This is a genomic window from Nocardia citri, assembly GCF_054065835.1.
The window spans coordinates 1-115,343 of the sequence record NZ_JBSUQM010000018.1; the positions used below are offsets into that span (position 1 = coordinate 1).

Here is a 115,343-nt window from a genome sequence, read left to right on the forward strand (position 1 = left end):
CAACTCTGGGTTCGCACCGGCGGCTCTAGCGCTCAGGAACCGGGAGGTCCTGTGTCGGGGCAGTGCAGGCGGGTGCGGAGGGTGGCTCGGGGACGTGCTCGGGCAAGTTCCAAGAGTTCGGCGGCTTGGGCGTGGCCACGGCGTCTGTGGTGGCGTTGGAGTTCGAGGGTCAGCGCGGTACGCGGGACACCCCGGCACAGGGCAGCGTTCAGGGTCGCCAGGGCATCCGGTCGGCTGACGGTTCGTGCTACGTCGATTGCGGTTCGTGCGGCATTGGTGGTGACGGTACCCCGGATGAGTTCGAGTTCGGCTTTGTCCACATGGTCTCGGTGGACGATGAGGTGGCCGATGCGGGAACCCTGTTGACCAAGGACGTGGGTGGGGTGGTTGGGCTGTACCGCGAAGCCGTGGAGTTCTGCGGCAGTGTTGTACGCGGCGGCGACGCAAGCCACGCCCAACGATAGGCGGGCCGCCTCTACGCGCAGTTGGGCCGAGGGTGCGGTAGTGGCCTCACGGAACACGCCGCGGAAGACCTGGACCCATTCACCTTGGTCGAGCAGGGCTCGCATCTCGGCGCGGGTGTACTCGCATAGCACCTGCCATGAGGTGAATACGCCGAATTGCTTGTCACGCACTTCTTCCAGGCCTGGTCGCATATGCCAACTATCGGCGAACAGCGCCTCGACCTCGCGGCATCGACCAGCGCAAACAGAAAGTCTGTGGATAACCGGTTCCCTGTGGACAACTCGACGTATCGGGACCGCTCAACGACAGCGAGGTCCAGGTCCACACCGCGCGGCAACTCCACATCCGCGGGTGAAGCGCTCACAAAGGGCGCGCGGGCGCTGACAGGAGCGGCCCTACACGGTGGCGACGCGCTTAGCCAGGTCGTCGGCCAGTTGTTGGGCCTGGACCGGGTCGGTGGCCTCGACCATTACTCGGACCAGTTGTTCGGTTCCACTGGGGCGCAACAGGATTCGGCCGGAGTCGCCCAGTGCTCGTTCGGCTTCCTGGACTGCCTCCTGGATTTCGGGGGCGGCGGCGACCGCGGCCTTGTCGGTGACCGGGACGTTCACCAGGACCTGGGGGACGGTCTGGAGTACCGATGCCAGATCGGCCAGTGTGCGGCGGGTTCGGGCCATGCGGGCCATCAGTTTCAATCCGGTGAGGATGCCGTCGCCGGTGGTGCCGTAGTCGGGAAACACCACGTGGCCGGATTGTTCGCCGCCGAGGTTGAAACCGCCACGGCGCAATTCCTCGAGGACGTACCGGTCGCCGACGGCGGTGGTGCGCAAGGTGATTCCGGCTTCGCGCATCGCGATGTGCAGGCCGAGGTTGCTCATGACGGTGGCGACCAACGTGTTCTGGACCAGCGAGCCGGTCTCGTGCATGGCCAGCGCGAGGATGGCCAGGATCGCGTCACCGTCCACGATCGCACCGTTGGCGTCGACGCCCAGGGTGCGGTCGGCGTCGCCGTCGTGGGCGATGCCGAGGTCCGCGCCGTATTCACATACCGCGCGTTGGATCTGGTCGAGATGCGTCGATCCGCAACCGTCGTTGATATTCAGGCCGTCCGGCTCGGCATTGATCGCGACCACGGTGGCCCCGGCCGCGCGGTACGCGGCCGGGCCGACCTCGGCGGCCGCGCCGTGCGCGCAGTCGACCACAACGGTCAGCCCGGACAGATCCTCACCGGTCGCCTCGACCAGATGCTGCACGTAGCGCTCATGCGTTCCGGCCAGGCTGTACTGATCAGGGATGACCAGCCCATGGTCCCTGGCGCCAGATGCGTTCAATACCCGACCGATCCCCGCGCCGACCGGGCGCACTGGCGCGCCCTCGGCAATCAACGCCTCGATCCGGTCCTCGACCGCGTCCTCGAGCTTGTGCCCGCCCGCCGCGAAGATCTTGATCCCATTGTCCGGCATGGGATTGTGCGAGGCCGAGATCATCACGCCGAGGCAGGCGTCGTACAGACCGGTCAGATACGCCACGGCGGGTGTCGGAAGTACCCCCACCGAAAGCACATTCACACCCGCGGCGGTCAGGCCGGCGGTCACCGCGGCTTCCAACATCTCGCCGCTCGCGCGTGGATCGCGACCGACCACGGCGAGCGCGCGCTCCTTGCCGCGACTCAAGATCTGTGCCGCCGCCCCGGAAACCTGTAGTGCCAGTTCCGGACTCAGTGAGCCATTGGCAAGCCCGCGGACTCCGTCGGTGCCGAACAAACGTCCCATACCCTCGCCCATCATCGGTGGATCCGCGGCATGCCCGAAAGCGGCGGCCTGTGCGACCGGTAAGTGCCCCGCGAATGCCTCGAGTTCATACAGCACGAGAGCAGGCGCCCAGCGGTGCTGGGAGCCTGCTCTCGTGCAGGTGCCCCGGCGACCCTACTGTCTCCGACACCTCCAAGGTGGCGGATGAGTCGGTGGCCGACGCAGCCAAAATCAGCGCTTCGAGTACTGAGGCGCCTTGCGGGCCTTCTTGAGGCCGTACTTCTTACGCTCAGTGGCACGCGGGTCACGCGTCAGGAAGCCGGCCCGCTTGAGGGCGGGGCGGTCATCCGGGGTGACCTCGATGAGCGCGCGAGCAATGGCCAGACGCAGCGCACCGGCCTGGCCGGAGGGGCCACCGCCGACGAGACGCGCGTGGATGTCGAAGGACTCGGTCCGCTCGACGGTCACCAGCGGCGACTTCACCAGCTGCTGGTGCACCTTGTTCGGGAAGTAGTCCTCGATGGTGCGCCCGTTCAGCACGAAGTTGCCGGTGCCCGGCAGCAGGCGCACGCGAACGACGGCCTCCTTGCGACGACCGACGGTCTGCACCGGACGGTCGATCACGATCGGGGCGTAGGTGGCGGGCTCGGCCTCATAGCCGTAGTCCTCCTCAACGACCTCGACGTCGGCGTCCTCGGCTGCGTATTCGTCGGACTCGTTGAATTCCTCAGGAGCGGTCACTGGGCCACCTGCTTGATCTCGAACGGAATGGGCTGCTGAGCGGCGTGCGGATGCGTCGGGCCAGCGTAGACCTTCAGCTTGCCCGCGATGGCGTTGCCGAGCTTGTTCTTCGGGATCATGCCCTTGACGGCCTTCTCCACGAGACGATCGGGGCGCGACTCCAACACCTGACCGACAGTGCGCGACTTGAGGCCGCCCGGGTGTCCGCTGTGGTGGTGGATCAGCTTGTCCGACTTCTTGTTGCCGGAGATGGCAACCTTGTCGGCGTTGATGATGATGACGAAGTCGCCACCATCGAAGTTCGGCGCGTAGGTCGGCTTGGTCTTGCCGCGCAGCAGATTCGCTGCCTGGACGGCGAGACGGCCGAGCACTACGTCAGTGGCGTCGATGACGTACCACTTACGGGTCACATCACCCGCCTTGGGGCTGTACGTAGGCACAGTGGTTCCCTGTCTGTAGTCGGTGTTGCCAGCCACGGCGTGCAATCGAGCGTTCCCGGCGGCCGGTGGAGACCCGGGGTTCGACGTACTTCCACACGCCAACGGGCAACGATACCAGCCATGCCCCAGCGGTATGAAACCGGTCAGATCTCGATCGGCGGCCCGTGGTCGATGGCGCCGGGCGGTCCGGGGACCACGTAGCGGGGGACGTCGATGCTCGGCTGAGCGCATTGCACACCCGCGGCGTCGAATCCGGATTCGCCCAGTTCCGAGACCAGGCCAGGGTCGTATCCGCGCGCCGCGACAATGCCCGCACGCTGCTCATTGGTGACGTACGGGGTCAATGGGCAGGAGACCGGTGTCGCGGTGACCGAAGCGACCAGTTCGGCCTGGTCTGCGCCGGACGACAGGCCCATCGCGGCCAAGGCGGCGGCACCGACCACCGCCTGCGCACCGAACAACTTGCCCCAGCGTTTGCCCTTGCGCGGTTTGTCCGCGTCCTCGTCCGATTCGCGCGGCTGCCATTGCGAACCGCTCTGCGGGGGTTGGTCCTGCTGCGGTTGGTGAGGACCGCGCGGATCGAGCGGCGGCACCGGTCCCTGCGGGCTGGGGGGCGTCGGCGGACGACCGATAACGGTGGGCCGCTGCTCTTCCTGATACTGCCCGGGCGGGCGGGTGAACCTGCTACCCAACTCGGCGAGGTTCGGCGGCAAGGACTCCCGGCCGACCCGGGTGGTCGGCTCCTCACCTGTCGGCTCGGTCGACGGCTGCAGGGGCGGATATGCAGGCCCGTACGGCACAACCGGCGGATGCGCCTGCGCGGCGTCGCGACAGCCCGACCCCTGCTCAGGATGGGTCGGACCTTGCTCCGGACGGCCCGGCCCCTGATCAGAACGCGCTGGCGCTTGCCCCGAACGAGGCGACACATCCGACCGCCCCTGCACCGCCTCCGCCTGTCGCTGCGCCGAAAGCGCCTGCTGCTGTGCCGATTCGGCTTGATACTGCGCGGAGTCCACCTGCCGCGCCCGCGGGTCTGGCGCCAGCTCGGCATGTCGGCCCGCTGACTCCGGCTCGCCGTTCTCGTTATCGGTGACCAGCAGGTGCGAGGCCCCGAGCACCAGCGCGTGCATCGGGTGATCGGCCACGTGCAACCGGTGTCCGAGATGGTTCTGGAACGCCAACCGCAGCGCGTCGTTGAAGCAGACATTGCCGGACAGCAGCACCGTCGAGGTGTCCGCGCCGATCGAGCGGGCTGCGGCCATCACCTCGATCACCACATTGTCGGCCGAGCGCGCATCGCGCATAGCCTCCGCGGTGACCGGCACGTCGACCGATTCCGTCGGCTGCTCATCGTCGCCGTGCACTGCGACGACCAGCATGGTCCGCCCGTCGGAGTACACCCCCGTCGCGCCGATGCCGTGCGGATTGCGATCGTCCGGCGCGCGCACCAACCCGAGGGCGCGCACATATCCGGACAGCGCAACACTTTCCGGCAGCGGCTCGACCGTGACGTCCAGCCGTTCGACCAGGTCGACGTACACATCGACCTTCGCATCGGGCCAGCCGTCCGGGAAGGGCAGCGCGACCAGATCCGGTTTACCGCGCAGATATTTGCCGACGGCCGCCAGCGGGTTGTACATGCGGGCACGGAAGACCAGTTCGGCGGGCCAGGTCGCACCGGCCACCACGATCTGCGGATGGCCGAGGATGTCGCGCACATCGGCGATCGCCATCCCCAGATCCGGGCGCTGGCGCTCCATTCCGGCGGTATGCAGCCCGCCCGACGAATCCGCCAGCAGATATGCCGGCGGCGTGTATGTACCTTCTACTTGCACCGGGCGGATCGGTGTTCCGCCGCCGCCCGCGGCAACGGACACCACATCCCACCCGAGATGTACTGCCCCAACTCGCACCGTCACAGGCATAAGTGTGCCTGCTGTGTCAGCGATACGCTCACCGCATCCGGTGATAGCCCGCTGGAACAGGTCCGCCCGACGCCACCTCGCCGGCGCTCGGTTCCTTCGGAAGGCCCGCCGTGCTGTGGCATGGTTCGCTCGCTACGCTCGACTGTGTCGATTGTTCGCTCGCTACGCTCGCTCACGCCGAGTTCGACTTCCGCAACCGCAGCCGACGCCAAGTGATGATCGCCAATACCGTGGTAATCGCGACGAGCAGAGCGATATCGAGATACCAGATGTTCGGCTCGTGTTGCCACAGTGTGTCGGGTTGCGCGTTCGCGAACAGAGTTCGGATATCCACTGTCGACGCCCCGGCCGCATAGCCCCAGCGCGACGGGAACAGCCACGAGATCTGTTCGAGCACTACCCGGTGGGTCACCGGAATCAGACCACCCGCCATGACCAGCTGAACCATGATCATCACCACGAGCATCGGCATGACCTGTTCGTTGGACCTCGCCAGGCTGGACAGCAACAAGCCGAAAACCACACAGCACACCGCGGTCAACGCGATATCGAGATACAGCTCGGCGGGCCCGCTCGGGATAACCGAACCCTTCAGCGGCGGCTTCTTACCGGCCAGTGTGATGCCGACCAGCACCGCCGCCTGCAGGAACGAGGTAATGCTGAACACCGCGATCTTGGCGAGCAGATACGCCGAGGGCAGCAGCCCGACCGCGCGCTCGCGATAGAAGATGGTGCGCTCACCGACCAGATCGCGCACGGTCAGTGTCGACCCCATGAAGCAGGCGCCCAGAATCAATACGACGAGCAGCTGCTGGGTCTCGCCGCCGCCGGACGGGACGAACAGCGTCTCGTTGCCGCTCTGCACCTGCTCCAGCGGACCGCTCTGGAAACCGTTACGGCCCGGCACCACCAGCGACAGCGCACCGAGGATGAAGGGCAGGATCACCAGGAACGCCAGATAACCGCGGTCGGCGAAGATCAACCGCACCTGTCGTCGCGCCAAGGTGGAGAACTGTTTGGCGCGCCCGGATTGCGGCGGACTGCCCGCCGATCCCTGCCGCGGCGGTGCGGGCGGTGGCGGCGGTGGCGCGAAGGCCAGCCGGGACCGATACGCGGCGAATGCCTGATCCGGATTCGCGGCGACCCGTCCGAAAATTTCCGCCCAGTCACTGGTGCCCATGGCCGCGCCGACGCTGGCCGGATGACCGCAGAAGGCGGTCTTGCCACCGGGCGCGAGCAACAGCACCTGATCACACATGTCCAGGCAGGCCACCGAGTGTGTGACCACAATGACGGTGCGCCCGGCATCGGCCAGTTCGCGCAGCATCACCATCACCTGACGGTCGAGCGCCGGATCCAGACCCGAGGTCGGTTCGTCCAGGATCAGCAGCGACGGACCGGTCAGCAGTTCCAACGCCACCGACGCGCGTTTGCGCTGACCACCGGAGAGCCGGTCCACCCTGGTATCGGCGTGTTCAGTGAGCGAAAGTTCTTTCAGCACACCGTCGATCACCTGCCGGCGGTCGGCCTTCGAGTTGTCCGGCGGCAGTCGCAGTTCGGCGGCGTAGCCGAGCGCCTGGCGCACGGTGAGCTGACGGTGCAGCACATCGTCCTGCGGCACCATGCCGATGCGGGAACGCAGTGCCTCGTATTCGGCGTGCAGGTTGCGGCCCTCGAAAGTGACCACACCGCCGGAAGGGTGGGTGGTGCCCGCGATCAATTTCGACAACGTCGATTTGCCCGCGCCGGAGGGGCCGATCAGCGCGGTGAGCGTGCCCCGCCCCGCCTGCATATTCACATCGACGAGCAGCTGCTTATTGCCCTCGACGGTGAAGCCGACGCCGTGCACGTGCAGGCCCTGTTCGGCGACCGGCTTCTGCCGATGCACCAGCGTGCCCTGCTGGACGACGAAGTCGATATTGCCGATGGTGATGATGTCGCGCTCGCGCAGCACCGTGCGCTGCTCACGATGGCCGTTGACGAAGGTGCCGTTGGCCGAGCCGAGATCCTCGATGGTCAGGCCCTCGGCGGATGCGACCAGTCGCGCGTGCTTGCGCGAGGCCAGCGGATCGTTGACGACGATCTGGTTGTCGGAGGTACGACCGATGTTCAGCCCGCCCGGCGGCAATCGGTCGGCCCTGGCGATCGGCGAGGTGGACGGGCGCGAGCGAACCGGCGGCAGCATCGAGGAGTCGGCCTTGAAGGTCGTATTGACGTTCGGCCGCTGCGGCTGGGAGGGCGGTGGCTGCTGGAGCTGCGGCTGCGACGGCGGCTGTTCCGGGCGCTGCTGCGAAGGTGGTTGCTGGAGGTGCTGTTCCGGACGCTGCTGGGATGGCGGCGGTGTCTGTGGTGCCCGCCGCGGATGCTGATAACCCGGCGGCACCGACGACTGCGGTTGCGACACAGGCGGTTGCGCGACCTGCGGCCGCGGCCGGGCCGACGGCGTCACGGGCAGCAGATGCAGTAGCGGACCACTGATCGCATCGCCGAGCCGCACCTGCGTCGGCCGATTGATCGGCACCGGCTGACTCAATCGCCGCGCATCCACGAAAACGCCGTTGGTGCTGCCGTTATCGGTGAGTACCCAGCTGTTCCCCTGCCACGCGAGCGTCGCATGCACTCGCGAGACCAGCGGGCTGTCCACGAACAATGTCACTTCCGGTGCGCGACCCATCGTGACCTGTTGATTCGAATCGAAGACCCGTTCGGTTCCATCATGGCGCACGGTGATGGTCTGCGCCCCCGGTAAAGACATGCAGCGGATACTATTCCATCACCCGGACTTCGGCGGTGCCCCCGATGCGCCTTTTGCCCCGATCCGGAGACCGTTATGAACGTACGACCGGCCGACTAGGGGGAGCCTTGCCGAAACTCCGAGCGACCGCGGTCATTGCCGTAGCAGTATGCGTAATCGCGATGTTGGCGGGCTGCACTCGTGCGGTGCACGGTCGAGCGGTTTCGGTCTACGACGATCCATTCAAGGTCGCCGGACTGCCCACCACGAGCGGTCCGAGCGGACCGCGCCCCAGCGTCCCCGATACCTCACTCACCGCGATCAACGGGGACAGCGGCGAGGTGGATGCCTTGGCACTCAATGCGATCGACGATATCCAGACATATTGGCGTGCCGAATACAGCAAGGATTTCGAGGGCGAGTTCAAGCCGGTCGACAAGCTGATCTCCTGGAGCGCGAAGGCGCCGCGCAGCCAATCGCTCGATTTCTGTAAGGAATCCACCTATCACCTGGTGAACGCCGCGTACTGTCGACTCGACAACTCGATCGGCTGGGACCGCTCGGTGCTGTTGCCGACGATCGAGGACACCTTCGGCAAGATGGCCGTGATCATGGTGCTCGCCCATGAATACGGACACGCCATCCAGACCTTGGCGAAAATCGTGCAGACGAAGGATCCGGTGATCGTCAAGGAGCAGCAGGCCGATTGCTTCTCGGGTGCGTTCATTCGCCATGTGGCCGAAGGCAAATCCAAGCACTTCACCATCAATACCTCCGATGGCCTGAACTCGGTGCTGGCCGCGACCGTCGCCATTCGGGACTCCAATCCGGATGATCCGGAGAGCGTGCACGGTTCGGCATTCGAGCGGGTCACGGCCGTGCAGATCGGTTTCACCGATGGTCCGAAAGGGTGCAAGGCCATTGATATGCACGAGATCGAGCGCCGCCGCGGCAATTTGCCGCAGACCTTCAAGGACGATCCCGGCCACGGCGAGAATCCGATCGACAAGGACACTCTGGTCGAGCTCAGCAAGGCACTCGCCGCGATCCTGCCGCTGAAACAGGCGCCGACCTACGACTACTCCGGCGCGAAGATCGACTGCAAGAACGGCGTCGCCACACCGCCGGTTTCGTATTGTCCGGCCAAGAACACCATCGCGACCGATGTGTCCGCGCTCGCGCAGCGCGGCACTTCCAACGCCGATAACAACGATCCGTTGCCACTCAAGGTGACCGGCGATTACAACGGCTACATCGTCTTCATTTCGCGCTACACCCTGGCCGTCCAGCAGAGCAATGGTCAGCAGTTGGTCGGCGCGAAGACCGGACTGCGCGCGGCCTGTCTGTCGGGCGTGGTCACCGGCAAGCTCGCGCAGCCGGGTCGCAGCCAAGCGCAGGGCGATATCGTCCTGGCCGCAGGCGATCTCGACGAGGCGGTATCCGGACTCCTGGCCGATGGGCTCGCGGCCAGCGATATCGAGGGCAAGACCGTGCCGAGTGGATTCTCCCGGGTCGACGCCTTCCGCGCCGGAGTGCTCAACGGCGAGCACACCTGCATGTCGCGGTATTCCTGATCAGCCGAACGGCGGGGGTGCGGCGGGCTCGAATCGCAGCACCCGGTTGCCGATCATGATCTCGGTGCCGGGTATCAGGACCGTCGGCTGGTTGGGTGGCAGGCGGATCCAGTCGCGATAACCGGGTAGGCGGGTGCGAGTGCCATTGGTAGAACCCCGGTCCACCAGGGACACATCCCAATTCACCAGCACCACCTCGGCGTGTGCACGGGACATGCCGCCCGAGGAGTCCTCGACTTTCAACGGCACCATGCCGCGGCGAGCCTGTTCGGAATGTTCCGGATCACGGCCGAGGACCGCGTCCGCGGCCAGCATGTAGGTCATGCCGTCGTCGAGGACCAGCATGCCGAGCGGCGGGCGGACTACCTCGATCAGCTGCTGCGTCTGATCCACCGGCATTCCGCAGACCGTGCAGAACGCCGAGCGCGGATCGCTGGGATGTGCACGCGCGCACTTGAATCCCATCACCTTGACAGTGAGTGCGGTGGCCTTCGCGGTGGCTTCCAGCCTGCGCTGCAGATCCGGATCGGGGCGCGGAGCCGGATTGGTGCCACCCATTTGGGTCGGCGCGTGGTGCGGGTCGACCGGTTGCTGTTCCTGGACCGAATCGAGCATCGCGGTCGAGGCGCGGGTCTCGGTCAGATGTGGTTCGGTCCCCAGCTCCGGTTCGGGCTCGGGACGCCGGGTCGGGCCCGAGTCGATGCGCGCAGTCGGCGGTGGCGGTCGATGCGCGCCCTCGGGACGCACCGGTTCGGACCGGCCGCGCACCGCATCCGACCAGACGATCGCGCCCCCGGCCTGCGCGATCCCCTCGACCAACCAACCGATCCCGCGCTCGGCGGGCAGATCCGGAATGCGGCCCTTGGGGTCATCAACGAAGAGCGCGACCGCCCGCGCGGGCACCGTCGCGACCCGGTCAACCGTGAAGGCCGCATCGCTACCTCGATAGCGCTCGAGCGTTCCGTCACCGGCGAGCACCGCGGTGACCGCACCGTGCAGGAAGACCGCGATCCCGCCGGTCTCGGCCGCGCACAGAATGCCGAAATCGATCGGCACACCGGGACTGATCTGTTCGGCATGGGTCATCAGCCAGCGGGTCGCCGCCCGCGCGACCAGTGCGCCCGGCCCCACCGAATGCTGTTCGGCGGCCTCGCGCACGAGCTGCGCCAGCGATTCCAACGCGACCACGGCGGGTGCGTCCGGCGTCAGGCGCGCAGGCCCACGATGGGCGACGACCATCACCGCACCCGCGACCCGGGCGACGGCGTGACCTCCGACAACGACCTCAACCTGCCGATCCTTCAACGGTATCGGCCTTCCAGCGGTGCGCATTGCGGGGTCGTCGCCACATCGACAAGGGTATTGCAATCCAAGCCCTAAGGGGTCCCCGTCCCCGGCGTCCGTCCGGTAACTTCAGATGCACATCGGGAGGAACGAGGGGCCTGTCATGGTTGGGACTTCGCGCATCGCGTTCGCGGTGGCTTGTATCGCGGTGACCGGAGTGCTGGCCGGGTGCAGCGGCGTGCAGGGTACGCCGCTGGCGGCCGAACAGGACGTACGCAAACTCGAGGTCGGCACCTATCCGGTCGATCGACACCGATACGACCGGGACGCGGGCTCCAACGGGGCGCTGGTCGAGGGCATGCGGATGTCGGAGGCCGTGGTCGCCAGTTCGAAGATCGACCCGTCGCTAACCTACGGACGCGAAGGCAAGGTGCTCCGCAGCATCGACGATGCCGTCGAACATGTTGCGTCCGCGTCCAAGCCGGTGCTGGTGAACCGCAACTACCTCACCGGGTACGCCAGCAGTGGTTCGGATAAACCGGATCCGCCCGGTCAGACCCGGCCGTCGGCCGACACCACCGCGGTCACCAATGTCGTATTCCGCTTTCCGGACGAGGCCACCGCGAAGCTCGCCGCGCGCGAACTCGAGGACGCCGATATCAATATCTCCCCCGACAACCGCAAGCTGCCGTCGAGTAAATACCCGGACGCCTACATCCATTGGCGACCGGGCATTCCGAATATCGGAACCTTCATGGCGCACAAGGAATTCGTCATCTCGCTATTCGTCGGGCGGCCCCGCGCGGACGGTCCCGACCTGCTGAGTTGGGTCGAGAAAACGCTGGATGCCCAGGTCCGCGCATTGGACAAGTTCCAGGCGACCCCGCAGGACAAATTCAGCAGCCTGAAGATCGATCCAGAGGGCATGCTCGCGCGCGTAGTGGTCGCGGATCGTCGTGGACACACCCCGAATGCCGATAATTTCGCGGTCTACGGCCCGAGCTACTTCGTCCAGTCGGCCGAGGACGAGTCCAAGACCCAGCAGCTGGTGGACGACGTCGGGGTCGACAAGTTCGCCATCGTCGACAACGGTTCGGTCACCCGTGTTCGCGACTATCCGGCCGCGCAGAAGTTCATCGACGGACTGATCGATGAGGTCCGCGATACCTTCGACCCGATCGATGCACCCAAGGATGTTCCGGGCGCGAAGTGCTTGCAGCTCAACAGCAAAGGTGACACAGAGCGTCAGTACAAGTACCGCTGCTATGTTCCATACAAGCGGTACGTCGGTGTGGTCACCAGCGATAAGGAGCCGGATGTGCGGCAGAAGGTGACCGCGCAATACGCACTGCTCGCCAACAGCCTTTGAGCCGACAGACCCAGCGGTAAGACTCGGATCTGCACCGGGCCATCGAACTCGATCGATTCTAGGCAGTAGCACCGGATTTCATCACCGGCTTCGTCAGCTTCGGCTCGGCTGAGGCAACAACCGCAGGTTCGGAAGTGGAACTGCCGGAAAAGCTTGTGCCGGTGCTCAAAGCGCAGGTGAAGTGGTTCGCGCAAGTCACAGCCCTGCCCAAAGCGGCTAGGACGCTGATGACAGGTGTGAAGTAGGATCCCCCCGAGGAGTCCGCAAACGGGGAAAACGCACATCCGGAACGGGGGGAAGTATGAGGTATCGAGGCGGGTTCGTCGCACTACTCGCCGCAGCAACCGCAGCGAGCGTGAGTTGTTCGACGACCGTGACAGGACAACCAGGGCCGGGACTGGCCCGGGTCGATGTGGCGACATTGAAGACCGGGGCCTACGCCCCCGAACCAACTGCCTACGCACCAGACATCACCACCATTCCCGACTTGCGGATGATCGAAGCGCGCCGGATGCTCAACTATCTGGTTCATCCATTCGAGATCGACAGCGAAATCAGCGTGACCGCGAATCAGACATTTATGTCGAATGCCGATTCGATGATCAGCGAGAGGTCCTTCCCCGAACTGTATCGCCCGGTCGCGGCCGACAACAATCTCCTTGCGGGAGTGTATGTTTCCGGCACCAACGGTAATTTGCGCAGTCGCAAGAAACTGATCATCTCGGTACTGCGCTTCCCGACCGACACAGCCGGGCGAGCCGCCGCCGACCAGTTCGATCAGCTCACCAACAGCAATCCGGGCCGTCATCCGGTGGTGATCCCGGGTCATCCGGATGCTCGGGCCTCCTCCACCGACGACAAGACCGTGACTTCGTTCATCGCGCACGGTCCATATGTGATCGTGACGAATGCTGCTCTCCCCGAACCGGATCAGGCCAGGGTCGCGAACAATATCGTTAAGGCCGTCGACCTCCAGATCGCTCGATTGGACCAGCAGAAGCCGGTACCACTGGACGACCTGCTCGACCTGCCGACGGATCCGGACAACATCATGCGCCGCGCGCTGCCCGAGGCCCCGGACTTCAGCGACCCGTTCATCGGCAAGACTGATTTCGGCTATTTCGAACCGTCCGGCGAACTGCACTTCGAACGCAATCCGATCGAGGTGCGGAAGGCATTCGACGACAGCGGAGTCGATCTCGTCGGACGCCGTGGCGCGATCATCTATCGCGCGCGTGACCTGTCCGGCGCCTTCCACCTGCAATCCGTCCTGGCAAAGACTGGTAAGAACGACGAGATCATCGCGTCGCCACCGGGCCTGCCCGATGTCAGCTGCGTCAAGCTCGATACCAGAGACGACACAAGGAATTACGACCAGTTTTGCGTGGTGGTCCATGGGAGGTACGCGGCCGTCGTCATCGGGAGAACATTCACCGGAAATCTTGATCCGGTGCTGTATCAGCGCGCCACCGCTCAGTACGCAATCCTGGCCAAGAGCGAGTGAGGCCGACCATGCGATTCCGACACAGCCTGTACGCCATAGTCGCGGTGGCCCTCGCTGCGGCCGCCGCCTGCGGTGACACCAAGGACACGACCACCCCGGTCATCGACGTAGCCGAACTGGACTCCGGCAACTATCCGACAACGCCGCGCGATATGGAATCCACGCGTACGGCGGACTCGGGAGCCAACCTGGAGTCGGTACGGATCGGAAACTCGATACCGCTACCTTTCGAAATAGACGGGAAGTTCACTTTCCAGCGTCTGGCATCGGTTGATGGGCGGACCACCCTGAAATCCCCGGCAACCATGGCGTCGATCACGGACAACGAGTTCCCCGACCTCGCGCAAGGGCTGGTCGCCGGGTGGGAATCATCCGGCGAGCGCCGCAAAAACCCGTGGGTCGGCGGCTCGGTAATTATTGATACGCTTCGATTCTCGGATGCGGCCAAGGCCGAGACTGCGGCCCGACGCCTTGCCGACCGTCAGGCGGAGGTGGTTCCCGGCGACAGCGTGACGATCCCGGGGCACCCGACCGCCCGTGCGAAATGGTCTCCCAGCAAGCGGACCCTGGATTCCTTCCTCGCACATGACACCATGCTGCTATACGTCTACATCACCGATCCGGTCAGCGAACCTGTCGACACTGCACCGCTTATCGCGTTCACCCAGGCGGCGTTTACCAAAAGTATCGAGGCACTGAAGAACTATTCGCCGACACCGATCGATCAGCTCGGGTCCCTGCCGCTCGATGTGGACGGCCTACTCAGTAGGACCCTGCCGCTCGAAGATCGGCAGATGAGCATATCCGGGATCGATCGGACGAGGCTGATGACCGCACGCAGCGCACTGCCCGCCGAAAACTTCCCGGTACTCACCAAAGCCGCCTTCGATGACGCGGGCGTCGATCTGGTCGCATACTCTGGCGAGAAGGTCTTTCGCACTCGTGATGTCGACAGCACCGTCCGCTTGATCGCCGCGCTGATCGATCAAAAATCCGATGGATACCGTTCGATCGATGCGCCACCCAACATGCCCGGCGTGAAGTGTTTCGACACCAAGGACAAAAAGACCTCCACACTCCGTTATCCGCCGGTGTGCTATCTCGCGTACGACAGATTCGTCGCAAAGGTCGAGGGAACCAACGTACAAGAGGCGTATCAAAAGGCCGCTGCGCAATACAAGTTACTCGCTTACGGGCGTTAGGGGAGGGCATGAAGCTCGCTACGAGGCCGACCGTGGTTCGAATATCGGTGGCGCTGTGCACGGCCGCGGCGTTGGCTACCGTATCTGCGGGATGCGGCTCGCAGGTGACCGGACAGCCGGTCCGCGTCGAGCCGGACGTGTCGAAGCTCGACGTCGGCAACTATCAGACCAAGCCGCGCCAGATGGGTAATGCCAAGAGCGACAAACAAGCTCGGACGCGGGAGGCACAGCGACTGGCCGACTACGTGGCGCTGCCGTACGAAGCCGATTCCTCCTACGTCGAGGATGCCTGGGGCATCGCGACTCATATTGTCCTCAACCGAAAGACCCTCGGCAGCCTCGTCATAAACGACACCTTCGATGATGTCGCAAAGGACTTGGTCGCGGGCTGGGTCAATGCATGGCGAACCGGAGGTGCGCAGGAGGACAAGCGGCGAACGCTGAGCGTCGCGGTGCTCATGTTCCCGGATGCGCAAACCGCGTCGGCAGTCGGACCGACCCTCGAACACGACGACTTCACCTACAACGTCGACAATCAGCCTGTTCGGATCGCGCAGCCGAATACGAACGCACATTGGCGGCCTGGCATCTCCTCGGTCGGCTCGTGGACAGTGCACGACCGGTACGTCGTCTACATCAAAGTGGTGGACGATACCTCGGCGCCCGATCTGCCGGCATTGACATCGCAGGTCGAGAAGATGCTCGGTGTGCAACTCCCGCTACTCGACGAGTTCCAGCCGACTTCGGCGGCCGAACTCTCCCGTATCCCGCTCGACCCGCAGGGTTTGCTCGGCCGCACCATCCCCAGCAGTCCGGAAAGACCGATCCGCGCGGAGCCCGACGGTGTATTCAGCGGCCGCGGGACGGTGTCATTGATGAATGCCGGACAAACCACATTGCCGGAGTTGGAGGAGCACGGCGTCGATCTGGTGTCGTTCGGGGATGCCGTCGTCTTCCGAACCAAATCACTGAAGGATGCCGAGGACCTCTGGGCGAAGTGGCAGCCATTGAAGCCCGATCAGAAGATGATCGGTGCACCGGCCGGGCTCGGCGAACACGTCCAATGTTTCGCGGACGGGGTAACCGAGAAGAATCCGACCGGCTCGATGAATCTGTGTATGTTCCAGGTCGATCGATACGTCGTGCAGGCGTTCGGGAAGCAACCGCAGGATCTGCATCAGAAGGTCTGCGCGCAGTATGTCCTGCTGCAGAGCCGTTGAGGACGTTCGGATGCGAGTCGAAATACCCACCGGCGACTTGCTAGATTTCTGACGGAGGCTCGCGTGTTCGGGCGTTCGACATCATCGAGGAGGACCGAATGGCGTTGCGGCCCGGTGCAATCGTAGGCGGCTACCGGGTACTTCAAGCTCTCGGCAGCGGCGGTATGGGCACGGTGTACCTGGCCCAGAACCCCATCCTCCCCCGTCGTGACGCGTTGAAGGTTCTCAGTGCCGATCTGTCCACCGATGATGAATTCCGCGCCCGCTTCGAGCGCGAAGCGAATCTGGCCGCCGGGCTCGATCATCCGAATATCGTCGCGGTGTACAACCGAGGCGAGGAGAACGGCCAGCTGTGGATTGCTATGCAGTACGTCGACGGCGTCGACGCCTCGGACGAGGCCAAAAAGGGGCCCTCGGTGATGACCCCGCAACGCGCCCTGCGGATCGTGGCCGAGGTGGGCAAAGGGCTCGACTACGCGCACCGACGCGGGCTGCTGCACCGAGATGTGAAACCGGCGAACTTCCTGCTCTCCGCCGCCGAGGAGGGCGATGAGGAACGCGTACTGCTCACCGACTTCGGCGTCGCGAAATCGTCCGAGGACGGCCAAGACCTCACCGCGACAGGCAATTTCATGGCCACCGTCGCCTATGCATCGCCCGAGCAGTTGGTCGGAACCAGCCTGGACTCCCGCGCCGATATCTACAGTCTCGGCTGCTCGTTCTTCAAGCTGCTGACCGGACAGAACCCGTATCCGTCGACCATGCCGGCCGTGGTCATGATGGGCCACCTGCACGAGCCACCGCCGAAATTGAGCGCGATCCGACCAGGTCTACCGCCCGCGTTGGACGCGGTGATCGAGACGGTGATGGCCAAGGAGCCAGCACAGCGCTATGCGACGTGCCGCGAGTTCACCCAGGCCGCCGAGGCTGCCCTCTATGGCACGCAATGCCGTGCACCGGAGGCCGGGTACTCGACCGATAACCGCATACCCACCGGGGGATATTCGACTAACCCGACCATGCCGGTCGCCGGGGATCCCTACGCCGCCGGCACCGGTTACCACACCCGAACCGGCACTCCCACTACCGGATTCGCGCAGCATGAGAATACCGACCATAGCCTTGTCGCGACACAGCGAAATAATCCCGCTCGATCAGGCATCCGCCGATTCCTGATACCTGCGGCGCTCGCCGTGGTCGTCATTGCCGCCGTCGCCACTGGAACCTTTTTCCTCACCAACAGTGGATCCGACTCGGGTGGTGGTGGCGACAAGGTGGCCGAAGCACGGAACGCCAATCCGCAATTCTCAGGAAAGACCGTCACCGCATTCAATTTCGGCAACTCGACGCTCTCGGTAGTACTCAATCCCAGCGATCAATCCAAGTTCCTGCAGAACCTCGGCTTCGTATACAGCACCAAATACAAGGCCGTCGGCGACGAGAAGTCGCCCCGATCGCTGTCGGCCGCAGGTTATTCGGCGGATATCGATTCCGAGGTCGTGATCGTGCTGCGGAACGACAGCCAAGCCGGGAACGGTGGCCTGCGTGGCTTGCCGGGGAGCATTCTGTCCAGCAATGCGAAGATCGTTGTGGTCGATGAGCCGTCGGCCGTGCAGGCCTTCCAGGTGTGGACCGGACAGTCCCCGGATACGCTGGTGGACAAGATGGTTCCGTCGGTTGCCAAGGTCGTCAAGTAGCCCGGCGGACATGATCCACAGTCTCAACGAGCCGGGATCGGTCTTGTAGACGCAACACTGCGCTGTTCGGTAGGGTATTCGCAGCCAGCCCACTCGCCAGTTCAGGTGGCCGCGAAGGGGGAAGGAGGGGATCGGTGTGCTGGTGGCGACCGAAACGACGACATTGCGGTCCAAGGCATCCGGGGGGATATATGCGGCCCTCCGACCGTGACGTAGCCGGTCGACAAAGCTACAGCGCCCGTGCGTTGCGATGGATCTGCCAGATTCTTTCGAACTGGATGGAACCGAGCGAGCCGAGGACGCGTCCAATCATATGAACGAGGTCAACTCGCACTCGGGACGTTGACCAGAACCAGGACCAGGAGCAGAAGCGATGACTTCACCAGGGAATTTCGTTGCGGATACCGAGGGTATCAATGCGAAGGCGAAGGAGTTCATGGAGCAGCACAACAGCCTGAACGCCGCAATCAGTCAGCTGAAGAGCGATGAGGACAACGTCACGAACGGCGCCAACTGGCAAGGCGCGGCCCGCGATGCCTTCAATGCCTTCATGGAGCGGTACTACTACCAGGCCTCCAAGATGAATGACCAGTTGATGCAGACCGCCGACAACCTGCTCAAGATGAGCAACCAGTTCTCGGATCAGACGCACGATTTCGCCTCAAAAATCCAGACGCAGGTTTCCAGCCTCGACCTGCCCGCAGTCTAATTTCCAGAATCACGCAACATAGGAGTCCGAAAAATGAGCATGGACAAGCCGATCTCCGCTAATTTCGACGGCGTTGCGGACGGTGCCCGCCAGATCCTCAACCGCGCCGAGAACATTCGGAACGAGCTCGAGGCGTTCGAAAAGAAGGTCAAGGCATTCTTCGACACGCAGGGCGGTCAGGCCAAGGAGGCCTTCGAGCAGTACCAGACGACCTGGAACCAGCACGTCGTCCAGCTGAACACGACGCTGAGCGGTGCCGCGACGCTGGTCGACAAGGGGAACTCCGAATTGCAGGGAACGGACACTGCCCTGGCCGGCCTCTTCTGAGTTCCGACACGAACTATTCGTGGCCCCCGGCGATTGCCGGGGGCCACGAATAGTTTATGCGCTGAGTGCGGTGAAACCGCGAAACCATACTAGGACAACACCGTCACGGACTGACCTGTATCGAGGCCGCGAACTGTTCGCAGGGTTGTTTGATGGGCTCAAAGCCAGCGAGGTACTGGCAGCCGGTGCTGACCTGAAGTCCGTGTTCTACCAGCACATGCCAGCTCACCGTCGATCCGTCGCCTGGTTGTTCGGTGTAGGCGAGGCCGGATTTGCCACCGAAGACGACGTCGCGCTTCAGATCGCTCTGTTTGCCGTTGGGCTGTTGCTTGATTTGGGTTTCGAGGTCGGCGGCTACTTGCTCGTATCCGGTGCCTGGGGCGACGGGGGTCTGGGTGAGGGTGATGCGGGCGCGGGTTCCGTCCGACGGGACGAGGTCGACTCGCGATTTGCTGGGGTCGATAGCCTGTGTCAGGCGCCAACCTGCTGGGATCTGAAAGCGTACGCGGCCAACGGTTTCCGAGGATGACCTCGGAGTCGTCGATGGTTGCACGCTCGGTGGCTGTGTAGCCGGTGCCGCTGGTGTGCTCGGTGCCGCAACCGCAGGTTTGTCGTCCGAGCCACTGAATGCGAAGACAGCACCCACAGTAACCGCGGCGACCACCAGCACTCCGGCGATACCAGCGATCGCATAGGCCTTGGTATTTCGGCCCGCCGGCTGCATCGCTGCCGCTCGCTGACGCAAGGGCTGCATCCACTCGGTGGCCGGCAGCGGCGCTACTTCGGGCTGATATTCCGGCTCCTGCTGTGGGCCACGCACCAGATCCGCGCCCGCGATCGGACGCACTTCGATCGCCTGAGTGCAGACTTGTTGCACCGCCGAGCGGATCAGGTCCAGCTTCGCCGGATCGGACGTCCCGACGGCCTGACCGATATCGGCGGGCTGACCAGCGAGTACACGATCGATAAGCTCGCATAGATCGTAGAAGGCACTTGATTCCGGCTCGATATCGGCAACCGCGAGATTCGGTTCGTGCTCACATGATTCGATTTGAATGCCCTGATGGCTGCGCACCACGGCGGACGCGGTGGTCGAGAGCGGGCCGAATTCCAAGACGACCGTTCGGCGGCTACGCGCGGCGCCGACATCGGCGACCACCGCGCGAATTGCCATATCCTCGCAGACCACATCCGCGGCGAAGCGGCGGGCGGCCTCGGCGAATACCGCTCGCCGACGACCGCCCCATTCGGTCGGGCAGACGACAGTGATCTGCGTACACGGCACCGGGACGCCGAGGTTGCGCATTACGGTGCCGACCTGCGTAGATATCACCTCGGCCAAGCTCGGCACGCGCGGCAGCAACGCGATCCGGTCCGCCGCGACGTACTGGACGGCGGAGCTGACCTGTGTCGGCGGCGTAAGTGGCTCGCCGACAACGAGATCCCCATTGCTGCCGAGCACCACCGAGGGCGGCACATCCCAATGTGTGGCCGGGCCGCGCGCCCATATGCGGGTGTCGGTGACGACCAGATCGACAGCTGACATCACTCGGCCGGAGGCATCCAGGCCAGCTGAATCAAGCCCTCGGAATTGCGCGTGACGTAGGTTCCTCGCCCAGGCGGTTTGATACCGGGTCGGGTAGTACCGAAGAGCACGCCTTCGTCCTTATTGCAGCTCATTACCAGTGCGGCCGAACCGAGATCCTTCATGCGCGCCACCGTCGCTTCGTACATGGCCCGGCTGGCACCACCGGAGCGGCGCGCGATGATCACATGGAAACCGAGGTCACGGGCATGTGGCAGGTGTTCCAGCAATGCCGACACCGGATTTCCGCTAGAGGAGGCGACCAGGTCGTAGTCGTCGACAATGACGTACAACTCCGGACCGCGCCACCAGGAGCGATCGCGCAACTGCTGCGGCGTGACATCCGGGCCCGGCGTCCGCTGTGCGACATAGGCGGCAAGATCGGCCATGTTCTGGGTGAATTGCGGTGCGGTGGAACCGTATCCGGCGAGGTAGCCGTCGGGCACGAGGCCCAGCATCGACCGTCGGTAGTCGCCGAGGATGAAACGCGCCTGATCCGGTGTATTCGAAGCCGCGATGCTCTCGATGATCGACCGGAGCAATGTCGTCTTACCGCTTTCGGTATCACCGATGACGATGAAGTGCGGGCTCTCGTTGAAGTCGAGGTAGACCGGAGCCAGCTCGGATTCGTTGATGCCGAGCGGAATTCGCATGCACTTGACGTCCGGATCGACCTGCGACGGCCAGTTGCCAGCGAGCTGCAGCAGCTGCTCGCGCGGCAACATTTCGGGCAGCATCCTGGCCGCGGGCGCGTGGCGGCCCGGGGTCAGGCTGGCGATGGTCGCGACCGCGTCGGCGACGGCTTGGCCGAGGTTGTCCTGATCCGCGCTGCCGTCGATGCGTGGTAGACCGGTCAGCATGTGCAGGCATTCCGGCGTCATACCGCGCCCCGGACGGCCCTGCGGCACAAGCGAAGCGAACTTACGGCCGAGGTCGGAGTCCATCGGGTCGCCGAGGCGGAGCTCGATGCGGGTACCGATCTGGTCCTTGAGAGCCGGTCGCGCCTCGGCCCAGCGGTTGAGCGCGATGACGACGTGTACGCCGTAGGAAAGGCCTTGCACCGCAAGGTTCATGATCGGTTGCTCGAGCGGGTCGAAGTCCTGGCGGATCGAGCTGAAGCCGTCGATCACGAGGAAAACATCACCGAACGGATCCTCGTGTGCTCCGGCGGCACCCGGGCTGCTTGCCGGATCCATTGCGCGTAGGCGGCGGAACTCCGTCATCGATTCGATGCCCAGCTGACGGAATCGTGCCTCGCGCTGACGGACGACGGTGGTCATTTCGGCGATGGTGCGGCGGACTTTGTCCTCGTCCAGGCGGCTGGCCACCGAACCCACGTGCGGCAGGCCTTCGAGGCTGGCCAGAGTGCCACCACCGAAGTCGAGGCAGTAGAACTGCACCTGTTCGGCGGTGTGGGTGAGGGAAAGCGCCATGATCATGGTGCGCAGGGCCGTCGACTTACCCGACTGCGGGCCACCGACGACCGCGACATTGCCTCGTGAGCCCGACAGGTCCACGACGAAGGGGTCACGGCGCTGGTCATAGGGGCGGTCGACGATGCCCATGGGGGCGCGCAGGGTGGCGACAGCGGAGTATTCGCCGGTGAGCACGCTGCGCGGGATGAGTTGGTCGAGGGTGGGAGGCTCGTCCAGGGGCGGGAGCCAGATCTCGTGGGCCGGGCGGCCGTGGCCCTGGATGCGGGAGGCCAGCATGTTCAGGTTGGAGATCTGTTCGCCGTCTTCGGACTGTGGCTCCGGATCGTGCGACGCCTCCGATGGCAGCGGGACGCGGTCGATCGCGCGGAAGTCGACGTGGGTCGCGGTGAAAGGGCGTGCCTTGATGTCGATTTCGCCGCCCGCGACACCGGCTTGGGTGACCTCGCGCTGGGAACCGCCACCGACGTAGGGGCCGGAGACGTAGGCAGCCTGGAATCGTTGGATCTCACCGGAGTCGGATTTGAGGTATCCACCGCCGGGGACGCCGGGCAGGTTGTAGGCGTCGGGAACACCGAGGACCTGGCGGGATTCGTTGGCGGAGAACGTCTTCAGACCGATGCGGTAGGAGAGGTGGCTCTCCAGGCCCTTCAGCTTGCCTTCCTCGAGGCGCTGCGAGGCCAGCAACAGATGCACGTGCAGCGAGCGACCGAGGCGCCCGATCATGACGAACAGTTCGGCGAAATCCGGGTGCTGGGTGAGCAATTCGGAGAACTCGTCGAGCACCACGAACAGCGCGGGCAGCGGGTCGAGGTCGGCGCCGGCGGCGCGCGCCTTCTCGTACTCGGAGACGTTCGCGAAGTTGCCCGCCTGACGCAGCACTTCCTGGCGGCGGTTCATTTCACCGGCCAGGGCGTCCCGCATACGGTCGACGAGGTCTGCTTCCTCCTCCAGGTTGGTAATGACGGCCGCGACGTGCGGAACCCCGTCCAAACCGAGGAAGGTCGCACCACCCTTGAAGTCGACGAGCACCAGGTTCAGCTGGTCCGGCGAATGCGTGGCCAGCAGGCTGAGCACCAGGGTGCGCAGGAATTCCGACTTACCGGAACCGGTTGCGCCGATGCACAATCCGTGCGGGCCCATACCGCTTTCGGCGGCTTCCTTGATATCGAGTTCGATCGGCGCGCCGTCGGCGCCGACCCCGAAGGGCACGCGCAGCCGCTCGCGACCGTAGCGCGGACGCCAGGCGTGTTCGGGATTGAAGGTGCCGATATCGCCGAGCTTCATCAGCTGGGTCCAGGTCGAGATCACTTCGGCGTCATCGTGTTCGACATCGCTGCTGCGCTGAGTCGCCGCACGATAGGGCGCGAGCCGACGCGCGACCTGCTGGGCCTGTTGCGCGCTGATCCGATCGATGAGCGCGAAACGCTCCTGGTTGCCGGTGGCACCGCGACCGACGCATTCACCGTTCTCGACGACCATCTTGATACCACGCGAAACCGCCAAACGCGGTGCGTAGCCGCACAAGTCGATAATGGTCACGCCTTCGTAACCGGATTCGCGAAGTTGATCCTCTTCGGCCTCCAGCAGGCCGCCATCGACGACGATCACGATATGCACCAGGTTGGCGTTGGCGGGCTGGTTGCGGGAGTAGCGAACGCGGTTGGCCAGCAACGGATGCAGGCCCGCGGTGGCCTCGCGGATCGAGCCGTAGAACATGCGTTGGGTGCCGATGCCGTCCTGCGCGTCCGGATGCTGGGTATGCGGCAGCCACTTGGTCCACTCCCATTCGCGGGCGGTGTCCGGGCCGCAGACGACGGCGATGAGCACCTGGTCCGGCGCCTGGAACATGCATAGCTGCAACAGCATTGCGCGAGTCATATCCCGGGCCTCGACGCGGTCGCCATCGAGTGCGATGGTCGCGAAGCCCTTGACCGCGATCGCGGTCGGCAGATCCGGAACCGTGGAGTGCGCGCGCACGAAGCGGCGCAGCGAAACCGCCGCGATCGGTTCCAATTCCTCGACCGGACCGGTCTCCGGAGCGACCAGACGAGTAGCCAGGCGCTGTCCACCGACGCCGATGCGGGCGTGGCAGAAATCCTTGTCCCCGGCGCGGCGTTCCCACATGCGGCTGGTGCCCGCCAGCATCCAGATCAGGCCCGGCTCCGGGTGGCTCCATTCGACCGAGGCGCGCTGCTGGGCGGCGGTCTGGTCGACATCCTTGCGGACCTGGTCGAGGTAGCGCAGATAGTCCTTGCGGTCCTCGTTCGCCTCGGCTGCCTTTTGCCCCTTGCCGCTGCCCTGACCGGCGAACATGCCGACCATGGAGACGACCATCATCATCGGGAACATCATGCTCATCGGGTTCGACGAGATGCCGCCGCCCTGGGTGAACATCAGCGCCATCATGCCGACCATGCCGACGACCATCACGACCGGCATCAGCTTCGATACCAGGCTGCCTGGTGTCACCCTCGGGATTTCGGGCGGTGGCTGCAGCGTCACCTCGCCACCCGGCGTGCGCGGCATCTCGCGACGCGCACGCCGCTGGAACCGGACGGTACTCATCGGACGAGATCCCCCTCTTCGCAAGCTGCGCCTTTTCGGCCTCAGTGTAGAGGGCACAGCTGACATGTCGTACAGTTCGACCAGCATTCTGCTGCCCGAACGGTGGGTTCGCAAGCTCGGCCCCCTCGCGCACGGGACGCGGAAATACGAGGTAGAGACCGAGTTGGGGGAAGCTTGACGCACGCGCGACTTGACCACATCGACGAAGAATCCGCGCGCGGCATCGTCCGTGCGCCCGACCTTGCCCGAGTCACGATTCTTGCGAAGCACACCCAGGTGGATATGGCGATCCCGGTCGATGTGCCGGTCGCGCTGGTGATTCCGAGTGTCGTCGATATGGTCGCTCAACACAGCCGAACCAACGACTTCGACAATGAGGGCGAGCGCTTCGAACCCGCCGAATGGGTGCTGGCCCGAATCGGCCATCCGCCCTTCTCCAATTCGCTGAGCCTCGGTGAGCACGGCGTGCGCGACGGCGAGCTGCTGATGTTGGAGAGCGCCTCGCATACCGCGCCGACGCCGCTGTTCGACGACATCATGTACAACGTCGCGATCGCCGACGCCGACCATTACCGCAGCTGGACACCGAAGGTCGCGCGAATCACCGGTTCGGTGCTCGCCGCGCTCACCATGATCGTCGGCTGCCTCGGTCTGCTGCTGTCCAAGGACGCGCTGCCGGGCTGGGTGAGCGGTTCACTCGCATTGGCCGTGGCGATTCTGCTCGTGGTCGCGGGCATGGTGCTCAGCCGGATGTACGGCGATACCTCGACCGCGCTGGTACTCGGCGGCTGTGCGCTGCCCGCCGCATTCACCGCCGGAATGCTTTATGTCCCAGACGATTACGGCTGGGCACATCTGCTGCTCGGCTCGGTATTGGTCGGTGCGACAGCGGTGCTCGCGTGGCGCGTCACCGGCGTCGGACTCGCGCTGTTCATCGGCGCGGCCACGCTCGCGGTGTACGCGGTACCGGCCGCGCTGGTCGGCATGCTGACCGACCAGCCCGAGAAGGCCATCGGCGCCGTCGTCGCCGCGCTCGGACTCGCGGGACTTTCGCTCTCGCCACGGGTTTCGATGCTGCTGGCCAAGCTGCCGCTGCCGCCGGTGCCCTCGCCCGGCACCCCGATCGATCCGACCGAGGACGATCCCGACGATCACCGCGCCCTGCCGACCATGGAAGTGCTGCGGGTGAAATCGGAGCGGGCCCGCATGTATCTCGCCGGACTCGTCGCGGCCACCACGCTGCTCTCGGTGGCGGGTGCGTTGGCATCCACCGATCCCGGGGCCGGCGATCCGTACTGGCCGGGAATCGCGCTCGCGCTCGTCACCGCCGTGGTGCTGATGTTTCGCAGCCGGACCTACGCGGGTGCGGAACAGGCCGTGGTGCTGATCGCGGGCGGCGCGGCGATCGTGCTGATCATGATGGTCGGCGTAGCCATCGGCATGGAGCAGCCGTTGGCCGTTTTCGGGGCGGCGATGGTGGTGCTGATCGCCGCGCTGATTCTCGGCATCATCATTCCGAATCAGTCCGCGACACCGCCGATGCGCCGCGGCGTCGAATTGCTTGAGTACGCGTTCGTGGCGGCCGTGCTGCCGCTGGTGTTCTGGGTGGCCTCGCTCTACTCGCTCGTTCGCGGGCTTTGAGCGAGCGCGGCGAGTGAACAGTTACCACAGCCAGCAGCCTGGTCATGCCGGAGCCCGGCACCAGCGAGGCGCAGGCATGAACAGACAAATGCGCATCGCGGCAGCGGCCGTGGCGTTGGGCCTGAGCGCGTCGTTGGGTCTCGGTGCCGGTACGGCTTGCGCTGATCATCCGCCCGCGGTGAATCCCGGGCTGCTTCCCGCGGGCGATCCGGCCGCGCCGCCCGAAAAGACCGAGCGGCCGGCGAATTCCGATTGTTCGAATACGATGTCGGGCGGTGAGGGCGCGACGATTCCCACCGCACAGCGCTCACTCGATCTGGACAGCGCGTGGCGGTTCTCCAAGGGCGCGGGCCAGACCATCGCGGTCATCGATACCGGTGTCGCGCGACATCCCCGCCTGCCGGGACTGATCGCAGGTGGCGACTTTGTGGCGAATGCGGGTGACGGCACCGAGGACTGCGATGGGCACGGCACCTTTGTCGCGGGTCTGATCGCCGCTTCGAAGATCGACGGTCAGGGGTTCTCCGGTGTCGCGCCGGAAGCGCGGATCATGACCATCCGCCAGACCAGCAAGATGTATCAGAAGGAAGGCCGGTCCAGGGAGCGCAATCCCGAGGACCTGCCCGAGGGCTACGGCAATCTGGCGACCATGGCCTCGGCGATCCGGCGCGCGGCCGATGCGAACGTGAGCGTCATCAATATCTCCGAGGTGTGGTGCGGCTCGTCCAATGACGTCGACGGATCCGTCGGCGCGGCAGTGCGATACGCGACGCTGGAGAAGAACGTCGTTGTGGTCGTGGCGGCTGGAAACCAGGACGGCTCCTGCAAGACCGAACAGCAGATCATTGATCCGCTGCATCCTTCTGCCGATCCGTGGAGCAATGTCAAGGTCAATGTGAGCCCGGCGCGCTGGGATGACTATGTGCTCTCGGTGGGTTCGATCGATTCGAACGGCGCACCGTCGAAGTTCACCGTGCCGGGACCGTGGGTGAGTGTGGCCGCGCCGGGCGAGAATATGACTTCGCTCGACCCCCGTGGGACCGGGACCGCCACGGGCACCGTGAACCAGCAAGGGCAGCAACAGGCGATGAGCGGAACCAGCTTCGCGACACCGCTGGTTTCCGGTGTGGTCGCGCTGGTACGAGCCCGCTTCCCAGATATGAGTGCGTTGGATGTGGTCAAGCGGATACAGGCCACCGCGCACGCGCCGGCCGCAGGATGGAGTCCGTATATCGGCTACGGCGCTGTCGATCCGGTCGCGGCACTGACCGCTGAGGTAGGCAGCGAGCCGCTGCCGCCCAAGGGGCCGAGCACAGCCAAGAGTGCCCAGCTCGCGGTGCCGAAACCGGCTCCCCCGCCGGACAATCGAGCCCGCAATGTGGCGCTGATCGGCACCGGGATCATCGGGAGCCTTTTGGTGCTCGGCTACCTCGCCTCATTTCCGATCCGCCGCCGCTTCGGGGTCAGCTCGGACGATATGTAGCGTCGTCGCGGCAGACGGCGGTACCCAGGGTGTCGCACCCGATCGATACAGGTAGTTCCCATGGTTCAGACGAGCGCACCACCATCGGAAGGCAGCAGACCGACCCGTACACGAAACTGGGAGCGCGCGACCGACGCTCGGCATCGGCTGATCAGCTTCGCCACCGGCACACGACCAGTTGGGTCATGGAGCAACTGAAGGCCGTCGAGGTGACCGCCGACCGCACTGAAGAGACGAGATCACGGTGCTGATCGACGAAATCCGCGCGCTACACAGCGAAGTCGCCGAGTTGCGCGCGGCCTCGAAGCCGAGGACTGACTCAATTCGCTGAGGCGACGGGCGATTTCGACGGTGACGGATCCGCGGCCACGCCATCGTGCGCGACCATGGCATCCGCGCGGGACATGCTCGGACCGGCCGCGAGGAGGCCGACGATCGGCCAGGGTGCGGGTTCGGCCTTGGTGCCCGATTCCGAATCCATGCCGAGCGCCTTTTCCGCATCGGAGTCCTTGATGCCGTAGCGGACACCGGTATCGGCGACGTAGAACTTGCTGTCCTTGCGGCGGCTGTCGGGTTCGATACCGGTGGTCTGGACGAAGGCGCCGGTGCCCGGCGGGATGTAGACCGAATCGGCGTTGGCACCGGAGCCGTCGGCTTGGGCCAGCGGTACGAGTTTGGCGTTATCCGGAATCGGCAGTGCGACACCGGTGATTATCGAGAGTTCGGCCCGGTTGCCGCCATCCTTGTTCTCCGCAGCCGCGGCCAGCGGCTTCCACGACAGGCAGCTGACGGGATCATCCTTGGCCTGGATCAGCGATGGAGCGGACTGCGGATAGTCACCGACCGGCAGCGCCCGCGAGACATCCGCGCGGGTGCGCTCGATCTGTTCGATCCAACTGCTGGTGGCCGCGGTCGGGTTGCTATTGCGGATGATTTCGGCGGTCACCCGAGAGATCGGCTGCAGACCATCCCACAGAACCACATAGTTCAGGTCGGGCTCGCTCGGCACCTGCACCACGTCGCCGATCCGGTGGCCGCTGACCGAGTAGGTCACCGAGCCGCCCGGGTTATCGATATGCGGCGGAATGATCGGCAGCACTTCGGGAATCGTATTGAGCAGGCCCTCGCCGATCGGCCGGGCGGCAGTGCCGGTGATCTTCAGCGCGTCGGTGACGGCGCGATCCTTGAGGTTGACGCGGGCTCGCTTACCGTCGTAAATCAGATACGCCGAGTCCTTGCCCTGGACCAGAAGTGCCCGGTCCTTACCCATCACCGATGCCTTCTCACCGAGCGAGAGACTTCCGGCGAGCACCGAGGTGGTGAGGTCTTTGCTGCCGTCGACCTTCATCTGGTCGCAGACGGTCCAGATCCGGCCCTTGCCGTCCTTGTCGAAATGCAACGAAGAGGGTGCGCCCGGAATACCGATCAGCTGGCCGCGCGCCTTCTTGCCGATCTCGGATTCCTTGACGATGACGGCCTTTTCCGGCGATCCCGCGGCCAACCGGGCCGAAGCGAGATTCAGCGTCGGATGCACAACATCGTTGATCACCACGTATACGGCGCCGGATTCCTTGCCGATCAGGATCTTGTTGCTGCCGATCTTGTCCTGCGGACGCAGCAGCGCGAGCACACCACAACCGGCCAGCACCACGATGGCCATGATCAAACCGGCCGCGTAGGCACGGGACTGGGAGCGCATCGGATCGTGCAGCATGCGCACGTCCCGGCGGACCAGTGCGTGTTCCATCCGGCGGACCAGGAAGCGGTAACCGCTCACCTGCCAGCGTGTAGTGGGTTTTGAAGGCATGTTTCCCTCCCCGAACAATGCTCGCGTTCGCCGAACACAGTACAGTTCCCGAGGACTATTGTTCAGCTCGGCCGCTGCGATACGGCCGATACCGGGTACTTGGGGGACGACGATGGCCGAACAAGCCGGCGCGGGACCACGCCCGCTGCTCGGGCGCATCTCACTACCGAATCTGCTGATCGCGCAGGTGATCGGGCTTGTTGCCGGACTGCTCGCCCTGTTGCTCGGGCTAGGCGTGTGGCCCGCGTTGGGCGTCGCGGTTGTCGTCGGACTGCTGCCACTGATCCCCGTCGCCAAACGCACCATCCTGGACTGGATCGCCACCTGGTGGCGTTATGTCACCCACCGCGATTACCAGCTCGGGGACACCGTCGACTTCCGTGGCTCGGACGGGCGTTCGCTCGGGCTGTACTGGCAAGGCAGCCGGGTCGTCGCGGTCGTCGAGGTACTGGCCCCGAAGGGCGGGCTGACCCGGATTGCCCGCACCACGGTGCACGCCTCCCATCTGCTGCCGCTGCCCGAATTGGCGAAATGCCTGAACCAGCACGACATTCTGCTCAGCGGTATCGACATCATCAGTCACGGCTACCGCAGCCGCTCCGGTACGCCCGCGGGCACGATCTACGAGTCGCTGCTCGGCCCGCTGCCCGCGACCGCGCACCGAAATGTGTGGCTCGCCATCAGCTTCGATGCGATCGCCTGCCCTGAGGCCGCGGCCCGGCGCGGTGGCGGCAGTGAGGGTGCCTCACGCGCGGTAACCATTGCGACGCAACGCATTATGCGCACCCTCGAAGACGCCGACTGCAGCGCACGAATCCTCACCGCGCCCGAGATCCGCAAGGCGGTGCTGCAGGTCACGCAGGGCTTCGATCCGCGCACGCTGACCCATCGCTGGCGCCACGCCGAAATCGGCAACAGTGTGAATATCGGTAGCGCGGTCGACCCGAAGCGGCTCGGTTCGGATCTGCTCTCCCAGCTGTGGGTCGCGCCGTCGCGCGGTACGACCGTCGCGGTGCGGCTGCGTCCCGGTAATTCGGCCGAATCTGTGAGCATCGGCGCGGCCTGGCGGCTGACCACGCGCGAACTGCCGGAGCGCACCAAGCTCAAAGGCCTGATATCGATGAACGGGCGGCAGCGCGATGGCCTGCTCGCGCATCTGCCGCTGGCCATTCCGGATCTGGACGACGCCGTCCCAGTGACCGAATACCCGATCGATGTGATCGGCGCACTGCATCTGCCGTCGTCGGGATGCGGTCAGCTGATCGGGTCGGATGACGAGGCTCAGGGCGTCGCGGTTCGTATCGTCGGTACCGGTATCTCGACGGTGTATGTGGCCGGTGAGCTGTATCTGGCGCAGCAGTTGGTATTCCGCGCGTTGGCGGTCGGCGAACGTATCCTGATCCGTACCGATCGGGCGCATGCCTGGGAGAACCTGGTGACCACCATCGGGAATCCGGAGCGGCTGCAGATCGCGGTGGAGACGCACCAATCCGATGCCGGATTCACCGCGACCGTGGTCGACGGTGTGCTGGCGCCCGCGCCGCACGCGGGTGTCACGACCATCTATGTGACCGGAGATCCGATGGGCTGGCCCGCGACCCGCCCGGACCTGTCGATCCACCAGCCGGGGGCCATCGGGAACCATGTGGTGCTGCGGACCGGGACTACTCAGGTCGATCTCACGCTGGTATCGATTCCGCGCGAGGCGACGTATATCGGGCATCCGCGGGGGCGTAGGGCTATGGCTGAGAGTCAGCAGTAGCGGTCGGGTTTCGTTGCGCGGCAATGGGGTTGATCGGCCGCTCCGAGCGTCCACTGCCCGCACCGCTATCCGGCCGCGCGGATCGCGGCCGGCACAGTCGATTCGCAGATTGTGGTCCGCGAATCCGCCCCACGGTCCCAAGCGTGCGGGGTGGTCAGCCCGGGTAGGGGTCTATGGCACGGGCGGAGCGGAGAGTTCTTGCCCACCAAGCCAATTGGCGGATCATCCGATCGGCGGCGTCAATGGCGGCACCGTCCTGGGTGTTGCCGGATTCGTCGAACCGCCTTTTGGCCTGGTGGAAGCTGACGGTTTCGCGGATGGAGACCATGTGGATTTCCGCGACCACCTGGCGGAGTTGTTCGACGGCGCGCAGACCGCCGGAGAGTCCACCATAGGAGACGAAGCCGATGGGTTTGGCGCGCCATTCGTGTTTGGCGTTGTCGAAGGCGGTTTTCAGGGACGCCGGGTAGCCATGGTTGTACTCGGAGGTGACGGCGACGAAGGCGTCGGCGGCTGCCAGGCGCTGGCGAAATGCCTCGACCTCAGGGGTGACGGTCAGGTCCGTCGGCAGTGGGGTGGTGATGAGATCGATGACGCCGGTATCGAATTCCGGGGTCGCCCGGACCGTGCGCAGGAACCAGTCGGCAACCACCGGAGCGAATCGCTCGGGGCGCGTGCTGGCCACGATGACCTCTAGCCGTAGCGGAGTATCCACTGGGCGAGCGTAACTCCGGGTGGCGACGGTACGGCCGAGGCGGGTGCCTTCATTCGCCGGATGCCTCGACGCTCGGCTCGGTGATTCCCAATGATGGACCGGCTTCGGTGATCGCACGCGCTGCGACGCTGGCGGGAACGGCACGCATTCTCGCCCTTCGTCGCCGAGGGCATTCTCGACGAATCCCCGGTCTACCCCACCGTGCAGGAGGTAACCGGCTGCGAACCGCGCGCCTTCGACCAGTGGGCGCACGCACAGCCGAAGCGCTCGTGCGTGCGAAAGCGCGACCGATCGCCATACCCGCCTCGCCGAACTGAACACGGTCCGCTGACCGTCCAGCGCTCAACACTGCGCTGTCTGGGCAGACGCAGCGTGCCGATGCTGCGGAGTCTGTGCTGACCGTCTTCGGGTCTTACCCGATATGCATTGGCTATCAGCGGTGATCGTGACGTAGATTCGAATTCGGGAGGGGAACGAAGTGATCATCGAGCGCTGGCTATTGATCGAAACGCTCGGCCGTGTCGATAACTGGTCGGTGTTGGCCATTGGTACAACGCCGCGGGAATGGAAGTCGGTTCAGCGGGCCGTGCCCGGTCGGTTGCAGCCGCTCGTCGCCGCGGCGTATACGAGTGGATCGGTCGTGGATCAGGTGCTGCCGACCTCGCGGCAGGCCTGGTCGGGGCAGTATTTGCGGGCGGTGCCACTATTGGGTCCGGATGAACAGGTGTACGCGATCCACTTGTGGGTCGGCCCCGGAGATCCCCCGCCCGCACCGGGAGTCGCGCCGTTTCTCGTCGATGCGCGCACACGCGGCGTGCAGACGCGGCTGCGCGACCTCGGTCCGGATTTCGCGCCCAACCGCACCCACTGGGTCGGTGCCGAAATCTTCGAGATGGTCGAACGATTCGACGGCGCTCTGGATCTCGTCGCGAACCTGATGCGATCCGAACCCGATTCCCGGTGGCTTGGGACGGCAACCGTGCACTCGAAGCCGGGACCGCGTTCCCTGCTGGTGGCCACCCGCAACGCGGATACGCTCGCCGACCGGCACCGCTGGCGCGGCCTGGCCGTGGACGTCACCGAAAGCGTTGCACCGCAACGCAAATCCTTCGAGGCCATTGCACTCGATATGTTGCGCCGCGCCCAACCGAACCTCTACCTCGCGATCGTCGACACCGCCCAGATCCGCTTGATCCGCTGGGTTACCGAACCGGTTCCGACGATGCGCTGGGCCGGCACCGACGAACGCACCGTTCCCCATCCGACAGACCGAGCCCGAATCATCGAGGCCCGCAATGCAATGCGCTCCGGCGCGGCACACCACCAACTGCGCGCCGTCCGCCTGGCCAGCGAAACCAACGGCTGGATCGTCGCCGATCTGGAAATCTCCCCCCTCCCCGGCGGCACCCCCGATTCCCCCTCCCCCGACTTCGTCCTGGTCCAGCTCGGAATAGTGGAAAACCCCGGCCTGCCCTGATCACCTCGACCCCGGCACACGACTGACACCACCTCGCCGCACTACCCCCACCAGATGGAAAGCCGCTTCACATTCGACCCATCGCCCACGCCCTGGCGTCGTCGACGTGCGGCGGGCGTCACCGCTTTCACATCGGCGAGCTTGTCCCGGCCTCCGGTTTCGCCAACTCAGGCTGGGACGCAGGTGTCTTCATATTCGGCCCCGCGCTCTCGACCGTCGGCTTCGGTCGAGGCGCGGCCGGATTCACGTTCGGACTCGGCACATCGGGGTGTTCGGAACGTACGATCGGCGCCGCGGGCCGCGGATCCGAATGGGGGCCGCGAGCGGTCGCAGGCATGGGGGCGGCCCGCACCTGTAGTGGGGCGGACTCTCGTTGGGGTGTGGTGGTCTCGACTGCGGGGGCGGCGAGTTCGGTGAGGCCCTGGGCGGGGGAGATTTGGGCGGTGAAACCCAGTGTGCGCCTGGCTCGTTCGGGGTCGGCGGCGAGGTGGCGGGCGTCGGCGAGCTGGTAGCGGCCGGTGACGACAGGGGCCGGGCCGCCGCATGCTTTGGCCATGATCGAGGCGACTTCCCACATCGTGATCGGGTGGCCGGAGGCGATGTTCAGGGGCAGGAAGCCGGGTGGGCGGCGGTCGACGGCGGCTACGGTGGCGGCCACGATATCGTCGACGTGCACCACATCCCTGACCTGCCCGCCGTCCTCGCCGACCAACGGCGGGCGGCCCTGATCGAGTGCGGTGCGGAAATCACCGATGAAGCCGCCGCGCACACCCGGGCCGTAGCCGTTGTGGTACCGCAAAGCCGTGACGGCCGCGCCGGTGGCCAACCCCCAAGCGAGCGCATAGTTTTCCTGCGCCATTTTGCTGGCTCCGTAGAAGCCGCGCGGACGCAACGGCGCGTCCTCGGTGACCGGCTCCCAGGTGAGCAATTCCCCGGTGCGCGGTGCTACATGGTCGAACATGCCGCGATCCAAATCAGCTCGCCGTCGCAGGCCGGGATAGATGGGCCCGCTGTTCATTCCGCGGTAGCGCCCTTCGCCGTACACCACGATTGACGAGGCGAGCACCAGATGACGTACCTTCGCCCGCCCCATCACGTCGAGCAGTACCGCCGTCCCGAGATCATTGTGCACGGCGAATACCGCCGATTCGGGCGCGGAGGTGACGGCGGCGAGATGACACACCGTATCGATGCCGCGCAGCAACGGTTCGAGCGCATCGCCATCGCGCACGTCCACCAGCGAAACCCCATCCGGCACTGCCACATCCGGTCCGGGTAGATCGACTCCGACCACCTCGTGCCCGGCCGCGGCCAATGCCTGCCGCAACCGTGCTCCGATGAACCCGGCTGCCCCGGTGACCAGCACTCTCATCGCATCCACATCCCGCGTTCCGAACTCACCCAGCGGCCACCGGCCCGAGCTCACGGCAATTCGAACGGCAGCGACACTCCCGCATGGACACGGCAACGGTCGCAGGTATCGGTTCCGGTGACCGCCGAAACCGAGCGCCGGATCAACTCCTTGAACGGTCCGAGGTTCTTCTTGAATTCGGCGAAAACATCGACCGCGTGCACACCGTCGCCCTCCTCCAGACCCGCATCCAAATCGGTCACCAAAGCGACTGCGGCATAGCACATTTCGAGCTCACGAGCGAGCACCGCCTCGGGATGTCCGGTCATATTCACCAGTTCCCAGCCCTGTGCGGCGAACCAGCGGCTCTCGGCGCGGGTGGAGAAGCGCGGGCCCTGCACCACGACCATGGTTCCGAAGGATTTGATCGGTAGCACATCGGTCGCGGATTTCGTTGCCGCGGAGCGCAGTTCGTCGCAGTATGGGTCGGCGAAGGAGACGTGCACGCCACCGCCGTCGAAGTAGGTCTGCGGACGACCCGAGGTCCGGTCGACCAGCTGATCCGGCACGGCCACGGTCCCCGGCCCCCAGTCCGCGCGCAGGCTGCCGACCGCGCACGGCGCGAAAATCCGCCGCACCCCGATCGAGCGCAGCGCCCACATATTGGCCTGGTAGGGCAGCGTATGTGGCGCGAATTCGTGCTGTTTGCCGTGCCGGGGCAGGAAGGCCACCGGGCGACCCTCCACTTCGCCGACCGCGATCGGCGCGCTCGGCTTGCCGTAGGGCGTCTCGACCTCGACGGTGCTCGCCTCGTTATCGAAGAAATCGTAGAAGCCACTACCGCCGATCACGGCGAGCGCGGGCCGAACATCCAAACTCATGCACCGATTCTCCCGCTCGTCTCCGGTACCCGACCAGACGGGTCCACATCCGGCCAACCGGACCGTCGTTCATCATGACCTGAGTTGGCCGGGTTATGGAAGTGTCGGCGAGTTCGTCGCCTACGCGCGCCGGGGTGTGTTGACGGTGGGCAGCGGACTGGTCTTTACCTCGGGTCCGCTGGCGAAATCGGCGCTGGCGGTCGCCGGTCCCCGGGTGCCGTGCTCGCGATCCGGCTCGGCGGTGCGGCCGCGATCATGCTGACAATTGCGGCCCAGCACGCTGTGACCTGACAACCCCCTCGCGAAACTGTACCCTAGGGGGGTATTAATGGCCGGTGTAAAACCGGCTGCCGAGCAGCGAGGAGACAGTCGGTGACATCCACCCCGTCGCACAATGACACCGCGCCCGTGCCGGGCAGTGACTCGGCGGGCACCCACGACCATTCCGGCCACGGTTACATCACCGCCAAGGACGACTACCTCAAGCGTCTGCGTCGGATCGAGGGCCAGGCCCGTGGCCTGCAGCGCATGGTCGAAGAAGAGAAGTACTGCATCGATATCCTCACCCAGGTCTCCGCGATGACGAAAGCACTGCAGGCCGTCGCGATGGGCCTGCTGGAGGACCACATCAGCCACTGTGTGGTGGACGCGGCGCTCGCCGGTGGTCCCGAAGCCGACGCCAAGATCAAAGAGGCCACCGACGCCATCGCTCGCCTGGTGCGCTCCTGACGCTCACCCGTGTCGTCGTCGGTACACCGCAGCCGCACCCGGATGCAACGGGACGGAATCGGTTCCGATGAGCGAACGGGCGTCGAGGAACTGAGTGCCTGCCGCCTCGGTAGGCACCAGCTTATCCGCGCGGGAAACCAGCAGGTCGACGATCGCCCCGGCCGCCGCATCGGACATGGTCGCGGCGGCGAGCAGTAGATTCGCCACGCCCACGGTGCGGACCGAACGCCCGCTGTCATAGGCGTCGGCGGGAATTTCGACCAGATCGTAGAGATGTCCGAAGCGTTCCCGCATCGGCGCGGCCAACTCACCGAGTTCCACCAGCCGCAACCGCTGCGGCACATCGAGCGCGTCGGTCGGTACGCCGCCGGCCCATAGCAGCGCGTCCAGTTCGCCGGATTCCACACCGGCCACCGCATCTCGCAGTGGTCGATGCGAAATATTCACATCCGAAACGGGATTCACGCCCGCCGCCCAGAGCAGCCGCTCACCGGTCACCGCCGCGCCGGATCCAGCGGCGCCCAGATTTACTCGGGTCCCACGCAAATCGGTGACCTGCTGAATCGGCGCATCCGACCGCACGGCCAACTGCAGATAGTTCTCGTAGACCCGCCCGAGCGCTACCAACGCGGCCCGCTCACTCTGTACCGAATCCGCAAGCGTCAGTGCGGCATCCACCTGGCCGTTCGCCAACATCGCCAGATTTTCCTGCGACCCGGTCGTCGTCACCGGAGCGATCCGGACCGTCCCCTCCTCTTCGGCGACCGCAGCGAGCAGTTCCGCGAATGCGTGATAGAAGCCACCGACCTCGCCCGAGGCCAGCCGCACCAGCTCCGGGTCCGAACCACACCCGACGGCACCGGCGGCGATACCGAAGACGGTGAGCGCCAGGAACTTCCGCCGCCGCATCACGACCGCAGCGCCTGCGGCAGCCAGATCTGGATGGCGAGACCGTGCGGCTGCACCGGATGCACGGACAGCGTCCCGCCACGTGCTTGCGCCAGTGCCGCCGCGATCGGAAGGCCGAGCCCCGAACCGCCGGACGACGCGCCGGAGCCGCGAAAGAACCGGGTGGTCAGCTTATCGATCTCCGCGGGCTCCACACCGGCACCATCGTCACCGACGGTGACGGTCACCCAGCCCGGTTCGGCATCGATCACGATGACGGTCTGCGTGCCGGATCCGGCATATCTGCACGAATTGCTCAGCGGCACATCGAGAATCTGGGCGAGCACATCGGCGGAGACCGCGGTCTGGGCCTCGGTCACCTGCGGTGCCGCCCGCAATTGCTGCCCGGCGTTCGCATAGGCGCAGTACCAGGCGTCGACCCTATCGGCAGCCACCTGTACCGCATCGCAATGGTTGTCGTTGTCCGAAGGAGTGCGCGCGGCCTCGAAGGCGGCGGGTGTCTCGGCCACCGCCAAACTGAGCAGGCCATCGAGCAGCGCGGTCAGCCGTTCGACCTCCGCGCCCGCGCCACGGAAGGTGGCCGCAGCAGTGTCCGGCATGGCGAACTCCAGCGAGTCTAGACGAATTGTCAAGGCGGCGAGGGGATTACGCATGGCATGCGCGGTATCGGCGACCAACTGACGTTGCGCATCCGCCGAATCCGCGACGGCCAACGCCATGGCATCGAAGGATTCCGCGACCGCCCGCATCTCCGGCGGCCCGCCGTGGTGGCGGGCGATCGAGACGTGCGCGGCGGCCTCGGCGCGCGGTTTCGGCAGGGTCGCGGTCAATTCGGCAACCGCCTGCGACAGCGCCGCCAGCGGGCGCAGCACCCAGCGCGCCAGACTCAGCGCCAGGATGGTGAATACCACCATGGCCAGCACCGCTCCGACCGCGATCACCGCCCACGCACGGGCGATATCGCAGCGGGCGCGGCCCGTGGATGCCTCGATCACCACCGCACCGTTGACCTGCACCCCGGTACCGACGGGCCGGGCGATCAGCACCGTCGGGCGACTCCACGGGGTCAGCCGATAGACCGGCTGCGGCCGCTGATTGCGGCGAGCCGCGGCAACGGCCGCCTCGACGGGGTCCACGGACGCGTCCATGCCCGCATTCACCGTCCGCGTGCCGCGGGCATCGACCACCAGCACATTTTCTCCGAAGAGATCGTGGTAGCGCCCGGCCTCGTCGGCCAGTGCCCGGCTGTCGCCCTCGGCCACCGCGGCATCGGCGAGGCTGGCGAACCGGTCGGCATCGCCGGAGCGATCGGCCACGAACTCCTGGGTGCGGCTGGTCGCGAAGGTCAGCGAGAGCGGTACCGCGAAGGCGAATACCGCGATCGCCGCGAATACCGTCAGCGCGACGAGTAGTCGTCTGCGCATGCCGGGCTCCGCTCCTGTTAGGTCCGCTGGGCCGCCACGATCATTGGCCCCAGCGGTAACCGTAGCCGCGAATCGTTGTGATCAGCCCAGGTCGGTCCAATTTCGCGCGGAGCCCGGTCATATGCACATCCAGCGAGCGCGATACCGCGACGAACGCGTCACCCCAGATCCGATCCATCAGCTGCTGGCGGCTGACCGCGGCACCGGGCCGTTCCACCAGCGCCTCGACCAATTCGAATTCCTTCTGGGTCAATGCGATCGGCCGCCCGGCGACCTCGACCACCCGGGCCGCGAGATCGACCCGAACATCCCCGGTGACCACCTCGGCCCGCTCCGGCTGCGATCCGGCGGCCGCGCGGCGCACCACATTCTCCAGCCGGGCCATCAATTCCGCGATCCGCGGCGGCTTCACCAGATAATCGTCGGCCCCGCCGCGCAAGCCGCGCACGATCGAGCGTTCGTCGCTGCGTGCGGTCAGGATCAGTACCGGCACCGAACTCACCTCGCGCAGCTGGCGTAGCACGTGCAGACCGTCACCATCGGGCAGTCCGAGATCCAGGATGACCGCATCGTAACCGCGGTGCGCGGTAAGCAGATCGGCGCCGCGGCGCTTGCGCTCGGCCTGATAGCCGCGGGCGTTGAGGGCCTCTACCAGCGCGTCGCCTACACCGTCATCGTCCTCGACCACCGCCAGCCGCACACGCCGATCCTTCCACAGGGTCGCAGCGGCGTATGCGGTCGGGCCGTCAGGGTCGAGCCGCCGCGAGGCCACGGTCCGGCTCGGCGGCCGAGGTATCCGCCGTGGTGAGCGAAATATCGTGCGAGGCAGCGGCGTCGGCGTCGATGGCGGATCCGCTCGAGGTCTCCCGCATGAACCAGTAGGTCAGCAGCGAGATTCCGATGCATCCGGCGACGTACCAGAAGTACAGCGATTCATGGTTCGCCTGCTTCAGCGACAGCGCGATGGTTTCGGCCGTACCGCCGAAGATCGCGACGGTCAGCGCGTACGGCAGGCCGACGCCGAGCGCGCGGATCGTGGTCGGGAACAGCTCGGCCTTCACGATGGCATTGATCGAGGTGTAGCCGGTGATGATGACCAGCGCGCCCATCATCAGCGCCCACGCGGCGATCGGATTCCTGGTATGCGCGAGCACGGTCATGATCGGCACGGTGAGCAGCGTGCCGGCGACGCCGAAGAAGATCAGCAGCTTGCGGCGGCCGACACGGTCGGACAGCGCACCGGCCAGCGGCTGCAGCACCACGAAAACCAGCAGTGCGATGAAGTTGATCCACGACACCGTCGACTTGGAGATCCCCGAGGTATTGATCATGAACTTCTGCATGTACGTCGTGTAGGTGTAAAACGCGACGGTGCCACCGAGCGTCAGCCCGATCACCAGCAGACATTCCCGCGGATACCGCAACAGCATCCGCAGCGAACCGCGGGCGGACCGTTTCGCACCGGCGCCGCGCACCGCCGGAGCATGCTCGGCCTCGACCTCGGCCTCGAAGTGCTCTGATTCGTCCATGCTGCGCCGCAGCCACATCACCAGCAGCGCGGCCGCCGCACCGATCACGAACGGAATGCGCCAGCCCCAGTTGTTCATCTGCGCATTGCTCGAGAACTGCTGCAGCAGGATCTGCACGCCGAGTGCCACCAACTGTCCCGCGACCAACGTGACGTACTGGAAGCTCGAATAGAATCCGCGCTTACCGGTCGAGGCCACCTCGGATAAATACGTTGCGCTGGTCGCGTATTCGCCACCGACCGACAGGCCCTGCAACAACCGCGCCAGCAAAAGCAGTACCGGCGCGGCGATTCCGATCGTCTGGTATCCCGGCGTGGCCGCGATCAGCAGCGAACCTGCCGCCATCACCGTCACCGACAGCGTGAGCGCCGAGCGGCGGCCGAACTTGTCGGCGTAGCGACCGAGCGCCCAGCCACCGAGTGGCCGCATGAGGAAGCCGACCGCGAAAACTGCTGCGGTGGAAAGCAATTGCGCGGTCGAATCACCCTTCGGAAAGAACGACTTCGCGAAATATACGCTGAATGCGGCATAGACATACCAGTCATACCATTCGACGAGATTGCCGATGGAACCACGCAATACATTCGCGACCACCCGGCGTTCGCCGACAGGCTGTGTCGTAGTCACAAGACCTCCTTCTTCGACGCGGCCTTGCGTCGGTCGGAGACCAGTGTGTGCGCAGTCACAGCGCCGATGGAAGCGCCGGGCGCCCTTTCTAACGCTGTCTTAGGGCGATTACCGTCGGTTGTCCGCCGGAACCTCGGCGAACGAATCGGGAGAACCGACGGTCATCCCGTACTGAACCGACGACGCCCGGCGAAGGGCGGCGTCGTCTGCTCAGGTCGAGCTGTTCGGTCCACTTCAAGCGTCCCTCAGGACGAGCGGTCTGGTGTCTCCGGGGCCGCTCGCCGGCGCGGGTCTACTTCACGAGCAGCGGCGCCAGGGTGCGCAGCGTGGCGGCTTCGTCGGCGAGGACTTGGATCACCACGTGATCGGCACCTGCGGCCCGATGGGCCCAGAGGCGATCGACGACGGAATCCGCGTCGCCATGGGCTACCAGGGCATCGATGAGGCGGTCGCTTCCGGGTTTGGCGAGATCGCTGTCGGTGAAGCCGAGGCGGCGCAGGTTGGCGGCGTAGTTCTGCAGGTCGAGGTAGAACTCGACGCGCGGGCGGGCGGTGGCGCGGGCCCGAACCGGGTCGTCGTCGAGGACTACCTTGTGTTCGGTGGCCAGCAGCACACCCGCACCGAGCAGTGCACGGGCGCGCGCGGTGTGTTCGGGGGTGACGTTATAGGGCAGCGCGCCCGCGGACCGCTGCGCCGCCAGTCCCAGCACGCGCGGGCCCAGCGCGGCCAGCGCGCGATGCTCCTTGGGAACGCCCGCGGCATCCAATTCGTCGAAGTATTCGACCAGCGCCTCGTAGGGTTTGCGGTACTCGCCCTGATGTTCGGGATGGCCCGCACCGAGGCCGAGCAGGAACCGGCCCGGGAAGCGCGCATCGATCCGATGGAACGACTCCGCGACCCGCTTCGCGGGTGCCGTCCAGATATTCACGATGCTGGTAGCGACGGTGATCGACTCGGTCGCCTCCAGCAGCGACTCGATCACGGGTAACTCGGCGGGCGGGGACCCGCCGAGCCACAGCGTGCCGTAGCCGAGTCCTTCCAGGTCCTGCGCGTCCTGCGGGGTGAACGCCCCGTAGTAACGCCATACACCGAACTGTCCGAGATCTCCGATAGCCATGTCCCGAATGAACGAGGCCGCTGCCGTCCCTATTCCGTCCGGACCGCACTCCGATCCGAGACGGGCCGCGATATTTCGAGCCACCCATCAGCACTCTATATCGAGAGTGCTAACTTGGATGGTGCACAGCTTCCGGCGCCCGTCGCCGTGGCAGGCGCCGCCCCTAGTGAAACGGAGGTGATTGCTGTGCTCCGATTCGATCCATTCCATGACATCGACACCGTTGCCCGCCAACTACTCGGCGAATCCGTCGGATCGTCTCGCGTGCCACGATTCATGCCGATGGATCTGTTCAAGGCAGGCGATCATTACGTACTCAACGCCGACCTGCCCGGTGTGGACCCCGGCACTGTCGATGTGAGCGTCGACAACGGCACCCTCACCCTGCGCGCACAGCGCAGCCTGCCGAGTGACGAAGGCGTCCAATGGATTGCGTCCGAACGTTTCGCCGGCACCTATATGCGTCAGCTCAGCCTCGGCGACAATGTCGATGCCGACAAGATCAGCGCAACCTACAACAACGGCGTGCTCTCGGTGACGCTGCCGATCGCCGAGAAGGCCAAGCCGCGCCGCATCGAAATCTCCGGCTCCAGCCAGCCACGAACAATCGAGGCGGGTTCGTCCGGCTAATTCGGCGGGGTAATGCTCCCGCACCGTCACGCGCCCGCCGATTCGCGGTGCGGGAGCGACCCCGGTAATCAGTCGCCGCAGCAGCCTTGGGTTGGGACAGTACGCATTTCGCGAGTTTGGGCATTGCGCGCGGCGAGGTCGGCGGCGTCCGGATAGTCGACGGCGATGAGACTCAGACCGTGCGCGGGCGCCACGGTGACCGAGCTCGAGCGCTCGGTTTCGTCGAGCAGCGCGGCGACCCAGTCGGGCCTACGACGTCCCTCCCCCACCGCGAGCACCGCACCGACGAGGCTGCGCACCATGGACCAGCAGAACGCATCCGCGCTGACATAAGCGGTCAGCAGATCACCGTCGCGTTCCCAATCGAAGCACTGGAGCTCGCGAACGGTCGTCGCACCATCGCGGCGGCGGCAGAATGCGGCAAAGTTGTGCAGGCCCAACAGTTTTCGCGATGCCTCGCGCATGGTTTCGAGATCTACATCGTGGCGACAGGCGACAACGCTGCGGGCCTGCAGCGGCTGGGCCCCATAGGGTGCGGTGGTCAGCCGGTACGCATAGTGGCGGCGGATCGCTGAGAAGCGCGCGTCGAATTCTGGCGGGACGACACGAATATCCTTGATCCGCACGTCTTTCGGGAGAAACCGGGCCATGCGGTGGATGAGCTTGGCCGCATCCGGTTCGGAGCCGCTATCGAAATGCGCGACCTGCCCCTCGGCGTGCACACCGGCATCAGTGCGGCCCGCGACGGTCAATTGAATCGGTTCGCGCAGCACCTTGCTCAGCGACTCTTCGAGGACACCCTGTACCGTGCGCAGACCCGGTTGCCGCGCCCAGCCGATGAAATCCGTACCGTCGTAACTGATATCGAGCCGCACCCGGACCGTGTCGGCGTCGGACTCGGGCCCTGCGTCGACGTACGCGCCCCGCACGATCTCAGGAGCCGCCACAACTCCAGGAGTCTGCACGACCACACGGCCCTCCAAGCCCTCAGGTGCCTGCACGACTCCAGAGGCCTGCTCGACTCCGGGTGGCCGCATGACGCCCGGAACCCGCGCGACTCCGCGCGAATCCACCGGTGCGGACTCACCCGACACCGTCGAATCCACCGAATCCTCCTCGGTCACAGGCGATCTCCTAGTCGATACGAACACGGGCGGCGAAGCGACCAGAACCACTCACCACGCGAAATCCGATGTCGGCGTGGCGGTCTTGGATACGCACGAGCCCGCCGACCCTCAATGGGGGCGGCGGGCTCGTGCGAGAACCGAACGTCAGGCGTCCTTCTTGTCCTCAGCGGCCTCATCGGCAGCGGGAGCCTCGACCTCGACGGTCTCGGCGACGGCCTCGTCGGCCTTCTCCTCGACCACGGTCTCGGCAGCGGGCGCCTCGGTCTTCTTGGACGCGGCAACACGACGGGCGCGGTCGGCCTCGTTGGTCACGGTCTTCTCCCGGACCAGCTCGATGACCGCCATCGGCGCGTTGTCACCCTTGCGGGGCAGCGTCTTGGTGATGCGGGTGTAGCCACCCTCGCGGCCCTCGAACGAGGGACCGATCGAGGCGAAGAGCTCGTGGACGACATCCTTGTTGCGGATGACCTTGAGCACCTCGCGACGGTCGGCAAGGGTGCCGGCCTTCGCCTTGGTGACCAGCTTTTCGGCGTAGGGGCGCAGCGCCTTGGCCTTGGCCTCGGTGGTCGTGATCCGACCGTGCTCGAAGAGCGCCGTGGCCAGATTGGCGAAAATCGCCTTCTGGTGCGACGCCGACCCGCCGAAGCGGGCACCCTTCTTGGGCTTGGGCATTGTTTGTTCTCCTTAGAAGAGGCCGGGACCGGGGCGCCTACCCCGGCGGCCTAGAGCTGTTCGGTCTCGGCGTAGTCCTGCTCGCCGCCATCGGTGTCACTGAACGTGCCGCTGTCGCTCCACGTTCCGGTGCTCGCGTCGTAACCCACCACGGACGAAGGATCGAACGAGGCCGGGCTGTCCTTCAGCGAGAGGCCCAGCGCATGCAGCTTGACCTTGACCTCGTCGATGGACTTCTGGCCGAAGTTGCGGATGTCCAGCAGATCCGATTCCGTGCGGGCGACGAGCTCGCCGACCGTGTGCACGCCCTCGCGCTTGAGGCAGTTGTAGGACCGGACGGTGAGGTCCAGATCCTCGATCGGCAGACCGAACGAGGCGATGTGATCCGCCTCGGCCGGCGAGGGGCCGATCTCGATGCCTTCGGCTTCGACATTGAGCTCACGGGCCAGGCCGAAGAGCTCGACCAGGGTCTTGCCCGCGGAGGCGAGCGCGTCCCGGGAGGTGATGGAGTTCTTGGTCTCCACGTCCAGGATCAGACGGTCGAAGTCGGTGCGCTGCTCGACACGGGTGGCCTCCACCTTGTAGGTCACCTTGAGCACCGGCGAGTAGATCGAATCCACCGGAATCCGGCCGATTTCCGCGCCGGACGCCTTGTTCTGCACCGCCGGGACGTAACCGCGACCACGCTCGACGACGAGCTCGATCTCCAGCTTGCCCTTGTCGTTCAGGGTGGCGATGTGCATATCCGGGTTGTGCACGACAACACCGGCAGGCGGCACGATGTCACCCGCGGTGACCGTGCCCGGGCCCTGCTTGCGCACGTACATCGTGACCGGCTCGTCCTCCTCCGAGGACACGACCAGACCCTTGAGGTTCAGGATGATGTCGGTGACATCCTCCTTCACACCGGGAACGGTGGTGAACTCGTGCAGCACACCGTCGATACGGATGCTGGTGACCGCCGCCCCGGGAATCGAGGACAGCAGAGTACGCCGCAGCGAGTTGCCGAGTGTGTATCCGAAGCCCGGCTCGAGCGGTTCGATGGTGAACTTCGAGCGGTTCTCGGCGACGACCTCTTCGGTCAGCGTCGGACGCTGTGAAATCAGCATTAGGATCATCCTCCTGTACGGGCGCCCACTATTTGACGCCCACGTCTTGGGGGTTGTGCGTGATCGGCTGACCCTTTCGAGCGACCTGCAAGCAGTCGCTACGGCCGGTGGAGACGATCACGCACCAGCAGCGAAAGCTGTTACTTCGAGTAGTACTCGACGATCAGCTGTTCCTGCAGCGGCACATCGATCTGGGCGCGCTCGGGCAGCTGGTGCACCAGAATCCGCAGCCGGCCCGGGATCACCTGCAGCCAGCCCGGAACCGGGCGGTCGCCGATGGTCTCGCGCGCGACCTGGAACGGCAGCGTGCCGAGCGACTTCTCCTTGACATCGATGATGTCGTACTGGGTCACCTGGAAGCTGGGGACGTTCACGGCCCGGTTGTTCACCAGGAAATGACCGTGGCTGACCAGCTGGCGAGCCTGCCGACGGGTGCGCGCCAGACCGGCGCGGTACACGACGTTGTCGAGACGGGTCTCGAGCAGACGGAGCAGGTTGTCACCGGTCTTGCCCTTGAGGCGGTTGGCCTCTTCGTAGTACCGGCGGAACTGCTTCTCCATGACGCCGTAGGAGAAGCGCGCCTTCTGCTTCTCCTGCAGCTGGAGCAGATACTCGCTCTCCTTGATCCGCGCGCGGCCGTGCTGGCCGGGCGGGTACGGACGACGCTCGAACGCCTGGTCGCCTCCGACGAGGTCGACCCGCAGACGACGCGACTTGCGGGTGATAGGGCCTGTGTAACGAGCCATTTTTCGTTATTCCTTTCCCGCTAGACGCGACGCCGCTTGGGCGGACGGCAGCCGTTGTGCGGCTGCGGGGTGACATCGGAGATTGTGCCGACTTCCAGGCCTGCGGCCTGCAGCGAACGGATCGCGGTCTCGCGGCCCGAACCCGGGCCCTTGACGAACACGTCGACCTTCTTGACGCCGTTCTCCTGCGCCTTGCGGGCAGCGTTCTCGGCGGCGAGCTGCGCGGCGAACGGGGTCGACTTGCGCGAACCCTTGAAGCCGACGTGGCCCGAGGACGCCCACGAGATGACGTTGCCGGACGGGTCGGTGATCGACACGATCGTGTTGTTGAACGTGCTCTTGATGTGCGCGTGGCCGTGCGGGACGTTCTTCTTTTCCCGGCGACGCGACTTCTGGGTCTTCTTGGGGCCGGAGGCCCGACTCTTCGGAGGCATCCTTTATCCCCTACTTCTTCTTGCCTGCGACGGTGCGCTTGGGACCCTTGCGGGTGCGCGCGTTGGTCTTGGTGCGCTGGCCACGCACGGGCAGGCCACGACGGTGGCGCAGACCCTGGTAGCAGCCGATCTCGATCTTGCGCCGAATGTCGGCCTGCACCTCGCGACGCAGGTCACCCTCGACCTTGAGGGCCGAACCCTCGATGTAGTCACGCAGCTGCGTGACCTGCTCGTCGCTGAGGTCCTTCGACCGCAGGTCCGGGCTGACGCCCGTCGCCTCGAGGATCTCCTTGGCGCGGGTACGGCCGATGCCGTAGATGTAGGTCAGCGCGATCTCCATGCGCTTTTCGCGCGGAAGATCGACGCCCATGAGACGTGCCATGTGGCAGGTTCCTTAATCGTTGCGGAGGTCTGCTCCCTGTCCGTCCCCTCGTCTTGGTGGGGCCCCGGCCTCCGGTCCGGGGGTCTGCGGGCACAGTGTGTGCCCGTTGGCGCTGGGAGGTCTTCTTTCAGTTGGCCAAGCCGATCAGTGATCGGTGCCCGGCTGGTATCGCGAACTCAGCCCTGACGCTGCTTGTGGCGCAGGTTCTCGCAGATCACCATGACCCGACCATGACGGCGGATCACCTTGCACTTCTCGCAGATCTTCTTGACGCTCGGCTGAACCTTCACGTCCGTCCAATCTTGTTCGGTTCACACGGGTGTGAACACAGTTTTTCCCCAGCCGGAAGACTGGGGAAGTCTATTGTGCCGCCCAGCTGGGCGACGGTTCCCGTCCGGGGGCGGAACCCGCCGGACGAGTATGGGGGTTGCACCCCCACAAAAACTCGAGCGAAACGAGCCCGGCCGACGCTCTCCGTGAGCATGGCTCACTTACGAGGGGCGCGGCGGGCGCGGTCACTTGTAGCGGTACACGATGCGGCCGCGCGACAGGTCGTAGGGCGAGAGCTCGACGACCACACGGTCCTCGGGAAGGATGCGAATGTAGTGCTGCCGCATCTTTCCGCTGATGTGCGCGAGAACCTTGTGCCCGTTCTCGAGCTCGATCCGGAACATCGCATTGGGCAGCGGCTCGACAACTCGACCCTCGACCTCGATGGCCCCGTCTTTCTTCGCCATGTCCTCCGCGATCCCGGTTTACACTCAAACCTGGTTTGATTGTCTTGTATCTGATTCCATGTAACCCATCGGTCGACCCCGATCGGCGACATGCAAACAGTCGGCGCGTAGGTGCACCGCCGACCAAGCTTACCGGTTGAATCGCGGGCAGGCCAATTCACCCTGGTACAGGCGGCGCAAGCGGCTCTTGTTCCGCATTCGGCGCGTATGCGGCGGTGCGTGGACGTGCCGGTCTGGCGTAGGCATGGTTGCCGGAGTCCCTCTGCCCCCGCGTTGGGGCGGTGAGCGTCGCGCGGCGGCGGATAAGCACTGTCGGTCACGCCTGGCAGGTGCTGTCGATGACGAGACCAGCGCCGGTCGCAGTCGGATCATCGTCACACGGTTTCGCGCCGCCGTCCGCCGAGACCGCGCGGGAGCACGGCGATGCCTGGTGGATCCGGGCGCCGTCGAGCGCGTTGGCCACCCCGGCGAGGTCGCACAGGGAACGTCGGTGAAGTGTTGCGCTCGCCAGGTATAGAGGCCGCACTCGCCGGGATATAGAGGCCGCCGGAGCTCGGGATCGAGGCGGCGCCGATGGCGAAGCAGACACGCGACAATCGGTCACGCAGAGCAATAGCGACCACACATCACAACACTTCTCAGCGCGCCTATCGAGAGGCGCATGGGCTCAACAGATCCCGACGACAAGGGGTTTGAAAACCAGTCGTCGGGCCTACTCCCCACCCGTGATGAGGCAGAGTCGTCGCGTAAACTGACTTCAGCCCAGGAACAAAGGCCGAGCAGATCAAGGGGGACGTGTGAGCCGTAATAACGACGGCCTCCCCATGCTGCCCCCATGGCTATCCGAGAGCGATGTCACCGGCGGCTACGAAGCGCCCGTACAAAACCTGCCACACGACGACCTCATCGATGAAGCGCCTTCGCGGCGTGGACGTTCCAAGCGCGCACCGGAGACCGAGCGTCCCGAAGCCGCGCGCCGGGAAAAGCGCCGATTCGGCCGCCGCAAGGGTAAGGATGAGCAGTCCGAGGAGCAGGGCCAGCGCCCGGGTTCGGCCGGGCGCGAATTGTCCGGTCCCGGATTCGAATTGCACAGCGGACCGGGTGGTTTCCAGGGCCCGAACGCCATTCGCGGATCCGAATCCCAGCAGGGTCCCGAATCCCAGCAGGGTCCCGAGCCGGGGGATTCACCACAGCACGATGCCAATCCACCTGCGCGGCCGGAAAGCGTCGCGCACGGCTGGCAGAGCGGTAACCTGCTGCCAACCCGCAACCCACGCCAGCCCTCCGCCGGTTTCGACCCGCTCGGCAGCAGGCCGCCGACACCACCAGCGCAACCGCTGGTGCCGCCACGCCCTTCCAGCCCACAGCGGCCCGCTGCCGACCACCAGCAGCCGGGCGCTAGCCAAACGCCTCCGAACGAGCAGCCGGGCCAACCGACCGCGGCCACAGAGCCGCCCGTATCCGTCGAGGAAACGGTGCGCTACCAGTCGTCGCGCCCCGACCTGCCACCCCCGCCGAACCAGGCCGCCACACAACCGCATTCGCCGGTCGACGACTTCGATGCCCCTGCGCGACTCGACGAGACGCGACCCGCCTCGTATATGGAAGGCTCGCAACCCGATGAGTCGAGCCGGGCTGGATCGCACGGTGACGGCAGCCGGGCGGAGCAGGTTCGTCCATTGGGCTCACAAGGTGACGATGGTCCGCCGGCTTGGCTTGCACCGCAGCGGCCGACAGCGGAGCAGGCTGGTGCTGAGCAAGGAGCTGCGCGGACGGGGCAGCGGCCTGAATTGCCGCCGCCACCAGGGGAATCCGATACGCCGTCGGCGACGGATTCCGATGCGGCCTCGAACGTTGATGCCGCGGCGGCGGATGAGTCGGGTGCGGTAAGCCGTACGGATCGGGATGACCCAGCGCGAGCTCTCGCCGAGCAGGCCGCGAACGAAGCCGTGCGTTCCGCCGCGGGCGCCGAAACCGGCGATCGCGCGGAATCCCCCGGTGCGACACCGATATTCGATTCCGCGACCGTCGATCCGACCGGGCGGCCGAGTGGCTCCGCACGGGTTTCCGGCACCCCCTCCCCGGAGTACGGATCCGCACCGCGCGATCGTGCCCGGGATTCTGCTCCCGCTGCGGGCGGATCGCCTTCGGGCACAACATCTTCCGCGAGTGGCGCGGCGCCGCACGACTACAGCCGGTACGGCCAGGCACAACAAATCGCCGAGGACAATCCATCGCCCGGCTCGGGCCCGGTGACGCCACCCCAGATTCCCGGCGGCCAGTTCCAGCGCCCCCCGTCGGTTCCGGACGCATGCGGCGAGTTCGACCCGGCGTCCGCACCGCAAGCAACCGGCGGCGACTTCCAGCGTCCGCGCTTCACACCGCAGGAAGCTGACGTCCAAGGGCATACCGGCACCGGAGAGCCGGATCCCGATCGGGAACAAGGCCGGTCCGCGGCGCCCGGATGGGTCACCGGGCCGAATCCGACGGATCCGAGTTCCGAATTCCAGGGACCGGGGGCGACACCGGGCGAGGAGCGCGGACTTCCCGGTTCGGGCCCGCATGGAAGCGCGACCGAATCCCGGACCGGGACCGCCGGGCAGTTCGGATCCGGGGCGGCGCAACGGGGACGGGGACTGGCCACAGATGGTTGGGCCGCACACCCGGTGCCCGGAACGACGGGCGCATCGCTGCCCGTCGGTGGGCGGCACCGGTTGGCATCGGAGATCGACACGACCGAAGAGTCGAGTGGCTCCGGCGTTGATGCCGCGCGGACGGCCGATACAACTGGCGATCAGCAGGTTCCGTCCGGCGAGCAGTCCGCACCGCATGAGCCCGGCGACCGCGCGAGCACGACCGGAGCAGCGCAATCCGCGATAGCCGACGGACCGAGCGGCGACCGCGATGGGCCCGGGTACGCACAGTCCGCGACGGGACCTCGAGTGCCGAGCACCGACCAACCGAATGGTCAGTGGCACAACGGAGCCGGATATGCGCAACCGTCCACCGTGCGAGCACCGGTCGGCGACCAGGCACCGTGGCAAAGCGGCCACGGCCCCACCGGACAAGCCCCCGGCGGCGATCACGCAGCGCGGCAAGGCGGTTCCGCGCCGATGGGCCAGGCCCCCGGCGATTCGGCACTGTGGCGAGGCGGACCTGCTCCCACGGGACAGGCACCCGGCACCGACCACGCACCGTCCCAGAGTGGACCCATGGGACGAGGACCCGCCGGCGACCGGGCGCCATGGCAGAGTGAAACCGGGTCCACCGGGCATGCGGTCGCCGGCGATCACCTACCGTGGCAGGGCGGCCCCGCGACTGCGGGGCAGGAGGCCGGCGGCATCCCGGCACCGCAGCAGCGCGAGCCCGAACCAATGGGCCATGCCCCCGGCGGCGATCGAGCGCAAGGCGCGCCAGCGCCCGGCCCCCTGGGGCAGGCACCTGGGGAACAGACACGGTGGCAGGGCGGCCAAGGACGCACCGGCCAAGTGCCTGGCGGCGACCAGGCAGCACGGCAAAACGCACCCGGATACGGGCAGCCACATATCGGGCGCGCGCCGGAGGGTGAGCAGTGGCAGAATCCGGCGGCCCGGGGTACGGGGCAGCAGTCATCGGCGGGTGAGCAGCCGGATCAATGGCAGCAGGGACCGATGGCACCGCATGCGCCCGTTGGGAATCCGCAGGCCGGGTACCGCCAACCGCCCGCTGGGCCTGGGTATGGGCAGGAGATGGTGTCCGGGTATCAACCGGGTGCCCAGAATCAGCCTGGGCAGTATCAGCCGCAGCATCCGCATGGACCGCAGCCCTCGCTCGATGACGTGCCGTTGCGGCGCGCGAAGAAGTCGCCGAGCAGCGGGTGGCGCAAGGCTGTGCATCATGTGTCCGGTGGCGCGATCAATCCGGGATTGTCCGCGGAGGAGTTGCGGCTGCAGGAACTGGTCGCGCGGATCCGCCAGCCGGTGCACGGTGACTATCGGATCGCGGTGCTCTCGCTCAAGGGTGGTGTCGGAAAGACGACGACGACAATGGGTCTCGGCTCGATCTTCGCCTCCATCCGCGGTGACCGGGTGATCGCGGTCGATGCCAATCCGGATTTCGGCACGCTGTCGCAGCGGGTGCCGCTGCAGACCCGTTCGACCGTGCGCGATCTCCTGCTGGATCCCGCGATCCAGCGCTATTCGGATGTGCGCAGACACACCTCGCAGGGCACCAGCCGATTGGAAGTGCTTGCCAGCGAACGGGATCCGGCGGCGTCGGAGGCATTCAACGACGAGGAGTACCGTGCGGTCGCCCGCATCCTGCAGCGGTTCTACAACATCATCTTGACCGACTGCGGTACCGGACTGATGCATTCGGCCATGGGCGGCGTGCTCGACCTCGCGCATTCGCTGGTGTTGATCTCCTCGGCCGCGATCGATGGCGCGCGCAGTGCCGCGGCGACGCTCGATTGGTTGTCCCTGCACGGTCACGATCACCTGGTCCGCAATGCGGTCGTGGTGATCAATCTGCCGCGTGAGGGTTCCCCGAATGTCGGCATTCAGCAGCTGCGCGAATACTTCCTGTCGCGTTGCCGCGCCGTGCACATCATCCCGTACGACTCGCACCTGTCCGAGGGCGCCGAGATCGATCTGCACCGCCTGCACAAGAACACCAAACGCGCCTACGTCGAACTCGCCGCGACCGTCGCCGACGAATTCGGAATAGACCACCGCCGCTACAGTGTTTGATTTGCGGCGCGGCGTATTCGCGGCCCGCTGGTGTCTCGCGTCCGGCCCTTCCGAGCGACGTACAAGCAGTCGCTAGCGGGGTCGTCGAAACTCGCGACTTCGGCGCATGCGCTTCGACGACTCGGCTGAGTCGATGGCCGCGCCTTCGCGGGGACGCGAGACGAACCGCGAACTCCTCGCTCGTGATGCTCGCCCCGTTGGAGCGACCGACGCCGTAATCATGCGTGTTACCAATCATGTTTCGCCACAGTGCGTTTGAGGACCAAGGTAACCAAAGGGCCGGGCTCGCGGGCGGCCGGGCTGGCGATGGCCTTCAAGCTCATCGCAGCCGCACAGGCCCGCTGGCGCGCGGTCAACGCTCCACACCTGGTCGCCCTCGTCCGTGCCGGCGCTACATTCATCCGTGGCGAACTCGTCGAACGTCCCGGAGAGGTAGCAGCATGATCGAAGTCCAGATGCTCGACCCCGAGGACTGGCGACTGTGGCGAACACTGCGGCTGGAAGCGCTCGCCGAGTCGGGCCCGGCGTTCGGTGCGACACTCGCGCACTGGAGCGGCCCGGGCGACACCGAGCAACGGTGGCGGGCACGCCTGGTCGATGTCCCACTGAACATCGTGCTCCGGCTCGCCGACACCCCCGCGGGCTTGGTCGGCGCCTACGTTCGCGATGACACGACGGTGGAGCTGATATCAATGTGGGTCGCCCCGTTCGCCCGCGGGCGCGGTGTCGGCGATACGGCTGTACGCGCTGTCATGAACTGGGCAGGTCAGCGGGAGATCGTCCTGTCGGTCAAATCCGACAACGAACACGCGATCGGCTTATACCGGCGCCACGGCTTTATCGACGCTGGCCAATCACCCGACGACACCAACGAACGGTTCATGCGCCGACCCCATCACCAGTGATCATCCACAGATCTTGACAATCTCTCGAATCGAACACGGCGAGGTCACTGCGCTGGACGGATTCGGCATCGCGATCCTGTCCTTCAGCGATCCCGGCGATATCCACCTCGAGCTCACCGCACCGCTGTGAACCAGCCGGCGCACCGTAGTAACCCGACGTTCCGTCGGCATCCGACGCTGGTGCGTTCGAAAACCGACTCGGTACTGCCGAGTACCAGCGAGCTACTGTGCGCACTGAACGGGAAACAGGTCCGCGGACATATCTGCCGATAGTCGCACGATCTGGTCCGATTGCACCGGATGAGGCGGGAAAATCCCGAGGTCAGGGCCGTAATCGACTGTCTCCGAATGGAATTGGTCGCCAATATCGACACCTGGGCCACCGAGCATCTGACGCTGCGCACCGGCCACCGTCGCGACGCCGAACTCGGCGACATCATCGATCGCATCGCGGCCACCGCCGACCGCGCCTTCCACCTGCTGATGACCGATGATCTGACCGGTGAACATATGCATGTGGCATGGACGCGACTGGCCGAATTGTCGATCGGCGCCGGTGCCTCTCACTCAACACCAGACGCCGGTGAGCTGAGCAGGTCCACCGCTTTCCGAATCGGCAAGGGGCCGTGGCTACCGATAAGGTCGCCACGGCCCCTCGTCGACCCGGGCCGTCACCACTCCGGGAGTCGCCGCCGTCCCGCGAGCACATCGCGCACCAAATCATCGTAGGCATCGGCCAATTCGGCGAGATGATGCCACGAAGCGTGCAATTGTTCATCGTGGGCGTCCAAGGTCATCAGCGCGTGGTGCGCGCGAACCGAGGATTCCGCGATCCGGTCGATGACCGAGCCGACGGTTTCGGTGTGCAGGGTGGCGCCGAGCCGATGCTGCGGCACGCTGCGCGCCACCCAGTCGTCGATCGCCATGACCAATTCACCTCTGCGACGCTCGATTTCGAGGATCGTCGCCGGATCGGTCGATACCGATCCGCCACGACCTACGAGGCGTCTCTCATGCAGAATCGCGAGGTCACGGGCGAACCATAGCAGCGGACCACCAACAACTCGGTGACCACGACACGCCCGAACAAGTAGATCCGAGGTGGGAAGCAGTCCGGGAGTCAGGGACTGCACCGTCGAATCGACACACCGCGATGCGCCTGGAAGAGCCATCACTACCGTTGAATCCGAACCTGCCACGTTGCCTCGCCGTCGTCGCCGCACAACACCTGGATCAGGACGTTCATTACAATAAACCTCTGAAGGCACCTGTCAAGCGTTACCGGGCCGTAGGGAGTAACGAAGAGTACACTTCGTTACCTGCACGACTGACCGAGGAGCATGATGGCGGACGGTGCGACGTATCTCCGGATCGCAGACCTCCTCCGCGAGGAGATCCGCGCAGGCAAGTGGAATCCGGGTGATCGGTTGCCCAGCCACACCGAGCTGGCCGATCAAATGCAGGTTTCGATCACTACCGCGCGCAACGCCATTCAGGTATTGGTAACCGAAAATCTCGTCTACACAGCTACTTCCCGTGGCACCATCGTCCGAAACCAAGAAGTCCTGGAATCGGTTGTCACCGACCATATTCGTCCGGATCGTCCGCAATCGGCCCACGATATCTTCGAAGAGATCGCGCGCGCCGCACATCGCGAACCGACCAAGGAGTTCAGCGCGAAAATGGAACCGGCGAATCCGGAAGTGGCCTACTGGCTAGGCGTGCCGGAGAATTCCTGGATCTTGGCCAGGACAGTCGTGCAGTTCCTGGACAACGAACCGTGGTCGTGGGAGGTCAGTTTCTATCCGCGGGACCTGGCGGAAGCGACCGGTATCGATTCGCCGCACGACATTCCCGAGGGCACGACACGCCGACTGGCCGACCGCGGCCACGCCGAGACCGCACACCGCGACACGCTCGTCGCCCGCCCGGCCAGTGCCGAGGAGGCGATCGTGCTCGGGGTCGCGACCGGCACCATCATGCTGGACCATCTACGCATCGGCGCCAACCACGACCGCATCACCAGGGCCACCCGGCACCGGTCGATCGCCACCCGCAATCGGCTGGCCTATGAACTCGGCGACGACGCGGGCACCACCGTCATCCGACACACGCTCGGCATCTCCTACCGGCCGGGTATCGCGTTGCCATGAAAAACGTTCCGCCATGAATACGGTGCAGTCATGATAACCATCCGCCTGGGGGCGCTGAGTGATCTCGGCACCATCTGTCGACTCCGGATCCAGCGCACCGCGTGGCTCACCGCGCGCGGCTCCGATCAGTGGACCGTCGCGGGCCGCGGCCTACCGATCGAGACCTTCGCACAGGCGGTCGGCGAAGCGCTGGACGCGGGCGAAACCTGGATTGCCGAGGTCACAGGAGAACCGGCCGGGACGATCACCGTCAACGACCGCTCGGACCCGGGTCTGTGGTCGCCATGGGAGCTGGCCGACGCGGTCATCGCCCATTACATGATCGTCGACGTCCGCTTCGCCGGTCAGCGCATCGGTCACCGGCTGCTCGCCCACGCCGCATCGCTTGCGCGCCAACGACAACGCCATTGGGTCCGGCTCGATGCCTGGACCACCAATAGCGATCTGCACGACTACTACCGCAGGGAAGGCTTCCACCTGGCCAGGATCGCGGGCCCGGCCGCCTCGGGACCGTCCCGCGCGCTGTTCCAACGCCGCTCCGACAGCTGGACATTCGAACCGATGACGCCGGTGCCGACCCCGGTGCCGCAGTCGGCGCCCGAGGCTCACAGCGGCGGCAGATAGGCGATCTGCACCATCTCCTGACCGCGGTTGCGCGACACCAGGATGCCACGACCGGGCGGCAGCTTCATCGGACGGACGTCACCGATCAGTTTGCCCTCGTCCTTCGGGCCGCTCATGATCAGCGCGTCGACGGAGAGGTTCTTCATACCACCGAGCACATTGTCGTAGAGGGCCCGCGAGACGCCGCCGGTGCGTCGGGTGACGACCACATGCAGTCCGATATCGCGGGCCTGCGGCAGGTATTCCAGCAGCGGCAGCAGTGGATTGATGCCCGCGGTGATCATGTCGTAATCGTCTATCAGCAAATAGATTTCGGGCCCGGTCCACCAGCTGCGCTCGCGCAATTGCTGCGGGGTGATATCGGAGCCCGGAATGCGCTTGGACATATATCGCGCAAGCTCGTTGACCATCGGTCCGCAGGTCTGCGATGAGGTGGAATAACCACCGAGATGGGCCTCGTCGACCACGCCGAGTAGACTGCGGCGGTAGTCGATCAGGATGATCTTGGCCTGCTCCGGTGTCGCGTTCTCGGTAATGCCCATGGCGATATTGCGCAGCAGCGTGGTTTTGCCGCATTCGACATCGGCGAAGGCCATGAAGTGTGGCTCCTGGCCGAAATCCAGTACGAACGGATCCAATTCGTTCTCGCCGAGCCCGACGAGGACCTTGGTCGGGCCGAGTTCGGCGTCGTGTTTGCGCGCGATCGCCACGACCTCGTCGCGACTGATCTGCAGCGGCAGCATGCGCACCTCGGGGGCACGACGGCCCGGGTACAGCTGCTGCATCTGGTCCCTGGCCTGGACAGCCCCCTCGGCCAGGGTCTGCGGATCGGAATCGGAATCCAGCCGGGGCAGCGCGATGAGCATATGCAGTTCATCGGGTGTGAGACCGCGACCGGGGCGGCCCACCGGCACGAGAGCCGCTGTGCGCCTGCCCATTTCGGAATCCGTGGGATCGCCGAGGCGCAGCTCGACTCGGGTACCGATCTGATCCTTCACATTGGGCCGGATCTCGCCCCAGCGCGCGGCGCCGATGATCAGGTGAATGCCATACGAAAGACCCTGTGCCGCAATGGCGGTGATCTGTGGTTCGACGGTGTCGAACTCCTCGCGCATGGCCTGCCAGCCGTCGATGACCAAGAAGACATCGCCGAACTGGTCCGCGGCCAGTGGATCGTTGGGATCGGCCTCGGTCCCGTTGATGAGCCGGGCCTCCATCTGGGAGTACTTGCGGCGCCGGAAATCAACCATGGATTCGATGCCGAGTTCGGCGAAGCGCTCCTCGCGCTGGCGCATCAGTGTGGTCAGCTCGGCGACGGTGCGGCGCACCCGATCACCGTCCAGACGGCCCGCGACCGAACCGACATGCGGTAGACCGGCCAGACCCGCCAGGCTGCCGCCACCGAAATCGAGGCAGTAGAACTGGACCTGTTCGGGGCTGTGCGTCGCCGCGGCGGCCATGACGATGGTGCGGATCGTTGTCGACTTACCGGACTGCGGACCCCCGACGACCGCGACATTGCCTTGGGCACCGGCCAATTGAATGGTCAGCACATCGCGGCGCTGTTCGTAGGGTTTGTCGATGATGCCGATCGGCATCCACAGCTGGCCGTGCCGATTGACCGGGGAGCGCCAGTCGGGATCGGGCAGCAGCATATCCACCGTCGGCGATTCGTCCAGCGGCGGCAGCCATACCTCGTGCGCCGGACGGCCGTGTCCGGTCAGGCGTTTCACGACCACCTCGAGCAGCGTCTCCGGAACGCCGCCGAACGACTCCTCGTCCGGCTCGGCGCCTGGTGGCGGCGGCAGATCGGGCCGTTCCATCCGCACCGGCTCCGGCCGCTCCTCGACCGCTACGGGTCCGGCCGTGAAAACCGTCGGCGACTGACCGCCGACCACCCGGCCGTCCACCTGTCGATTGCCACTCGGCGAGACATACGGTCCGGAGACGTAGGTCGCGTTGAACCGCAACGGATCGTCGGCATCACTCTTGAGGTAACCGGAGCCCGGAATGCCGGGCAGGTGGTAGGCATCGGTGATGCCGAGTACCGCGCGGGATTCGTTGGCGGAGAAGGTGCGCAGACCGATCCGATAGGACAGATGCGAATCCAGTCCGCGCAGCTTGTTCTCCTCGAGTCGCTGCGAGGCGAGCAGCAGATGGACGTGCAGTGACCGGCCGAGGCGGCCGATCATGACGAACAGATCCGCGAAATCCGGTTTCTGCGAAAGCAATTCGGAGAACTCATCGACGATGACGAACAGCGCGGGTAGCGGGTCGAGCGCGACGCCCGCAGCGCGTGCCTTCTCGTAGTCGTTGACATTGGCGAAATTGCCCGCGGCGCGCAGCAATTCCTGGCGGCGGTTCATCTCACCGGCGAGCGCATCCTTCATCCGGTCCACCATCGAGAGCTCTTCCTCGAGGTTGGTGATGACCGCGGCGACATGTGGCAGCGCGTCGAGGCCGAGGAAAGTCGCGCCGCCCTTGAAGTCGACGAGCACCAGGTTCAGCGCATCCGGGGAGTGCGTGGTCACCATGGATAGCACCAGCGTGCGCAGGAATTCGGACTTACCCGAACCCGTTGCGCCGATGCACAATCCGTGTGGTCCCATACCACTCTCGGCGGATTCCTTGATATCGATTTCGACCGGGGTACCATCCGGAGTGACGCCGATCGGTACCCGCAGCCGCTCCCGCGCGGTGCGCGGACGCCAGACCTTCGACGGTTCGATCTGCGCCGCATCCGGAATCTTCAACAGCGCCATCAATCCCGGATCGGTCCTGGTGTCATCACCGAGGCTGACGATCTGTGCGGCAGTGGCGATCCGGAACCGGGCCAGCCGGCGGGCGAAGGAGGCCGATTCGGCCGTACTCACCTCGTCCGCGATGGCGAATTTCTCGGCTCCCGCAGCACTTTTCGCACTCACCGCACCGTCGCCGACCACCAATTGCAGACCGCGCCGCGCGGCCAGGCCGTTCTCCGGTGCGGTCAGATCGAGCACGGTGACCGAATCCAGACCGGCCTCGCTGATCAGCCGCTCGGTACCGCTGACGTAGCCGTCATCGACAATGACCACCAGATGCAAACGGCCCTGTGTCGGTTGCGGATTGCGCATGAAGCGGCCGCGTTCGAGCAGTTCCGAGGCCAGCGCGGTTTCGAGTTCGGCCAGTGAGCCGTACATCATCCTGGCCGAGCCCATGCCATCGCGGACAGTGGGATGTTGCAGGTGGGGCAACCATTTCGCCCATCCCCAGGACGGTCCGTCCGGATCGGCGCAGACAATGGCGATCGCGACGTGATCGGGTCCGTGAAACGCGGTGAGCTCCATCAGCATCGCCCGCGCCAGCATCCTGGCCTCCCCGGTATCGCCGCCGATATTGATGGCTGGGAAGGCCCGCAGCGATACCGCGGTCGGCAGCTGATGCACCACCGAATGGGTTCGTACGAAACGGCGCAGGGCCACCGTGGAGACCGGCTCCAGATCCTCGAGCGGTCCGGTTTCCGGACGCGCCAACTTGGTCGCCAACCGGTGGCTACCCACCCCGACCCGCACATGTCCGAAGTCCGGATCGTTGGGCCTGCGCTCCCACATCCGGCGGGTACCGACCACCGACGGCAAATCGATCGGCTCCGGATGACTCCAGATCAGCGATTCCAGTTGCTTATTGCCGGTGCGGCGGACGTCGTTGCGCATCTGGTCCAGATAGCGGAAGTAGTCCTTGCGTTCCTCGTTGAGTTCCCCCGCCCCCTTGGGGCCGTTGCCCCGCATGCCGAGCATCATGCCGCCCATCGACATGAGCATCATCATCGGGAACATCAACATGAACGGATTGGCGAGCAGGTTGCGACCCATCATCACCATCATCGCGATCATGCCGACGACGGCGACCACCATGATCACCGGCATCAACTTCATGATCAGTGGTCCCGGCAGGACCCGCTGGATCTCCGGCGGCGAATTCAACGCCACCTCACCGCCCGGTGCGCGCGGCGGGGCGATGCGGGGGCGGCGCACGAAACCTTCGGTAGCCATGGGTCCTCTACTGCTCGGTTGCTTCGGACTCGAGGTCGGCCCAACCCCGAGCGCGCCGGAACGGAATCGACAGTGCCGCAACGAGTCCCAAGATGATCAGACAGGCGAGCGAGCCGATGATCGCGATACGGCGCGGCAGCGGATCGGGTCCGGTCGGATGCACCGGGGCCGCCATCGCACGCGGGGTGTCGGAACCGACGCTCACCGGCTTATCCGGTAGTTGCGCGGTGAGCGCGGCCAGCGGATCGATCAGGCCGTGGCCGACCCGATCGTCACGGCCGGGACCCGGTGCATGTGCGGTGCGGGTGATCCGCTCGATCACCTGTCCGGCCGTCAACTCCGGGAACCGGGACCGGACCAGTGCGGCGAGTCCGGCGACGTAGGGTGCGGCGAAACTGGTGCCCTGGATGGTTCCGGTGCCCTCCTGGGTGATCGCGCCGTTGACCAGTCCGGTGCCGCCCGGCTTATTGTCGAGCGAGACGATATTGCGCCCGATGGCGGCGGCACCGACCCACGGCCCGTGCAGCGACAGCGCTGAGGGTGCGCCGTTCGGATCGATGGAGGCAACGGTCAGGACGTAGGGCTGGAACCACGCCGGACTCGCGATGGTCTGCACGCTGTCCCAGCCGCTACGGTCGTTCTGCTTCTCGCAGGCACCGCCGTTTTCCACATTGCCCGCCGCGGCCACTACTACGACGTTGTGGTCGTAGGCGTACTTCACCGCGGCACCGAGTGGGACGTCGGCGGTATCGGTTCCGACTGCGCTGCATGAGACTTCGGAAATATTGATGACGGTGGCACCCAAATCGACCGCGCGCACCACCGCTGCGGCCAGCGCGAGCACACTGCCGTACCCGGAGCGCACCATGGCATCCGGCGGCTGATCGCCGCCCGCGCGATCCTTGCGCTCATAGTGCGTACTCAACTGGCGGATGGTGAGGATCTCGGCATCGGGCGCGACGCCGACGAAGGCATCGTCCGGGCTGGGGCGGGCGGCGATAATGCCGGCGACGAGGGTGCCGTGGCCGTCGCAGTCGACGGTGCCGTCGGAGTCCGAGACATAGTCGCCCCCGGCCTGTAGTGCGGGCAGTCGGGGATGCCGATTCACGCCGGTGTCGATAACCGCAACCTTTTGTCCCGCACCGCGACTGAATTGCCAAGCCGCTGGCAGATTGAGCACCCGCTGCGGCAGCGGCGGCTCAACGGGCGGAGCACCGATGAGCGACAAATCGGCACAGACGATCTTCTGTTCGGTCGGCTCCAAGGGCGCGGGGCGACCGCTGAGCGCCTGCGCCGGCCCGAGCGCACCCGGGTCGACGGTCGGTGGCGGGACGGCACCGACCGGGGCGGACCAAGCGAGCACAGATACGCCGAGAACCGCTGCGGCGCAGATGATTCCGGTACCGCGCCGCCAGCCGGGCTGGCCGGCCCGAGCGGTCATATGTTCCTGGCCATCGAATACACCCCCATGATCCACAGCACCAGCGGGATCACCACGACGATCAGCAGATATTCGGTGATCTCCATGGCCCGGCGCGTCACGGGTGTCACCTCGAGGTGCGGACCGATCACGCCGAACACCACCACCGCCGCCGCGCAGGCCAGCAACAGCGCACCCGCCAGCAGCAGCAGACCCGAATCGCCGAGGGCAAGTCCGGTGATCAACCCCATGACGACGACGCATCCGCCCGCGGTCAGCGCACCCGCCTGCACCAGATCGGCGAACGAACGGCCGCGCAGGCCGATGATCACCGCGGCGATCACGGCGAGCGTAATCCCTTGCCAGCGTGCGGATCCCAGCGGATCGGCGGCACCGAGCGCACCGACCGCCGCGGCAATGGCGCACGCGATGAGCATGCCGGTCTGGTACTGGTTCGCGACCCTGGCCCGCTCACCGAGTCCGGCCGCCGAAGGCAGTGCCGTCGCGCCGATCGCGCCGATGCCCTCGATGGTGGGGCGCGGTTCGTGATCCGCCGGATCGATCGCGCCACCCGCGGTCGGCACCGGTGGAATCGGCAGCCGGGCCAGCGCCGCCGCCAGCCGCGGCACCCCGGAGATCAATGTGATGGCCACCACCAGGATTGCGGCGCAGATCTTGGGCAGGTCGAAATCCCACATCATCCGCACCAGTGCGGCGATTGCGCCGAACAGCGCGACGGTCACCGCGGCCGCGGCCAGCGCGGCGCCGGTCGCGGTGGCGCGATAGATCACCGTCGCGGCCACCACTGTGACCGAACAGCCGAGCAGCAGATGCGGACTGCCGAGAGCACCCGGCACGAATAGCGCTGCGCCACCGCAGAACAACAGCAGCGCGCACAGCGACAGCCAGGTGGCCGTCAATCGATCCGCGTACTTACGCGCCGCGATGGCCGCGGCAACCGCGGCGACGATGGCGGCGCCGGTCGCGAGGAACGGTGCGGCCAGCCCGCCGCCGTGTGCACGTCCGGCGGCGAGCAGCAGCAGCGCCAGTACTACCGCCGACACCGCGGCGACCAGACCGGTCCAGCGCGCCGCGGCAGGCGACCAGCCACGGAAATCGACACTGGTGAGCCGGGCTACCGCATCGATGACATCGTCGAAGAGCGCGGGCGACTCCTTCGCGGTGACCGAACGCAGCACCAGTAGTTCGCCGTCGAACACCTCGGCCTCGATGAGACTGCGGCTCGGTGCGATGGCGTCACGGCCCAGCCGGGCCAGCGTCCAGTGTTCGGTATGCAGTGGGGTGCCGCCGTCGTCGCCCTCCACCACATCGGGATTGCGCGATTCGATCAGGGCGACGAGATCACCGATAAATGTGGCGATCGGCACGGTCGCCGGCAGCCCGACATCGAGCTGGGTATTTCCACCGATGACGGAGACCCGGCACAGTTCGGGTTCGGCGGCGCGGGTGCCGCTGCTCAACGGTTCGGTCAATTGCGCACCGACCCCGGCTCTTTATGGAACGATCCAAACACTTGCGCCCGGTTTCCTACCTGTCGAACCAACTCAGCGACTCGGATCCACTCTCGCACGAACGTATCCCCCGTCGGATGTGGTTGTCGCACACTTTGCAACCCATCGGCAGCAAAACATAATGTATCGGACGAGCCGAGCCGATGCGATCGCTAAGCTGGCCGGAAGATGTACGCGCACAATCGCGCGACAAAAAGATGGCTCCAACCAACACTTCGGAGTTTGACAGCAATGACCGGCAACCGCCAAGCACAACGGGCCTTCGACGCCGGAATCCTGTCGCTGGGCCTGAGCATCGACGGACAGGAATCGGCTCGCGATCTCGAGTACGCGAAACTGGCGTTTCAGCGCGCCACCGAGTGGGACCCGACGATGTGCGATGCCTGGCTCGGCCGGGCCGCGGCGGGCGAGGTCACCACCGAGGTGCTCTACAACCTGTACAAGAACAGCGGGACAACACTTTTCCGCGAGCAACGCCGGTTGGGGCTGGCTCCGCGGGCCTTGGCCGGACGTTTCCTGGCCGGGCTGTACATCGACTATCCGCTGGCGAGCCACGCCGAAATCTGGCTCGCCCAAGCGGCACAGCTGATCAGCGAGAAGGAGTACGACGAGGCCGAACGGGTACTCGACGAACTCGCCACCCATCGCGCCTCGATGCTCTCGGATACCGATCGGGAGATCGACGATCGGATCTGTGCCTATATCCGTGGCGTACTGCATTTCAACACCCAGCGCTGGCCCGACGTGATGGCCGTACTCGCCGGATCCGCCGAATGGGACGACCCGTATCTAGCCGCGGGCGCACATGTGATGGTCGGCTCGGCCTGCGCCCAGCTCGGTCTGTTCGGCGAGGCCATCCGCCGCATGGAACAGACCGAGGCGGGCCCGATTCCGGCGGCCCGGACCACCGCCATGTTCTGCCGTGGCCTGTGCCTGCGCGAGACCGGTAAAGAAGCCGAGGCACAGGCCCTTTTCGAGAAGGTGTATTCGCAGGCACCGGATTTCGCCGCGAATACCGCGGCCATGCGCGACCGCACCTACCGGCTCACGGTGACCACCAAAGAGTCGATCGATGCGCGCACCGACCGCTGGGATCCGGCCTCGGCGCCCTCGGCGGAGGCGATGCAGCATGCCGACGCCGAGGACCGCGCCAAGAGGATCCTGGCCGATGCCCGCGCCGAACTGGATAAGCAGATCGGCCTCGAATCGGTGAAAACGCAGGTCGCGAAGTTGCAGGCGACCGCGCAGCTGGCGAAGATCCGGGCCGAAAAGGGAATGGCCAGCATGGCTCGCGGCAACCACCTGGCCTTCACCGGTCCACCCGGCACCGGTAAGACCACCATCGCCCGGGTGGTGGCCAAAATCTATTGCGGCGTAGGCCTGCTCGAGACCGATAAGGTCGTCGAGGCCAAACGCGTGGACTTCGTGAGCCAGAATCTCGGCGGCACCGCGATCAAGACCGACAAGCTGATCGATACCGCGATGGACGGTGTGCTGTTCATCGACGAGGCATACACGCTGATCCAGACCGGTTTGCAGGGCGGTGACGCCTTCGGCCGCGAGGCAGTGGATACGCTGCTGGCCCGGATGGAGAACGACCGTGACCGGCTGGTGGTCATCATCGCGGGCTACGACGGCGAGATCGACCGACTACTCGCCGCGAACGACGGTCTGGCTTCACGTTTCGCCAAACGCCTGCAGTTCCCGTCCTACACCCCGACCGAGCTCGGCCGGATCGGCAGCCTGATCGCCCGCTCGCGCGATTCCGAGTTATCCGAGGGGGCAATGGAACTGCTGGTCGAGGCGTGCGGGCGGCTCTACGAGGCCGAGCGGGTCGATCAGAGCGGACAGCCGCGGCGGGGCATCGATCTCGCGGGCAACGGTCGATTCGTGCGCAACCTCATCGAATCCGCGGAGGAGGAACGCGAATTCCGCCTGGCCAATGACGAGTCGCTGGATCTGAGCGCGGTGGACGAGACGGTGCTGATGCGCATCGAGGCGCCGGATATGCAGGCCGCGCTCAGCACCGTGCTGGCCGCACTCGGCGTCTGAGCAACCGAAACCGCGGGCCCGCGATCAGTTTCCGACGGGCAGGATGTCGTGTTCGACCAGGGCGTCGTCCTTCGACAGCGTCGGTCCTGGCACCAGTTGACCGATGATCGACCACGGCGCCAGGCGCGGTTCGCTGCCGAGGCCGAGCACCTGTGCGGTAGCGACATCCGGCATGCCGTAGCGGATTCCGTTGTCCGTCACGTAGAACAGGCCACCACGTCGCAAACTGCCCGGCTCCGTTCCGGTGACCTGCACGAACTCCCCCGAAGCCGGTGGGATGTAGGCGGAGTCGACCCGGTCACCGGTGCCGTCGGAGGTGGCCAGGCGCACCGGCTCGGCCGCACCAGGCAGCGGCAGACGATTGCCCGCGAGCAGAGTGATCGCGGCGCGGTCGGTGGGGCTTTCGGTCGCGTCTTTGGCGGGTTCGGGCCCCTTTGCCCAGTTCAGACAGGTGACCGGCGCATCCTCAGCGGAGACGATCTTCGGGCTGGTGGCCGGGAAGTGGTCGAGGGAAAGCTGGTGCAGTACCGCCATATTGGTCAGCACGTCCGGCGGTTCGGCCTTGATCTCACGCATGCCTTGGGAATTCGCGGTGCGGATGACCTGCGCGGCGAAATCGGTCACCGGCTGCACCCCGTCCGCGAGCACCACATACAGCTGGGACTGATCGGTGCGGCCGGTGCCGCCGACCGCGATGACACCGCCGACCGGCACATCGGAGAGCTTTGCCGGACCGGGCTGTCCGGCCTTCGGAATATTGGGTACGGCCAGCGGCGCAACCGCGATGGCAGCATCCAGCATGCCGGTCCCGACGGGCCGCGGCTTGTATGCGGCCAGGTTCAACGCGCGGGCCAACACGGAGTTGCCGGGATCGACCTCCGCGCGCTTGCCGTCGTAGATCAGATAGGTCTTATCGGAGCGCCGCACCAGCAGCGCATCCGATGGGCCAAGGGTCCGAATGCGTTCGTCCAGTTGGGGTTTACCAGCGAAGACGGCAGTTTCCACACCGGTCGCCGCAGCGGCGCTGCCGGTGATCGAGAGCTGCACCGTTTCGCACAGCGACCAGTCCGACCGGCCGCCCTGCCGCGAACCCGGCAGCGCGGCAGGCGCGCCCGGGATACCGAGCATCGGACCGCGCGGCATCGACGAAAGCTTCGCATCCTGCACCGATTTGGGTGTTTCGTTGCTGCCGCTGATCAACCGGGCCGAGGCCAGGTTGAGCACCGGGTGCAGGCGCTTGTCGTCCTTCTTGTCCTCGGATTCGGCGACCACCACATATAGCGCGCCACTGTCCTTGCCGACCACGATATTGGCATCGCCGATCGAGCCCTGCGGCCGCAGGAAGGCCAGGATGGCCGCCCCGGCCACCACGAGCAGGCCGAGAGTGGCGCCGACGAGCATCGAACGCAGCTGAGATCGCATGGGGTCGTGCAACATCCGCACATCGCGTCGGACCAGTGCGTGATCGAGTCGGCGCAACAGAAAACGGTAGCCGTTGACCTGGGCCTTGGTGGTCAGCTGAGCCGGCACATGGTCTCCATCGAACGACGGGAAGGAACAGGATAATTACAGTATCGTTCGGTACCGAGGTGTCAATCCAGCGACGATCGAGCAAACTATTCTGTGGTAGCAACTGATCGCAGGTCGCGCCACAGTGTCGGCTACGAACGCAAATTGACGCGGTACTGTTATCGCAATACTGGTCTGCTTATCGGGGACGGGGCTGTGAACAAACGCGATACCGACTCCGGAACGAACGCGCGTGAATTAACCGGAAACGAAAACTCCGTGAACGCGACGCATACAACGTTACGTGATCCGGAATTCTGGCTGCTGCGACAAATGCCATTGCGACTCACGATTCCGCTCGCGCTGATTGCCGCAATCGCGGCCTGGATCGCGACGGCACTGCATGCGCCGACGGCCGCCGTCATCGCGGTCGCCGCCGTCGTTCTCATTGTCGGCGCCGTGCCGGTGCGTCGACGCGAGCCACGCAATATCGTCGGCATGCTGGCGCGCGCGATCGCGTTTCGCTGGCGGCGGACCCGGCCCGGCCCCGCCGATGCCGGCCAGGCCGCATTCGATGTGCCGCTGCCCGAGGGTGGCAGTTACGGCGTGCGCTGGGACGGCAATCTGCTGCTCACCATGCTGCGCATCGATCCGCCTCCGGATGCGCTGACGCTGCTGCGGCGCGGTTCGCTGTCCACCGACCAGGTGCTTCGGCTCACCGAAATCGGTCGCTGCCTCAGCCAATTCGATATCAACCTGGCCTCGATCGATGTGATCAGCACCGGCGCGCGGACCGCGGGTGGTGGTCCAGTGGCCCAGCTCTACGACCGCATCCTCGGCCCACTGCCCGCCATCGCGCATCGCACGGTCTGGCTGGTGCTGCGACTCGATCCACTCGCCAATGCCGAGGCCGTGGACAACCGCGGCGGTGGCGGCGCGGGTGCGCTGCGGACCGCGATCATCGCGACCCGCCGGGTGGCCAACCGGCTCGCCGCCCGCGACATCTCGGTATCGGTGCTGACGGCGGGCGAGATGAACAGCGCGGTGCGCCAACTCACCCGCGGCATCCCACTGGACGGATTCGTCGAAAGCCCGAAATCCCTGGCACACCAGGGCCTCTACCTCACCAGCTACGAGATCGGCCCGGAACTGATCGGCTCGGGCGGCTTCGCCGATATCTGGGCCACCCCCAGTCTGGCGACCACGCTCACCGTGCGTCTGCGGCCCGGTGCGCAGCGGCCCGGTGATGGACGCGCAACCGGTTCCCCGTCGATCCGGCTGGGCGCGCTGGTCCGCTTCGATACCGCGACCGAACCTGTCGAGCCGCCCGTGCCCGGCTTGCGCACGCTGCCGGGTGAACAGTTCCGGGCGCTGCTGGACTGCCTGCCCGCCCGCGCCGCTCGTGGCGGCGGCGACAGCGCGGGCGATTACCGCGGCCCGCTCGCAGCGCTCGACGGTATCGTGGTGCCGACCGCCGGTTGCGGTCAACTGATCGGCGCCGACAATGCGGGTCAGGGCATCGCGGTGCCGCTGATCGGTGACGGCACCAGACATCTCGAGGTGATCGGTCGATTGGATCTGGCCCAGCAGGTGATCCTGCGGGCCATCGCCCTCGGCGCGCACACCATCGTGCACACCGACCGGCCCGAGGCCTGGCAGTCCATGGTCTTGAATGTCGGTGCGCCGCATTCGCTCTCGCTGGCACCCCGGTTCGCGGGTGCGGCGCAGCACATCGCACCACCACAGCCCGGTGGGCCGATTCCCACCGCGACCGTCGTGGTCTTCGACGGGATCGCACCCGCCGCGCCGACCGGTGGCGCGACCATCGTGCACGTCCGCGCGCCGGAACAGCCCGATGGGCAGTTCGATGCCGATATCGTTCTGGTACAGGATATTTCGGCTCCCAACCTGATCACGGTGCGGACCTCGACGGCCAGCGCGACGGTGAATATGGTCACCACCCCGGACGAGATGTGGTACATCGGCGAATCCCTGGCCGCCGCACGGTAACCGAAAGCACACGGCCGGTCCGGGAGCATCGCCGCTCCAGACCGACCGTGAGTCGGCTGACCTTTTCGAGCGACCCGCAAGCGATCGCTACGGCCGAGCTCAGGCCCCGAAGCCGTCGCCGATCTTGCTGTCGGTGCCGAGCGCGCGGTGCAGCGAGTTCTCCACCGCCGCGGCGACATTGTTGAGCGAGGTGAGCGTGTCGCCGTACTGGCTGTGCCAGGCGTCGTAGACCTGCTTGAAGCTGGCGTGGGCCACGTTACCCTCCCATGCCACCTTGAGCACGCCGCCCGCGTCCTCCATATCGCTGCCGTACTTGACCAGATCGCCGTGCAGGGTGACCAGATCGTTGAACAAAGCCATCATCGGGCCCTTGGCGTATGCCATAGTCATGGTGATTACCTCCGAATCGAAGACTGAATAGTGTTTCGGCCCAGGCGATTACAGGCTGATGTGCTCGAAACCTTCGCGGTTTTCCTGCTCCATCCGGATGTACTGCTGGGTACCGTGACCGACCTGCTCGGTAATGGCGTTGAGCTTCTTGTGCAGCTCCTGGGAGTGCTGGGCCCAGTTGGTCGAGGCCGCGACGAACGCCGCCTTCGCATCGCCTTCCCAGTGGGTCGCCGCGGCGACCTCGTCATCGATCTTCTTCAGCGTGCGCTGCATGTTGTCGACCGCGGCGGCCATGAATTCCTCGGCCTTCTTCGCGGTCGCCTCATCTACGTGTACACCTTCACCACTCATCGTGGACACCCTCTCGTGTAGTGATTCTGCAATGCCCGGAAACGATGTCGGGTGACATCGCCGGAAGGTTTACTGCGGAAGCCACCTTCCCCCGGGCAAAGATTCGATCAATGCCGAAATCGCCTGCGCGATACGGTGATCGGTGCCCGGTGTCACCGTGGACCAGACCTGCTGATCCGCAGCAATCCCGGGCGCGGCCACAATGCGACCGCGTCCGGTGTCATAGACCGCCACCGCACCGGGCGGCCGGGTCGTCGTACCGTCGAGATGGGCGTAGGCCACGATCTCGGCGAAGGCATGGCAGGAGGCGAAGGCCAGCCCGTACGCGGTGGCGTCGCGACCGGCGACGCCGAGGGCGTACACGGCGTCCGCGTAGTCCTCGGAGGTCTGTGCCGCGGCCAGCCGCTCGCCCAATTCGGTGGACAACGCGCTGAAATTGACCACCTCCGCGGGCTTTCCGGATCCGAGCGCCGCGAGCAGCGGGCGCACGAGTGCATCGCCCGATCCGTCCGCCCAGACGGTCCGCACGTCGAAGGTGTCACCGGTGCGCACCGCGAGGGCATGCTGTTCGCCGCGGCGGGCCAGGCAGATTCGGGTCACCGCCGCGGTCGCGCCTGGCGCGGTCGCATAGATCCGCGCGACCAGCTCGCGATCGGGTTGGGCCAGTGTGAACATGGCATCGGCCAGTTCGGATTCGACCTCGCCTTCGGCGTCGAGCACTCCCGTGCCGACCAGCTCGGTCACCGCGCGCTGTTGCGCCTCGACCCAGGCGTCGTACGAATCCTGTTGCGGTCCAACCGAAAGCACGATCGGCAAGGTCTGGACTCCGAGTCGTTGCGCGACCGCGAGCAGGCCGTCGTTCGTCATGGTCGTCATTCGGCACCTCCCAATGCCGTCCGACCGGTGGCTGTGGGCGCTTCGGGCGCGCCGAGTACCGCCGGCGCGGCCGCGATTCCGAGATCGGCGCCGATGGCGTCACCGGTCACTGCCCCCGCGCGCGGGCCATACTCCTCTTCCTCCGCACCGCCTGCCGTCATCGCGCCGGGAACCATAGGCAGCGCACTGGAACTCGCGGTCGAGGTCGGAACAGGCTGCGGCGTCGTCACTTCCACTGGCGTCGGTGCCTCGGTGTAGACCGGTGCCCGATACGGCTGCAGTTTCGTGGCCGTGGGAACCGCGCCGATACCGCCCGGCACGAACATGCCCGGCGCGATCGCGGGCAGTGCGGGCATGGCCGAGGTCGCTGCCGGCACCGGCGCGCTCTCCTCCTCGGCGGCGAGCGCCCCGGCAGACGCGATCACCGGCGGTTCCTGCTGAATCCACGGCGTCGCCAGTGGTTCGGTCGCGGCCTCATAGGTCCGCATCACCCGCGCGGCCGCCGCCTTCGCCATATCGGCGTCGGTATCGGTCGCGGCGGCCACCGCCTCGAGCGGTGCGCCGAGTGCGCCGCCGCCGATCGATTCGAGCATCCGCTGTACCGCCTGGATGGCCTGGATCTCGGCGGTGTGCGGCATGGTCAGCCGGGCCAATTCATAAGCAGCGGACTGGGTTTCAGCGCGTATCGCATTACCGCTCGCGGCCGTCGCGGCGTCGGCGAGCCAGTCGCGCAGCTGCGAAATCCGGTCCAGTACCGGGCCGCTCGTATTGGACTGCCAAGCACCGCGCAGCGACCCGACGATCAGTTCGTATTCGGCGACCGCCGAACCGAATCCGGCGGCCAGCCGGGTCCACGCGGCACCGGCCTCGGCCAACGGCGTTGCGCCGGGACCGGTGGACAGTTCACGCGCCAGCCGATCCGGCTCGCGCGCGTCCCACACCACACCGGTGAAACCGGGCTGCGGTGGTTCGATCATGTCGGCTCCGTGTCGTTTTCGCTGTGATCAGGCGGCGCCGGGGAAGCCGAAATCGGCGACATTGTCGTTCTCTGCGCGACCGAACTGCGCGGCCTGCGCGCGCAGTGTCGCCGCCAGCTTGCGCAATTCCACGATTCCCGCGGCCGCGCTCTGGCCGTAGGAGGCCGCGACATCGTTCATCGTCTGCGCCGCGCGTCCCGAAACCTCGTCGGCACCGGCCGGCCGCACCGTCAACGCGGGCGAGCCCTCGCGCAGTTCCGCTTCCAGCCGGGCCGCGAGTCCGTCGAGCCGGGCGGCCGCGTCCTTGGCCGCCGCCGGATCGAATAGCACTCCATCGAAATTCATACCGCTGCTTGCCATCGCAACCTCCTGAATCAACGAACCCTCAGAGGGTGAGTTCCTTATCGGGTGGTGGCTCCGAAATCTGTTCGGTCGCGCCGACCACCGGCAGCGAGACCCCCTCGATCGGTCCGACGACCTCTTCACCGTGTGCCGCATTGACCAGGAAGCCGGGCAAATCACCGCCCGCATCCCCGGCCCCGCGCGCACCTGTCGCGCCCGTCGCACCGTAGGGCATCATGCCCGGGGTGCCCGGTGCGCCCGCGACGCCGCGCACCGCAGCGGCGGGTTCCACGGCCGCGGAACCGGTTCCGGCGGCATTGAAGCCGGGCATACCGCTGAGTCCGGCGGTGCGTGGGCCGGTCCACGGGCTCAGTGGTGTGGATATCGGGGCCGCGCCGACACCGCCGATACCGCCACCGCCCGCACCGGCACCGTCGTGCTCGGTCTCGTCCTTTTCCTTCGCCTCGCGCTCCTGCTGTTCCTTCGCGATGGCGTCGGCCTGCAGTTTCCGAGACTCGGTCGCGTGCTGCGTCGCCACCTGGGTGAGTGTCTGCGCGCCGGTCTGCGCCATGGTCATCAGCGGGGTCAGCAACTGCATGACCTGCTGCATCGAGTCGACGCCCTTGGGGGCATCGGTGACCTTGACCTTCTTGCCGACCGCGGTCATATGCGCCGAATGCGCGGTCATTTCGACCCGGGTCTTGGTCACCACCGCGATGCCCTCGGTGATCGCCTCAACGGTCGCCGCCGCGATAAACGCTTGTCCGCCACCGGTTGCCAGCCACGGCGTCGCCGCGGCTACCGTGGCCATGTACTTGGCGATGACCGATGCCATCAGCGCGCCGCCGGTCGCCACCGAGGTCGCACCGCCCGCGAGCGAGGCCTTCTCCTGGGCGCTCTGCGTGGCGAGTTCCGCGCCGTTTTCCGAGGCCTGTCCGGCCTTGTTCGCGGCCTGCATCGCGGCCAAGCCCTGCCACAGCGACAGCACCGTCTGCAGTGCTTGGGTTCCGAGTTGGATCGCGGTCTGCGCGGCCTGTGCGGTATCGGAGAGCACCTTGGTCGGATCAGGTCCGCCGCCCGCGGACGCGCCGAGATTTCCGGTACCGAAACCACTCGCCATATCGGTGAGCGGCCTGGCCAAAGCGGCCAGATCGATCACCGGCAGCGGCGGCAGTTCGGGCAGCGGTGGCAGCCCGGAGATTTCGGGTAGGGGCCCGAGGCCCATATCCCGCAGGATGTCGTTGACCGGTCGATCGATCAGCGGCGCAAGGGCACTGCCGCGCAGCAGATCCACGATCGACGGGTCGAGCGGCGCGGTCATTGCTAGACGCCGGCAGCGCCGAATTCGGTGCCGGATGCCGCCTCGGCCGCCTCGTAGGCGGCGGCGCCCTGGTGCGCGGTCAGTGCGGTACCCGCGTGTACACCCGCCAATTCGAACATCGAACTCACGTGATTGGACTGCGCGTAGGCGAACGCCATCAGAAAGTCCTGGCCGATCAAGCCGAATACCGGCGCGGCCGCCGCCACGGTGGCCACCTGATCGAACGCACCGGCCGTCGCGACACCGGTGGCCATGACCACTGCCGCGTCCCCATACGCGCGAATCGCATCAGGTGTTGCCACGAGTTCGCTCATTGTGATCCCCCATCCCGTAACGGAATTGACGACTCTTCATAGAACCTATCGATCGAACTGCAAAGCCTGGAGACAGATTCAGACAAACTTAAGGTTCTTGACAAAAGTTCTACGGGGACAGAGTGAACGTCGGGTGTCTACTCGGCGACTTCCTCGTTGAAGGCGGTGACCAATTCGCTACGCCGCTCGAATGCCCGCCGGGCCGCGGCCGCCGCGGTCGCTACCAGTGCCGACTCGAATTCCGCTGGCGTCATCCGCGAAACCGCTTGGGAGAACCGCAGATCCAGCAACGTACCGTTGCCGTCGACCGTGACGGTGATCGAACCGTTCGGCGCGGACTCACGGCCGCGCACCCCCGCCATATCGTCGGTCAGATCCCGAAGCCGATACAGCCGCCGCGCGACGCCGGCCATCAGCTCGTCCATGGTCTCGTACACGATGAAAACTCCTCTCGGACAACGGCGACTACACCTGACGCAGCCAGCTATCCGGCTCGGTCTCGTACTCCTGCTCCTCGGCTAATTCCTGGCGTGCCACATCTTCGGTGGTCGGCAACCCCGTCAGCGCCAACATCTCGCCGGGCATCCCCGCCGCCGCCAACTCGGCCCTGCGCGCCATCCCGGCCCGATTGGCCGCCTGCCTGCACAGCCGCAGCACTTCCGCTGCCAGCCCCTGCGGATCCCGCTTCAGCTCGGCCGGTTCGATCGAAATACCTAGCGGCAGACCCTGTTCCGTGGTGCGTACCGAGATCGCGCCGCTGCGGGAGGTCGCGGTCCATTCGGGCGGACCCGGTTGTATTTCGCCCATGCACGTCACCTTTCAGACTCGTTCGTCCTTGATCACACGAATCACGGTGGCGATCTCGGTGTTGACCATTGCGACGAATCGCTTGGCATCGGCGCCCGAGGCCACCGGCGGACTGCCGGCATTGATCACATAGCGTCCGTCGGCAACCACATCCCGCCATTTCAGCCGTCGTCGCACCATCCCGCGCGGTCCGTATCGCGAACTGCCCTGGCTGATCTCGAGCATCCCGACAGTGCTCGTCGGCAACGCCAGGAAGTGCTCGGCGCGCCGACCGACGGAGTCTTCGAATGAATCGAGCACTATCGAGCGGCCGAACGAATAGTCCATGCCGTCGTTATCGGCGGGCGCATCGGAATCGAGCACAATTCCCGACATCTTGCCGGCATCGACGTGCGGCAACTGCCGCACGACCGCCTCGGCCAAGTCGAGTGCGTCCACCTCGGTAATAGTGAATCCCGCACTGTGCCATATCGTTTCGCCCGGCGACTGCCGCACTACATATCCACGATCGGCCTTACGCGTCGCGTAGATCCGGATACTTCCCGCCGGATTCGCGGGATCGGCACCATCGGAACCGGATACCGCTATCCGAATATCGGCCCGCGCGATCGCCTCCAGCACCCCGTCGAAGGTGCGCTCACGTGTGCGCAGCAGCCGATCCCCGGCCTCGGCCTTCGCCCGATCGAGCTCGGCCCAGGTACGCAGGTTGGTGGCGAAGGACAATGGCAGGGGCAGAAAATCGTCGTGAATCCGCTCCCAGAGGACCACGAACTCCAGGTCGGTGAACGTCCAGGTCCGATTCATTGCTCCACAACCGGTTTGACCACCACCGGCGCGTCGCCGAGCGCCTCCTCGATGTGCTCGACCGAGTCGAGATAGGCCGCACGCTTGTGCTCCTTGTTCTGGCCGCCGGCACCGTGGCCCGCGGGCCCCATACCGCCCGGCGACCCTGGCTGGCTCGCCGCCAGCCCGGCGCGCGTCGGCGATGCCGCCGCGGCGGCATCGCCGAGCGCAGCGCGAGGGAAGAGCTTCGAGCTCAGGCTATTCGGCGAAAGGCCCGCTGCGGCACCGATACCCGCGCCACCACCGGCACCACCACCCTTGCCCGCACCGGCGCCGGCCTTGAGCGCATCCTTGCCCAACGCCGACAGCGCGGAAGGCAGCCCCGCCAGACCAGCGGACTGCATATCCTTCGCGGCTGCGGCCTGCGCCTGCTGGGCGGCCTGTTCGGCTGCCGATTTCGCACTGTCGAGACCCTGTTTCAAGGCATCCTGCGCCTGCGATGCCGCCTGCTGCGCGGCTTGCTGCGCCTGTTGCTGCGCGGCTTGCTGTGTCTGGTCCGCCTCGCGCTGCGCGGCTTCCCGCTCGACCTGTTGACGCTGTTTCTCGTAGTCCGCCTGCGCCTGTCTGGCCCGTTGGTCGGCCTCCTGCTGCGCCTTGCGCTGGTCGGCCGCCGCCTGCTGTGCCGCCCGGCTGTTTGCGGCGGTCTGGGTGGCGCCGGGGCCGGTAGTGCCGCCGGTCGGGCTGCCACTGGTCGGGCTGCCACTGGTCGGGCTGCCACTGGTCGGGCTGCCACTGGTCGTGGTGCGGGGATCCGGTTTGGTGACCACCGGGCTCTTCGGCGGCGTCAACAGGGGAATCGCGTCCGAGACGGAATTGATGGCGTTCTTGTACGTGGTGTCGATGACGCCGATCGCGGCATTGCGCGATGCGGTGTCATCCATTGTTCCGCTCTCGGTGGTGACCGTGCCGTCAGCGTTCTTGGTGGTCTTGCTGTACGAGCCGCTCAGCGCCATCGAGACAGCCGAGGTAGCCTCGCCGATCTGGGCCTGAATGTAGTTCAGCGTGTTACCGACCCAGTCCATCTCATTCGTCAACTGGGTGGTGGCCGCCGCATACGTCGTACTGGCCGATATCGCAGCCTCTTTGCCGTACCCGGTCCACTCGCCACTGACCGTGGAGAGCTGATTCCCGAATTCACCGAAGGCGGTACTCAGTTGCTGCGCCAGATAGTTCCACATTTGGGACTTGCGAAAGTTATTCGCGTCGTAGTGGTCTGCGAAGGCTTGATACTCCCGTCTCCAGTCGATGCTGACACCGGGTTCGGGGTTCACCGGCTGTTTATCGATCGTCAGGCCATCGAGCTGCTCTTTGGTCGGCGGCTTATCCTCTTTGCGATCCAATGTCTGGCTGGTGTCTTGCCAGTCCGCGCCGATGACGCCCGAACCGTCCGGCTTCGGAATGACGGCGTACTTGTTCTTGGTGATCGATGTGCGGATACCGTCGAAATCCGCGGCGGCCTTGTCGTCGGCCTTGTGATAACTCTTGTCGGCCAGGACGAATGCCTCGCCGAGGTCGGTGAGGATTGTGGCGTGGCTGCCGAGGATATCGTCGAGTTCGCCACCGCGTCGGGTGAACTTCGCCGCCAGCGTGGTGCCCGACAGCAGGCTGCTCAGCGGTTCCACCGTGGTGAGTTTCTCGTCGGCGACCAATTTCCGGGCGTCGTCCACCGCCCGCAGCACCTCGGCGCATACCTTGGCGCAGGCGCTGCCGATACCCTCCGGCAACGTCAGCTTGTCCGTGCCGGTAGTCGCGTAACCCTTCAAGACCTGGCCGATATTCGGCTGATCATCGGTCGGTGCCATCGGTCAACTCCTGTCCGGCTCGGCGCTGCCGCGACGCGCGGTGTGCACCCCCTCGCGTCGCCCCTCATCCACGCACATACGACACCGATCATCCCATGACGTGCGTGAACGATCGGTGTCCTCATCATGAATCATCCTCTCGCGCTGCGGATCAGGCTGTGATCCACAACGCGAACCGGTTAAGGGACCGTAAGAAATTCGAAGCCTGTACCTCGAGCTTCCATGCCCGCGATCTCGGCCAGGTCCGCCGACGGTTTGCTCAACCCGGGCGGTGTCGCCCGGAAGCCCTCACCCATCTCACCGACCTCGGGCTATAGCGTAATCCGATCATCGCATGGACCTCTGCCATCCAAAAGGTGAAATCCCGGCATGCTCTTGCACACCGGCTCCGGCCACCGATTTCCGGCATGGATTCGATTCGGTCGCCGCGCGAACAATCCGGCCGACGACAACTGACGCGTCGCGGCTTCGATATCGGCATCGTGACCGAAGGTGTCCACCAACAGCTCTCGGATGACCTCGCCGTGCTCCGCGGCAGTCAGCAAGCGCGCCACCGCGGTTCGTGATCCGGTGCCCCGATACCCCGACAGTAACCGGGCCACCGTCTCGATCACGGTGTGCGACTGCCAGATTTTCGGCATCGCGACACCGCACTGCTGCACCGAAGGCGACTCCCCGCAGTACCACCGCTGGCCGTCCCACCAGAAGCAGAACGAGAGCAAGCCGACGGCCGCGCGCGGACTCAACACCGCATCGGTCACCCAATCCGGTGCTCCCGCATAGAGATTCGGCAAATCGACACCACCGTTATAGGCCGCGTTCAAGGCCGGAGCGTCCCAAACGCCCCCCGAAAGGACGGCACGACCGCCCGGCATGACGTACAGCGTGGAGCCGCTGCAGCCGTTCCCACCGCTTTCGAACCAGCCGTTCGACGGCACGAAGCGCGGGCCACGGTCCGACGAAACGGCGACGTGTGCCGCCGAAATCGTCGCCCAACGGGCCCACAGCTGCGGAAATGCGGGCAGTTCCGGATCCACCGGGCGCGCGGTCACCGCGTTCGCGCGGTCGACGAGGGTGGCGGCCACGGCCCGGCGCGGGCGGCGACACTGCCGGCCGCGGTGCCTCATGTAAGCCGCCAACCACACCGGCAGTCGCGGCCGCGGATACGCCGCCACATCGGCGCGATACGCCTCCGGGTGGAACAGCTGATCGGCCGGGAACGGCTCGTCGCCGTAGTCATAGTCGACCTCGATGTCACCATATGCGTTGGCCCGCAGCAGCAGTCGCCACCACGGCTCGATGCCCGATGCTGCGGTCTCGGCGCGATACCGTCGCACCAGCGCGACCAGAGACTCCGGCACTTCCAGACGGACCGGCCGCTGCGGACCGGTGAACTCGACGCGCGCCGACTCGACGGTCACGGTCAATGCGAATGCCGCGTTCAGACGCTGCCAACCGAGTGGTCCGAGTTCACCCAACTCGCTCGCGATGCGCGAAACCAGCCGCTCGCCGTACCGGTCGGCTGGGTCGGCGAGGACAGCGCTCGCGCCGCCGATCTGTTCGTCGCGCCTACCAGCCGCCTGGCCGCCGAAATCGCAACGCGATGCTCGAGTCATTGCTCTCGTTCCTGTTCCAACGCAACCGATTCACCGATGACGCACCGCTGTTTCGAGTACTGGGCTGTTTCGAGTACTGGGCGGTTTCGAGCGCTGGTACATGGTCGCCGTCGGTGTCATTGCCGATCGTGGCACGCGGATCGGCGCCCGGATCCCCTTACCGATGGTGACCGACTAAAGGGACTGTTAAGAATTCGAACCCGCCTCCGACCCGGGCATCCGTCGAATTACCCACCGCCGCATTCGGTATGGACTTTCGGCAATCGCGCCGGGTGGTGCGACTGGTATCCCTACGCGGCATTCAGCCGTGTACTTCGCGCACAGTTTCTTCCCCAGGGGCGATTCCACCGCACAGCTACTCGATTCGGCGGCGGTGTGTGCGGTCGGGTCTTCCAGCGACTGCCCGCAGGTCGCTCGAAAGGGCCAGCTGAGCATGGCTATCCGCAAACACCTGCGCGTCGACCTCCGCTTTGCGAGGATCGGCGCGTGCGGCTTGTGCTGGTGGAAGACGATGACGGTGTTGGTGCGGCGCTGCAGGTCGCGCTAACCGCTCGGGGCTACGTCGTCGACCGCAGGCGGCGCGGCGCGGACCTACTACGGACGCACCGCGACTACGACGCGGTGATTCTCGATCTCGGACTACCGGATATGGACGGGTTGGAGGTGTTGCGGCGGCTGCGGGAGGTCAGCTCGGTACCCGTGCTGGTGCTCACCGCCCGGGCCGGGGAACGCAGCGTGGTGCTCGCGCTGCGCTCCGGCGCGGACGACTATCTGGTGAAACCGCCGCGCATCGCGGAGTTGGTCGCGCGGCTCGAGACAGTCGCCCGACGCATCGTCATCCACAGCTCGCCTGTGGAAGCCGTTGTCGCCCAAGATGTTCGGGTGGATCTGATAGCTCGGCAGGTCGAAGTGGCCGGTGTGCCGATCATGCTCACCCACAAGGAGTTCCAGCTGGTTCGGATCTTGGCGCAGCGACCCGATAACGCCGTCAGCAGGCAGGAACTGATGGACCGAATCTGGGGCGACTCGTCCGCCTCGGTATCGCGGGCGCTGGATGTGCATATGGCCGGATTACGCGCGAAACTCGACCGGCCCGGTTTGATCACCACCATCCGCGGCTTCGGCTATCGCTGGCACACCGACGGAGCCTAGGTCTGCACCGAACCGTGCCGCCGCTGGAAACGCTGCTCGAACTCGGCGGCAAAGACCGACGGTGCCACCGATGACGAAGATTGTTCCAGCACACCATCATCGGCGATATAGAAGATCGCACGCCCGATCGAGATCTCACCGGGTTCGGTCGGCACGTACACCATCCAGCCGACGCTGATCCGGTCCGCGCGCAGATTTTCCAGCGGATACCCGGTGGTGTCCAGATTCTGATCCAGAACGAACCGGCGGACCTGGGCGATCGCGGCTTCCCACGACATCGGTTCCGGCAAGGTGATCGTCACACCGGCCAGCGTGAGCTGATAGAGGGCGCTGTCGATATCGAAGGTGCCGTCGTCGCCGAAGACCTCGACGAGCGTATCGCGGGTGACCACACCGATTTCCGCGGCCGACACCAGATTCGCCGCCGCCGCACGCTGCCCCTCGGTCGGCTGCTCCGCGACCACACCCGCGACCACACCGGCCACCGTATCGGAGGTCCAGATGCCGGGCACCGCCTCGCTGAGCCGGTCCGCGGTCGGCGACTCGCCGCGATACCACCGACCACCATCCCACCAATAGCAGAACGTCAACAAGCCGCTGGCCGCGCGCGGATTCAACACCGGGTTGGCGACCCACTCCGGGGCACCCGCATACAGTCCGGGCATCGGTGTTCCGCCGTTGTAGACGACGTCGAGCTCGGGGGCATTCCACACACCACCGGACAGGACCGCGCGACCACCCGGCAGCGCATACAGCGTCGACCCGCTGCGTTTCGCGCCTTCGAACCACCCGAGCGCGGGCAAAACCCTTGGCCCCCACTGTGATCCGGCCGCCACAAAGGCGGCCGCGATAACCGCCCAGCGGGCCGACAGCACCGGGAAGGCCGGAAAGTCCCGCTCGGACAGCGTCGGCCGCAAGCCTGCTTCCCGGTCCGCCCGCGCCTGCCTGGCCGCGACGGCGGCCGGGCGCGATTGCCGGTCATCGTGGCCGATATAGGCCGCGAGCCAGACCGGCAGTCGGTCGCGCGGATACGCCTGCAAATCCGCGAGATAGACCTCGGGCCGGAATAGATGGTCGTCCGGGAAGGGCTCGTCACCGTAGTCGTAGTCGACCTCGATCTCGCCGGTGCTCGCCACATCGATCAACAGCCGCCACCAGGGCCCGTCACTCAATTGCGCCGACAGCTGCCGCTGTTCGCGGACCAATTCGACCACATCGTCGCCCGGCTGGACCCGCGCCTCACGCTGCTCGTCATCGGCGAAGGTCACCAACCCGATTTCGGTGCTCGTGGTCATCGCGAAGACGGCCCGCAGGCGACGCCAGCCCCGCGGGCCGCCGGCCGCGAGCGCGCGGGCGATCCGGTGCATGAGCTGTTGGGCCTGTTCGGCGATGTCTACCGGTTCGTCGAGCGTGAAGCCGATATCGGGGGCTTGCTCGTCCTCGGCAGGGGCTATCGGGGTGTCGTCCGTGGGGTTGTCGTCGGCCACCTCGAAGGCCGTCACGAATTCCGCGTCGCCAGCCGGTACGGACGCGCGCTGCTGGTGATTCGGGTCCGGCTGGTTACCGGGCGCTTCGCCATCGGGTGTCGTCACGTTGCCGCAATCTCCCTCATCTGCGCACCGCGCACGGGAACGCACGCTCAGTGCCCGAGCTTATTACCGTGCCCATCCTGGCACAGCGCCGCGATCCTCGATTCATGAAAGCCCACGGCTCAACCCTCCCAGAAGGAATCTGCCCGGCGGCCTGAGGTTCGGCGACGTGATCATCCCATTGACGGCAAGGAAGGCACTGAGTTCGATCACATGTCTCCAGTTACGTTGGTGCACAACGGTTATCACCGTGATCGGTTTGCCGGTATCGTTCAGGCTCCGCAGGCCGTCGAGGACCTTCGGTAGGTTCTTGCCGCGTGCAGATCCGTGGAGGTCGTTGGTGGCACCGTCCATGCTTGTGCAGATGCGGGTCAGGTTCGACGACGCCAGCCCGTCGACTATCTCAGGTGTGAGCTGGGTGGCGTTCGTGATCAGCGTCGATGCCGTTCGCCGGAGCAGGTGTGTGGCCGCCAGGAGTGCGGGCAGGCTGTGATGCATGATGATCTCCCCACCAGTCAGCACCACCTCGAGCAAACCCGCAGCCTCGGCCGCTTCGATCGCCGACGAAAAGGCTGGCAGTGTGAGTTGCTGTCGCCTCCACACCTCCCCTGGATGGCAGTACAGGCAACGGAGATTGCATTCGTTGACTGCGTCGATCACCAGCCGCAAAACCCGGCCGACACATTCGGGCGCCTGGGTGCCAAGCTGACCTATTTCACTGATCATGATCTCTCCCAGTGGGATTAGAGGTAGAGGCGTTCGTTTGGCAGCCGCGGCAAACCGACCGCGTTACCGGGGATGACAGTCACCGCATCGAGGTAGTGGTGACTGCGCCACTCCTGCACGAACAACAACGCGGCGGTCAAGCACGCGGCGAAATCCATTCGCACGTCATGCAATTGGACCGACAGATGGACGTCGACCTCGTTCGGACGAGGTGACAGCTGCGTGTCCACTCGTTCACCTCCGGCGCTGCACGCAGGCGCGGATGGCTTCAACCACGACCATGCCCGACAGGCGGACGGAGTCGTGGGGCGGCTCAATCCAGACACGCAATGTTTTGTTCAGTCCGCCGGGTGACGGTAGTGCGATCTGCGCGCCGGGCGGGGCGACCGTGATGTCGAGTCGGTACAACTCCGAGAACAATGGAACCTCGTCGGGCACATCGGGTCTGATGAGGAAAGTCCAACGTTGGGAGCGCGGGTGAGAGATGATCGGCCCTATGGCGCATTGCCGTTTTTGAAGGTGGGCCTTGATTGACTGGCCGAGCAGAGCGGGCATGGTGACCGCGGATACGCTGCCTGCCCTGACGGTGATTTGTTCGGTTTCGGGGTTGACTTCGGCCGCGAGTCCGCAGATCTGCCGGTAGTACAGGCATCGACTCCTGGGTGTGTCGGACAGCAGTTCCAGCGTCAACTCGCGCATCACTGACCATCTCCCACGATGGTCAGGGTCGGAGGCCCTTGGTGCCCACACGGATATACCTGCTCAGAGGTGACCAGATCGCATACAACGGTGATCGCCCGCTTCAACTCGCCGATGTGTTCGAGGCTGGGTGTGAACGCCGCGACGGCTTCCGCGTCCCCGATGTGCTTCGACAACAGCAGTCGCGCAGCGCGAGAGCCCGTATCGAACATGACGAGCTCGACAAGGAAGTAATTGCGTTCTGTCGCTATTAGTTTCAGCTCCGTGACCGTCGACGTTCCGTCCACCGTGGTGTCCCAGCGGACCACACCTATGGCGTTTGATCCCAGTCCCGGCCCTACGGTGTCGATAGTGTCTTGGATTGGGCCCTCCCACTCCTTCAGTGCACGGATGTAGCGCGCCAGCACGTCAGCGGACGCACCACAGTGGACAGGGCGTCGCGGCCCGACTAGCGCGGCTCGTATCGGATGCTCTCGGCTCGGCATCTGAGGCCTCCCCAGGTTGGTTCCTTATCGGGTGTGGTTATCCCGAAAACGGCTGGGCCAGCACGATTCCGGGTACATAACAAGGGTTGCCGGAGGAGGATGCTCAGCGGAAGGTAAAGGGCACGCAGGTCTCAGCAATCCGTAGCAATGACTACAGCCAGGCAGACAAGGGGGCATCGTGGGGAATGTGACGATGTGGACAGGGGCGCACGTCAAGGGATTGCGCGCCGCGCTTCGGCTGACTCAACGTCAGTTGGCCGAACAGCTCGAGTGTGGCCAGCGAACCGTAAGCTTCTGGGAGAGCCGACTCGACGTCACCGTCGGGACGGTGTTCCAATCCGGCCTGGACAGGGTGCTCAGGGACGCGGACGATGGGGCGCAAGATCGGTTTCGCGAATTGATGGGAGACCCTGACGTGAATCGACGAGACTTCATTGCCGCGACCGGTGTGGTAGTCGCAGCCATGCCAACGCTGCGGCGGACCGGTGCGCCCACCGTCACCACGACGGGCATCGGCCATTTGCGTAGCTCGCTTCACTCCGCGATGCTGCTGGATGATCAGATGGGATCGGATGCCGCGCAGCCACTCATCGAAGCGGCCAAACGAACCTGCGAGACGCTGCTGCGCGATTGCCCGCAAACTCTGCGACCCGAACTCCAGTCGCTGACCAGTGAAGCCACAGCGAGTAGCGCATGGGCAGCCTGGGACCAGGGGCTGTACGAGACTTCCGACAAGCTATTCCTCGAGGCGTTCGACTTGGCTGCCAGAGTGAAGAGCGACGACGTAGCGGTCGGGATGGTGTGCCACCGTACACAACTTGCTATCTGGACCAACCGCTACAACGATGCCGCAGACCTTGCGGATGTGTCGCTCAGGCTTCCAGTTCAAGATCCCCGAATGGCGGACTACGTTCTTCTCCAGGCCGCACAGGCGTACGCCTACGCCGGACGCGCGAAGGAGGCGTGGCCGCTGCTTGGCCGGATCTCTGGCGACCACGCAGAACCCACGACGCCCGACAAGTCGTATGCGTATTACATGAGCGACTGGCTGACCGGCTTGCTCAGTAGCAAGAGCTTGGAAAAGGCGGGCGAGATCCGCGCCGCGGTGGACACGATGGAATCGTCCATAGACCGCATTCCGGCTACTGATGTGCGTGACAAGGCGCTGGCCCTCCTGCATCTGACCAAACTCACCGTGCAAGACGATCTAGATCGAGCGTGCGATTCAGCGACGGAGGCGTTGAGGCTGGCGACGGTGAACACCTCGCCGCGCTTGCGGGCGGTCTACCTGGATACGCGGGCCGTTCTGGCGCCCTGGGCGAAGTCCAGTGCGGTATGTCAACTAGATGAGGCCGCGTCGCGCGCTCTTGCCATCTGAATGGCCGCGACCGACAAGACTTCCTTGGTCGCTGAGTAGTGACTGTCGAAGTCCTCGGACGGGGGCCGGGTACGCATCACCGCTGGCCGCGAGCGCGCGGTGATATGCGAATGAGTGTCCGGTCGCGACGGCGGTGAACAGTCACCCGTATCGGGGCGACATGGCGCGGGCTGGGCACCACTGGCGAGTTTCGACGCGGTCGTATTTGTTCGCCGTCGGCCGGATCGCCAAGAGCGCGTCCTCGCAGTACCAGCGGGCGCGCCGGGCGGCGTCTAGCCACCCGGATTGCATGCGGCGGTCGAGGTTAGCGGGTGAAGATTTGGGTGCGGCGGGTGGGGGTGGCGCAGACATCGTGGATGAGGCGGCCCAGGTCGAGTTCGGGTGGCAGCGAGCGGTACCGGAGTTGGCAGACCACGGTGCCGGAGGCGGTGACAGCGAAGCGGGTTTGGCGGTTCTCTACGGGTTCCCATTCGATTGCGACAAGGGGGGTGTCGAGGTGGATGGTGTTGTCGCCGATACGTAGGGCGAGGCCGGAGGTGTCGCGGTAGAAGACGACCGGTGTGTCACCGAGATCGCCGTATACGCCGAGTTGCGGGCCGATTCCGGCGCCGACGGCTTGGAGTGCGCCGGTTTCCGGGTCGAAGCGTGCGGGGACACCGAAGCCGGAGAAGGGTTGGACGAAAAGGGTTGTGCTGTTTCCGTTCTGAGATGGGCGGTTGCGGTAGGCGTTGGCGCCTTGGCGGTTTCGGGCGGTTGCTGGGGGTGCACCGACAGGTGGGAGCGTCATCGGCGGGGGTGTGTTCTGCGGTGTCGAGTCTTGTTGCGGTGCAGCAGGGTTGACCGATTGATGCGATGCGTCGCGCCAACCGGGCGGCAGCGGGGTGCCGGAGTGGTGCTGGTCGGGGGGTGACGAAGGCACGGGCGTACCCGGGCGGGTCGGCGGATCCGACGGGTAGCCGAATGATGGTGAGTGTGTTCGGTCGTGCGGCGGTGTTATCGAGTCGTGGGGTGGCAACGCTGGGGGTTGCGAGGGTTCCGGCATTGTCGGTGGGCCAGGCGGCACCGGTGTCGCCGGCGGCAACGGGGGCTGCGGCGTTGTCGGCAGGACCGGCATGGCCGGCGGCACCGGAGACGCGGGTGTTGTCGGTGGGGAAGGCGGCACCGGCGTTACCGGGGGTTGCGGAGGCTCCGGCGGCGTTGATGGGAACGGAGGCTCAGGCGTAATCGGAGGGAATGGCGGCACCGGCGTTATCGGGGGTCGCGGAGGTTCCGGTGTCGGCGGTGGGAACGGCGGCACCGGGGGCACTGGGGGCACTGGAGGGGTAGGCGGCAGAGATGGAACCGGAGGCACCGGCGGTGTAGGTGGAACCGGAGGCACCGGCGGTGTAGGTGGAAACGGAGGCACCGGCGGTGTAGGTGGAAACGGAGGCACCGGCGGTGTAGGTGGAAACGGGGGCTTCGGGGATACCGGCGGTTTGGGCGGCATCGGCTGATGCGGGGGTACCGGAGGCTTCGGCGGCACAGGCTGATGTGGTGGTACCGGAGGCTTCGGCAGCACAGGCTGATGTGGTGGTACCGGAGGCGTTGGTGGGTGCGGCGGCGTCGGGGGTTCCGGCGGCTGTTCGGGCAGCGGCCATGTCGGATCGAACGGTGCCCGGCTCGGCTGGTCGGGCATCTCGTACTCGTGATTCAGCCTCGGCGGATGCGGAATGTGGGACCGCAGCATCGAGCCAGGCAATGGCGGCGGCTCCGAACCACCCGAACTCGACCGACCGTCCGGAGGCTGCTGTCCACCCCGATTCGCCCGAGCCCCGCCTTCGCCTCCGTCACGACCACGACTCGCGGCATCCCCAGCCGACTTCCCCTCCCCCGCGCGAGGATGCGAGGCATCGCCAGAGGTTTCCCCTTCACGAACACGCCCCCGCTCCTCGGGCGACTCCTCATTACCTCCTGCCCCAGGATGCGTTGACTCATCGAACGACTCACCATCCACACTGCCCGGCCGCACCGAACCATCGGACGGCTCCAGATCGCCCGAACGATCCCCCGGCATCACACCGTCGGACGATTCGTCACCGTCTCGACGCACTGTGCTGTCGGAGGACTCATCGCTCGCAGAATCACGACGCCCAGCGCTCTCGAGCAGGTTCTGACCATGCCGAGGACCTGGATCATCGGACTCGCCGCGTGGCTCGCCGAGTTCTGCCCCTTCGCGGACCGGCGGCACATCGGCCCCGGGCGATTCGCCGTCACGATCACCAACCGCATCGGACGAGTCGGCGGGGTCGCGGCTGCCTAGAGTGTTCGGCGGCTCGTCACCACGCTGCGTACCGGCATCGGGCGTCGGGCGCTCATCTGCGGTCGACGGCTCGGCCGGTTCCGGCTCTGCGCGAACCGCAGGCGCATCCGTTGTCGAAGGCGGCTCGGTGCCGCCGGAAGGCGAAGGTGGTTTCTGGAGTGGGTGATCGTTGGTTGGGGCGGGTGGTTCGTTCGGGTTCGGTGGGAGGGCGCGGGGAGAGTCGGGGGTCGGGAGAACGCGTGCGGGAAGCTGGGGTTGATGGTCGACTCGGGGCGGGGCGTAGGGGATTTTGGTGCGCCAGTCGGTGCGGGGTGGACGGTTGGCGTTCCAGTCGAAGCCGATGCGGATGGCGTGCTGGTTGGCGTCGTGCCAGGCAGCGACGGGGTTGTGGCGCTGGTAGTTCGATTCGGCGAGGGCATCCTGGAGGAGCAGGATGTCTTGTGGCAGTGGGTTGCCCGCGATCAAGCGGTTCCAGGCCTCGGCGACATCGGCGACCGCATCGAGTGGACGGCGGCGCAGGATGCCGTCATTCGGGTCGTGCACCAGATGCGGATCGCGCATGAGGTGGTTTTTGATCTGCTCGATCTCGGCGTGGGTGAAGGCGGAGGTCGAGTTGTCGAGTCGGTCGGCGACCAATCCGGTCAACTCGGCGCGGTCGGCGCCCCGGTTGCCGAGTCGGTCACGGATGTCGTCGACCAATCGTGTTGCGTCACCGCGCTGTTCGTCGCGCAGGTGGCCGGTGAGTGCGTCGGCGATCGGGGCGAGGTCACCGGAGCTGTCGAGTCTGCGCGCGATCTGATCGACGATTTCCGCTGCCCGCACGGCACGTGCCGCGCCTTCCGCATCCGGGTGCGTGGCGAGGTGATCGACGATGCGGTCGATATCGCTGTCGTCAGGTCGGAATCGCTCATACTCGGTGTCGGCCCAGTGCTGCACACGCGCCCACGCCGCTTCCTGATCACGTTGGCGCTGTTTGTATTCCTCCGACAATTCGCCGCGATCAGGCACTCGGTCCTGCGGATTCCATTCGCGTGCCATCGGCTGCACATCGGCCGCGCGCGGACGGAAGTAGGGATGGCCCTTGAATCCCGGACTGATTCGGCCCGGATGGTCCTTATCGCTGTACCAGGTGAATCCGCTCAGCTTCGCCGATTCGAGGATGATGCGCATGGTGTTGTAGAACACCCCTGCCATCGGCGGCTCGAAGGTCGGCACACCCGGATCGAGCGGGTCCATACCGGGAATCCGCGGCAGCAGTTCCTTATCGATCGCACCGGGCGGCGGATCCAGGAACGGGTCGACAATGGAGGACTGGAATGGATCGACCGCCCAACCGCTGACGCCTTCGGGAAGTACCCGCGGTTCGAATGCCTTTGGCACCCGGGGACCTCGACGGTCTATCGTCCAGTCCGGGCGGGCCGGATCGACCGGGTGCCAATCGCCATTGCCGTCCTCCCATCGGGTGAGGCGCAGGCGGGGTACGCCGTGACGCCATCGGGTGAGGCGCTGGCCGGGTACGTCTGGTACGTCCTCGCGCGGTACGTCCATGCCGCGCCACCCCGCGATGAGATATTCACGGCGTGGGCGTTCGAGTTCGCCGGTGCGCATCGGCATCTCACGCTCAGCGATGATCACCCGATATTCGATCTGCGTTTCACGACGGGTCATCGCCTCTGCCACTGCGGAATTGCGGCGGATCGCATCGCCGAGTGCCGCATCGTGACCCGCGCGCGGATGCTCCAATGTGCCACGCGGGGCTACCACGATGATCCGTGGGTGTTCACCCTCGACAAGGCCGACGCGATCGGTGATCTGCTTGGCTCCCTCGGCCGCAAAGACGTCGCGACAAGCTCCGGCCAGTTCGGCCATCTGCCCCTGGACGCGACCGATGCTGTTGTCCGCCTGGTTAACTCGGTCGGCCGCCTCGCGCAGCAGGTCCAGTAGTCTGGTGTTCTCCTCGGTCGGCGCGAGCCGGTTCGCTGCCTCGCGCAGGGTCTCGTCGATCTCCTCGGGGCCCAGGGCATCTCGGTTTACGCCGAGGCGATCGGCCAGATCGTCGCACATTCCGCGCCATGGCTTACTCGCGAGCACTTCGGTGGCACGTTCGGCACCGAGCCGGTCCAGCTCGGCGCGCGTTTCGGCCGAAAGTGGCCGGTGTGCAATAACATCCACGACCTCCAGCGCGGCAATGCGCCGATCCAGTTCGACGAGGGCAGAATCGGCTTCGTTGAAGCGTTCCGCCGCGTCTTGCAGCTTGAAGATGCTGTTCTCGCGCTGGGTGCGCTCGGCCGCGCCCACCAATTCCGGTTCTGACCTCGATGTTTCGTCGCCGGCTCCCGCGATGTCCCTGGTGCCGACGATATCGTCGCTGAGGCGTCGCAGGGTCGGCTCCAGGTTGTCCTGGTTCAGCGCGTGGTCGGGATCGCGTATATCGAAGCGTTCGGCGCGGTCATTGCGCTTGGCCCGCCAAAACTCACATTCGGCGGCCATGGCCGCACGTTCCCGCACCAATGCGGCGTGCACGGCCTCCGGTGTTCCAGACAGTTCGAGCATCGCGATCGCCTCATCGAGCCGCACCACTTCGGCTTCGGCGCGGTTGAATTCGTTGGCCGCCCGCTCGAGTGCATCGATCCGCGCGTGACGCTCGGCCTGCTCATGGACCAGCATGGTCTGGTTGCGCAATTCTTCGAGCGTCATCTCCAGCGGCCGACCCGGCCGCAGCCCCTCCTCGACATCGACCGGCAGCCCGGCAGCACGAAGCCGCCGGAGATCACGCAATTCCTCGCGATCGGCGACCGCCTCGGCCCGCTCCGCGCGCAGCCGATCGAGTTCGGCCCGGACCTCGGGGGTCAGTCCATCCGAATGCGGTGCAGTAGTTCCGGAATCCGGCTGCGAGCCGTCAGCGCCTCGATTTTCGGACGTGGAGTGCGTGGGATCCGAATCGTTCGCATCGGCACCCTGCGTGGCAGGCACAGACCGGGACCGATCCGAAGCATCTGCATCGGCACCCCGCACGTGCGACGCAGATCGCGTGGGATCCGAGCCACCCACATCGGTGCGTGGCGTCTCGTGTGAACCGCGCTGATCCTGCTGTGCCGCAAAACGTTCCGTAGGTGTGGAACCCGATCCCGGAGTCTCGGGTGGACCTGTGGGGCGCGCTGGTGCCGTCCCCTCCTCGGGCGGCCGGATCGGGGTAACGGTGACGACGCCGGATTCGTCCACCACAACGTGCAGATAGTCGACGTGGACGCCCTGATCGCCCAGCTGGTGGCGCAGCTCCGCGGGCATGACCTGCTCGGGTGCCGATGACGGCGACGCGACCACCACGCGCTGTCCACCAGGTGCGATTCCGACGCCCTCGGCGACCATATGCGCCTGTTCCCCGGCCAGCACGTCACGGGCCGCGAGTACGGCGGCGCGCTGGCGGGCCATGTTCTCATCGTTCATCGCCTGGAGGTAGCGGCTCAGCTCGGCCTGATATGCGCTCGCTGCATCCCTGACCTCGGTGGCGTGCCGCTCGGCAGCCCGCAGATCCTCGAAATGCTGCACCATCTCATGGCTCGGGACATGCTCCCGATCTCGTATCTCGGCAACACGATCCTGCGCCGCAGCCACCAAATCGTTCACAGCACGCTGTATTTCGTGCGGACTCGCGCCGTCGGGATCGATTCCGAGCCGCCTGGCACCTTCGGCGATCCCGGGTTCCATGGCCTGACGAGTAGCCGCGGTCTCCGCAATCCGCGCCGCCAACCCGGGCAGCGCATCACGCAATTCCGGCGTGACCGGCTCATGCACCCGCGACGGACCATCCTGCGGCCAACCGCCCGAGCTCGGCTCCTCCGGCTCCAGTTGCGCCGAACCGGGCGGCTCCTGCGGCGGATGCTGCGATCCCCCCGCACCATCGGCCTCCGGCGCACCCGAGTGCCCAGCCTCCTGAGCGGAGCCGACCGCACCCGAATATCGTAAAGGCGCTGAATCACCTTGCTCGTCTCGCAACGCAGCCTCATGCCAAGCATCGATGCGCCGCTGCAACTCATCGAATCCGGACTCCGCGCGCTGATGAGCCTGCTCGATTCGCTGCACCGGGTCGGTGGGTTCGCCGGGCTCGTCCGGTGTGCCGGCAGGCTGCCGATTCTCCACACCATCTGCGGAGTTCCGACCCGACGGCCCCTCGACCCGAACTTCGGCCCCTGGTCCCGCACCACCCTCGGCCGCATCCGGCGCACCAGCGGGCCGCCGATCCTTCGCACCGCCGTCCGCACCACCCGGCGACGGTTCCTCCGGCTCGGACATCGGCGGTGCGGGCGGATCGGCGGGTGGTTTCTGCGACCCACCACCGGCTTCGGCGACCGGTTCGATGCTCTCATCCGGCGCCGCCTTCTCCGGCAGCGCGGACTCCACGCCATCCGGATCGTCGTCGATACGAACCACAACAGGCTCGTCGGTGCGAGCCGCGTCAGGCCGCTTCCCGGCCTCGGCGGGGGGCGGCTCGGACGGAGACTCCGAAATATGGTGCGAGACATCGCCGGATCCGCCGGGCCACAGTTCGACCGGCACCGACGGGGCTCGGTTGACGTACTCGACGGCGCTGGACGCGCCCGCTCGCGCCTCATCGACAAGCAGGCGATACAGGACCTGCGCGGGTTCGGAGGCGTCGTCGCCGTAGCGCTCCACTTCACCGAACGCGTCGGAGAGGGCCTCGCCGGGGTCCAGGTTGTCGCCGTCGAAGCTGTAGCGGGTGAGCTGGTCGACCCAGGCACGGAAGTCCGTCTCGCCGGGGTGTTCGCGGGTGGCCAGGTAGTGCTCCCGCAACGCATCCATCACGCGCCGCTGCGCGCGTCCTTGTCCGGCGTAGTCGAGCACGTGACCGAGTTCGTGCACCAGCACGCCGTACACCGGGCGGTCGGCACCGATCACCCGGGTTCCATCGCGGCTCGTCTTCGAGACCAGCGTGTCCTCGTCGGATCCCCATGACTGCCCGCGCGCGGATTCCTCGAGGACGACGATCGACGGGGTCACCTGCCGAAGCCGTTCGGCCAGTGGCGCATCCGCGCCGACACGAGGGCTGGTGCTCGTGTAGGCGACTCCCCCCTGGGGATGGCGTGGGTCGCCGGGCTCGATGCGGACGCCGGCGAGCTTCATCTCCGGATGCTTGGTCAACATTTCGTCCACCGCGCGCGCGATTTCGCGAACCACCTCCGGATCGATGCCCTTGCGGCGGAACCCTTCCACCTCGATCGAATGCCGCCGCGCCAGCACCTTCGCGACCTGCCGCGGACTGCGCTTGGACCATTCGTCGACGATCGGCCGCGACTGCGTCTGCGACAGTGGGTGTGCTGTCGGGTCGGCGGACGACTTTGCCCCTCCCCCAACGGTATTCGTGCCACGTGCGCCGTCGGCCTCGTCCCGGACGGGGATCGGTTTTGTGCCGGAAGCCGGACTGTCCGGCGGATCGTGTAGCGGTCCGGACGGCGATCCGGCTGGTTCGGGCCCATCCTCGTCCGGCCCGTCATCCGAGCGCGGCGGTTCTTGGGAACCCCCGTCGAGCCGCCGCGGTTCGGCCGAATCCGGTTCCGGCACAGCCTCTTGCGGATCCGCGAAACGCTCCTGAAGCCTATCCACCAACTCGTCGAGACGATCCATCAACGCTTGATGCTCAGCCTCGGCCTCCGCATCCCGACGCCGGAACGCCTCCTCGGCAGCCGTCGACTCACGCGCCAAGGCATTATCGATAGGCGATTCAGCCGAATCCGGCACACCCTCCTGCGAATTATCGATATCCCCGAACCGCTCCTCGAGCCGACGCATCCGCTCGTCGAGACGATCCATCACCCCCTGATGCTGTGCCTCGGCCTCCTCATCGCGACGCCGGAACGCCTCCTCCGCAGCGGCCGACTCACGCTGGAATGCATTGTCGATGCGCGCGGTCGGATGGTCCGAATTGTCCACCGACGCACCCTGTTCCGCGCGCATCCTGGCGACCCATTCGTCGAGTTCCGCGTGCATTCGCGCATTCCACTCGTCCTGTTCGGCATCCATCCGCCGCTTCCAGTCCGAGCGGGAATCCGGCTCCGAGCCAGGGCGATCCGGCGGATCGACCGATCCGGGGTCATCCGGACCAGCAGGCTTAGGCCCTGGCCCGCCATCGTCCGGCCCGCCCACTCGCAGCGCGTGGTCGGCACCGGGACGGGGTGCGGTCAATTCATCAGGGGCGGTGTAGAACTCGTCGACCAGCGCGGCGAGGTTCCTGATCTGCTCGGCACGCGTTTGGATTTCCGCACGAAGCCGACCCAGCTCGGCTGTCAGCTCGGACGGGCTGAGTCCCTCGTGCTTCTCGATCTTTCCGTCGCGGTAGGCCTCGTACACCTTGCGGAAGGTCACATCGTCGGCACCCGCGATATCGACACCGACCAGTCGGGCCCAGTCGCGATTCGGTTCGGGCCGCCCACGCCCCTCGCCGGATGCGCCGTCGGCACGGCCGGCATGGTCCGCGAGCACGCGCCCGAAGTCGAGTGCATCTCCGGATTGCATCGCTTCGGCGATGATTTCGCGCAATGCCCGCACGCATGCCAGTTCGTGGATCGGCGGTTCGCCCGCGGCGCGCGGATCGGCCGACAGATCCCCGCGCGGTACATCGGAGTACACGTCGATATCGATCAATGCGCGCACGTATTCGGTGAGCGCGTCGACGACCTGATCGCGCTTACCCTCACCCTCTAGGCGCGCGATCACCTTGCGCAACTTCGCCGGATCGAGCTTGTCCGCATCCAGGCCGCGTATGACTCGACCGTCGTCGGCAACACGAACCTTGATCGGCTGCAACGATTCCGAATTGCTCAGGCCGAGCTGCGCGGCTAGGCGATCGCGCGCGGCATTGACCGCGCCGAGATCGCTATCGCGCAACTGCTCGGCATAATTGGCCAGATCGTCGAATTGCTGCTCGCGCCGCGAGGGGCGCCATTCGGGATCGGCCAGCGCCTGTGCGACCCGCCGCGGTGTCAGCTCCGACTCCGGAATATCGACCCGGTCCGCGAGTTGACCACGCGCATTGCCGATATCGTTGAAGTTCTCGATCGCGTTCATCGTGCGCGCGAAGTCGGCCAGCGCCTCGACCTGCCCGGCGCGCAGTGCATTGGCCAGCTTCAGTTCCGCGATGGTCCGGGCTAACCGATCTGGATGCAATGCCTCTGGTCCGAGGCCGAGTTCCTTTGCCAGATCCACGATTTCGCTGAGCATCTCGGCGCGCGTGCGGGGCGGTGTATCGCCCTGCTCGCCGGGCGAATGAGTGGTCGGCTCCTCGACGGGGGCCTGCACGGCGCGCCACCGACCGTCGTTGTCACGCACCATGGTGACGACCAGTTCGCGGCCGTCGATCGTCTCGCGATGGTGGTACACCTCGGGTGTTTCGACCGGATCCAGATGAATCTGCCCCATCCGATCCGTGCGCGCGGACCGGTAATCGAGTTCGACCTCGCCCCGATCGAGCGCATCCGCCAACGCCGGATCATCGGCGAGCGCGCGCGCCAGCGCATCCGCCCGATCCAGCGGCCCATTGATCACCACCAGCCGGTCCGGCGCATCGTCGCCGACCGGAACCCGCGCGACCTGATCGCCATGGATTTCTCCGACCGGCTCCTGCTGCGCGGCACGTAAATGCGGTTCGGCGGCCTCGGCGAATTCGGCGACCCTGGCGGCACGCGCGTCGTTCTCGGCCCACAGCCTGCGCAGTGCGACATCGAGATTGCGCGGGTTCACATCATTGAGGTCGAGCCCGAACATCTGCGCCCAGGTGGACGCCTCATCGCGAAGTTGGTCGCGACGCAGGGCGTGCTCGAAGTACACGCGGGGTCCCTGGTCGCGACCGAGTTCCTGACCGTCCCCGATATCGCCGAATTCGCGCAGCGGGTCCGCGCCATTGCCGACGGGCCGGAAGTTCTGCAGACCCGGATGGCCGTCGAAGGCGCTGATCAGCTCCCTGAGGAAGCGCCCCATCGGATTGTCGTCGAAGATGCTGACCTGATCGGCCAGCGGCACCGGACGACCTGTCGCATCGGGCACGCCCCATCGGGGGCCGGACGCACGGGCCGGCTCGTCCTCGTCGTAGGAGTCCTCGTCGACGCGCCGGGCATCGGGATCCTCGATCTCGCCCGCCACCGGCTCACGACCACGCAGTTCGGGACCCGAGTTACCCGACAGGTCGGCATTGACGTACGGCCGCGTGAGCTCCTCGTTGAAGCGGTCGGCCGCCTCCGCGAGGCCCGCGATCGCGGCCGCCTCACGCATCGTCCGATACTCCTGCTCGTCGAGCACCCGGCGAATGGTCTCCGGACTGTCGTCGGGCAGATCGAAACCGAGACGATGCGCCATATCGGTGAGCGATTCGTCTTCCGGTGGCGCAGCGTCGATTTCGCTACTCGGCTCCGCAGGCGCCGGTTCGTGTTCGAGCGCCCTGGCCTCCTCGTCCGAGATCAGACCGAAGTTCTCCAGGTCATCGATGATCCGCTGGCGCTGTTGCGGATCGGCGACGGCCAGTGCCTCTTCCAGTACCGCCCGCGCCTCTTGCGGCGCGATGGCCTCGACTTCGAGCAGTTCGGTAACGGTCTGCCGCACCAGATCCGGATCGGCGTCGCTCACCCAGAACCGGTACTCCTCGCCATCGGCCGTGCGGGGCACCACGAAATCGCCCGCCACATCCCGAATCCGGCCGGAGAGCTTGTTCAGGATCGGCAGGTGCTCGCGGTTGCGCCACGCGGTCCAGCCCTCCTTGGCGATGCGGGCCATATTGAGACCCTCGCCTCCACTCTCCGGGGCCGGTCGAGCGACGGTTTCGTGTCCGGGCGTCGCCGGTGGCGGATGCGGCGCCTGCGGATGTGATTCGAGCAGGTCCGGCGCATGCTCGATGCCATCCTTCACCGCGTTCTGGCCGCGCCGGTCCTCACCCGAACCCGATGGGTACTTCGGGTAGTCGCCCACGTAACCGCGCACGCGCATCCGCTGCCGAATCCGCTCCCACGCCCGGCGCAGCGGCGATTTCTTCTCGGGCGGCTCGGAGTCGGCTGGGTGAGCGGGTGGTTCGGATTCTTCGGGAGCTTCGACCCGCCAGCGCCCCTCGTCGTCGGGACGCACCTGAAGCGGCACCTCTTCGCCATTCGCGTCGATGACGATGCGGCGCGACTCATCCCGGTTCGACGGATCCTCGGATCCACTACCGGAGTTCTCGTTTCGCGAATGATCCGGGTCCTCGGGTGTCCCGGCGGCGACGGGCGGTTCGGACGGCGGCTTCTTACCACCGCCACCGCCACCGGCTTGCGCGGGCCGCTCGACCTCGGCTTGCGCGGGCCGCTCGACCTCGGCCCGCGATTGCTGCGGTGCCGCTGGATCATCGACGCGCAACACCCGGGTCTCGCCCGATGGACCGATCCGCAACTCGCGTACGACGGTGCCGGGTTCGGCCCGCAATTCGGCGAGCCGCGGATGTTGGGCCGTCGCCGCGTCCAGCACCCGGACCGGATCACCATCGCCCCAACCGACCACGAATACTCGCGCCGGTTCACCCGGCACCACACCGACCCGATCGGTCACCGGAATCGCCCCGGCCCGCAACAACGCATCGCGTTGTAGTGCGATCGCCATCGCCTCGTCGGCTCGCGCGACCCGTTCCTCGGCCTGTGCGATGCGCTCCGGATCGCCTGCGGCTCTCGCCTCGTCGCGCTCGCGCACCGCCGCCGCGTTCTCGGCCGCCAGCCGATCCAGCAGGTCTTGGCGCTGCTGCTGGGCCCGCCGATCCTGCGCGCCATCGTCCGGATCTGCCGGTGGGAACTCCGGTGCGTCGAACGAATCGTCGCCGGGCCGGGGCCGATCGATCGGTCGCGGCGCGGAATCGCCCTGACCCGAGCGATTTCCGAAAGGCAGTTTGTCAGTGATCCGGCGCAGCAGGCCCTTCGACGCGCTGTGATCGTTCAGGTCGGCGGAACCATCGAGCAGGATTCGGCTGATGCGTTCCCCGAGCCGCCCCGAGTCGGAATCGGACATGCCCTGGAACTGCCTGGCCACCACATCGCTCGCACTGCCGTCTCCAACGGGCGGTGCGACCCGCCACCCGCCGTTGCCATCGGACTGCAGCATGACCCCGAAGTCCCACGCCCGCGTCTTCACCTCCGTTCGGAGGAACTGCGGCCAGCTGCGTTCTCGCGCGGAATTGGCTGCGGCATTGTTGTATTCCGGCATGGCCACCTGCCGTGTCCGCAGACGGCGTGCCACCTCGGCCGGATGTGGCTCGCCGATCGACGGATCCGCCTCGGCGAGCTCGTAACCGCGTGAAATGAAGCCCGCACGAAGTTTGTCTTTGCGGCTCGAAGAAGTGCCATCACCGATTTCGAAGGCATCCGGGCCGAGCTGGCGAATCCAGGTATCGAAGCCGAGGTCCGTCTGTCCGGCGGCGCGGTAGCGCAGATAATGTGCAAGCATTTCGGTGGCCTGCTCGTCTGCGCCCGGGAGACGGTAGGGGCCCTCGGCGATACCGGCATAGATCCAATCGGCCGACAGCGAACCGTCGGGGCGCTGTCCCACTTCCAAGTATTCGATCCGGTGCGTGTCGTCCCACAGCACATCGGTGTATTCCGGATGGGTAGCGGCCAGGTCGCGCAGCGCGTCCATGTGCTCATCCGCGGGCGCCGCCACCACCAGACGTCCACGTCCCACCGGCTGATGACCCGGAAACTGGGCGACCCGGTCGGTGAGCCGAGTCCCACCCGGATCCCGCGCCAGTTCATCGTCGAAGAAGCGATTGATGCGATCCGCTGCGTCCTGCGCGCTTATCCGCGGCGGCGACGCGTCCTGATCGGCCGGATGTCCGGTTTCGGGCTCGGCCGTATCCGACCATGGGCGGTAGTCGTCGAGGTTGTCGTCGGCGTGCCGAGCGACGTCGAAGGCGACCTCGGCCGCCTCCAGACCGACCTTGTCGATGTAGTTGCGCAGCGCTTCGCGCCCGGCTTCGTAACCCGCCCGCTCCGGCCGGATCGCCGGATCGTTCGAGCGGGCCGCGGTCCGCTCGGCGCGTTGATAGGCGCGGTCGTAGGCATCGGCGTAGGCGCGTTCGGCCGGACCGACGGGCACGAACCGGCCCGAATCGCGCAACATCCGCAGGGATTCTATTTCGGCCGCGTACTGACGGCTGCGCTGTTCCCGCATTGCCGGGGTATCGGTGTGGTGGACGGGCGGCCCCTCGCCGGGTGCGCGGGTGATCGCGTGCGCGCTGTCCCACTGTGCCCGATAGAACGCGGCGAGATCGCCGCCGTCGACGCGGGATCCCAACTCCACCAGACGATTTCGCACTTCACGAGCGGCGCTATGGTGTGCGGCCGTATCGATCATGCTGCCGGTGATCCCGCGGTTGTCGCGGTAGGCGCGCTCGGCTTGCAGCTGCGCCTGTTTGAAGGCGTCCTTATATACCTTGGACAGCAGAGTTTCCGGGGCCGGGGTGGATTCGGTCCCGAATTGCCGCCACCGGTCGAATTCGAAGGCCCTGGCCTGGGCCACCGCCTCGCGATCGAGCATCAGATCGACGTATTCGTCGCGCCCGAGGGTGAAGCGTTCGAGCACACCGTTCGGTGCGCCGAGTTGCTCGGCCAGATACGCCGCCCGGATCGCCTCCGCGGCATGCTGGGACGGGGCATCGGTCAGACCGAGTAGCACCGTATTCGAGGCCGGGTCGTATCCGGCATCGACGCCGCGCTGCTGCCTGCCGTCGTACAGACCGGAATCCACGTCGAGTCCGAAGCGGATCGCCACCCCGTGTCTAGCGAGTACCTCCGCCGCCCACCGTCCGAGCTCATTGCCCCGCAGGATGCGCTGCAGCCGGTCCGAGGCCACCTGCGCGGTCTCGCCCATCGACTGGTCGAATTCCGGCGACGCCGCGGCGGGTTCGTCCGGCGGCCGCGGTGCCACCTGGTGTTCGACCTCCGCCCGCACATCCGCCGCCGCGGCATCGACCCAGGCGGTACGCAGATCCACCGGCTCCCGGCGCACCTGGACGGCCCCGGAATCGTCGACGCTGACGTGCAGCCGTTGCGCCGTGGCATCGCCGTAGCTAATGGCGCGATGCAGTTCACTGCCCCGATCGGCCGCCGCGCGCGATATCGCGACATGATCACCACGGCCATCGACCACGATTACCCGCGGCGGCTCACCAGGCAGCACCGCGACTCGATCATTTGCCCAATGACCTTGCTCTGCAAGGACTTCCGGACCAAGCACCTGCTGACCGACTCGTGCCGCGATCTCATCGAGCACCCGGTTGCGCTGCGCCTCGACCTCGACATATCGGCGAGTCGCCTCATCCAATGCGCGCACCTGCACGGGGCGCTCGGAATTCATTCCGCGCCCAACTGGGCGAATTCTGTCTTCCGCCACCGCCTGTCGGCCGCGCTCGAACAGATCGCGATCGCCGCGGTGCGTTTCGGGGTCGAAGGCGCCGAACCGTCGGACGGCTCTATCCCAATCGCCTTCGACGGCCCACAGTTCCCGGGTGAGCGCGGCGTGTTCACGGACAAGGCGCTGTAGTTCACGGGCCGACTCCGCGGAGGTCGGCTCGTACATTCCGTCCGGGCGCTGGTGCGCATCCCAGGTGCCGCCGTGGATATCTCGCAGACTCGCGCCCTCGCTCGGATACAGCGGCGAGTCGAACATATCGCTGGACAGCAGCGCCTCGATGCCCGCCTCGCGGCCGATGCGGCGCGACTCGTGCTCGCCGAGCCCCGGATCCGCGGCTGCGATGGCCGCGTCGCGGGCAGTCAGATACTGCTCGTGCAAGGCACGAGTGTAGGCCGAATCCGCGACATCGTGTGCGGTCGGGGCGGATTCCGGATATCCGGCTGCAGCCAACTCACGGCGGAACTCAGCCTGCCTACCGAGCGCCTCCGCGTCCGTACGTATCTGTGCGGCAACATAATCCGAGCGTTCCATGGCGCGGATACGTGCGGGATCCACCTCGACCCGACCGGACAGCACCGCGTCGGCGAGTGCCGCCGCACGTACCACCGCCTCCGCTTGGGCGGGCTGGCTACGGTCGTGGCTATCGACGGAGACATCCATGGTCCGGCCGTTGAACGAATCTCTGTGGCCCGCAGTATCTTCGAAGCGCACCGCAGCACGGGCGGACCGCAGTACTTCGGCCACCTCGCGTCCGGTTTCGCTACGTCCCAGCAGTTCCCACACCGGAGCACCGGTCATATCCCGCGGCCGCACCTGCCATGCACCGGCGTCGGGTTCGGGGCCGCCGCCTGGCCGGTCGTCGGCATTCCACTCGGCGCGGATCTCGGTCACCTGATGTCCGAGCTCGCGCATCATGTCCCGGAACATTTCGCGCCCGGTCGGCGTGCCGTCGCCGACACGCACCGTCACGTGCAGTACACCGTCCGCGTCGACCCGACCGTGGATGCCGTGCTGGTTGTCCCCTCCGTACCGATTGGTGTACGCGTTCGGGCGGTCGTCGAACTCCTCGTCGTGCCGGTTCGAATCCTCCGGTCGCATTGCCATATCGCCGTGTTCGGGCGACGAATCGCTGGCGTGCTCCCGGATTTCGGTCAGACGCGCCATCACCGTGTCGTGCCACTGGCCGCGACCGTCCTTGTCGAACTCCGGGCGCAATGCGGCGACGCGTTCGATTATGGCGTCGACGACCGAACGCGGCAGCTGGTGATCGATCACCTCGATGCTGTCACCATTGCGACGCAGGAAGTGTTCGGCGAACGGGCTCAACGCATTTCGCGCGTCGACGCTGTCCTCGAACCCACGACTGTGATCGATACCGATCACCTCGCGCTGCGAGCCGATCATCCAGCCCTGCCCATCGCGGTCCGGAATGCGGATCAGCGCGTCCAGCAGACCGAGCGCACGACCCGCGACGGTGTCCGCGTAACCGAGCTCGTGCACATCGACGAACTGCGGATGACGTTCGGCCGCAACACGTCCCGCCATCTTTTCCATGTACACGACATTGGCGTCAGCGGATTTGTCGTGGAATACTTCCGGCACATTCGCGCCGATAGCGCGGCCGAGCAGCGACGCCAGTCGTTCGGCGACAGCGTGGCGCGAACTGATGACGGTCTTACGGATCAGTTCGGTGCCATCATTGAAGGTGACCAGCTCGACCTTCCTGGCAGCATGGACCGAGGAACCCTCGCTCAGCACCGTGACCGAACGTTCGCCGGAAGCGATGGCGGAGCGGACGATATCGTCGAACGAGCGGATGCCGTGCGCGTCATCCCACGCGTGGCCGTAGAACTCGGCATGGGTTTCGGTCGAATGCCCGGGCCGATGACCGGCCAGCTCGCGGCCTATGGCGTCCTGGCCCGCCTGTTCGGCGATTCGATCCAGTTCCGATGCGGGTGCTGCCGGATTCTGTTCGTGCGCTCGCGCACGGGCCTCGTCGTAGGCCGCGGTGTAGGTGCGCTCCAGCGCAGTTTCGGCGAGATCGTGTCTAGCCGCCCTGAGTTGTTTCGCCGCAATGATTTCCTTAGCGTGCGCCCGGGCTTCCTCCCGGACCATGCTCGCGATGTAATCGGCATGCGACAGGCCCATGCGTTCCTGTGCACCCCCGGGGCTCTCGCGGGTCTGCGCAAGTTCGACGTGGCTCGCACCATGCACCAGGGCGACCATCTGTGCCGCGTCGGAGGCGCCGACATCCAGGACGAGTGTGCGGCGGCTCGGGTAGTAGCGGTCGTCGGAACCGGCCTCGTACACGATATCGACATTGTGGCGGGTGAGCATCGCATCGGCCCAGCTGCCGATTTCGGTGGTCTCGCGCAGCTGTTTTCGAATTCGCGCGATGCGCTCTCGGGCCGCTGCGCCCGCCCGATCCAGCGGGGTGAGATCGGTGGCGCGATCGAACTGGCGGGGTGACGGCTCCGCGATGGGCTCGACCCGGATGCGGCCGACCTGGTCGGCATCCACATTCAGGTGCTCGCGCACGACCTCGGGCCGATCCAGCAGATCGCGAATCTCCGGATTCCGCTGTGCCTCGCGCAGGACCCGCTGATGGTCATCGGTGCCCGACGCGATCACCAGACGGTCGGGCTCGCCGGGGATATGCATGATGTTCTCGTTGAGCATTCGCGCACTGGGGTTCTCGCGCAGTTGCTGGGCGAGGACATCTCTGATCGCCGCATTCGCTACCTGATCGGCGCGGTGGTCGTAGGACGCCTGCGCCTGCTGACGCTGGTCGGCGAGGTCCGCGAGGGTGCGCAGTTCGTGTTCTTCGGTACGGAGTTCAGCCTGCCGCTCTGGCGGAACATCCATTCCGGCACGTTCATCGCTGATGCGCTGCAAGCGGTCGGTGATGTGACGTTGCAGTGGCTCTGTGGCGAGGGTCGGATCGAGGTCGAGGGCCGCCGCACGCCTGACGAGTTCTGCCGAGGTGTCGCGCAGGTCACGCAAGGCCGACTCACGGGCCAGCGCTCCGGTACGCAGGTTTTCCGCGATATCCGCGGTGGTGTCGTGCATGCGGGCGCCCGGCGGGAGTTCGGCGCTCGCCGTTTTCACGCGATCCCAGAAGTCGCCGTAATGATCGGTGTAGTTCTTGCCGTTTCGCCACTCGTAGGTCGCGATTGCCTTATGCAGCGCGTCGACCGCGACTTCATGTGCGGCCTGGCGGATCTCGGCCGGTGTCAGCGACGAATCGCTTGCCGAAAGATCGGCGGCGGCGCGATCATAGGCCGTGGTGTAGGTCTGTTCGAGCGGGTGCACCGCGATGTCGTACTCGAGATCCCGGAATTCCTGGGCCAATTGGAAGCGGCGGCCCGTTGCCGCTGCCTCCTCACCGACCATGGTGCGCACGAATACGTCACGTACCATTGCCCGGGCGTCACCGGTTTCGCCCTGGACATACCGTTCGGCGTGCACGGATTCATGGGCCAGGGTGAGTGCCTGGTGGACATGATCGACACCCGAGGTGAAGGCAACGGCGGTCAATTCGCGGCGCCGGAATTCACCGGCTCGGCCGTCGCCCGCGGACGGTTCGAATCCATCGCGAACCGGACTGTTGTCGAAGCTCGCCGCGATCTGCCGCCCGGTCTCGGTCTGGCGCAACAGTTCACGGACCTGATCGGGCTGCGCATCCAGCGAACGGCCGATCCGGACCGCGGGATCGCTCGCGTGCGGATGCTCGGAACCGATGGGGTGCAACGGTTTTCCGGCCGGGTCGAAGGCAATCGCATACGTGCCGCGAAGTTCGCGTGGCACCGTCGGCGGAAAACCCTCGACTCGGCCCGCCCCCGGATCGCGCACCACGATCCCGCCGTTCTCGTGCACCATCACATACGCGTGCGCGCCGACGTTGTACCTGTCGACCGCACCGCTGTATTCATCGACGACCAGCGCCGAGGCCCCCTCCGGCCGGGAAAGCAGCAGCCGGGCGATCTCGGCATGGTCACCATAGGAACGCAACTGCCCACCCGCGGCCGCCTGCACCTCCGCGGCCGTCATACCGTCCAGCCCGATCACCCGCTCGGGCAACCTGATCGCCGAACTCCCGGTAAGCGCCTTGATCAACCGCAGCGACAACTCCGCACATCGACCACGATTGCGCTCCGGAATCCGAACCTCATCCCCACCTCGCCGCTGCTGAGCGTCCGCACCATCGCCGTCCCGCGGCCGGTCCGCAGGCCCATCCCCCGTCGCCCGCTGCACATGCGGTTCGGGTTGCGGCACGAACGCCACCGCGGGATCGTGCGATTCAGCCCGCCGCCGCGCCGCCTCCCGCCGCTGCTCGACCTCCTCCCGCCGCGCGACCTCCCCGGCGTCGCGATGCGACTCGGCCGCCGCCTCGACATCCGCACCAGCCCGATGCGCCCCAACCTGCGTTGCCGGATCCGTCGCATGGCGTACGTCGGAAGCTTTGGGCCGCGGTGGAATGTCGTCGGCACGCACAGCGCCCTCGTCGGCAGACCGGGCTGTGTCCTGGTCGGCGAGATGCACAGTGCCCTCGTCATCGGGACGCGCGATGCCCTCGTCACCGGAGCGAATGGCCCCCTCGTCCCTCGCGCGCACGACACTCTCGTTTCCGAGACGCGCAGCATCGTCACCCCCGGGACGTACAACACGTTCCCCATCGGGACGCACGGCGGTATCACCCGCGGCACGCACCACACGCTCTGTGTCCGGACGCGCGACACCGTCACCCTCTGGGCGCACAGCACGATCGTCATCGGGGCGCACCACGTCAGCGCCCACTGGTCGAACCGCGCGATCACCATCGCGCCGTGCGACACCATCACCGTCAGGCCGCACCCGGCCATCGCTCTCGTGCCGTGTGGCACCATCGGGACGCACAACGCTGTCACTCTCGCGCACCACGTCCGCGCCTTCGTTGCGCGCCGCACCTACATCGCGCGACGCAGTGCCGTCGCCGTCAGGCCGCGTGGCGCTTTCCGCCTGAGATCGCGCGATATCGCCACCGTCGGGTCGCACGGCACCGTCACTGCGGGGATCTGCAGCACCGCCACTGTCGCGCGCAACATCGTTAGTTCGCACGGGAGCGGCGGTCTCGGGGCGCACGACGCGGTCGGCGTCGGGAATATCACTTTCGGGACGTACAGACGGAGTGGCGTCGCTGCCGCCGCGCCGCTGCGCAGTGGTGTTGTCGGGGTGCGCGGCGATGTCGCTGTCCGAATGCGCCGCGCTGTCGTTGTCGGGCCGAGCGGCCGTGTCGTTGTCGGAGTGCGCGGCATCGGCGCTGTCCGGGCGCACCGAGGTATCCCCATCAGGTCGCGCGGCATCGGCGCTGTCCGGGGGTGCGGCGGGGTCGCTGGGGCGTACGGTGGCGTTGCTGTCGGCTTGGGCCTCGGCGTGGATGGGGGCCGGTGCTGCCTGCGGGCCTGCCATGGGGTCGGCGGTGGGGTGCAGTGTGGTTTGGGCAGCGCCCGCACGGTTTTCGGGGGCCGTGCGGGTGGGCTCGGCATCGGAGTTGGTATTGCCGGTGCGGAATCGGTCTGTGCCGCCACGGCCGTCGGTGGTGGTGCGCGTTTCGGCGGTGGATGGGGTGGTGGTGCGGGGTTCGGTTGCCGATTGCGGGCGGGGCTGTTCGCCACGTGCGGTTTCGGTAATGGGGTTCGCACCGGGGCGCATATCGGCGGTTGAGGCCGTGCGTGGTGCTGACGGTGTCGTGCCGGTGCGCGTGTCCGGTGCGGTATGGGTCGCGGTTGTTCCGGTTTGCGTAGGGGCAGCACCTGTTTGGAGTGAGCCCGATGCCGCAGCGGCACCTGTCCGCGTGGCGGCGTTGTCGTTGGAGATGCGCGAACCATCGGTCGCGCTCGAAGTGTGTTGCGCGCCTGCGGGGGTCAGATCGGCTCGGGTACCAGCGTCGGGCCTGGTCGGCCCCTCGTGCGCTGACGCTCCCGTGTAGTCGGCCGACCCCGTGCGGTCGCCGGCACCGTTGGAATCGACGGTCGAATTCGCCTGTGCTACAGCTAGATTCGGATTCTGTCCGGATTCTGCGGCGGGCCGCACGGAACCCTCCGATACGGTTCCCGCCTCCGAATTCCGCATACTCGACTGGTCGACGCCACCATCGGCTGCGCGCCAATCCGTGGTTCCATCGCCTGCTCGCTGCGTGTTCGTGGAAGCATCCGCGTCAGCCCGCGCAGTCGTGGAACTGTCGGCACCGGCATGCGCGGTCGCGCCACCGTCACCAGCATGCGCCGTCGCACCGTCATCACCCGCACGACCGGTAGAACCATCGGCGGCGCCCGCCTTCGACATACCGTCATCAGCACCATGCCGGTGCGCCGAATCATCGCCCGCACCATGACTATTCGAAGACCCGTCAGCCCCCGCCGCCGCACCGCTGTCCACAACATGCGCGGTCGCACCATCCGCCGCACCGTTCGCACCACTACGACCAGTAGCCGACTCCCCCGTATGCCCCGCATTCGGCGCGCCCGCACCGGTTTGCCCGGCGGCCGAACCAGCAGCACCCGCGCGCCCGGCATCGGCGCCATCGCCGGCACCGACGGGCCCCACATCAGGACGAAAACCAATGCGGGACAGGCTATCCGGGTTGACCGTGGGACCATTCGGCCGGTACCACTCCGGATGCCGCCCCTGATAGAACTGATCGGCCATCGCCCGGTTCGCGCCGGACATCGCGCCGTTCGACGCGCCCGCCGTCAACATGCGCAGATCGAATTCGGTCTTCTTCAGCCCCTCGACAGCCTTGTCCCAACCACCTTCCGGCCCGGAACTGGCCCAAGTGAACGCGAATTGCGCGCCGACACTGCCACCGAATCCGGCGAGGGCACCCGCCGTGCCCGCGGTCGCACCGGTGAGCAGTCCGCGCAACCACGCCTTCATTTCCGTATCGGCGAGCTTCTCGCCGAGTCGCTCGCCGATCGGGCTGGCGACACCGGCGCCGACCGCCGAACTGATCGCGGTGATGCCGACCTGCTCCCAGTTGACCTCCTTGCGATGCCCGGTACTCACCTGGTACTGCTGGATTCCCCAGTCCTGGACCGTGCCGAGAGCGGTGTCGATGGCAATGTGCCGGACCAGGAAATTCGCCAGTCGGCGCCCGAGGAATTTGGCCACGATCTCGACGATCTTGTCCATGACCTGCTTGGCGATCATCCGGATCGCCACCCGGGTTCCGGCAATCGCCAGCGCTTCCTCCGCGGGCGCGGTCGGCGGAAAGATCCATGCGATCGCGATCTCGGCGGCGAGCAGCGCCAAGGAGGTGATCAGCATGAGCTGGCCGTACTCGATTTCACTGCCGACGCTGGTCGCCGAATCGGCCAGCTTCTCGAAATCGCGGGCCAGCATCTCGAGCGATTGCGGACCTTCGAGATAGCTGTCGAAGTTGGCGAGGACCGCCTTGATGCCGTCGCCGTCTGGATATGCCTTCAGCGACGCCGTTTTCGCAGCACGAATGTCGGGCATGATGTCGCGCAGTCCGGCGGCCGCGGTACGCCAGTCCTCGGCCACCCCCCACATGCCATCGGGATCGCCCGCAGGCCAGTCGGATCCGGCGACCCACTCCAGCCATTTGAGATAACCCGGCAGCTCAGCCATCTGCGCTCACCCTCGGTCACCAGCTGGAATCGGTTACTCCGCGGTCCGTGGCCGATCGACGCGAGACGATCTCGACATCGCTGAACTCCATCGGGGCGCCGTCATCGTCGGCGACCGACCGGCGCTCGTCGGAATTCGGCGGTGCCAGCGAAACCTTCGGCGCCTTAGGCATTTCGGCGCCCAGGTCGGGCATGCCCTCGATCAGATCCGACAATTTGGGCAGTCGTGCGCGACGGTCGTGCAGGGGCATCATCAGCTCCTGCGCCTTGCGGTTCACCTCGGCGGTCGCCCGCTGCGCCGCTTCGGTCACCGCCTTCGCGATCTCGCCGTAGCTCAATTCGTCAATGCCGGAACCGAATTTGGTTTCGATAATGGTGCCGTCGGCATTCACGGTGACCGTGATCCGCTTGCGCACGGTAGCGCTCGCGGTCAGTTCGGCACGCCGCTGCTGTACCTGCGCGATGGCCCGAAACTGTTGTTGGACTTCGTCGAGCACCGCCGCCATCTCGGCCTTGGCGAATTCGTTCGTCATGGGCTACACCGACCTGTGATTCAGCGGAAGCCGTCGCCATTGGATTGGTCCATCCGCCGCAATTCCTTGGCGGATTTGTTCTGGCTGTTGTAGAAGTTGTCGAAATTCGTCGCGGTCGCCTCGATATTCGCGGTCATCTGCTCGCGCGCGGCCTTGTAACCATCTGTACCCTCGTAGAACTGGCGTCCCAGCTTGTCGTTCCCCCACGGCGCATGGCGGTCGGCGAGCGCGGCGTTCAAGGTGTGCAGCACGCTGTTGACCCGATCTCGAATGGCACTCGTCCGCTCCGCGGCCTTCTCGAACAGCTCCGCATCGTGCCTCAGCTTGTCCGACATCGCGCACTCCTCGAGCTCCAGCGGTTCCCCGCGCCCATCACCATCGGATCCTCTGATTCGACGATGCCACCGCTTGGCAACTCGTTCGTGGCTCGAACATGAACGGCGGGTGCCGCGCCAGTTACCGCGCCCACCGACTGCGGTTCGCCACGCGAGCAGTCACTTCCGCTTGCGGAACCGGCCCACGATGCTGTCGACAATGCGCAGCACACCGCGCACCGCCATCGGGAAGAAGGCCGCCTTCATGAATTCGAAGTAGTTCGGGTTGTAGCGCGCGACATACGAAATCGCCGGGTCCACGGATTCGACCTGATGCCACCAGAACATCGGAATGTAGAGGATGTCACCGGTTTCGAGGACCACGTCGTAGCAGGAGGCCTCGCCCAGCTTCTCGAAGCTGCTCACATCCGGATCGAACTCGTCGGGAAGTCCGGTGTAGGGGGCTGACACATTCATCGGAACCCGGCCGTACACGTTGCGGTACTCGTTCGGCGGAAACAGCCGGACCCGCTTGCGGCCGTGCAGCTGAATCAGCAGGCCGTGCCATGGATCGTTGTGCAGCGGTGTCAGATTGCCCTGCTGGCCGATCCACACACTGCTCGCCGCCGAACTCTGCTGCCGGGTACCGACGCGCGAGGGCAGCTGATCGGCAAGTGGCTGCGGGTCTGCCGCGGCGCGCGAGTAGTAGTTCTTGTCCGGCTTCGGCTGGTCGAAAACAGCTGCCATGACATCGCGATATTCGAGCACCTCGACCGGCGATGTTTCCTGCGTGAACACATTGGTCGTACTGGTCAGCGCGGCCACCTTTTGGCTGCCGTACTTCTCGCGCAGTGCTTCCGGTTGAAAATCATCGAATACCGGCCAAGTCGTTGCGACACCACGGAATACGACCGGAGTCTGCGCATCGAAGACAGCCTCGAGTCGGAAATCCCGATCGGGTACGACCAACCCCTGCCGCCCGCCCCTCGACGGATTCATCACATCCCGAACGCTTCGGCCGACCCAGAGCACGAAACTCGCCAGAAAAATAGGGGCCAGCGTGACCGGCCGCTCATCGTAACCCTTGGTCATATCCCACATCTCCTGAGAGAACTGTTGCAGCACAGCAATTTTCGACTACTCACCGCACATCGTGAGCCGACCCTATCGACAAACTCGAGTCCAGCGCCCCAAGCCATACCCACCCCTGGGGATACCACAGCCCCATGTCCCGGCCTGCCGTCATCCGGCCGTGGGGTCGGTTGCCGCCTTCCCCCCCGGCGAACGGTAGCAGACGGCACAGCTCGGTTCGCCTACTGTTGATGTGATGCCGATTTCAGGAGACGCCATGGCCGATCAACCTTCGGACCCGCTGGTTTCGCTGGTGACCGTGGCGGCTGAGCATATGGGGTATTCGTGCCGGGCAACGGGACCCGATGAGGTGCGGATGATGGGGCCGCACGGGGACGGCCCCCATTTCCTGCGGCTGGACACCCTGCGGCGCAGGCTGCACGAGCAACCGTTCGATGAGTGGCCCGCACTCATCGCGGACCATATCGAAACGTTCTCGACGCACGTGGATCCGGATCACACCGATCCGGTCGAGAACGACGAATTCGACACGCTGCGTGGACTTCTCAGGACAAGATTCGCGTCGACAGACACCATCCCCGGTGTCGGCATTGTCGGGCGTTACCTCGCGCCGGGAATCATTCAGGTGGTGGTGATCGAGCAACTTCTCACCGCTGCGGCCGTCACTGCCGACCAGCTCGACAGATGGCAGATCGACACCACCGAACTCTTCGAACTGGCCGAGGCGAACACCCGCGCCGCCGACCGCCTCGACGTCGAATGGCGCAACTACAACGATGCGCATTTCGCCATTCTGAGCGGCTCGGACTCCGCGAGCGCGCATTCGATGTGGCTCGGCGACTATCCGGTAATCGGTATGTACGGAGCGCTTTTCGTCATATCGCACGAGGGCAATGTCTACGCGCATCCGATTGTCGGGCCGAATGCGCTGACGGCGATGATCCTGCTGGGCAAGGTGGCCGCCAACACCTATCGCAGCGAACCGCGGCCGATCAGCCCGGCGGTCTACTGGTGGCGAGACGGTCAGATCAGCCTGGCCGCCATTACCGAAACCGATCCCGGCCACAATGTCGCAGTGCGCCCGACCGCGGAACTCGAGGCGCTACTGACCTGCTCGGCGGTGACCTGCGAGTTCGCGGTGCTGCCCGCCGACGCGGTCGACAACGCGCTCGACGCGCTGGAGCAGTACCGACAGATGTGCACCACCCCGGACAACGGGCCCACGCCACCCGCCGTCGCAGACCTCATCGCCGAAATCAACCGCAACGGCGGCGCCGTCGGATTCGTTGCGGACGTGGCGGATGCACGCGGCGCGGTACTGCGCACCTGGGGACCGAACCGGGGCAGGCATCTGCTCGCCGTACTTCGACTCACCAAGAACCGCGACCTCGCCGTGCTCGACGTCGAGACGGGCCACCTCTACGACCCGCGCGGGCACGTCGAGGTTCGCGTGAGCGTCGGAGACGGCCGTTCGCTGCCCTACCTCACCCGCGCACTGCTCGAGGATTTCGTGGTCGCCGTCGCCGACCCGGACGACCCGTTCGTGGTCGTCGCCCGCGCGGACGGGACCTACATCCAAACGCGCCGCCACGAGTGGGTCTACGAAATCGAGCACCACGCCGGACCCGCATCGGCACATTTTCGCGCATACACCTTGCAGCACAAGGTCGTTCGCGATGTGATCTGGGCATGGGCCTGCGGCGACCCGTCCTGGACGGCCGCAGTGCAATGGCGGCGGGCGGATCCCACCGCACCGGGTATCGAGGCGGCATCCGGGCTGGAAATCCTGCCGGACGAACTATCGTGCGCCGGTTCCGATCTCTCACCCGACGCACTCACACTCCTCGATACCTTTCTGGCGGTTCGCGATACGCCGATCCCGTCGACCGATCGCACCGCCGCGCCCGACGAACTCGCGATCGACCCGGCGAGCTTGCGCGACCCGAGGTCACCGCGCCCCGAAGCGGCACTCCGCATCGACGAAGCCGAAACGACAGACGATCCGGACGAGAACTGACGCCACCCGTACAGGTGCACCCGGGATCCGCGATCACCCGGGTGCGAGGATCGACGTATGCGAGTACTGGTGCAGCGCGTATCCGCCGCGCACGTGACTGTCGACGGACAGACCGTTGGCCGGATCGAACCGAATCCGCAGGGCCTGCTCGCCCTGGTCGGCGTGACGCATGACGACACCGAATCCATCGCGAGAGCCCTGGCGGACAAGGTGTGGCGATTGCGCATCCTCGAGGGGGAACGCGCCGCCGCGGATCTGGATGCGCCCATTCTCGTGGTCAGCCAGTTCACCCTTTACGCCGATACCGCCAAGGGGCGGCGGCCGTCCTGGTCCGCCGCCGCATCGGGCCCCGTCGCCGAACCGCTGGTCGAGACCTTCGCGCAGGCGCTGCGCGAACTCGGCGCAACCGTCGCTACCGGACGGTTCGGCGCGCATATGCATCTCGAACTCGTCAATGATGGCCCGGTGACACTGCTGCTCGAAGGCTGACCGTGCGCAACCACCCCTGACAACTTCGCGCACCGCCGATTCGCTCGCCGACACCCGCGACAACGTGGAACAGCAACAGCGCCCGGGTGCCCGCCCGAAAGGCCGTCAACAGGTCCAATGTGGCGGGCAGCGGTTGCCGGTGGACTGCCTGCTCACTCCAATCATTTCTATGGCAAACTCGGTCGAGCAGTATGCGGCCGCTCGACGACCGTGACGCGCGGAAGGTGAAGCGGGAGTTGAGGTCGCGATGGATCTGAGTGCACTCGAGCGTCGAGTAATCGAGGATCGCCGGGCAGCGATCGACCGGACGGTCGAGAACGAATTGCGGTTGGCCACGTCGCTGTGCGATCTCGCAAAAGGCCTGATCGCGACCAAGACCGGTTCGGGCCGGGACCGGACGGCCGAGGCGCTGGCGCCATCGCAGGAGTCCGTCGGCATCCGGCTGCACTGGCTCGCCGCCGGCCGCGTCACAGCCGAGTTCGCGGGTGAAGTCCAGGACGCGCTACGCGTCTTCGAGCAGGCGACCCGACACATCGGGCATCGGGAACTCGCGGCGAGCACCATCCGCAATGCCTGCCACACCTACCGCCAGGTATCGCGGACGCATCCGCAGGTGGCAGCGGTTTGCGCGGACGGCCTGTCGAAGTGCGGTGTGTGGTTGTGCCGCCTCGACCCCAAGGCCGCCGTCGCCGCCAGCGAGGATGCGGTGCGCATCCGCGGCGCGCTGTTCGCGGCGAATCCGGATCAGTCCGGAAAGTATCTCGCCAGCCTGAATATGCTGCTGCGCACATTGATGGTCGGCCGCCAGCGCAAGCAAGCCGTCGCGATGTACCGCGAGCGGTATACCGCACTGACCTCGCCGGAAATGACGGCGCGGCTGCGCGAAACCCGGATCGAGGATATCGATCTCACGAATAAGACCTTCACCGCGCTCACCAAACTCGAAGCCCGGACCTTGCAACGCGCGGGACATCTGACACAGCAGCAGATTCTGTACCAAACCTCGGGCGATCTCGCCACAATCGAGGAGATCAACTGGAAGCTCGCACTGGTCGGTTTGAAGCCACTGGCCGCGGGCGCCCTACCCGATCCCCCATCCCGGCCGGTGGAAATCGGTGCGACCTTCGGCGCATTGAGTGTCCGCTGCAGCGCACCTGACGCCGTCGCCCAGGTCCGCGCCGCGATCATCGCGGCCTACGCCGCTGACAACGCCCGCCAGATCGGCCGCTCGGCCGTGCGCGGTGCCCACGAAACCCACTGGCATACCTTCGATCCCGAATTCAATCCCGCCGAAACCCTTGGCGATGATGTGGTGCTGATCGAGCAGCCGTACGGCGGGTCGGTTGTCGTCATGAGCCTGAACTGGGAGATGGCCCCGGTCGGCAAACACCCACTCGCACAGCACCTTTCCACGCGCTGGTCGGTGATCAGCGTGACCGCGAACGAGAAGATGTCCTACGAGCTGTGCCGATACGAGGACGGTGCGGCCACTCAATACGCCGCACTGGGCCGCCCGAGCGGACAAGCCCCCCTCGATGCGCCATTGGCGCCGTTGGACTTCGCGGCACTGGCCGACTACGGCGCGGACTACGCGTCCGAAACCCAGGTCCGCGCCGCCTTCGGCAATACCGATATGTTCGCCAAACTCACCCAGCTCCCCGCGAGCGGCATCCGGCAAGCGGCACTGGCCATTCCGCTCGCCGACTACGGCGACAACGCCCTGTTCTTCCGCAGCGACGGGAGTTAACCGGGTAGTTCCCAATGGGTTTCGGTGCGGTCGAGCATAGCCTCGATCGCGTTGTCCAGCATCGCCGCGAGTTGCTCGGCCCGGACGCCATTGGCCACCGGGGCGTGATCCAGCACGAAGGCATAGCGACCGTCATCGGGCAGGTCTCGCCAGAGCATGAACTGCTCCGAGTATGCCGCGTGGCCCGAACTTGGAGTGCCCCTGGTGAATGGTGATGGCGCCGGTGCGGGACGCCCGAGTCTGGAAGAAGCGTTCGCTCTGGCGCGCGGGTGACTCCCGATCCGCCGCCGTCACCAATGATCCGACGTGCCGGAACTGCTCACGATCGTCGGCCCGATCGGTCATGATCGGGATGTTCCGGAGCCGTCCCGCCCCGACTCGCGGCAATGCGCGCACCACCGCATCGGCCAAACCATGCGGACCACATTCGGTGACAGTGAAACCGTCACTGTGCCCGAGCGTTTCACCAGGCCGCTGCGTGACCAGATACCCGCGCATGCCCGCGCGCACCGCACGCGCCCTGATGCGCTTGTCCGGATTCGTGATATCCGCGTCGTCCCAGGCATGGACGACCACGAAAACCTCTGGGCGCGCGAAGGTTTCGAGCATATCTCGGATCGACCCGTCGACCGTGGCGCGCAGTCGCTCCCAAGTTTCGAACTTTTCGCGCTCGTAATCGTCGCGCCAGCGCGTACGGCTGGTGAACGAGAAGGTCACCGGCAGCGTGCTGTTGGTGTAACGCTCCAAGAGGACGACGAACTCCAGATCAGTGAAGTCCCGAGCCGCGGTCACGGCTCGGTCACCGGTAGCGCCTGCGCCAGCGAGCCGAGAAGCTGTTCTTGCCGCCGGGCCGCGACGACTTCGAAGGCATTCGTTGTGCCGACGCCCGGTGTGCCCGGAACGTTCTCGCCCGCCGAACCGGCCTGGGAACGCCCGCGTTCGCCGGAATCGATTGGGCCACCGCACCGACTCCCGGGATGCCCGCGTTCGCAATCGCCGGAATGACGGTCTCGGATACGCCGGGTATGGCTCGGATCGCGCCGGTCAGCCAGCGCTCGAAGTCGGGCAAGCTGGGTAGGCTGGCACTGGCACTGGCACTGGAGCGGGGGCTGGCACTGGTACGGGAGCGGAGACTGGTACGGGAGCGGAGACTGGTACGGGAGCGGGGACCGGCATCAGCAACGGCACCGGAACCACTGCGACGCAGACCTCTTCCTCGGGACAAGATCTCATCACCCCGCTGGTGAACGGACTGAGTTTCGGGCAGGCGACCGAACGTAGGCCAGATTCGTTCGACCGAGACCGACCGTACCTGTGCTACCAGGGTAGGAATGCGTGGAATACCGGTCCGAGTCGCCTACTCCGGACGCACCGTAAGAATCCGCGGGCCATCCTCGGTAACCGCAACCGAATGTTCCCAGTGCGCGGCCCGACTACCGTCCAGCGTCACCACAGTCCAGTCGTCGTCGAGCACCTTCGTCTGCGTAGTACCCAACGTCAACATCGGCTCGATCGCGAGCACCGATCCGACTACGAGTTTCGGTCCCTTACCCGGCGCACCCTCGTTGGCCAGGAACGGATCCATATGCATCTCCCGACCGATCGCGTGCCCACCGTAACCGTCGACGATGCCGTAGGACCGGCCGTGTTCCTCTTCGGCCGCGCGCGTACCCATCTCGATGGCATGCGAGACATCGGTCAGCCGGTTACCGGGCAGCATGGCCGCGATACCCGCCTCCATCGACATCTTGGTGGCGTCGCTGAGCAGTTGATCGGCCTCGATGATCGGACCGACGCCGAAGGTCCACGCCGAATCACCGTGCCAGCCTTCGAGAATCGCGCCACAGTCGATGGAGACCAGATCACCTTCGGCCAGGAGCTCCGACGATGTCGGAATCCCATGCACCACACGGTCGTTCACCGATGCGCAGATCGAACCGGGAAAGCCGTGATAACCCTTGAACGACGGTACGGCGCCCGCATCACGGATCACCTGCTCGGCGAGCTCGTCCAACTCGAGAGTGGAAACACCAGGCTTGGCCGCCGCCCGCACCGCGACGAGCGCGCGGCCGACGATCGCACCGGCCGCCGCCATCGCATCCAGCTCACCCGCCGTCCGGAACGGCACGACCTTCTTCTTGCGGTTGAAGACCATCCGGCCTCAGTGTCCCAGTGCGCGTAGCGCGCGTGCGTTGACCTCGTCGATCTCACCGACACCGTCGACCGAGACGACCAGGCCGTCGTAATGCTCGAGCAGCGGCTCGGTCTCTTCGCGGTATACCCGGAGCCGGTTGCGGATCACGTCCTCGTTGTCGTCGGCGCGACCGCGCGCCATCATTCGACC

Annotated in this window: 81 protein-coding genes and 2 pseudogenes (1 of these 83 running past the window's edge); 27 read left to right on the forward strand and 56 right to left on the reverse strand. The window is 66.0% G+C overall.

Annotated features, from left to right (window positions below):
* Window positions 1-32: 32 nt before the first annotated feature.
* The 6 genes from ACW2Q0_RS22040 to ACW2Q0_RS22065 form a co-directional block, all read right to left on the reverse strand.
* Complete coding sequence (locus ACW2Q0_RS22040) at window positions 33-656, reverse strand: hypothetical protein (RefSeq protein ID WP_457192790.1); 624 nt, start codon at window positions 654-656, stop codon at window positions 33-35.
* A 204-nt stretch (window positions 657-860) separates the two neighbouring features.
* Window positions 861-2,237, reverse strand: coding sequence for a phosphoglucosamine mutase (gene glmM, locus ACW2Q0_RS22045; protein ID WP_457192875.1), 1,377 nt, complete (start codon window positions 2,235-2,237; stop codon window positions 861-863).
* Window positions 2,238-2,447: 210 nt separating this feature from the next.
* Window positions 2,448-2,957, reverse strand: a complete 510-nt coding sequence (gene rpsI, locus ACW2Q0_RS22050) for a 30S ribosomal protein S9 (protein ID WP_457192791.1) — start codon at window positions 2,955-2,957, stop codon at window positions 2,448-2,450.
* Entirely contained in the window at window positions 2,954-3,397 is a 444-nt protein-coding gene (rplM, locus tag ACW2Q0_RS22055; protein WP_354951732.1) for a 50S ribosomal protein L13, read from the reverse strand. The genes rpsI and rplM overlap by 4 nt, the downstream gene beginning before the upstream one ends.
* Window positions 3,398-3,540: 143 nt before the next feature.
* Entirely contained in the window at window positions 3,541-5,316 is a 1,776-nt protein-coding gene (locus ACW2Q0_RS22060) for a hypothetical protein (protein WP_457192792.1), read from the reverse strand.
* A gap of 178 nt (window positions 5,317-5,494) precedes the next feature.
* Window positions 5,495-8,077, reverse strand: coding sequence for an FHA domain-containing protein (locus ACW2Q0_RS22065; RefSeq protein WP_457192793.1), 2,583 nt, complete (start codon window positions 8,075-8,077; stop codon window positions 5,495-5,497).
* A 107-nt stretch (window positions 8,078-8,184) separates the two neighbouring features.
* On the opposite strand from ACW2Q0_RS22065, the gene ACW2Q0_RS22070 reads away from it, so the two are divergent.
* Window positions 8,185-9,630 carry a metallopeptidase gene (locus ACW2Q0_RS22070; protein WP_457192794.1) on the forward strand — a complete coding sequence of 482 codons (1,446 nt, stop codon included), beginning with the start codon at window positions 8,185-8,187 and terminating at the stop codon, window positions 9,628-9,630.
* Here the strand turns inward: ACW2Q0_RS22070 and ACW2Q0_RS22075 are convergent, their stop codons facing one another.
* Window positions 9,631-10,935, reverse strand: coding sequence for an FHA domain-containing protein (locus tag ACW2Q0_RS22075; RefSeq protein ID WP_457192795.1), 1,305 nt, complete (start codon window positions 10,933-10,935; stop codon window positions 9,631-9,633).
* A 142-nt stretch (window positions 10,936-11,077) separates the two neighbouring features.
* Here ACW2Q0_RS22075 and ACW2Q0_RS22080 point away from each other — a divergent pair, with 142 nt between their 5' ends.
* From ACW2Q0_RS22080 to ACW2Q0_RS22110, 7 genes are all read left to right on the forward strand, one after another.
* Window positions 11,078-12,283 carry a DUF7373 family lipoprotein gene (locus ACW2Q0_RS22080; RefSeq protein ID WP_457192796.1) on the forward strand — a complete coding sequence of 402 codons (1,206 nt, stop codon included), beginning with the start codon at window positions 11,078-11,080 and terminating at the stop codon, window positions 12,281-12,283.
* Between the two features lie 373 nt (window positions 12,284-12,656).
* Window positions 12,657-13,787, forward strand: coding sequence for a DUF7373 family lipoprotein (locus tag ACW2Q0_RS22085; RefSeq protein ID WP_457192797.1), 1,131 nt, complete (start codon window positions 12,657-12,659; stop codon window positions 13,785-13,787).
* An 8-nt stretch (window positions 13,788-13,795) separates the two neighbouring features.
* A complete protein-coding gene (locus ACW2Q0_RS22090) occupies window positions 13,796-14,989 on the forward strand; it encodes a DUF7373 family lipoprotein (RefSeq protein ID WP_457192798.1) in 1,194 nt (397 codons plus the stop codon).
* 8 nt (window positions 14,990-14,997) lie between these two features.
* Window positions 14,998-16,209 (forward strand): DUF7373 family lipoprotein, encoded by a 1,212-nt coding sequence (locus tag ACW2Q0_RS22095; RefSeq protein WP_457192799.1) that lies wholly within the window; start codon window positions 14,998-15,000, stop codon window positions 16,207-16,209.
* Between the two features lie 98 nt (window positions 16,210-16,307).
* Window positions 16,308-17,906, forward strand: a complete 1,599-nt coding sequence (locus ACW2Q0_RS22100) for a serine/threonine-protein kinase (protein ID WP_457192800.1) — start codon at window positions 16,308-16,310, stop codon at window positions 17,904-17,906.
* Between the two features lie 373 nt (window positions 17,907-18,279).
* Window positions 18,280-18,615, forward strand: a complete 336-nt coding sequence (locus ACW2Q0_RS22105; protein WP_457192801.1) for a WXG100 family type VII secretion target — start codon at window positions 18,280-18,282, stop codon at window positions 18,613-18,615.
* A gap of 39 nt (window positions 18,616-18,654) precedes the next feature.
* Window positions 18,655-18,942, forward strand: coding sequence for a WXG100 family type VII secretion target (locus tag ACW2Q0_RS22110; protein WP_457192802.1), 288 nt, complete (start codon window positions 18,655-18,657; stop codon window positions 18,940-18,942).
* 103 nt (window positions 18,943-19,045) lie between these two features.
* Here ACW2Q0_RS22110 and ACW2Q0_RS22115 read toward each other — a convergent pair whose 3' ends face one another.
* On the reverse strand, window positions 19,046-20,488 hold the full coding sequence (locus tag ACW2Q0_RS22115; protein WP_457192803.1) for a type VII secretion-associated protein: 1,443 nt from the start codon (window positions 20,486-20,488) through the stop codon (window positions 19,046-19,048).
* Complete coding sequence (gene eccCa / locus ACW2Q0_RS22120) at window positions 20,488-24,528, reverse strand: type VII secretion protein EccCa (RefSeq protein ID WP_457192804.1); 4,041 nt, start codon at window positions 24,526-24,528, stop codon at window positions 20,488-20,490. Before eccCa (ACW2Q0_RS22120) ends, ACW2Q0_RS22115 begins: the two co-directional genes overlap by 1 nt.
* Window positions 24,529-24,702: 174 nt before the next feature.
* Here eccCa (ACW2Q0_RS22120) and eccD (ACW2Q0_RS22125) point away from each other — a divergent pair, with 174 nt between their 5' ends.
* Both eccD (ACW2Q0_RS22125) and mycP (ACW2Q0_RS22130) read left to right on the forward strand, forming a co-directional pair.
* On the forward strand, window positions 24,703-26,169 hold the full coding sequence (gene eccD / locus ACW2Q0_RS22125; protein ID WP_457192805.1) for a type VII secretion integral membrane protein EccD: 1,467 nt from the start codon (window positions 24,703-24,705) through the stop codon (window positions 26,167-26,169).
* A gap of 76 nt (window positions 26,170-26,245) precedes the next feature.
* Window positions 26,246-27,652 carry a type VII secretion-associated serine protease mycosin gene (gene mycP / locus ACW2Q0_RS22130; RefSeq protein ID WP_457192806.1) on the forward strand — a complete coding sequence of 469 codons (1,407 nt, stop codon included), beginning with the start codon at window positions 26,246-26,248 and terminating at the stop codon, window positions 27,650-27,652.
* 319 nt (window positions 27,653-27,971) lie between these two features.
* Here mycP (ACW2Q0_RS22130) and eccB (ACW2Q0_RS22135) read toward each other — a convergent pair whose 3' ends face one another.
* On the reverse strand, window positions 27,972-29,459 hold the full coding sequence (gene eccB / locus ACW2Q0_RS22135) for a type VII secretion protein EccB (RefSeq protein ID WP_457192807.1): 1,488 nt from the start codon (window positions 29,457-29,459) through the stop codon (window positions 27,972-27,974).
* 112 nt (window positions 29,460-29,571) lie between these two features.
* Here eccB (ACW2Q0_RS22135) and eccE (ACW2Q0_RS22140) point away from each other — a divergent pair, with 112 nt between their 5' ends.
* A complete protein-coding gene (gene eccE / locus ACW2Q0_RS22140) occupies window positions 29,572-31,221 on the forward strand; it encodes a type VII secretion protein EccE (protein ID WP_457192808.1) in 1,650 nt (549 codons plus the stop codon).
* A 154-nt stretch (window positions 31,222-31,375) separates the two neighbouring features.
* Here eccE (ACW2Q0_RS22140) and ACW2Q0_RS22145 read toward each other — a convergent pair whose 3' ends face one another.
* Window positions 31,376-31,936 (reverse strand): NADPH-dependent FMN reductase, encoded by a 561-nt coding sequence (locus ACW2Q0_RS22145; protein WP_457192809.1) that lies wholly within the window; start codon window positions 31,934-31,936, stop codon window positions 31,376-31,378.
* 478 nt (window positions 31,937-32,414) lie between these two features.
* Between ACW2Q0_RS22145 and ACW2Q0_RS22150 the strand changes: the two genes are divergently transcribed.
* Window positions 32,415-33,413 (forward strand): GAF domain-containing protein, encoded by a 999-nt coding sequence (locus ACW2Q0_RS22150; RefSeq protein WP_457192810.1) that lies wholly within the window; start codon window positions 32,415-32,417, stop codon window positions 33,411-33,413.
* A 388-nt stretch (window positions 33,414-33,801) separates the two neighbouring features.
* Here ACW2Q0_RS22150 and ACW2Q0_RS22155 read toward each other — a convergent pair.
* Window positions 33,802-34,785 (reverse strand): annotated as a pseudogene (locus ACW2Q0_RS22155) (NAD-dependent epimerase/dehydratase family protein); the annotation flags it as partial.
* Between the two features lie 50 nt (window positions 34,786-34,835).
* Window positions 34,836-35,645: an S-methyl-5'-thioadenosine phosphorylase gene (locus ACW2Q0_RS22160; protein WP_457192811.1), complete on the reverse strand. Its 810-nt coding sequence runs from the start codon at window positions 35,643-35,645 to the stop codon at window positions 34,836-34,838.
* Between the two features lie 408 nt (window positions 35,646-36,053).
* On the opposite strand from ACW2Q0_RS22160, the gene ACW2Q0_RS22165 reads away from it, so the two are divergent.
* Window positions 36,054-36,374, forward strand: coding sequence for a metal-sensitive transcriptional regulator (locus ACW2Q0_RS22165; protein WP_457192876.1), 321 nt, complete (start codon window positions 36,054-36,056; stop codon window positions 36,372-36,374).
* 3 nt (window positions 36,375-36,377) lie between these two features.
* On the opposite strand, the gene ACW2Q0_RS22170 is transcribed toward ACW2Q0_RS22165, so the two are convergent.
* From ACW2Q0_RS22170 to ACW2Q0_RS22190, 5 genes are all read right to left on the reverse strand, one after another.
* On the reverse strand, window positions 36,378-37,283 hold the full coding sequence (locus ACW2Q0_RS22170; RefSeq protein ID WP_457192877.1) for a TAXI family TRAP transporter solute-binding subunit: 906 nt from the start codon (window positions 37,281-37,283) through the stop codon (window positions 36,378-36,380).
* On the reverse strand, window positions 37,283-38,707 hold the full coding sequence (locus ACW2Q0_RS22175; RefSeq protein ID WP_457192812.1) for a sensor histidine kinase: 1,425 nt from the start codon (window positions 38,705-38,707) through the stop codon (window positions 37,283-37,285). The genes ACW2Q0_RS22170 and ACW2Q0_RS22175 overlap by 1 nt, the downstream gene beginning before the upstream one ends.
* Before the next feature lie 40 nt (window positions 38,708-38,747).
* Entirely contained in the window at window positions 38,748-39,407 is a 660-nt protein-coding gene (locus tag ACW2Q0_RS22180) for a response regulator transcription factor (RefSeq protein WP_420776945.1), read from the reverse strand.
* Window positions 39,408-39,453: 46 nt separating this feature from the next.
* Window positions 39,454-40,863, reverse strand: coding sequence for an MFS transporter (locus ACW2Q0_RS22185; protein ID WP_457192813.1), 1,410 nt, complete (start codon window positions 40,861-40,863; stop codon window positions 39,454-39,456).
* A gap of 292 nt (window positions 40,864-41,155) precedes the next feature.
* Window positions 41,156-41,980: an LLM class F420-dependent oxidoreductase gene (locus ACW2Q0_RS22190; RefSeq protein ID WP_457192814.1), complete on the reverse strand. Its 825-nt coding sequence runs from the start codon at window positions 41,978-41,980 to the stop codon at window positions 41,156-41,158.
* 186 nt (window positions 41,981-42,166) lie between these two features.
* On the opposite strand from ACW2Q0_RS22190, the gene ACW2Q0_RS22195 reads away from it, so the two are divergent.
* Window positions 42,167-42,610 carry an Hsp20/alpha crystallin family protein gene (locus tag ACW2Q0_RS22195; RefSeq protein ID WP_457192815.1) on the forward strand — a complete coding sequence of 148 codons (444 nt, stop codon included), beginning with the start codon at window positions 42,167-42,169 and terminating at the stop codon, window positions 42,608-42,610.
* A gap of 68 nt (window positions 42,611-42,678) precedes the next feature.
* On the opposite strand, the gene truA is transcribed toward ACW2Q0_RS22195, so the two are convergent.
* The 8 genes from truA to infA form a co-directional block, all read right to left on the reverse strand.
* Entirely contained in the window at window positions 42,679-43,734 is a 1,056-nt protein-coding gene (gene truA, locus ACW2Q0_RS22200) for a tRNA pseudouridine(38-40) synthase TruA (RefSeq protein WP_457192816.1), read from the reverse strand.
* Between the two features lie 147 nt (window positions 43,735-43,881).
* Window positions 43,882-44,409: a 50S ribosomal protein L17 gene (gene rplQ, locus ACW2Q0_RS22205; protein WP_457192817.1), complete on the reverse strand. Its 528-nt coding sequence runs from the start codon at window positions 44,407-44,409 to the stop codon at window positions 43,882-43,884.
* A gap of 50 nt (window positions 44,410-44,459) precedes the next feature.
* Entirely contained in the window at window positions 44,460-45,518 is a 1,059-nt protein-coding gene (locus tag ACW2Q0_RS22210; protein WP_457192818.1) for a DNA-directed RNA polymerase subunit alpha, read from the reverse strand.
* Window positions 45,519-45,658: 140 nt separating this feature from the next.
* Window positions 45,659-46,264 (reverse strand): 30S ribosomal protein S4, encoded by a 606-nt coding sequence (gene rpsD, locus ACW2Q0_RS22215; RefSeq protein WP_364390901.1) that lies wholly within the window; start codon window positions 46,262-46,264, stop codon window positions 45,659-45,661.
* A 20-nt stretch (window positions 46,265-46,284) separates the two neighbouring features.
* Complete coding sequence (gene rpsK / locus ACW2Q0_RS22220) at window positions 46,285-46,698, reverse strand: 30S ribosomal protein S11 (RefSeq protein WP_014349147.1); 414 nt, start codon at window positions 46,696-46,698, stop codon at window positions 46,285-46,287.
* A gap of 10 nt (window positions 46,699-46,708) precedes the next feature.
* The gene (gene rpsM, locus ACW2Q0_RS22225; protein ID WP_364390903.1) at window positions 46,709-47,080 is read right to left on the reverse strand and encodes a 30S ribosomal protein S13; all 372 of its coding nucleotides are present in this window, start codon (window positions 47,078-47,080) and stop codon (window positions 46,709-46,711) included.
* Between the two features lie 176 nt (window positions 47,081-47,256).
* On the reverse strand, window positions 47,257-47,370 hold the full coding sequence (rpmJ, locus tag ACW2Q0_RS22230; RefSeq protein WP_040686659.1) for a 50S ribosomal protein L36: 114 nt from the start codon (window positions 47,368-47,370) through the stop codon (window positions 47,257-47,259).
* Between the two features lie 225 nt (window positions 47,371-47,595).
* Window positions 47,596-47,817, reverse strand: coding sequence for a translation initiation factor IF-1 (infA, locus tag ACW2Q0_RS22235; protein WP_003418601.1), 222 nt, complete (start codon window positions 47,815-47,817; stop codon window positions 47,596-47,598).
* A 797-nt stretch (window positions 47,818-48,614) separates the two neighbouring features.
* On the opposite strand from infA, the gene ACW2Q0_RS22240 reads away from it, so the two are divergent.
* The 4 genes and pseudogenes from ACW2Q0_RS22240 to ACW2Q0_RS22255 all read left to right on the forward strand — a co-directional run bounded on the left by ACW2Q0_RS22240 (window position 48,615) and on the right by ACW2Q0_RS22255 (window position 54,178).
* The gene (locus ACW2Q0_RS22240) at window positions 48,615-52,544 is read left to right on the forward strand and encodes a nucleotide-binding protein (RefSeq protein WP_457192819.1); all 3,930 of its coding nucleotides are present in this window, start codon (window positions 48,615-48,617) and stop codon (window positions 52,542-52,544) included.
* A gap of 231 nt (window positions 52,545-52,775) precedes the next feature.
* Window positions 52,776-52,988 (forward strand): annotated as a pseudogene (locus ACW2Q0_RS22245) (IS256 family transposase); the annotation flags it as partial.
* A complete protein-coding gene (locus tag ACW2Q0_RS22250) occupies window positions 52,985-53,449 on the forward strand; it encodes a GNAT family N-acetyltransferase (RefSeq protein ID WP_457192820.1) in 465 nt (154 codons plus the stop codon). The pseudogene ACW2Q0_RS22245 and the gene ACW2Q0_RS22250, both read left to right, overlap by 4 nt.
* A gap of 348 nt (window positions 53,450-53,797) precedes the next feature.
* Window positions 53,798-54,178, forward strand: coding sequence for a hypothetical protein (locus tag ACW2Q0_RS22255; RefSeq protein WP_457192821.1), 381 nt, complete (start codon window positions 53,798-53,800; stop codon window positions 54,176-54,178).
* On the opposite strand, the gene ACW2Q0_RS22260 is transcribed toward ACW2Q0_RS22255, so the two are convergent.
* Entirely contained in the window at window positions 54,121-54,375 is a 255-nt protein-coding gene (locus tag ACW2Q0_RS22260; protein ID WP_457192822.1) for a DUF4254 domain-containing protein, read from the reverse strand. The genes ACW2Q0_RS22255 and ACW2Q0_RS22260 overlap by 58 nt on opposite strands.
* 417 nt (window positions 54,376-54,792) lie before the next feature.
* On the opposite strand from ACW2Q0_RS22260, the gene ACW2Q0_RS22265 reads away from it, so the two are divergent.
* Together ACW2Q0_RS22265 and ACW2Q0_RS22270 are read left to right on the forward strand one after the other, a co-directional pair.
* On the forward strand, window positions 54,793-55,602 hold the full coding sequence (locus tag ACW2Q0_RS22265) for a GntR family transcriptional regulator (protein WP_457192823.1): 810 nt from the start codon (window positions 54,793-54,795) through the stop codon (window positions 55,600-55,602).
* Window positions 55,603-55,632: 30 nt separating this feature from the next.
* Window positions 55,633-56,226: a GNAT family N-acetyltransferase gene (locus tag ACW2Q0_RS22270; RefSeq protein WP_457192824.1), complete on the forward strand. Its 594-nt coding sequence runs from the start codon at window positions 55,633-55,635 to the stop codon at window positions 56,224-56,226.
* Here ACW2Q0_RS22270 and eccCa (ACW2Q0_RS22275) read toward each other — a convergent pair.
* The 3 genes from eccCa (ACW2Q0_RS22275) to eccD (ACW2Q0_RS22285) are packed head-to-tail and all read right to left on the reverse strand — an operon-like array spanning window position 56,208 to window position 63,170.
* On the reverse strand, window positions 56,208-60,257 hold the full coding sequence (gene eccCa, locus ACW2Q0_RS22275; protein WP_457192825.1) for a type VII secretion protein EccCa: 4,050 nt from the start codon (window positions 60,255-60,257) through the stop codon (window positions 56,208-56,210). The genes ACW2Q0_RS22270 and eccCa (ACW2Q0_RS22275) overlap by 19 nt on opposite strands.
* 7 nt (window positions 60,258-60,264) lie before the next feature.
* On the reverse strand, window positions 60,265-61,698 hold the full coding sequence (gene mycP / locus ACW2Q0_RS22280) for a type VII secretion-associated serine protease mycosin (RefSeq protein ID WP_457192826.1): 1,434 nt from the start codon (window positions 61,696-61,698) through the stop codon (window positions 60,265-60,267).
* Window positions 61,695-63,170 (reverse strand): type VII secretion integral membrane protein EccD, encoded by a 1,476-nt coding sequence (eccD, locus tag ACW2Q0_RS22285; protein WP_457192827.1) that lies wholly within the window; start codon window positions 63,168-63,170, stop codon window positions 61,695-61,697. Before eccD (ACW2Q0_RS22285) ends, mycP (ACW2Q0_RS22280) begins: the two co-directional genes overlap by 4 nt.
* 270 nt (window positions 63,171-63,440) lie before the next feature.
* Between eccD (ACW2Q0_RS22285) and eccA the strand changes: the two genes are divergently transcribed.
* A complete protein-coding gene (gene eccA, locus ACW2Q0_RS22290; protein ID WP_457192828.1) occupies window positions 63,441-65,261 on the forward strand; it encodes a type VII secretion AAA-ATPase EccA in 1,821 nt (606 codons plus the stop codon).
* 24 nt (window positions 65,262-65,285) lie between these two features.
* Here the strand turns inward: eccA and eccB (ACW2Q0_RS22295) are convergent, their stop codons facing one another.
* Window positions 65,286-66,791, reverse strand: a complete 1,506-nt coding sequence (gene eccB / locus ACW2Q0_RS22295; protein WP_457192829.1) for a type VII secretion protein EccB — start codon at window positions 66,789-66,791, stop codon at window positions 65,286-65,288.
* Between the two features lie 258 nt (window positions 66,792-67,049).
* Here eccB (ACW2Q0_RS22295) and eccE (ACW2Q0_RS22300) point away from each other — a divergent pair, with 258 nt between their 5' ends.
* Window positions 67,050-68,780, forward strand: coding sequence for a type VII secretion protein EccE (gene eccE, locus ACW2Q0_RS22300; RefSeq protein ID WP_457192830.1), 1,731 nt, complete (start codon window positions 67,050-67,052; stop codon window positions 68,778-68,780).
* 99 nt (window positions 68,781-68,879) lie between these two features.
* Here the strand turns inward: eccE (ACW2Q0_RS22300) and ACW2Q0_RS22305 are convergent, their stop codons facing one another.
* The 12 genes from ACW2Q0_RS22305 to ACW2Q0_RS22360 form a co-directional block, all read right to left on the reverse strand.
* Entirely contained in the window at window positions 68,880-69,170 is a 291-nt protein-coding gene (locus ACW2Q0_RS22305) for a hypothetical protein (protein ID WP_457192831.1), read from the reverse strand.
* A 48-nt stretch (window positions 69,171-69,218) separates the two neighbouring features.
* Complete coding sequence (locus ACW2Q0_RS22310) at window positions 69,219-69,521, reverse strand: WXG100 family type VII secretion target (protein WP_364480487.1); 303 nt, start codon at window positions 69,519-69,521, stop codon at window positions 69,219-69,221.
* Between the two features lie 69 nt (window positions 69,522-69,590).
* A complete protein-coding gene (locus tag ACW2Q0_RS22315; protein ID WP_457192832.1) occupies window positions 69,591-70,397 on the reverse strand; it encodes an ESX secretion-associated protein EspG in 807 nt (268 codons plus the stop codon).
* Window positions 70,394-71,374: a PPE domain-containing protein gene (locus ACW2Q0_RS22320; RefSeq protein WP_457192833.1), complete on the reverse strand. Its 981-nt coding sequence runs from the start codon at window positions 71,372-71,374 to the stop codon at window positions 70,394-70,396. The genes ACW2Q0_RS22315 and ACW2Q0_RS22320 overlap by 4 nt, the downstream gene beginning before the upstream one ends.
* 27 nt (window positions 71,375-71,401) lie before the next feature.
* Complete coding sequence (locus ACW2Q0_RS22325; protein WP_457192834.1) at window positions 71,402-71,734, reverse strand: PE family protein; 333 nt, start codon at window positions 71,732-71,734, stop codon at window positions 71,402-71,404.
* Window positions 71,735-71,759: 25 nt separating this feature from the next.
* A complete protein-coding gene (locus ACW2Q0_RS22330; RefSeq protein WP_457192835.1) occupies window positions 71,760-73,037 on the reverse strand; it encodes a hypothetical protein in 1,278 nt (425 codons plus the stop codon).
* Window positions 73,038-73,039: 2 nt separating this feature from the next.
* Window positions 73,040-73,339, reverse strand: coding sequence for a type VII secretion target (locus tag ACW2Q0_RS22335; RefSeq protein ID WP_457192836.1), 300 nt, complete (start codon window positions 73,337-73,339; stop codon window positions 73,040-73,042).
* A 149-nt stretch (window positions 73,340-73,488) separates the two neighbouring features.
* Window positions 73,489-73,788, reverse strand: a complete 300-nt coding sequence (locus ACW2Q0_RS22340) for a YbaB/EbfC family nucleoid-associated protein (RefSeq protein ID WP_457192837.1) — start codon at window positions 73,786-73,788, stop codon at window positions 73,489-73,491.
* Between the two features lie 28 nt (window positions 73,789-73,816).
* Window positions 73,817-74,158, reverse strand: a complete 342-nt coding sequence (locus ACW2Q0_RS22345; protein ID WP_457192838.1) for a hypothetical protein — start codon at window positions 74,156-74,158, stop codon at window positions 73,817-73,819.
* A gap of 12 nt (window positions 74,159-74,170) precedes the next feature.
* Window positions 74,171-74,962: an ESX secretion-associated protein EspG gene (locus ACW2Q0_RS22350; protein WP_457192839.1), complete on the reverse strand. Its 792-nt coding sequence runs from the start codon at window positions 74,960-74,962 to the stop codon at window positions 74,171-74,173.
* Window positions 74,959-76,803 carry a hypothetical protein gene (locus tag ACW2Q0_RS22355; protein WP_457192840.1) on the reverse strand — a complete coding sequence of 615 codons (1,845 nt, stop codon included), beginning with the start codon at window positions 76,801-76,803 and terminating at the stop codon, window positions 74,959-74,961. The genes ACW2Q0_RS22350 and ACW2Q0_RS22355 overlap by 4 nt, the downstream gene beginning before the upstream one ends.
* 311 nt (window positions 76,804-77,114) lie before the next feature.
* Window positions 77,115-78,419 carry a hypothetical protein gene (locus tag ACW2Q0_RS22360; protein WP_457192841.1) on the reverse strand — a complete coding sequence of 435 codons (1,305 nt, stop codon included), beginning with the start codon at window positions 78,417-78,419 and terminating at the stop codon, window positions 77,115-77,117.
* A gap of 486 nt (window positions 78,420-78,905) precedes the next feature.
* Between ACW2Q0_RS22360 and ACW2Q0_RS22365 the strand changes: the two genes are divergently transcribed.
* Complete coding sequence (locus tag ACW2Q0_RS22365; protein ID WP_457192842.1) at window positions 78,906-79,571, forward strand: response regulator transcription factor; 666 nt, start codon at window positions 78,906-78,908, stop codon at window positions 79,569-79,571.
* Here the strand turns inward: ACW2Q0_RS22365 and ACW2Q0_RS22370 are convergent.
* The 5 genes from ACW2Q0_RS22370 to ACW2Q0_RS22390 form a co-directional block, all read right to left on the reverse strand.
* Window positions 79,568-81,163 (reverse strand): hypothetical protein, encoded by a 1,596-nt coding sequence (locus ACW2Q0_RS22370; protein ID WP_457192843.1) that lies wholly within the window; start codon window positions 81,161-81,163, stop codon window positions 79,568-79,570. The two genes, ACW2Q0_RS22365 and ACW2Q0_RS22370, sit on opposite strands and share 4 nt — an antisense overlap.
* A 102-nt stretch (window positions 81,164-81,265) precedes the next feature.
* Window positions 81,266-81,886 (reverse strand): radical SAM protein, encoded by a 621-nt coding sequence (locus tag ACW2Q0_RS22375; RefSeq protein WP_457192844.1) that lies wholly within the window; start codon window positions 81,884-81,886, stop codon window positions 81,266-81,268.
* Between the two features lie 17 nt (window positions 81,887-81,903).
* On the reverse strand, window positions 81,904-82,116 hold the full coding sequence (locus ACW2Q0_RS22380; RefSeq protein WP_457192845.1) for a hypothetical protein: 213 nt from the start codon (window positions 82,114-82,116) through the stop codon (window positions 81,904-81,906).
* Between the two features lie 4 nt (window positions 82,117-82,120).
* Window positions 82,121-82,585, reverse strand: a complete 465-nt coding sequence (locus tag ACW2Q0_RS22385; RefSeq protein WP_457192846.1) for a DNA-directed RNA polymerase subunit beta — start codon at window positions 82,583-82,585, stop codon at window positions 82,121-82,123.
* Window positions 82,585-82,992 carry a hypothetical protein gene (locus tag ACW2Q0_RS22390; RefSeq protein ID WP_457192847.1) on the reverse strand — a complete coding sequence of 136 codons (408 nt, stop codon included), beginning with the start codon at window positions 82,990-82,992 and terminating at the stop codon, window positions 82,585-82,587. Before ACW2Q0_RS22390 ends, ACW2Q0_RS22385 begins: the two co-directional genes overlap by 1 nt.
* A 256-nt stretch (window positions 82,993-83,248) precedes the next feature.
* Here ACW2Q0_RS22390 and ACW2Q0_RS22395 point away from each other — a divergent pair, with 256 nt between their 5' ends.
* Window positions 83,249-84,448, forward strand: a complete 1,200-nt coding sequence (locus ACW2Q0_RS22395; protein WP_457192848.1) for a helix-turn-helix domain-containing protein — start codon at window positions 83,249-83,251, stop codon at window positions 84,446-84,448.
* Window positions 84,449-84,752: 304 nt separating this feature from the next.
* Here ACW2Q0_RS22395 and ACW2Q0_RS22400 read toward each other — a convergent pair whose 3' ends face one another.
* The 4 genes from ACW2Q0_RS22400 to ACW2Q0_RS22415 all read right to left on the reverse strand — a co-directional run bounded on the left by ACW2Q0_RS22400 (window position 84,753) and on the right by ACW2Q0_RS22415 (window position 108,746).
* Window positions 84,753-106,808 (reverse strand): WXG100-like domain-containing protein, encoded by a 22,056-nt coding sequence (locus ACW2Q0_RS22400; protein WP_457192849.1) that lies wholly within the window; start codon window positions 106,806-106,808, stop codon window positions 84,753-84,755.
* A gap of 16 nt (window positions 106,809-106,824) precedes the next feature.
* Window positions 106,825-107,340: a YbaB/EbfC family nucleoid-associated protein gene (locus ACW2Q0_RS22405; protein WP_457192850.1), complete on the reverse strand. Its 516-nt coding sequence runs from the start codon at window positions 107,338-107,340 to the stop codon at window positions 106,825-106,827.
* A 20-nt stretch (window positions 107,341-107,360) separates the two neighbouring features.
* Complete coding sequence (locus ACW2Q0_RS22410) at window positions 107,361-107,675, reverse strand: hypothetical protein (protein ID WP_457192851.1); 315 nt, start codon at window positions 107,673-107,675, stop codon at window positions 107,361-107,363.
* A gap of 159 nt (window positions 107,676-107,834) precedes the next feature.
* Complete coding sequence (locus ACW2Q0_RS22415) at window positions 107,835-108,746, reverse strand: cupin-like domain-containing protein (RefSeq protein ID WP_457192852.1); 912 nt, start codon at window positions 108,744-108,746, stop codon at window positions 107,835-107,837.
* 256 nt (window positions 108,747-109,002) lie between these two features.
* Between ACW2Q0_RS22415 and ACW2Q0_RS22420 the strand changes: the two genes are divergently transcribed.
* The 3 genes from ACW2Q0_RS22420 (at window position 109,003) to ACW2Q0_RS22430 (ending at window position 112,999) form a co-directional block, all read left to right on the forward strand.
* Window positions 109,003-110,763, forward strand: a complete 1,761-nt coding sequence (locus tag ACW2Q0_RS22420) for a hypothetical protein (RefSeq protein WP_457192853.1) — start codon at window positions 109,003-109,005, stop codon at window positions 110,761-110,763.
* A 57-nt stretch (window positions 110,764-110,820) separates the two neighbouring features.
* Window positions 110,821-111,252 (forward strand): D-aminoacyl-tRNA deacylase, encoded by a 432-nt coding sequence (gene dtd, locus ACW2Q0_RS22425; RefSeq protein ID WP_457192854.1) that lies wholly within the window; start codon window positions 110,821-110,823, stop codon window positions 111,250-111,252.
* Window positions 111,253-111,499: 247 nt separating this feature from the next.
* The gene (locus tag ACW2Q0_RS22430) at window positions 111,500-112,999 is read left to right on the forward strand and encodes a hypothetical protein (protein WP_457192855.1); all 1,500 of its coding nucleotides are present in this window, start codon (window positions 111,500-111,502) and stop codon (window positions 112,997-112,999) included.
* Here the strand turns inward: ACW2Q0_RS22430 and ACW2Q0_RS22435 are convergent.
* The 4 genes from ACW2Q0_RS22435 to ACW2Q0_RS22450 all read right to left on the reverse strand — a co-directional run.
* Entirely contained in the window at window positions 112,996-113,157 is a 162-nt protein-coding gene (locus tag ACW2Q0_RS22435) for a hypothetical protein (RefSeq protein ID WP_457192856.1), read from the reverse strand. The two genes, ACW2Q0_RS22430 and ACW2Q0_RS22435, sit on opposite strands and share 4 nt — an antisense overlap.
* Window positions 113,132-113,791, reverse strand: coding sequence for an ESX secretion-associated protein EspG (locus ACW2Q0_RS22440; RefSeq protein ID WP_457192857.1), 660 nt, complete (start codon window positions 113,789-113,791; stop codon window positions 113,132-113,134). The genes ACW2Q0_RS22435 and ACW2Q0_RS22440 overlap by 26 nt, the downstream gene beginning before the upstream one ends.
* 565 nt (window positions 113,792-114,356) lie before the next feature.
* Window positions 114,357-115,154, reverse strand: coding sequence for a type I methionyl aminopeptidase (gene map, locus ACW2Q0_RS22445; RefSeq protein ID WP_457192858.1), 798 nt, complete (start codon window positions 115,152-115,154; stop codon window positions 114,357-114,359).
* 6 nt (window positions 115,155-115,160) lie between these two features.
* Window positions 115,161-115,343, reverse strand: the 3' end of a protein-coding gene (locus ACW2Q0_RS22450; protein WP_457192859.1) for an adenylate kinase. The gene runs 363 nt beyond the window's last position; 183 of the gene's 546 nt are visible here — the last part of the coding sequence; its start codon lies beyond the right edge, outside the window; its stop codon occupies window positions 115,161-115,163.

Excerpts from the sequence above, each read along its gene's own strand:
- ACW2Q0_RS22040 (WP_457192790.1), bottom strand. The coding sequence starts at position 656 with ATGCGACCAGGCCTGGAAGAAGTGCGTGACAAGCAATTCGGCGTATTC.
- glmM (WP_457192875.1), bottom strand. The coding sequence starts at position 2,237 with ATGGGACGTTTGTTCGGCACCGACGGAGTCCGCGGGCTTGCCAATGGC.
- ACW2Q0_RS22065 (WP_457192793.1), bottom strand. The coding sequence starts at position 8,077 with ATGTCTTTACCGGGGGCGCAGACCATCACCGTGCGCCATGATGGAACC.
- ACW2Q0_RS22080 (WP_457192796.1), top strand. The coding sequence starts at position 11,078 with ATGGTTGGGACTTCGCGCATCGCGTTCGCGGTGGCTTGTATCGCGGTG.
- ACW2Q0_RS22090 (WP_457192798.1), top strand. The coding sequence starts at position 13,796 with ATGCGATTCCGACACAGCCTGTACGCCATAGTCGCGGTGGCCCTCGCT.
- ACW2Q0_RS22095 (WP_457192799.1), top strand. The coding sequence starts at position 14,998 with ATGAAGCTCGCTACGAGGCCGACCGTGGTTCGAATATCGGTGGCGCTG.
- ACW2Q0_RS22100 (WP_457192800.1), top strand. The coding sequence starts at position 16,308 with ATGGCGTTGCGGCCCGGTGCAATCGTAGGCGGCTACCGGGTACTTCAA.
- ACW2Q0_RS22105 (WP_457192801.1), top strand. The coding sequence starts at position 18,280 with ATGACTTCACCAGGGAATTTCGTTGCGGATACCGAGGGTATCAATGCG.
- ACW2Q0_RS22110 (WP_457192802.1), top strand. The coding sequence starts at position 18,655 with ATGGACAAGCCGATCTCCGCTAATTTCGACGGCGTTGCGGACGGTGCC.
- ACW2Q0_RS22115 (WP_457192803.1), bottom strand. The coding sequence starts at position 20,488 with ATGTCAGCTGTCGATCTGGTCGTCACCGACACCCGCATATGGGCGCGC.
- eccCa (WP_457192804.1), bottom strand. The coding sequence starts at position 24,528 with ATGAGTACCGTCCGGTTCCAGCGGCGTGCGCGTCGCGAGATGCCGCGC.
- mycP (WP_457192806.1), top strand. The coding sequence starts at position 26,246 with ATGAACAGACAAATGCGCATCGCGGCAGCGGCCGTGGCGTTGGGCCTG.
- eccB (WP_457192807.1), bottom strand. The coding sequence starts at position 29,459 with ATGCCTTCAAAACCCACTACACGCTGGCAGGTGAGCGGTTACCGCTTC.
- eccE (WP_457192808.1), top strand. The coding sequence starts at position 29,572 with ATGGCCGAACAAGCCGGCGCGGGACCACGCCCGCTGCTCGGGCGCATC.
- ACW2Q0_RS22160 (WP_457192811.1), bottom strand. The coding sequence starts at position 35,645 with ATGAGTTTGGATGTTCGGCCCGCGCTCGCCGTGATCGGCGGTAGTGGC.
- ACW2Q0_RS22170 (WP_457192877.1), bottom strand. The coding sequence starts at position 37,283 with ATGCGGCGGCGGAAGTTCCTGGCGCTCACCGTCTTCGGTATCGCCGCC.
- ACW2Q0_RS22175 (WP_457192812.1), bottom strand. The coding sequence starts at position 38,707 with ATGCGCAGACGACTACTCGTCGCGCTGACGGTATTCGCGGCGATCGCG.
- ACW2Q0_RS22190 (WP_457192814.1), bottom strand. The coding sequence starts at position 41,980 with ATGGCTATCGGAGATCTCGGACAGTTCGGTGTATGGCGTTACTACGGG.
- rplQ (WP_457192817.1), bottom strand. The coding sequence starts at position 44,409 with ATGCCCAAGCCCAAGAAGGGTGCCCGCTTCGGCGGGTCGGCGTCGCAC.
- ACW2Q0_RS22210 (WP_457192818.1), bottom strand. The coding sequence starts at position 45,518 with ATGCTGATTTCACAGCGTCCGACGCTGACCGAAGAGGTCGTCGCCGAG.
- rpsD (WP_364390901.1), bottom strand. The coding sequence starts at position 46,264 with ATGGCTCGTTACACAGGCCCTATCACCCGCAAGTCGCGTCGTCTGCGG.
- rpsK (WP_014349147.1), bottom strand. The coding sequence starts at position 46,698 with ATGCCTCCGAAGAGTCGGGCCTCCGGCCCCAAGAAGACCCAGAAGTCG.
- rpsM (WP_364390903.1), bottom strand. The coding sequence starts at position 47,080 with ATGGCACGTCTCATGGGCGTCGATCTTCCGCGCGAAAAGCGCATGGAG.
- infA (WP_003418601.1), bottom strand. The coding sequence starts at position 47,817 with ATGGCGAAGAAAGACGGGGCCATCGAGGTCGAGGGTCGAGTTGTCGAG.
- ACW2Q0_RS22250 (WP_457192820.1), top strand. The coding sequence starts at position 52,985 with ATGATCGAAGTCCAGATGCTCGACCCCGAGGACTGGCGACTGTGGCGA.
- ACW2Q0_RS22255 (WP_457192821.1), top strand. The coding sequence starts at position 53,798 with ATGGAATTGGTCGCCAATATCGACACCTGGGCCACCGAGCATCTGACG.
- ACW2Q0_RS22260 (WP_457192822.1), bottom strand. The coding sequence starts at position 54,375 with ATGGCGATCGACGACTGGGTGGCGCGCAGCGTGCCGCAGCATCGGCTC.
- ACW2Q0_RS22265 (WP_457192823.1), top strand. The coding sequence starts at position 54,793 with ATGGCGGACGGTGCGACGTATCTCCGGATCGCAGACCTCCTCCGCGAG.
- ACW2Q0_RS22270 (WP_457192824.1), top strand. The coding sequence starts at position 55,633 with ATGATAACCATCCGCCTGGGGGCGCTGAGTGATCTCGGCACCATCTGT.
- eccCa (WP_457192825.1), bottom strand. The coding sequence starts at position 60,257 with ATGGCTACCGAAGGTTTCGTGCGCCGCCCCCGCATCGCCCCGCCGCGC.
- mycP (WP_457192826.1), bottom strand. The coding sequence starts at position 61,698 with ATGACCGCTCGGGCCGGCCAGCCCGGCTGGCGGCGCGGTACCGGAATC.
- eccA (WP_457192828.1), top strand. The coding sequence starts at position 63,441 with ATGACCGGCAACCGCCAAGCACAACGGGCCTTCGACGCCGGAATCCTG.
- ACW2Q0_RS22305 (WP_457192831.1), bottom strand. The coding sequence starts at position 69,170 with ATGACTATGGCATACGCCAAGGGCCCGATGATGGCTTTGTTCAACGAT.
- ACW2Q0_RS22310 (WP_364480487.1), bottom strand. The coding sequence starts at position 69,521 with ATGAGTGGTGAAGGTGTACACGTAGATGAGGCGACCGCGAAGAAGGCC.
- ACW2Q0_RS22315 (WP_457192832.1), bottom strand. The coding sequence starts at position 70,397 with ATGACGACCATGACGAACGACGGCCTGCTCGCGGTCGCGCAACGACTC.
- ACW2Q0_RS22320 (WP_457192833.1), bottom strand. The coding sequence starts at position 71,374 with ATGATCGAACCACCGCAGCCCGGTTTCACCGGTGTGGTGTGGGACGCG.
- ACW2Q0_RS22325 (WP_457192834.1), bottom strand. The coding sequence starts at position 71,734 with ATGGCAAGCAGCGGTATGAATTTCGATGGAGTGCTATTCGATCCGGCG.
- ACW2Q0_RS22330 (WP_457192835.1), bottom strand. The coding sequence starts at position 73,037 with ATGACCGCGCCGCTCGACCCGTCGATCGTGGATCTGCTGCGCGGCAGT.
- ACW2Q0_RS22345 (WP_457192838.1), bottom strand. The coding sequence starts at position 74,158 with ATGGGCGAAATACAACCGGGTCCGCCCGAATGGACCGCGACCTCCCGC.
- ACW2Q0_RS22350 (WP_457192839.1), bottom strand. The coding sequence starts at position 74,962 with ATGAATCGGACCTGGACGTTCACCGACCTGGAGTTCGTGGTCCTCTGG.
- ACW2Q0_RS22355 (WP_457192840.1), bottom strand. The coding sequence starts at position 76,803 with ATGGCACCGACCGATGATCAGCCGAATATCGGCCAGGTCTTGAAGGGT.
- ACW2Q0_RS22360 (WP_457192841.1), bottom strand. The coding sequence starts at position 78,419 with ATGACTCGAGCATCGCGTTGCGATTTCGGCGGCCAGGCGGCTGGTAGG.
- ACW2Q0_RS22375 (WP_457192844.1), bottom strand. The coding sequence starts at position 81,886 with ATGATCAGTGAAATAGGTCAGCTTGGCACCCAGGCGCCCGAATGTGTC.
- ACW2Q0_RS22385 (WP_457192846.1), bottom strand. The coding sequence starts at position 82,585 with ATGCGCGAGTTGACGCTGGAACTGCTGTCCGACACACCCAGGAGTCGA.
- ACW2Q0_RS22400 (WP_457192849.1), bottom strand. The coding sequence starts at position 106,808 with ATGGCTGAGCTGCCGGGTTATCTCAAATGGCTGGAGTGGGTCGCCGGA.
- ACW2Q0_RS22405 (WP_457192850.1), bottom strand. The coding sequence starts at position 107,340 with ATGACGAACGAATTCGCCAAGGCCGAGATGGCGGCGGTGCTCGACGAA.
- ACW2Q0_RS22410 (WP_457192851.1), bottom strand. The coding sequence starts at position 107,675 with ATGTCGGACAAGCTGAGGCACGATGCGGAGCTGTTCGAGAAGGCCGCG.
- ACW2Q0_RS22415 (WP_457192852.1), bottom strand. The coding sequence starts at position 108,746 with ATGACCAAGGGTTACGATGAGCGGCCGGTCACGCTGGCCCCTATTTTT.
- ACW2Q0_RS22420 (WP_457192853.1), top strand. The coding sequence starts at position 109,003 with ATGGCCGATCAACCTTCGGACCCGCTGGTTTCGCTGGTGACCGTGGCG.
- dtd (WP_457192854.1), top strand. The coding sequence starts at position 110,821 with ATGCGAGTACTGGTGCAGCGCGTATCCGCCGCGCACGTGACTGTCGAC.
- ACW2Q0_RS22430 (WP_457192855.1), top strand. The coding sequence starts at position 111,500 with ATGGATCTGAGTGCACTCGAGCGTCGAGTAATCGAGGATCGCCGGGCA.
- ACW2Q0_RS22435 (WP_457192856.1), bottom strand. The coding sequence starts at position 113,157 with ATGCTCTGGCGAGACCTGCCCGATGACGGTCGCTATGCCTTCGTGCTG.
- map (WP_457192858.1), bottom strand. The coding sequence starts at position 115,154 with ATGGTCTTCAACCGCAAGAAGAAGGTCGTGCCGTTCCGGACGGCGGGT.